Source organism: Cricetibacter osteomyelitidis (genome assembly GCF_004340985.1).
Taxonomy (GTDB): Bacteria; Pseudomonadota; Gammaproteobacteria; order Enterobacterales; family Pasteurellaceae; genus Cricetibacter; species Cricetibacter osteomyelitidis.
Map to the genome: position 1 here is coordinate 1 of NZ_SLYB01000010.1, position 94,893 is coordinate 94,893.

Consider the following 94,893-nt stretch of genomic DNA (forward strand, 5'->3'; position numbering starts at 1 on the left):
AAATTATGCTCGTCTAGAGTATTTGCAAAAAAATCAGGGAAAATGACTGCTTGTGTGGTTATCTGAAAGGGAATATCAAGAGAAAGGTGAAAAAAGTAAAAAGATAAACCCACTTTTATCAAATTGCTTTGAAAAGCAAAGCGGGAGTGGGTTTGTCAGTAGTCTGAAATCCATTATATGTGACTATAATGGATTTTATTCTTGCTGTAAATCTTCATACTTTTATGCAGAAAAATTAGCTATTTTGATCAATTTGTACTAAAATGCCGCCTTAAAAATTTTCTTAATCACAAAATTAAACAGGTAAATAAAATGACAAATATAGTGAAACTTTCAATTATTGTACTTTTTTTAGCTGCCTTAGTGGTTTTTGATCACTCAGGAAAAACGGATACCATACATTCTTCAGCGATCAACTCTTCTGTAGTAACACAATAAAACTCAATAAAAAAGCCCACAAGGATGCGGGCTATAATTTTATCAACAACTAAGATCAGAATCCTTCTTCAAACTCTTCCTTTTCCACCACTTTCGGCATCATATGCTCACGATTTAATTTCAAATCAAATGCCACGGCAATTGCTACGAAAATTGACGAATAAGTACCGAATCCAATTCCCACCAGCAATGCTAATGAGAAAGCATGAATGGATGAACCGCCCAAGAAGAACAGTGCCAGCACCACAAACAATGTAGTGACCGATGTCATAATGGTACGGGATAGTGTTTGCGTTAATGAAATATTCACCACATCAAACATTTCTAACCGGCGAATTTTACGCACATTTTCCCGCACACGGTCAAACACCACGATACTATCGTTAAGTGAATAACCGATTACTGACAAAATCGCGGCAACAAAAGTTAAATCCACTTCAATTTGCAGAAATGAAAATACCCCAAGGGTGACTACCACGTCATGTGCCAAGGCTGCCACAGCCCCTACTGCCAAACGCCATTCAAAGCGGGAACCGATATAAATTAGAATCATCGCCAAGGTTGCAAGAGTGGCATAAATCGCCGCTTGAGTGAGTTCTTCACCCACGTTCGGTCCCACGAAATCCACGCTGCGAATAGTAATATTCGGATCGATTGTAGTCATCATTTCTTTAATTTGATTACCGATTTGAGCATTACTTTGAGCTGCCGGCAAACGGATCATTAGATCACTGGTGCTGCCGGTGGTTTGCACCGTAGCACTGGTGATATTATTTTGCGCTAAAATCGACCGCACTTTGGTTAAGTCCGCAGGTTGGGAAAAACTCATTTCGACTACCGTACCGCCGGTGAAATCCAAGCCCCAATTAAACCCTTTGGTTACCACAAAAAATATCGATGTCGTTGTGATAATAAAAGAGAATACATAGGCTACAAAACGCCATTTTAAAAAGTTGATTAAACGGAAAGGCAGTTTAATACCTTGAACTTCCTTAATCGGTTCATGTGAATTACTAATTAAGCTCATTTTATTCCTTCCCTAAATAGATAACTTCTCGACGCGTCTGCCGCCGTAAACCCAGTTCACTAAAGCACGCGTACCGGTAATTGCGGTAAACATTGAAATTGCCACACCTAATGAAAGGGTGATAGCAAAGCCTTTTACCGGACCGGAACCCACCGCATATAAAATCACGGAAGTTAAAATCGTGGTTAAGTTCGCATCAAAAATACTACTGAATGCTCCGTTATAACCTTCATTAATGGCTTGCTGAATCGGTCTGCCGTTTCGGATTTCTTCTTTGATCCGTTCAAAGATCAGTACATTGGCATCCACCGACATCCCCACAGAAAGCACAATACCTGCAATTCCCGGCATCGATAATGAAGCCCCCGGAATCAAAGACATCAGGCCGACCAATAACACCATATTGAACAATAACGCAATGCTGGCAAAGATACCGAATAATTTATAAAAAACAAGCATAAATAAAACGGTAATACCCAATCCCCAAAGACCGGCTTTTAAGCCCTGCTCTACGTTTTGAGCACCTAAAGACGGCCCTACGGTACGCTCTTCCACAATTTGAATCGGTGCAATCAAAGCGCCGGAACGTAATAACACAGAAAGATTTTGTGCTTCAGCAGAGCTGTTAATACCGGTAATACGGAAAGAATTGCCTAAACGAGCCTGTACGGTAGCAACATTGATTACTTCTTCGTGTTTTTGCAAAATACTTTTACCGTTGGCAGCTTTTTCACCACTGGCTTTATATTCGCTATACAGCGTTGCCATCACTTTACCGTCAGGAATACGGGTCGCGTCAGCCATGATCTTACCGCCGTCGCTGTCTAAGGAAATATTTACCTGTGGACGGCCATATTCATCGTTGCTGCTATTTGCATCCGTGATATGTTCACCGCCTAAAATGGCTTTGCGGTATAACACCACCGGACGACCGTCTTGGGTATATTTCACTTCGGAATCTGCCGGCACCATATTACGTGCAGCCGCTTCAGCCGTCACACTTTGATTCACCATGCGAAATTCAAGGGTAGCGGTCGCACCTAAGATCTCTTTAGCACGAGCGGTATCTTGTACACCGGGTAATTCTACGACAATACGTTCTGCACCTTGGCGTTGAATCACCGGTTCGGTTACACCTAATTCGGTCACACGTTTACGTAAAATACCGATATTTTGTTCTACCGCTTGATCCCGAGCCGCATTCAATGCAGATTCAGACATAGCCAACGTTAAGCTGTTATTCGCTGTTTCTTCGACCGTTAATGTTGGGTGTTGTTGCTGCAAATAACGACGAGCACTCGACAGCTGTTCCGGATTGGCTAAAGTCACCACCGTCGAGAAATTATCACCATTGCGAATGCTTGTATATTGGTATTTTTCTTTACGTAATTCGCTGCGTAAATTATCTTCTAAGGACTCACGCTGTTTGGTTAATGCAGAATTCATGTCCACTTCCATTAAGAAACGAACCCCGCCACGTAAATCCAAGCCCCATTTCATCGGGCTACCACCGATACTTTCCAGCCATTTCGGTGTTGCCGGAGCCAGGTTTAAGGCTACTGAATAGCTATTACCTAATTTTTCGGCAATTTTATCTTTGGCTAAAAGTTGTTCATCCGTATTAGCAAAACGGGCTAAGATCGAACCGTTTTCCAATGTCATTGCTTTAACGGTTAAATGATTAGAATCTAAAACTTGTTGCACGTCGCTAAGTGTTTGTGTGCTGGCTTCTTGACCACGGGTTCCTGAAATTTGAACCGCCGGATCTTCACCATAAATATTTGGAAGAGCATATAAAGCACCAATGGCGATCACAAAGATCACCATTAGGTTCTTCCATAAAGGGTAACGATTTAACATAGATTTCCCTTGCGGAAAGATTGGAAATTATAGGGATTTAATTGAGCCTTTCGGTAATACGGCAACAATGAAATCTTTTCTGATAGTCACTTCTGTTGTGTCATTTAATGCGATCACAATAGAATCGTTTTCAGCCGAAACTTTGGTGATTTTACCGATTAAGCCACCGGATGTAAGCACTTCTTCACCTTTGCCCAAAGAAGCCATTAAATCGCGATGTTGTTTATTGCGTTTAGCTTGCGGGCGATAAATCATAAAATAGAAAATAGCAGCAAAGATCACTAACATCAGGATCATCTGCATTGTTTGATTTTGTTCCATTTTGTTTCCTTTTTAAAGTTTTGTTAATTAAAAGTATACGAAAAAATCGTGTGCTAAAAATACCACAATTTTGCCATGATGTCATAAGGTATGTAATAAAGTGCGGTATAAAATACACATTTTTTACAAAGAACTCATTTAATTTATCCACTTCCTTAATATTTCATTCAAATTATCCTTGGCAAACAAGGCACTTCCACTCACAACCCAATTAATGTTAAATTGTTGTAATTTTTGAGCTAACTCAAAAGTCATTGAGCCATCAATTGAAATAAGTTTGTCTTTTCCCTGTCGTTTAAGTTTATCTGTTAATTTTTTTATCCGCTCAAACAACAATGTCTCATCCATTTTAATCCCTGTTCTTGGATCTAAGGTTAAAATCTGAATTAAATCTATTTGATCTAGAAAAGCATCCAATTGTTCTAAGCTAGTATCCGGGCAAAGGCTAATGCCACATAATACTGACGTTTGTTGATTTAACCAATGATAAATTTCAGCTAAATTTTCTGTTGTTTCTATTTGCAGAGTGATAATATTCGCTCCTGCTTTAACACATTCTTTCGCTACCTGAAATTGATTTTCAACCATTAGATGTACATCTTTGATAAACGGTGATGAAAAAGGTTTTATCGCCATTGCCCCTACGGTGAACATTGGTGAAAAGTGTCCATCCGCAATATCAAAGTGTAGGAGCGTAATTTGATTATTTCGTAGAATTTCTTGCGTTTCTTTGAAATTTAACCAATTAGAAGCCAAAATCCCAACACTAATTTTCTGAGATTTCAGTGCTAATATTAGCTGTTCTTTACTATTGTTCATTTTGTAAATTCTCTGGTAATAGCCAGTTGAATATTTTCTTACTGCGAGAACCGGTCATTAATGGTTCTAATTCGGCAACGCAACGATGATAATGTTCCGTTGTTCTATGCGCTTCTAACGCTGCTTCATTAACATATACTTCATAAGCATAGAAACGTGTCTTAATATCAGGATCCTGTAACACATCAAAGCGTAAATTACCCGGTTCTTGGCGAGTACCAATATGATTACGGGTAAATACTTCAATAAATTCTTGTTCTTTATCTTCTTTAATATTAATTTCAACTAACATTGCAAACATAATAAATCCTCCATATTAAAGGAAGTGGCAAGAATACTTGCCACTTTTACAATAAATTACGCGTTTTTTTCGTGTAAATAAAGTTGATATGCCTGTTCCGCATTTTCACCATTATGTACAATTGCGTGCACTGCTTTCAACATCGCAATTGGTGCATCCGATTGGAAAATATTACGTCCCATATCAACCCCGGCAGCGCCTTGGTCAATCGCTTTATAGCACATTAATAATGCTTCTTGTTCCGGTAATTTCTTACCACCGGCAATAACAATAGGTACCGGGCAACCGGCTGTTACGAGTTCAAAGCCTTGATCGACATAGTAAGTTTTGATCAGTTGTGCTCCCATTTCAGCCGCTATTCTTGTTGAAAGTGAGAAATAACGTTGATCACGAACCATATCTTTCCCCACTCCGGTAACCGCCATTGTCGGCATACCATAACGTGTACCTTGATCAATTAATTGAATAATATTTTTGATAGATTGATGTTCAAATTCAGAGCCGATATACACCTGTGCCGCCATAGCTGACACATTCAGACGTAAAGCATCTTCTATAGAAACTGCGACCGCTTCATTAGAGAGCTCTGTTAAAATAGAGTTTGCGCCTGAAGCACGTAACACTACCGGTTTGCGTGTATCCGGCGGCACTACACTTCGTAAAATACCACGAGTACACATTAATACATCAGTATATTCAAATAGTGGGGTGATGTGTAAATCAATACGCTCCAAACCTGTTGTCGGACCTTGGAAATAACCGTGGTCAAAAGCCAGCATTATCGTTTTACCTGTTTTGGGGTTGAAAATATCCGCCAGACGCGATTGCATTCCCCAATCCAAAGCACCGGCTCCTTTTAAATAAAAGGCTTTATTGGTTTGCGGTTGATTAAGACCAAAGTCTTTTCCATCTCGAATATCGTCTAAATCTGCCATTTTATACTCCTCTGTTTTAGTAAAATTAGAAATCGTAATTATCAATATTATCTTTAGTAAAAACTACACGTTCGGGCAACAAGACAATACCGTTGTCTTTTGCTTCATAAGTATAGCCTTGTACTGCATTAGGATGTACCTCGACAGTACCAACACCTTGTACCTCGAGTTTATCTCCGACATTTAACGTTTTGCCTTTGAGTAAATCATTTGCAACAGAAACTGAAATTTTACCTTGTTGCACTACATCCCACAGACCAAACTGTTTCACTGTACCGCGTTTCACATAAGGACGCATGACGTTTGGCGTACTAAACCCAACAATCACAACACTATCAACTTTGAGGTTTTCAGCAGCTTGAGCGGCGGCAGGCAATGCATTAGCATCCGGTGCGATAATCGCATCTAAATCAGGGTATGCTTTTAAAATACCTTCGGCGGTTTGTAATGATTTAATTGCATCATTATAGCCAAATTGAGTTGTGACAATTTCCCATTCAGGATGTTCTTTAGCAATTTTAGCTTTTGCTTCATTCACCCATTGATTTTGGTCTGTTACTGTTGGACTAGAATAGAAAAATGCAACTTTCGCTTTTGGTTTGGTAATTTGGTTAGAAGCCATTTCAACCAACATTGAACCAAGTTGCACAGGCGTACCTTGGTTAATATAGTAACTACGACATTCAGGTTTTGTATCTGAATCCCAAGTTAATACTTTTACTCCACGTTTCATAGCCCGTTGTAGTGTAGAACATAAGCCATCCGGCGATACCGCCGATACCACAATGGCATTATATCCTTGGTTAACAAAGTTATTAATCAACTGTACTTGGTTGGAAACACTCGGTTCAGTTGGACCATCATAGGTTACATCAACGCCAAGGGTTTTCCCCATCTCAACCGCACCTTGTCCACCACTGGTAAAAAAGCCTACACCAACAAGTTTTGGAATAAATGCAATGCGATCCGCGGCTTGAGCTGATGTAATTGCTGAAAAGCCAATTGCTGTTGCAAGTGCGGTCATTTTAATAAGATGTTTCATAGTAGATTCCTCTCTAGTTTTAGTTTTTGTTAAAACACACCTAGAAATGCCAGTATGTTCATCATGAAGTTGTTTTACAACGTTTACGACTAATCCATTGTGTTATGCCGGAATAATGTAAGCTAATTGATTTACCAATGAGCACAATAATTAATAATGCACCGGATAATGCACTAGAAATTTCATTTGGTATTCCAACCATTTGCAAACCTTGTTGCAAATAACCAATCAGCATTGCGGCAATTGCTGTTCCGATGATTGATCCGGAACCGCCATAAATATTTGCTCCGCCAAGTACGACCGCGGTTAATACCGGCATCAATAAAGAACTCCCTAAATCTGAACGGGCTGACCCAAAGTAAGATACCAATAAAATGGCTACAAACGCGGCTACCAATCCAATAGATGAGTAAATAATAAATAGGGTCTTATTAACTGGTACCGCACTATATAGGGAAGTCCGTTCGCTTTGTCCAATCAAAAACGTACCACGACCAATGATTGTTTTGTGCATTAGCAACCCGAAAAGTGCGGTCATTATTAAGAAATAAATGATTGGGGTAGGAATCCCCAAAATACTTTGATTTGCAAAATCCAATAAGGAATCAGGAAAGCCACCAATACCTTCATACCCTGTAGCACCGGCAAAACCTGATAATAATAAAGCACCGCCACCATATAAATACATCGTACCAAGTGTGATGACTAAAGGATTAACTTTGGTATAAATAATTAACCCTGCATTCACTAATCCACACACAATACCAAGCAACAACGTTATCGGAACAGCTAAATATAAAGGCACATCAGATTTAAATAATACGCCCAAAACAATAGCACACAAACCCACAGTTGAACCAAAAGAAATATCAATACCACCACTGACGATAATCATTGTTAAAGGTAATGCCAGCATACCAATATAAATAAAATCACTGGTACTGTATAACAGTACATTTAGATCTAACATTCTTGGATTAAATAAACCAAATCCTAAAATTTCAATGATCACTAAGCAAAATAATGTTATTTCCCAACCATATTTTTTTAAATTTAACATTGTTGCCTCCATTATTTTGTCGTTACTTCATCTTTTAAAAAACGAGCATAACGTTGTAATTTCAAGTTTTTAGCAATCATTACCCGAATTCGCCCATCAAACACTAATACAACAAGCAATACCATTCCCGCTACAAAATTATTCCAATAAGCAGGAACTTTAAGTAATACTAAAATACTATCAATTTGGATGAGAAAATACGCACCGAAAATCGCCCCAATGACATTACCTACCCCGCCTAATAAACTAATGCCGCCAAGCACACAGGCAGCGATTGCTTTCATTTCTAAACCACTTCCCGTTGAATTAGGTACAAAACCTACCTGCGAAGTAAATACAATACCGGCTAATGCGGCCATCATACCATTAATAGCAAAGGCAGAAATTCTTACCGTATCAATACGTACACCCAACTGTAAAGCACCTTGTAAATTATCACCAACAGCATAGAAATTACGACCAATTTTCATTTTAGTTAAAGTCCAATATGCCGCTAAAATTAAAACAACGATCATCCACCCAATAGGTGAAATATATAAAAATACAGGTTCAGATAAGGTTTTCAAATTTTGTGGTAAACCTTCTATCCATTTACCACCCGTAATCAATAACATAATCCCTTTATATAATCCCAATGTACCTAATGTGGCTACAATTGCAGGAATACGTAGTGTGGTAACTAATACGCCATTTAATAAACCGGCCAGAAAACCACAACATAAGGTCAATATAAATGCAGAAATCAAAGAAAATTCGCTATTTAGCAAACTACCGACAATTACTGCACATAATCCCATTGTAGAGCCGACAGACACATCAATGTTACGCGTTAAAATCACAAATGTTGCGCCAATTGCCAGTAACATTACAATTTGGGATGAATTAAATATCATTGTCAGTGTTTGAAAACTTAGTCCGCCATTGCTATTCATTCCTAACAACAAAAACAATAAAGCAATCGCCGCTAAGATTGTCAATTCACGATTATTTTGAATAAATTTCCACATGCTTTATTCTCCTTATACGTGCCTACCGCTAAATGCCATCTGCATAATATTATTAGTATTAATTGCATCCCCAATAAGAGACTCTCCTATTTCACCATCGTGCATCACTAAAACACGATGCGACATTTTTTCAATTTCTTCTAAATCGGAAGAGATAAACAAAATAGCAACGTTTTGTTTGGCGATACTTTTAATTAATTGATAAATATCTGATCTTGCACCGACATCAACGCCACGAGTTGGTTCGTCAACAATTAATAATGCCGGATTTGCTTCTAAACACTTGGCAATTAACACTTTTTGCTGATTACCGCCTGATAGTGTTCGCGCCGCTTGTTGCTCATGACTGAATTTAATACCGATAGCACGATAATAACGTTCCAAAATCGCACTTTCTTTTGCGGTATTAAGCCAAAATCCCATATCGTTATAGGTTAAACCACATACATTCCAAGTTAATGGTGCGTCTAAATACAGCCCGGAGGCTTGGCGATCTTCCGGTAAATAGACTACGCCTTCTTGTAATCTTTGTTTTATTGATAAATGCTTAATTTTTTGACTATCAAAGAAAATTTCACCATTTTTAGGTTGACGTAAACCATAAATGGTTTCGGCCAGTTCTGTTCTCCCGGCACCAACTACTCCGGCTAAACCTAAAATTTCTCCCGGGTAAATATCAAAACTCACATTTTTAAAGCCTTCACCGGTTAAATTCCGCACTTGTAAGATAGGATTTTCTTTAGACTTAATTCTTGGATGACCGGGCAATTCCAGCCATAACTTTTGAGAATCGCTTAGCTCCGCTCCTTTAGATTTTGGTGTAATCGCTACAATCACCTCATCTTGATTTAATTGTTTGGTTTCTCCTGTGAGAGCGATATAACCATCCCGCATCACACTGATACGATGAGAAATCTGCCATACTTCCGGTAATTTATGTGAAATAAAAACAATCCCAACACCTTTTTCTAACAAGGAATTTATTTTTTTAAATAAATTTTCTGTTTCGGCCGGAGTTAATGAAGCTGTTGGTTCATCTAAAATAAGAATAGAAGCATCACGCATTAAACCACGCATAATTTCAACAATTTGTTGATCTGCAACGTCTAAAGAACCCGCCTGCATATCTAAATTCAGATGAGAATTAAGATCTTGCAAAAGTGCGGTGAGTTTTTTATCTAAATTTTCTACCGCACTTTTTAACCCAAATAAAATATTTTCTTTTACACTCAAATTAGGAAATAGTAATGGTTCTTGAGGTACAAGATAAATACCTAACTGATGAGCTTTATTCGGAGAAAGGCGATGTTGCGGTTGACCATGAATTTCCAAAATCCCCTGATCCTGCGGTTGAATACCCGCAATAATTTTCATCAATGTGGATTTTCCTGCGCCATTACCACCTAACAATGCGTGGACTTCCCCGGAGTAAAGTGAAAAATTAATATCCTTTAATACTTCAACACCGGAAAAAGACTTGCTTATATTAGTGGCAGAGAATAAACATTTTTGAGAACTCATCGCAATCCCCTTACAAAAACAATGAACAAATGATATTTTGAAAAATCACTTGTTCAAAAGTATATTCATTGTTCTTATAAAATTCTGTGACAGAGATCGCATTTTTTGAAAAAAACACTAAATAAATGAGTATTCATAACTATTTATTGCCAAAAAAGTGATCTTGATCACAGTTATCAAAAAAACTAAAATGAACAATTGATAAATATAAAAAACATATGAATAATAAATTAACGTTACATAAGAGAATAAAATATGAATGAAATGATTATTGATCATAATGAAGGCTCCGCATCATTCATCAGTGAAGAAGAATTACTTGCCCGCATTGCGTGGTTTTATTACCACGATAATTTAACTCAAGGAGAAATAGGTAAAAAACTCGGTTTGCCAAGATTAAAAGTATCCCGCTTATTAGAAAAAGGGCGACAAACAGGCCTAATCAAAGTGCAAATAAATTCTCGATTTAAAGGATGTCTGGAATTAGAAAGAGCGTTACAACAACGATTTAATCTTAAACACATTCGTGTATTGCCTGCATTAGATAAAAATGAAATCAATGCACGCCTTGGCGTAGGTGCGGCACAAATGTTGGTGTCACTACTCAAACCGCAACAGCTATTGGCGATTGGTTTTGGTGAAACAATAATGCAAACCATCAAATACAGTAACGAGCTTATCACTAACAATCATATTAAATTGATTACTTTATCCGGTGGCGTAGGCCCTTATATGAAAGGGATTGGACAATTAGATAGTTCTTGCTCTATTAGTATTATTCCGGCGCCATTAAGGGCTTCATCAATTGAAGCGGCCAAATTATTTAAACGAGAGTCAAGTGTGAGGGATATTATGCTTGCTGCTTGTAGTGCCGATGTTGCCATTGTTGGAATTGGAGCAACCCAGCAACAAGGACAAGCAACCCTATTAAGAACGGGCTATATCACGGAAGAAAAACAACAAATGATCCGCGAACAAGGTGCGGTTGGGGATATTTTAGGCTACTTTATGCGACAAGATGGTTCGTTACAACCTAATATGCCATTGCACGAGGAACTTATCAGCGTGCCTTTAGAAGATTTAATTAAAATTTCTAATGTTATCGGCGTGGCAGGAGGAGAAGATAAAGTAGATGCCATATTAAGTGCATTATATGGCAAGTATATTAATTCATTAGTCACAGAAGAAAAAACAGCTCGAATGATGTTGGCCAAATTAGTATAGATGAGTTGCTTTTTCCTGTTATTCATAAGGAGAAAATAATGAGTAATAAATCCTATCTTATGGCATTAGATGCTGGAACAGGAAGTGTAAGAGCAGTTATTTTTGATACTGAAGGTAATCAAGTTGCTGCGGCACAAAAAGAGTGGACCCATCTATCTGATCCTAATATTCCCGGATCAATGGAATTTGATTTAAAAACTAATTGGCAACTCACTTGTGAGTGTATCCATAGCGTGTTGTTAAAATCTCAAATTAACCCGGAACAAATTGCGGCAATATCTACTTGTTCAATGCGTGAAGGTATTGTGCTGTATGATGAAAATAAACAACCTATTTGGGCTTGTGGTAATGTTGATGCCCGAGCAACAGAAGAGGTTGTTGAACTCAAAGCACTTTATGAGCATACTTTTGAAGAAAAACTATATGCGGTTTCAGGACAAACCTTAGCATTAAGTGCTATTCCCAGATTACTTTGGTTAGCTCATCACCGTAGTGATATTTATCATCAAACAAAAGCAATCACAATGATAAGCGATTGGTTAGCGTTTATGCTCAGCGGCGAGTTAGCCGTAGAACCATCAAATGCCGGAACCACAGGAATATTAAATTTAAAAACTCGTCAATGGCAACCCGATTTATTAGAAATGACGGGATTAAATTCTAATATTCTCACACCTGTTAAAGAAACCGGTACAGTATTAGGTGGTGTAACAGAACAAGTCGCCCTAATAACAGGTTTAAAAACCAATACACCGGTTGTTGTCGGTGGCGGTGATGTTCAGCTAGGTTGCATTGGTTTAGGTATTACAGAAGCTTCCCAAGCAGCGATCATTGGTGGTACATTTTGGCAACAAGTGGTCAATTTAGCTGAAGCGGTTACAGATCCCGAAATGAATGTACGGGTTAATCCTCACGTTATCCCACCAATGGTGCAAGCGGAATCAATAAGCTTTTTTACAGGATTAACAATGCGCTGGTTTAGAGACGCATTTTGTGCGGAAGAGAAAATCATTGCCGAACGTTTAGGTATTGATACCTATACTTTGTTAGAACAAATGGCAGAAAAAGTGCCTGTCGGTTCTAATGATATCATTCCTGTTTTTTCTGATGCTATGCACTTTAAATCTTGGTATCACGCCGCCCCGTCTTTTATAAATTTATCTATTGATGCTGAAAAATGCAATAAAGCGACTTTATTCCGAGCTTTAGAAGAAAATGCCGCTATTGTCTCTTCCTGTAATCTAGAACAAGTGGAAAAATTTGCCAATGTTAAATTAACATCTATTGTTTTTGCCGGTGGCGGTTCTAAAGGTAAATTATGGAGCCAAATTTTGGCTGACGTGACAGGTTTAACAGTTCATATTCCCATCGTAAAAGAAGCAACCGCATTAGGTTGTGCCATAGCTGCAGGTGTTGGTGTGGGAATTTATTCATCTTTAAGTGAAGCAGGTAAAAAATTAGTAAAATTTGAACGAACACATCAACCTAATTTAGAAAAATATCAATTATATCAATCTTATAAATCTCAATGGAAAGAGATATATAGCAAACAATTACAACTTGTTGACAGTGGGTTGACCCATTCTCTTTGGAAAGCTCCGGGATTGTAATAGATTTGAAATTTAAAGTAAGCTATCAATACCCAAAGATAGCTTACTTTTTTAATGAATAGATTACGCATTCCCCACACTAAACGCCATCACTTCATCAATGGTTTCAGCATTGAGTGCGATCATTAACAGACGGTCTATGCCTAATGCAACACCGGAGCAGCTTGGCATTCCGGCTTGTAAGGCACTTAAAAAACGGTGATCAATGGTTCGTTGCGGCAGACCTAATTTTTCTCGTTGGCGGTTATCTTGTTCAAAGCGATGTTGCTGTTCGGCCGCATCGGTAAGTTCGTTAAAACCGTTGGCAAGTTCTAATCCTTTATAATAAAACTCAAAACGTTCTGCAACGCGATGATCTTCCGAACTGATTTGAGCTAATGCGGCTTGAGTGGCGGGGAAATGATATACCACCACAGGATGTTCTTGTCCGATTTGCGGTTCCACCACTTCGCTGAATAAAAACTGCAATAAGGTATCGCGTTTTTCGTCATCGTCGCACATAAAATGGTGTTCACGAGCTTTATCTACCAGTTGTTTACGTTCTGCGGAAAGCGGATCCAACCCTACATATTCTTGGAATACAAATTGATAGCTGACACTTTCCGCCGGCTCGCAATCCAACACCTGTTGCAACAAGTCGTCCACTTCATTAATTAAGCGGTACATATCAAAGTGCGGTCGATACCATTCCAGCATAGTAAATTCCGGATTATGCTTGCGACCCGCTTCTTCGTTGCGAAATACGTGACAAAGCTGGAAAATCGGTCCGCTGCCCGCAGCAATCAGGCGTTTCATATGATATTCAGGACTGGTAGCAAGCCATAAGGTTTTTGATTGTTCACCGAATGGGGCGATAAATTCCGTATTGAAAGTAGCAAGATGCACATCGGTCACACCGAATTCGCTTAATATCGGTGTTTCAACTTCCAATAAACCGCGTTCGGTAAAAAATTTGCGGATTTCCGTCAGAATTTTTGCCCGAGCTAATAAATTTTTAATCGGTGCAGTAGGCTGCCACTGCGTATTTAATGAATTGTCTGTCATTGTCATTTATTATGTCCAAAAATAACGTACTAAATGGAAAAAAATCGGTGCGGAAAAACAAAGGGAATCCATCCGATCCAACATACCGCCGTGACCGCTGATCATATTGCCCCAGTCTTTAACTTTTAAATCCCGTTTTAATGCCGACATTACCAAGCCGCCAAAAAAGCCCATTAAACAAATAATTACACTGATGCCAAAGGCTTGCAATGGGGTGAACGGCGTAAGCCAATAGAGCGAACCACCTAAGGCACTGGCACTAAGCACACCACCGACAAAACCTTCTACGGTTTTTGACGGTGATAGCGTTGGAGCGATTTTGCGTTTGCCGAATAATTTGCCCCAGACATATTGGAGCACATCGCTGGATTGCACCACTAAAATCAAAAAGATCATTAATAAAATCTGTTTACCGTCATAATTTTCAATATCAAGCCACAGCAACGCCGGAATGTGCGAAATGCAGAACACGGTAATCATCAACGCCCATTGAATTTCAGTAGAACGTTTTAAGAAATGCGACGGATCGCCGGTAATGGCGGACAAAATCGGCAATAATAAAAAGCCGTAAACCGGGATAAAAATCGTCCACATTGTGTACCAATCCATTAAGATGAAAATATATTGCACCGGTAACACCACATAGAAGCAGGCGACCAACGCGATATGATCAGCACGGCGAATATAAATTAAAGAAAGAAATTCCCGCAACGCGGCAAAAGAGATCAAAAAGAATAAAAAAATGACCGCACTTTGCCCTAAAAATGAGAAAGCAAAGATGATTAAAATCATAATCCACCACGCATTAATACGGGCAGTGAGATTATCAATCACATTATGCGGCTGATTTTTCGCGACAATTTTTTTCAAGGCAAATGCAACAATTGAAGCAAATAACAAAATACAAAGTAAGCCTAAAAACAATTGAAACAAATTTTGTGTTGCCATCTGCTTATTCCTTCTCTAATTTCGGATTTAATGCCAACAATGCCTGTTCCATTTTTTGCAAAAACACGGCAGGTTCATCTTGCGTGAAATATTGCGTTTCGCCCACAAATAATTCGCACAATAAAGGAATGGGGAGCATATAACCTTTCGGCAATACGTTATTGATATTGTTAATCCAAATAGGAATCAACGGAACATCGGGATTTTGTTTTGCCAGATAATAGAGCCCTTTGCGAAATGGCTGCAAAGACAGATCATCATCGGTTTTTCGAGTACCTTCGGGAAAAATAATCAATGAGTGCGTTTTCAACGCTTCCGACATTTGTTCAATGGCGGCTTGCGGATGATCTGATTTGCGTTCGATCAGCAATAAATTAAATACTTGATAAGCCAGAAAGCGACGGACAATGCCTTTATCCCAATAATCTTTCGCCGCTACCGGGCGGATGGTTTGACGCAATTCATAAGGCATCGACACCCAAAGCAGCATAAAATCGCCGTGACTGGAATGGTTTGAATAAAATACTTTCGGGGAAAAATCAGTGATTTTGCAAAGCTGTTTTTGCGGTTTCACACCGGTAAGAAAAATAATAAATCGGCACAATAAAAAATCAAAGAACCGAGCAAGCCAATTTTGCATAACTATTCCTTTTAAAAAAAGCATTAGATGTATCATATCGGAATAGCTATGATACGTCTAATAATTTATATATAAAGGATTCAATAACGGAAAGTACCGAAAATTTCACTGAAAATGCAGAGAAAAACCGCCGTCCGCTGACAAGTCTAACAGTCATTGGGCACAATCATTCGCGCCAAAAATCGCTCAACGGCAATCCCCTACGCCCAATCAGATTTCATTATTAAGCATTGTTTTCGTATCTACCGGAGCATTATTTTTTAGCTTTTTTACCTAATACTTTTGGGTTAATTTGCACCGCACTTTGTATTCAATTACGGCTTATTTGTAACTTAATTGACGGAGTGGTCGCCATTGGTTCGGCAGTCACCTGTTGGCTCTGTTTATATGATATATCCATGACACTCAATCAACCACATTAATTTTTAAGATCACCGCAACCGATTATGCGGTGATTTTTTATTTTAAACCCATCATACAAATAAGAATAAATCTCATTTAAACCCTTATTTTATCTGGGTTTAGCCATTTTTATAGTGCTTACCCTAAAAAGTGCGGTCGGTTCTAAAATGCTTTTTTGAGTTAGATCACAAAAATAAGAAATTTTGCCGTTTTTTACCAAAAAATAGTTATACGAATGTAAAAAAAGTGGCAGAATATTTACATTCAATTCTATCTCTACTTAAATAATTTGGAGGAAAATATCGTGCAAAATGTTAATGTCGATATTGCAATCGTAGGTGCCGGTGGTGGTGGTTTACGTGCGGCAATCGCTGCTGCGGAAGCAAATCCCAACCTAAAAATCGCACTTGTTTCGAAAGTTTACCCTATGCGTAGTCACACGGTAGCCGCAGAAGGCGGTGCCGCCGCCGTGTTCAAGGAAGAAGATTCTTATGATAAACACTTCCAAGACACTGTTGCCGGCGGTGACTGGTTATGTGAACAAGACGTTGTTGAATATTTCGTACAACATTCCCCGGTAGAAATGACTCAGCTTGAACGTTGGGGCTGTCCGTGGAGCCGTCAACCGAACGGTGAAGTGAACGTACGTCGTTTCGGTGGTATGAAAATCGAACGTACTTGGTTTGCGGCAGATAAAACCGGTTTCCACTTATTACATACCTTATTCCAAACTTCTATTCAATTCCCGCAAATCCAGCGTTTTGACGAACACTTTGTGTTAGACATCTTAGTGGATGACGGTCACGCTCGCGGTTTAGTGGCGATGAATATGATGGAAGGTACATTAATCCAAATTAATGCCAATGCGGTAGTTATCGCAACCGGTGGCGGTTGTCGTGCATTCCGCTTCAACACCAACGGCGGTATCGTAACCGGTGACGGTTTATCAATGGCTTATCGCCACGGTGTGCCGTTGCGTGATATGGAATTCGTACAATATCACCCGACCGGTTTACCGAACACCGGTATTCTGATGACCGAAGGTTGTCGTGGTGAAGGCGGTATCTTAGTGAATAAAAACGGCTATCGCTACTTGCAAGATTACGGTTTGGGTCCTGAAACTCCGGTGGGCAAACCTGAAAACAAATATATGGAACTCGGTCCGCGTGATAAAGTATCCCAAGCATTCTGGCAAGAACAACAAAAAGGCAACACCTTAAAAACAGCCAAAGGTGTAGACGTAGTTCACCTTGATTTACGTCACTTGGGTGAAAAATACTTACACGAACGTTTACCGTTTATTTGCGAATTATCAAACGCTTACGAAGGCGTTGACCCGGTTAAAGAACCAATTCCTGTACGCCCTGTGGTGCACTATACCATGGGTGGTATTGAAGTGGACTTCAACAGCGAAACCCGTATTCAAGGTTTATTCGCAGTGGGTGAATGTGCTTCATCCGGCTTACACGGTGCAAACCGTTTAGGTTCCAACTCCCTTGCAGAATTATTAGTATTAGGCCGCGTTGCCGGTGAATACGCAACACAGCGTGCGGTGGAAGCGAAAGCGGCTAACCAAACTGCGGTGGATGCTCAAGCGCAAGATGTGGTGCGCCGTTTGGAAGACCTGTTCAATCAAGAGGGTACTGAAAACTGGGCTGAAATTCGTGAAGAAATGGGGCAGGCGATGGAAGACGGTTGTGGTATTTATCGTACCCAAGAAACCATGCAAGGTGCGGTAGATAAAATCAACGAATTACGCGAACGTTACAAACGTATCCGTATTACCGACCGTTCCAGTGTGTTTAACACTGATGTGCTTTATACCGTTGAATTAGGTTACATCCTTGATGTAGCGCAATCTATCGCAAATTCTGCCATTGAGCGTAAGGAATCCCGAGGTGCTCACCAACGTTTAGACTACGTAGAACGTGATGATGTGAACTACTTAAAACACACCTTAGCATTCTACAATGCTGACGGAGCTCCACGCATCGAATACAGCGATGTGAAAATCACTAAATCACAACCGGCGAAACGTTTATATGGTGCGGAAGCAGAAGCCGCAGAAGCTGCTGCAAAAGCTAAGGAGCAAGCAAATGGCTAATCAAGCAATTATGAATGTAGAAATTTTACGCTACAATCCGGAAGTGGATAAAGAGCCGTACTTGCGCACCTATCAAGTGCCATACGATACGCAAACTTCCCTATTGGATGCGTTAGGTTATATAAAAGACAAACTTGAACCTGAATTGTCTTATCGTTGGTCTTGCCGTATGGCGATCTGCGGTTCTTGCGGCATGATGGTAAACAACATTCCTAAATTGGCATGTAAAACCTTCCTGCGTGATTACAGTGGTCATATGCGTATTGAACCATTAGCGAACTTCCCGATCGAACGCGATTTAGTGGTGGACTTAAGCCACTTTATCGAAAGTTTGGAAGCGATCAAACCTTATATTATCGGCAATAAAATGCCGGCACTGGACGGTCGACCGCATCCGTCTTCAGAGTTAGCGAAAAGCCGTACCAAACAAACTCCGAAACAATTGGAAAAATACCGTCAATTCTCCATGTGTATTAACTGCGGTTTATGTTATGCGGCCTGCCCGCAATTCGGTTTAAATCCGGAATTTATCGGTCCTGCGGCTTTAACATTAGCTCATCGCTACAACTTAGATAACCGTGATAACGGTAAAGCGGAACGTATGCCGTTAATCAACAGTGAAAACGGCGTATGGACTTGTACCTTCGTAGGTGCGTGCTCCGAAGTTTGTCCGAAACATGTGAATCCTGCGGCGGCAATCAACCAAGGCAAATTAGAAAGTGCGAAAGACTATCTGATTTCCATGCTAAAACCGAATTAAGGGGGGAATTATGACTGCAACAGTAAGTAAACGTAAAAAATACGTGCGTGAAATAACCCCAACTTGGTGGAAAAGCTGGGACTTCTATAAATTTTATATGGTACGCGAAGCCACTGCGTTACCAACCGTTTGGTTCAGCATTGTATTGCTTTACGGCGTAATCTGCTTAGGCAAAGCGAATGGTGTTGTAGAAAGCTTTATTCCGTTTTTGCAAAATCCAATCGTGGTGATCTTAAATATCATCTCTCTGGCAGGATTATTACTACATGCAACCACATTATTTGATATGACCGGCGAAGTAATGGCAGGAACCACAGGATTACCATCCAAAACCATTCGGTTGGTATTACGCGGTTTATTCGTGGTTGTAACCGTATTAACATTAGTTTTAGTGTATATCTAGGGAGAGCAAAATGGTCAATCAAAATCCAAAACGTTCAAACGAACCACCTGTATGGTTGATGTTCAGTGCCGGCGGTATGGTAAGCGGTCTTGCTTTTCCCGTACTTATTCTGATTCTCGGTATCTTATTACCGTTCGGACTGGTATCACCGGATAACATTATCGCCTTTGCACAGCATTGGTTTGGAAAACTGGTTATTTTAGTGTTAACCATTTTCCCAATGTGGGCCGGCTTGCACCGCATACATCACGGCATGCACGATTTGAAAGTCCATGTGCCGGCAGGCGGCTGGATTTTCTATGGTCTGGCAACCTTATATTCCGTCATTGTAATATTTGCAGTTGCGAACATTTAATATGGCAAGTTAAAATAAAAGTGCGGTGAAAATCACCGCACTTTTTAATGCCCTTCAATCATAAAAGAAAAAGATCTTATCAAATAACAAAGAGAGAAAAATAAAACAGAAAATTTACAAAAAACACTTGATAAAAACGATTACTTATGCAAAATAACAACATTTTTATTCAAAAAGGAACGAAATAATGTCTGACATATTTAAACCGGCAATTCTCGCACTTGCAGATGGCAAGATATTTTATGGTAAATCTATCGGCTCACAGGGACACACCATCGGCGAAGTCGTTTTTAACACCTCAATGACCGGCTATCAAGAAATTCTCACCGACCCTTCTTATTTTAAACAAATCGTCACTCTCACTTATCCCCATATCGGCAACACCGGCACTAACATCGAAGATTTAGAATCCAAACAAGTTTATGCCGCAGGCTTAATTATTCGTGACTTACCTTTATTACACAGTAATTTCCGAGCCAATCAAAGCCTTTCCGACTATTTAAAATCCAATAACATCGTTGCCATTGCCGATATCGACACCCGCAGCTTAACCCGATATTTACGAGATCACGGTGCACAGGCAGGCTGCATTATGACCGGCCAAATAGACGAAAAAAGTGCGGTAGAATTTGCCAAAAGTTTCGGTTCCATGGCGGGCAAAGATTTAGCCCAACAAGTCACTACGCAAGCTCCTTATCAATGGACACAAGGCGAATGGCAACTTGGCAAAGGCTATGCAGAACAGGCTCAAACGGAATTTAATGTGATCGCCTACGACTTCGGCGTAAAACACAATATTCTCAGAATGTTAGCAGAGCGAGGCTGTAAACTCACTGTCGTACCGGCAAAAACGCCCGCCGCCGAAGTATTGGCGATGAACCCGGACGGCGTTTTCCTGTCCAACGGCCCCGGTGATCCGGAACCTTGCGATTACGCCGTTTCCGCCATTCGGGATTTACTGAAAAGCAAAATTCCCTTATTCGGTATTTGCTTAGGTCATCAATTACTCGGTCTTGCCGTCGGCGGTAAAACAAAAAAAATGGCTTTCGGACATCACGGTGCCAATCATCCGGTACAGGATCTCGATACGCAAACCGTGTTTATCACCAGCCAAAACCACGGTTTTGAAGTGGACGAACACAGCCTGCCGCAAAACGTACGGATAACCCACCGCTCGTTATTCGATCATTCGGTGCAAGGCATCGAACTCACCGACCGCCCCGCCTTCAGCTTCCAAGGACACCCCGAAGCCAGTCCCGGCCCAAATGATGTGGCAGAATTATTTGATCGGTTTATTGATAAGATGAGAAAGTGAAATTACATATTTAAGATTATTCCTTGAAAAAAATTTGAGGTAAACTTAGCATTGAATTTGCACATAATGGAGAATTAAATATGAGCATAGAAATACAAGGTAGCTGGCACATAGGATTTGCCTATGACTATCATATGAAATCTAGTATTTTCTTAGGATATGATGTGTATGGCAACCCTCTTTTCGAAAACATTCGCACCGAAATGGGTGAGCTGGTTTATCAATTAAAATATAACCAGAATCCAAATAATGTTTCAAAAATAGTTGATTTATTAGTAGATGCATTTTCTGGTTGGGAAAGCATGGATATGCTAATAACAGCGCCATTTTCAAACCACCGAGAATATCAACCCGTCATGTTAATTGGTGATGAGTTAAGTAAAAGGGTCAATCTTCCATGTCATCATGTGCTGAAAAAAATTAAAAATAAAACATCACTAAAAAATCTATCTAGCATAGAAGATAAGAAACAAGCTCTTACAGGAAATATTATTCTAGACTCTCACGATCTAACATTAAAAAATAAAACAATTTTACTAATTGATGATCTCTATTCTAGTGGTTCGACTTTAGAATACTCAACTAATGTTTTACTACAAAATGGAGCTAAAGAAGTAAACGTATTAGTAATGACAAAAACGAAAGGTTAATAAATTATGTGTACGATCTTTTTTTCAGGTTCAAGAAGCATTAGCAAATTAAATAAAAAAATATCAGAAAGGATATCAAATAACATATTAAATAAAGGATTTTCTATAGTTGTTGGAGATGCTAATGGTATTGATAAAGCAATCCAAAAACTTTTGCTAAATAAATCATACAAAAATGTGATTATTTTTTGCTCTGGAAACACCTGTAGAAATAATCTTGGTAATTGGAAATCAGAAAATATTGAGACCGATGCTAAAGGTCGAGAATTTTTTGAAGCTAAAGATAAAAAAATGGCAGATATTGCTGATTACGGATTTGTTATTTGGGATGGGAAAAGCATAGGTTCCTTGAATAATATCGCAGAATTATTACAGAGAGATAAGTCTTCATTAGTATATTTTAAACCAAAAGATGAATTTATTAGCATTAGTTCTGAGGAAAACCTTAGAAATCTTCTAGATATAAATAGTAATCAAATAAACAATAAAATTAAAAATAAAGGTTCTATTTATTTAAAAAAAATAATAGCTCCACAAATTAGATTATTTTAATAAAGAATAATGAAATCCTACAACTACCAACTCGTCAACGTTTTCGCCGAAAGCCATTTCGGCGGCAATCCGCTGGCGGTATTTACCGACGCAGACAATTTAACGGACGAACAAATGCAGCTGATCGCCCGTCAGTTTAACTTGTCGGAATGCGTATTTTTTCAGACTGCGACGGATAAAAGTGCGGTCAGAAAATTGAGAATTTTTACTCCGGGCTGCGAGCTGCCGTTTGCGGGGCATCCCACTATTGGCTCAGCGTTTGTATTGCATACTTTATTGAATTTGGGTGACGATTATATGTTGGAAACCCAATCCGGTTTAGTGGAGATTCATCATCAAAACGATGTAATTACTCTCGCACTGAAAAACGGTGTGAAAACTGCCGAATGCACATTCAGCACCGCACAATGTGCGGAATTGCTGGGTTTGCAAGAATCCGACATTCTCAACGCCGATTGGGTGAACACCGGCACGAATCAATTATTAATTCGGGTTAACTCGGAAAGTGCGGTCGAAAATTGCAAAATTTCCGCCGCACTTTTTAATCAAATCTTGCCGAATCGCTCGGTTTACGTTTGGTTTACAGCAAATAACCAAGCAAAAGTGCGGTTATTTTTCCAAGCAAACGGCATAATCGCCGAAGATCCGGGCACAGGTTCCGCCGCGGCGAATTTAGGCGGTTGGTGTATCGTTAACGGCTTAAGCCCGATCGATTGGACGATTAACCAAGGCGACGAAATCGACCGCCCGAACCGTTTATCCTTAAAAGTCGATGAAAACAAAACGATTTTTGTCGGCGGTAAGGTCATCAAAGTAGGACAAGGTGAGTTGTTAGTACCGTAGAGAAAAATATGAATAGTCGACAATTAGAAAAATTATATGAACGCTGTATCCAAAATAGAAACTTAGAAATAGAGCAATTAGTTCAACGAAATAATTTTTTTATATTATTCCAAGGTATTTTATTTACTAGTATTTCAACTATCGCAACCTCTGGCAAAAGCATCCCCGTTTTACTAATGATACTAATTCTTGTTGGAATCATAATGTCTTGGTTTCAATGGAAGGGGGCTGCAGGTGCTAAATTTTGGCAAGAATATTGGGAAGCTAGGTTATTCAAGATCGAACAAGAATTAAATGAATGTTTAAGCCTAAAAATTTTGTTTAATGAAAAAGAACCTAAACAAATAGTATCGTTGCATTTAGAGCAATCAAAAAAATCTTGGTTAACAAAAAAATTGATTTTATCTTATGGCTCAGTTAGTTCTATTCCAATTTATATTGGATTAGTTTGCCTATATATTTGGATTTTTTTATTTGGATTCTTCTTATCCATTTACTATTCAGAAATATTTAACTCAATAATTACACTCACAATTAATCATATCAGTTAAGGAATTTATACCATGCCAAAACGTACAGACATAAACACAATTCTCATTATCGGCGCAGGGCCGATTGTCATCGGTCAGGCTTGCGAGTTTGACTACTCCGGCGCGCAGGCGTGCAAAGCCTTACGGGAAGAAGGCTATAAAGTGGTGTTGGTAAATTCCAATCCGGCGACCATTATGACCGATCCGAACATGGCGGATGTGACCTACATCGAGCCGATTACTTGGCAATCCGTAGAAAAAATTATTGCCAAAGAACGCCCGGATGCTATTTTACCCACCATGGGCGGACAAACCGCGTTAAACTGCGCGCTGGATTTATCCAAAAACAGCGTACTGAAAAAATATAACGTGGAACTTATCGGTGCCACGGAAGATGCCATTGATAAAGCGGAAGACCGCGGTCGTTTCAAAGAAGCCATGGCGAAAATCGGTTTAAATACGCCGAAATCCTTTATTTGTCATACTTTTGAAGAGGCGTGGGCGGCACAGGCGAAAGTGGGCTTTCCGACCTTAATCCGCCCTTCTTTCACCATGGGCGGTTCCGGCGGCGGTATCGCTTATAACCGCGATGAATTTCAAGCCATTTGCGAACGCGGCTTTGAAGCCTCGCCGACCCACGAATTGCTCATCGAACAATCCGTACTCGGCTGGAAAGAGTTTGAAATGGAAGTGGTTCGCGATAAAGCGGACAACTGCATTATCGTCTGCTCCATCGAAAATTTCGACCCGATGGGCGTGCATACCGGCGATTCCATTACCGTAGCACCGGCGCAAACCTTGACCGATAAAGAATATCAAATTATGCGTAACGCTTCCCTTGCCGTGCTACGCGAAATCGGTGTGGATACCGGCGGTTCCAACGTGCAATTTGCGGTAAATCCGGAAAACGGCGAAATGATCGTGATCGAAATGAACCCGCGCGTAAGCCGTTCTTCCGCACTTGCTTCCAAAGCAACGGGCTTCCCGATTGCCAAAGTGGCGGCAAAATTGGCGGTGGGTTACACCTTAAACGAACTTCGTAACGACATCACCGGCGGACTGATACCTGCCTCTTTCGAGCCTTCTATCGACTACGTGGTTACCAAAGTGCCGCGTTTCGCCTTTGAAAAATTCCCGCAGGCGGACGACCGTCTCACCACACAAATGAAATCCGTCGGCGAAGTGATGGCGATGGGACGAACTTTCCAAGAATCGATTCAAAAAGCCTTACGCGGTCTGGAAACCGGGATTTGCGGTTTCAATTTGAAAACCGAAGATACGGAAAAACTGCGTCATGAAATTTCCAATCCGGGGCCGGAGCGCCTGCTTTATGTAGCGGACGCTTTCGGTATCGGCTGGTCGTTGGACGAAGTATATCACTACACCAAAATCGATAAATGGTTCTTGGTTCAAATTCAGGATCTGGTGCTGGAAGAATTGGCACTTGAGAAAAAATCCTTCGGCGATTTAAGCGCCGACGAGCTACGCCGCATGAAACGCAAGGGTTTCTCCGACAAACGTATCGCCCAACTGGTAAAATCCGATGAAAGTGCGGTCAGAAATTTAAGAATTTCTTACAATTTGCACCCTGTTTATAAACGGGTGGATACTTGTGCCGGCGAGTTCAGCTCCGACACCGCCTACCTTTACTCCACTTATGAGGAAGAATGCGAGGCCAATCCGTCGGATCGCAAAAAAGTGATGATCTTAGGCGGCGGTCCGAACCGTATCGGACAAGGCATCGAATTCGACTATTGCTGCGTGCATGCGGCACTTGCTCTGCGTGAAAGCGGCTTTGAAACCATTATGGTGAACTGTAATCCGGAAACCGTTTCGACGGATTTCGATACTTCCGATCGTTTATATTTCGAACCGTTAACTCTGGAAGATGTGTTGGAAATCGTGCATATTGAAAAACCTTGGGGCGTTATCGTGCATTACGGCGGGCAAACGCCGCTCAAACTGGCGAACGCCCTGCAGGAAAACGGCGTAAATATTATCGGTACCTCTGCGGACAGCATTGACGCGGCGGAAGACCGTGCACGCTTCCAGCAAATTCTCAATTCGTTAAATTTAAAACAACCGAACAATCGCACCGCACACAATGCGGCGGAAGCGGTAAAACTGGCGGACGAAGTAGGCTATCCGTTGGTGGTGCGCCCGTCTTATGTGCTGGGCGGCCGTGCTATGCAAATCGTCTATAATGTGGACGAACTCAACCGCTATATGCGCGAAGCGGTGTCCGTATCCAACGACAGCCCGATTCTTCTCGATCATTTTCTGAACAATGCTATCGAAGTGGATGTGGACTGCATTTGCGACGGCACTCGGGCGGTTATCGGCGGTATTATGCAGCATATCGAACAGGCGGGTATTCACAGTGGCGACTCTGCCTGCTCCTTGCCTGCATATTCTTTGAGCCGGCAAATTCTGGACGAAATTCGTCGTCAAACCGTCGAAATGGCATTCGCCTTAAAAGTAAAAGGGCTAATGAACGTCCAATTCGCGGTGCAAAACGACGTGATTTACGTGCTTGAAGTAAACCCGCGCGCCAGCCGTACCGTACCGTTCGTCAGCAAAGCCACCGGCATGCCGTTGGCAAAAATCGCCGCGCGGGTCATGGCGGGTATTTCATTGGAAGAACAGGGCGTACAACACGAAATGATTCCGCAACATTATTTCGTCAAAGAAGCGGTATTCCCGTTCATCAAATTCCCGGGCGTAGATACCGTGCTCGGTCCCGAAATGCGCTCCACCGGCGAGGTAATGGGCGTAGGCGAAACCTTCTCGGAAGCGTTCCTGAAAGCACAAATCGGTGCGGGCGAGCATATTCCTAAAATCGGTAAAGTGTTTATTTCCGTCGCCGACGGCGACAAAGAAAAAGCGTTACACATTGCCAAACAGTTGCAAGAACAAGGCTACGGTTTATGTGCAACCTTCGGTACGGCACAATTTTTGCGGGAACGGGGCGTGGCGGTGCAAACCGTGAACAAAGTGCGAGAAGGACGCCCGAATATCGTCGATGCCATTAAAAACGGCGAAATCGCCATTGTTATCAACACATTAAATAACCAACCCGAATCACTAAGTGATAGTTATGAAATTCGACGCAGTGCTATTCAGCATAAAGTGTTTTTGCAAACCACAATGGCTGCCGCTCAGGCCTTAGTTGAAGGGATGAAAAGCATTGATCATATGAATGTGTATGCCTTACAAGAATTACATTAGCTTGGTGTGAAAAGTGCGGTCGGATTCAAAAAATTTTTGAAATCCTACCGCACTTTGAGTAAGGCATGCTGCATGACAAGCTGCGGGATTTTTTGAGACAATAGAAGCAAATTTTGCCCGACAGTTCCCGGAAGAATCGGAACGAGCCGATAAACTACTAAACTATTTTATAGGATAAAATCAATATGCCGACCCCATTTGAACCGAAACCACAACCTGTTGATTCCATATGTAAAGAATGTCAGGAATTTTATTATGTCTATCCGGTCAGATTTGCGTTGTCCGAACAAGCGTTTAAAAATATTGAAACGGCGGGCACCGTACCGACTTTGCCGACCGGCAGTACGGCAAATGCGGATTATGAGTTACGCCGCCTGCGTGACGGCTATGTTTATATATTAGCCGGCGATATGTCTTCACCGAGAGATTTAAGCGCGATTACGGCAAAAGCCGGCAGCCCGAAGGCATGGTATATCTATCGCTATCATTCTCCGGAATTGGAAAGTCTGTCAAGCCACAGAGACAAGCTGCCAATGCCTTACCATTTTCGCCAATATCATTGTGAAAACGGCGACCTGTCGCAGAATTGGACGGTCAATCCGCTTTCTACGCCGTGCATTATGCTGAATAAAGCGATTAAGCAAATTGAAATAATGTATTCCGATTTTGCCCTGCCGATAGCGTTGCTGAATAAACTGGCGGCGGATATTGAGGTACGACGGCAATGGATGAAGCACGTTGTGTTAAGAGAAAGTGCGGTGGATATTTTAACACTTTCCGAGTGCGTGAAAGATTTTTCGCCGGATGCAAAATTTGCAATACAAGAGCCGAGCAATCAATATCGCTTCAGTACGGTAGGTCGTATTCCCACAGGGTTTATTCCGGAAATTACCCCGAGAGGGAACGAACAGGGCGAAATCGTCGCCTTGGAAGATATGGTCGGCACGATGCGTGATTTAGCGCATTTTCATGTGTATTTGGACGACAAACGCAAAGCCATATTGCAAAAATATGAATATGCCATAACCACAGCACAATTGATTCATGCTTATATGCAGCGTAGCTTAATCACGACTAATCAGAGATTAAAGGCAAATTACGAACGTTTGAGCAGTTGGGGACGCGGTAGGGGGTTAACTTATACGCCGGATACGTTAGCTATGCAATATCAATCGTTAAAAGGCGTAGTACAAGACGAACATTTACAGAAAAACGCTCATCAGGATATTTTTAATCAATTAAAACGCGAATTGGCGCTGGATGACGAAATCCCCGGGTTAAATGCAATTGCGAAAATGGCAAATATTACGGGGCGTTTCGGTAAACCGTTTAGCTATCTTGTTCAGGTGCACACGCAACTGATAAGCGGTAATGAAATCAGACGGCGTATTGAGTTATTGAAAGCGTTATTAACGCAAGATAATGTGTCGTTAATGGATAATATTAAACGCATTGCCGAAACGGTTGCCGACAGCTGGTGTTTGCTGACTCATGGTTTATATTACGGATTGGATTTTACCCCGATAGGACAAAATGCGATGGTCGCTGCATTGGCGGGGACTACGGAGGCATTAGCGCCGGATATGCAAAGACCGGCGGATTTCAGTTTTAAAGCATTAAAAGAAAACCTTTCCGACTTGAAGTCGGTATTTGATGTTTTAAAAACGTCGGCGGAAACCCATCAACTTAATGTCGCGACCTTTGATTTGGTTGCCGATATCTTTGTGGATAAAATTTATTTACAGCAATTGGGCAGAAAATCGAACTTCACTTTAACCCATCAGAAGATTCAAGCGATTTATCAAGTATATCCGAAAACCGGAAATGCTAAACTGGTGAAACGGGATAATGTGTCAAGTCAAGGCAAAGTGCCGAAGAATGTACGAAAGCTCAAACAGACTTATCATTTGGAAAACGCGCGGCTACCGACGTTGGAAAACGGAAATTATCAGTTATTTCAAATTACGGATACACCGGCGGGATTAAAAAAACTGTTAGTTTATGCGCCGCTTTTCGAGATGTTTATGGCGGAGGAAAGTAAAGCCCATACGCGAGAGGGGCAATTAGCCGAATCGCCGGCGGTATCGGCATTAACCTTGTTTATCGGCGAGTTTGCCGACGACGGTGCATTAAAGGCGAATGTGAACGAAGCGTTAAGAGAGCTGAAGCAGCACACCGATATAACGAGAAAAGGACGGTTAATTTTTGTCGGGAAAAGCGCTTATACGTCGAATACAGTGAAAAATCTGACGCTAATCAAAAACGCGGTTATCAGCGCTAATAGCTTATTAGCCGGCGTGGGTGCATTGGTGGAATTCGGTTCTTGGAAAGAGGCGGAATATAAAGGCGACCGGATTATGTCGTTGTCGGCGACGGCAAAGGGTATAGGCGGCTTAATGGTAGAAGCCGGCATGGGGGGATTAGGGATTCTCTATGCGGCGAAGATAAACAGTGCATTATTAGCGGGCGGTTTAACGGCACTGGCCTATTTATTTATCGTAGCGGGGGCAGTTGCCGTGGTTGCAGGCACAATTTATTCCTTATTTGCGCCGGAGGAAATGGAATTATGGATTCGGGGTGGATTTTGGGGGAATAGTGTGAATTACTGGGGAACACCTGTTAAGGCATATGATTGGACAAATGAAAGATATAATATATTTTGGAACCAATTTACTAATAGTTATTTTAATTACCACGACGAAATGATTATTTCTCAGAATATTATTGATTTTTATCAAATCGAAATGCAGCGCTACTTTAGAATTACGGAAGAAATAAAATTATCTTCTCTGGATAAATATACGGTTTTAGTTGAACATTCTTCCATTGATAAAACACTGGCAAAACAGATTCAGGTTACGGAAGTGCAGTTATTATCCACCTTAGGCGGTTTTCATCCTTCCCCTATGCGTCCGCGAATTGAATTTATTGAAGCGGGCAAAGCCAAATTGATATTCTCGGAGCCATGGCGTTTGCCGACCCGCAGTTTTTATGAAAGTAAGGCAAAATATTCGGGGAATGTGAATGACGAACGCATCTTGCAAATGAAAGTAAAAGTGACCATGCCGGATTACAATAATGCGGAAAAGCGGTTTACTTCCAAATTAACCCTTTTAGATTTAATAGGATATCTCAATGCACAAAGATGATATTTACGAAGACTTAGGCTATTCCATAAGAAAACGCGGCGAAGATGAAATTGAAATTCGGCATTCATTGTTAGACGGTTATATCCGCGGTTTTTTTAGAGCATTGTTATTAGCTATGTTTTTATTAGGGAGTGCCATGGATATAAATAATGGGCTAACGCCGTTTCAATATGAGATTAAAAATCTAAAGGATAACTTTGAATGGACATTTAATTCTGATAAAAAATTATTTCCTTTATACGAAAAAGAAATGTCTATGCTGAAAAAAGGAATTGAGTTAGGTGAATACACAGGAAAATTAGAAAAATATGAAGAATATAAGAGTTTATATATAAACAAATATAGAAAATATGCTCATTTATGGACATATTTTCATATTATATGGATCTTTATTATTACTTTCTTAGTATTTCTCCCCCGCCCCCGAGGAATCCGAATAAACCGCAAAAAACGCCTGATTTACTGGCAATCAATATGCGGTGCGCATTCCATTGCTTATGTGCCGGAAACAGGCGATCCGCTAAGCGGTTTAACTTACAGCAAATTCGGTTTATACGCTTTTGGCGGACATAAACGCTTTTCTTTGCAAATCTGGATAAAAGACTATCAATCCAAACAGAAAACCACGAGCTTTTATGGCGTGTACCCAATGCCGAATCCTGAACATAACACCCATATTTTACAAGCAATCCGAGCTTATCTTAATGAAGATAAACCGGAATTTTTATCCCATATCGGCAACCGTTATCGAATCAGTTGCTTTAAACCGCTAATTTTCTTTTGCAATGCCTTTACATGGGGCATCCCGTTCCGCCGTCGTAAAGCGGAGAAGGCATTAAATAACGCACTCGCCTTATGGAACAGCCAAAATGATACACAAAAAATCGGTTGGTTTAATCATATCCGCAAAGCACAACAAGCGATTAACAAAGCCCATGCCGATGAGAATTTGGATAATAAGGCGTAAAACTCTTTTAAAACTGACCGCACTTTTGAGGGAATTCGGGGAATGTAAATGACGAACGCATCTTGCAAATGAAAGTAAAAGTGACAATGCCGGATTACAATAATACGGAAAAGCGGTTTACTTCCAACTTAACCCTTTTAGATTTAACAGGATATCTCAATGCACAAAGATGATATTTACGAAGACTTAGGTTATTCCATAAAAAAATGCGGCGAAGATGAAATTGAAATTCGGCATTCGTTGTTAGACGGTTATATCCGCGGTTTTTTTAGAGCATTGTTATTAGCGATGTTTTTATTAGGGAGTGCCATGGATATAAATAACGGGCTAACGCCTTTTCAATATGAAATTAAAAATATTAAAGAAGATTATCAATGGGCTTTTACTCCAGACGTGATAGTTCAACCTATTTATCATAGATATATTGAAATTGTATCTAAACCAAATTTTTTTGAGGAATTTCCTAGTGAAAAATTCATGAATTATAGTGAATATAAGGAATTATATTTAGAAGATCACAAATGGGCTAAAACTTGGATATATTTTTATTACATTTTAGGCATAATACTATGTTTTCTCATTTTTCTACCCCGCCCAAGAGGAATCCGAGTAAACCGCAAAAAACGCCTGATTTACTGGCAATCAATATGCGGTGTGCATTCCATTGCTTATGTGCCGGAAACAGGGGATCCGCTAAGCGGTTTAACTTACAGCAAATTCGGTTTATACGCTTTTGGCGGACATAAACGCTTTTCTTTGCAAATCTGGATAAAAGACTATCAATCCAAACAAAAAACCACGAGCTTTTATGGCGTGTACCCGATGCCGAATCCTGAACATAACACCCATATTTTACAAACAATCCGAGCTTATCTTAATGAAGATAAACCGGAATTTTTATCCCATATCGGCAACCGTTATCGAATCAGTTGCTTTAAACCGCTAATTTTCTTTTGCAATGCCTTTACATGGGGCATCCCGTTCCGCCGTCGTAAAGCGGATAAGGCATTAAATAAGGCACTCGACTTATGGAACAGCCAAAATGATACGCAAAAAATCGGCTGGTTTAACCATATCCGCAAAGCACAACAAGCGATTAACAAAGCCCATACCGATGAGAATTTGGATAATAAGGCGTAAAACTCTTTTAAAACCGACCGCACTTTTGAGGGAAAAACATAATAAGCTATTCTCGGAACCATGGCGTTTGCCAACCCGCAGTTTTTATGAAAGTAAGGCAAAATATTCGGGGAATGTGAATGACGAACGTATCTTGCAAATGAAAGTAAAAGTGACCATGCCGGATTACAATAATGCGCAAAAACGGTTTACTTCCAACTTAACCCTTTTAGATTTAATAGGATATCTCAATGCACAAAGATGATATTTACGAAGACTTAGGTTATTCCATAAGAAAACGCGGCGAAGATGAAATTGAAATTCGGCATTCATTGTTAGACGGTTATATCCGCGGTTTTTTTAGAGCATTGTTATTAGCGATGTTTTTATTAGGGAGTGCCATAGATATAAATAATGGGTTAAGTCCATTTCAGAGAGAAATAGAGAATTTTGAAAGAAAATATGAATGGACTTTTAATTCCGATATATTGATTAAACCAATGTATGAAGATACCGTCAAATTTTATAATGATCCTAAAATGATTGAAAAATATAAATTTTCTAAACCATTAGAAACTTATGAAGAATATAAATCGTCATACATAAATGAGTTTCATAGATATGATTATTTATCTTTATATGGAACAATAGCATTTCTTACAATCGCGGTTTTATTATGTTTTATCCCCCGCCCACGAGGAATCCGAGTAAACCGCAAAAAACGCCTGATTTACTGGCAATCAATCTGTGATGCTCATTCCATTGCTTATGTGCCGGAAACAGGCGATCCGCTAAGCGGTTTAACTTACAGCAAATTCGGTTTATACGCTTTTGGCGGACATAAACGCTTTTCTTTGCAAATTTGGATAAAAGACTATCAATCCAAACAAAAAACCACGAGCTTTTATGGTGTGTACCCGATGCCGAATCCTGAACATAACACCCATATTTTACAAACAATCCGAGCTTATCTTAATGAAGATAAACCGGAATTTTTATCCCATATCGGCAACCGTTATCGAATCAGTTGCTTTAAACCGCTAATTTTCTTCTGCAATGCCTTTACATGGGGCATCCCGTTCCGCCGTCGTAAAGCGGAGAAGGCGTTAAATAAGGCACTCGACTTATGGAACAGCCAAAATGATACACAAAAAAACGGCTGGTTTAACCATATCCGCAAAGCACAACAAGCGATTAACAAAGCCCATTCCAATGAAAATTTGGATAATAAGGCGTAAAACTCTTTTAAAACTGACCGCACTTTTGAGGGAAAAACATAAGAAGCCCATATCTCGGTCACAGGACAAACCACAGGTGGCTGATTTGCTAAAAAGTGCGGTTGAAAAATGAGGTGTTTTATTGTCTAATTTGTCTTTTATAATCTAGGTATTGCGTTCTTGTTATAGGAGATAATATGTCATCCCTTTGGATCCAACTCGGACAGTGTCGTCTAATACAGCAGCGAGAAAATCAAAATGAACGGTTTGAGCCGGTGGAAACGGATATTCAGGCAGCATTGCTTGCTTTTGCCGATAATAAAGCCGACTTTGAACGACGGGTAGCGAAATCCGATGTGCTGCTAAATCAATCCTTTCGCCCCACATTGGCGGCATTGCCTGCCGAAACCTTTTTTCAACGGCACGGTATGCTTGATTTATTGTACTATGCGCGCCGAATGCAGCCTGACGAAGTGCGGTTGGTGGAAATGGGCGAGGTATTTTCGGCAAAACCGATGGCTATGGAAACCGATTACCTGCTTCGTCATCAAATCCACCCGGTCAAATTGCTTGACCGCCAATTCGGGCGACACCCGAAATTATTTGCCCCTGACGAAATTGCGAAATTACTTTTTCCGGATTTGCCGATTCCTCCCGACGTGATGCAGCGTGGTTGGGAACAATGGCAACAACCTGTTTTCCCGCCTCCTGTAACCGACCCGAAAACAATGGAAAAAGACACCGCACTTTTTGGTGAAAACCTACCGCCGCTAAAATGTTATTTTATCTTAGATGCCAATAAGCATCCGTTGCTTCATCCCGAAGAATTTGAATGCCGCTCCGAGAGTTTATTTAAAGGCAAATTTGGTGAAGAAACCAAAGGAGTCGCACCTTATTTAATCGAAGTCCATCCTTATCCCGATTATCGAATAGAAAGTGAACTGATGGGACTGTTCCATGATAAAAATGCCATGACCACATTAAACTGGCATGAAAATTTAGGTATTTTTATCCATTCCCGCCATGATTTTGATACCGTGTTCAATCATCTGCGTAAATTTCCCATATTGAAAGACGAAAGCGGCAAATGGTTTTTCTTCCGTTTTTATGACCCGAAAGTCTTGCGTAATTATCTCAATATCATCGCAAACAGCCCTGAAAAATTAAGCAAGTTTTTCGGCTATGACGAACGCATTATTCATGCCTTTGGTTCAGGTTATGATGACAGTTTTTATTATTATCAGCTCAACGCCTTGCCTGAAGACACCATCCCGGCACCAATAGTGTTGACAAATTGGGAGAGAGAAGGATTCGCCGAACAAAAATGGTTGAAGCTAAAAGAAGATTTGGCGAATTATGCGATAGCACATTATCCGACGGTAGTGACCGAAGCGGATTTCGAACAATTATTATTAGATATGGACGAAGGAAAGAAAAAAGGCTATCAGCTGGAAAACTCAATTTTATATTATGCGCTTGCCAAACAAAGTGCGGTGCAAAATAAGGAAGATTTTGAGACAATAGAAGCAAATTTTGCCCGACAGTTTCCGGAAGAATCGGAACGAGCCGATAAACTACTAAACTATTTTATAGGATAAAATCAATATGCCGACCCCATTTGAACCGAAACCACAACCTGTTGATTCCATATGTAAAGAATGTCAGGAATTTTATTATGTCTATCCGGTCAGATTCGCGTTGTCCGAGCAAGCGTTTAAAAACATTGAAACGGCGGGCACCGTACCGACTTTGCCGAGCGGCAGTACGGCAAATGCGGATTATGAGTTACGCCGCCTGCGTGACGGCTATATTTATATATTAGCCGGCGATATGTCTTCACCGAGAGATTTAAGCGCGATTACGGCAAAAGCCGGCAGCCCGAAGGCATGGTATATCTATCGCTATCATTCTCCGGAATTGGAAAGTCTGTCAAGCCACAGAGACAAGCTGCCGATGCCTTACCATTTTCGCCAATATCATTGTGAAAACGGCGACTTGTCGCAGAATTGGACGGTCAATCCGCTTTCTACGCCGTGCATTATGCTAAATAAAGCGATTAAACAAATTGAGATAATGTATTCCGATTTTGCCCTGCCGATAGCGTTGCTGAATAAACTGGCGGCGGATATTGAGGTACGACGGCAATGGATGAAGCACGTTGTGTTAAGAGAAAGTGCGGTGGATATTTTAACACTTTCCGAGTGCGTGAAAGATTTTTCGCCGGATGCAAAATTTGCAATACAAGAGCCGAGCAATCAATATCGCTTCAGTACGGTAGGTCGTATTCCCACAGGGTTTATTCCGGAAATTACCCCGAGAGGGAACGAACAGGGCGAAATCGTCGCCTTGGAAGATATGGTCGGCACGATGCGTGATTTAGCGCATTTTCATGTGTATTTGGACGACAAACGCAAAGCCATATTGCAAAAATATGAATATGCGATTACTACGGCACAAATTATTGATGCGCATATGCAGCGGATGTTGGTACTGCAAAATGAAGCTATTCATCATCAAAACAAACAAACGGTAGCCAAGGCTAACCAACTTTATACTTCAAATCAAATTTATACTTATACGGGAATGACCCCTTCGCAGTTTTTCGCAAAAATACAGCGAAAACCGCTGAGTTTATCGGAATTTTATTCTTATAAAAAAGCGTTTTTAGCCGAGTGGCATTTAGATAAAAATAGCCACCCGGATATTTTTGCTAAATTAAAAAATGAGTTGCTGTTAGATAAAGATATTCCCGGCGTGAATGCCATTAATAAAATGGCAAATGTGGCAAATTGTTATGGTAAGCCGTTTAAAAATCTGGTTTCGGTACATACCCAACTCATTGCAAGTGATATTGTGCAATGTCGAATTGAAGAATTTCCGGCATTATTAGCACAAAATGCCGCAAGCGATATTGCTGAAGCCTGGTGTTTGCTTATGCACGGGTTATTCTTCGGGTTAGATTATTCATCGATTGGACAAAATGCCATGCTTGCCGCATTATCGGGAGGTTCATCAATATTACCTGAACAATCGCAAGTGCCTGACGAAGAGGTTATCGCAACACTTAGCACCTGTCTGGCAAATTTTGAAAAAGGCTTTTCTACAATTGAAAAATCGAAAGTTGCAGTGAAAATGGATATGGCTAAGTTCGATTTAGTGGTAAACCTGATTATTGACAAATACTATATCCGGCAGTTTAGTAAACGTTATTCGGGCAAACCGGTTAAGGTTCGACAAATAATAGAAGATATTTATTCCGTTCATCCTAAAACCAATAGTGTGATAACACAGTTTCGTAGTGATGTTCAAACAATCGGTGCACCGCCCAAAAATGCAAGAAAAATAAGCGAACGTTATCGCGTATCAATTAGTCTTCCGGCAATAGATAACGATAATTATCGGTTATTCCAAACCACTCAAAAACCGCTGGGATTAGCGAAATTAATCGGTTATCAACCGCTTGTCGATTTCTTTCTGAAAGGAGGTAAAACCAATAATGCAGCTACATTTGGCGGACAAATTGCCGAGAATCCGACGGCTGCCGTGTTATTAATGTTTGCACAGGAATTTTCACCGGAAACGGGATTAGAGCGGAATCTCACCGAAGCATTACAACGTTTGCAATCATATGCGGGTAACGTGCTTGACGGAAAAGGGCGGTTGGATTTAAGTCGCATGCAAAAAATATCGACAACTCAACATTTTACTTTAATAAAGAATGGAATCCTAAACGCCAATACCGTATTTGCCGGAATCGGGGCATTGATTGAACTGGGTTCTTGGTATGAATCTCGATACCAAGGGGATAGCGTTTCAATGCGGGCATCCGAATTGAAAATTATCGGCGGGCTTGCTGTTGATGCAGGAATAGGCGGATTGGGCATATTATATGGTGCACAAGCCGGTCTGGTTACATCTCTTCTAACCGGAGTCGCTTATTTGGTTTTGGGGATTGGTGTTGTCTTGGTGATTGGGGGGATTATTTATGGACTATCCGCCCCTAAATCAATAGAAACGTGGATGAAAAATGGGTATTGGGGGAATAGCAAGAATTATTGGGGAAATACAGAAAAAGCATATGGTTGGTTAGGAAAAAGATATGATGATTTATCTACACAATTTAATAAAAGCATTTTTACTTTTTCAGAACAGAACGTAATTCCAAAAGATATTTATGATTTTTATCAAATAGAAATGCAACGTTATTTAAAATCTAAATATATCGTACAAATTAGCGCAATAGATCAGCATACTTTTAGAGTGTTACATCCGTCTTTAACGACGGAACAAATAGCTAGGGAAATTCAAGTCGAAGAGATTATACTTAACGGAATTATTCAAGGAAAACTGATTAAACCTGAAAAAATTGAACTAGAAAGGGAAGGTTCGGTTATTTTATCTTTTCCACAATCGGAATGGGAAGGCGTAAATCCTTATCGAAATTTAAATGGCGAATGGACTTATAAATATAAAGATGAAGATCTAAGGGTGATCGGCTTAAAATTATTTATTCCGGAATATCAAGGTTCAAGCGTGCCGATTGATAGAAACTGGAAAGAAATACGGTTTAAATAAGGAGTTATTATGATTGAACGGTATAAAAGGTTACGCTACTCAATTCGTAAACGAGGCAATGATGAAATAGAAATTCGGCATTCATTATTAGACGGTTATGTTCGAGGATTTTTCAGGGCATTATTTATCGCTATTTTTATTTATGGCAGCTATATTAGTGCAGGTTATGGTGAAAGACCATTTGAAAGTGGCATTAGAAGTGTATTAACTACTTATAATTGGGTGATTAATTTGGATGAAGAATTGCTCCCTTTATATAAAGAAGAAATATCAATTTTAGAAAATGCAAAGAAAGATGGATGGTATACTGAAAATTTAAAAACATATGATGAATATAAAACATCTTATCTTAGTAAATATCATAAAAATGATAAAATATATTTATGTATTTATATTGTAATGATAGTAATAATACTCTTTTTATTATTCCTCCCCCGCCCCCGTGGAATTCGAATAAACCGCAAAAAACGCCTGATTTATTGGCAATCCCTTTGCGGTTCCCATTCTATTGCTTATGTGCCCGAAACGGGCGATCCGCTTAGTGGTTTAACTTATAGCCGCTTTGGGTTATACGCCTTTGGCGGGCATAAACGCTTTTCCTTGCATATACGAATTAAAGATTACAGAACAAAACAAATCACTGGCGGCTTTTACGGTGTTTATCCCACACCAAGCGAACAGCATAACGCCGATATTCTTAACGCCATTCGTGCCTATTTAAGTGAAGACGACCCGGAATTTTTACGTTATATCGGCAATCGTTACAAAGTCTGCGGAACGCAATTTAAGATTATGTTCTGCAACGCCTTTGCCCCAGCAATTCCCTTTAGCCGTAAAAAAGCGGATAAGGCTTTAGATAAAGCCCTTGAACTGTGGCAAAAGCAAAATCCGCAACAACAAAATGATTGGTTCAGACATATGCAAAAACAGCAAGAAGCAATACATAAAGCACATGATGACGAATGTCTGGAAAATCGGGTGTAAAATTTCCTGAAAACCGACCGCACTTTTGAGAACAAAATATAACAAGCAATAGGATTTATCGGGAAATTCCGGAGTATCAAGGTTCAACCATGCCGACGGAAAGAAATACGGTTTAAATAGGGAGTGTCATGATGATTGAACGGTATAAAAGGTTACGCTACTCAATTCGTAAACGAGGCAATGATGAAATAGAAATCCGACATTCATTGGTTGATGGATATATCAGAGGTTTTTTTCGTTTTTTGCTAGTTGCTTTTTTTATTTATGGGGCTTTTTTTAGTATCAAATATAATGATAATTTATTTAAAGGTATTATAAAAAATTTCGAGGATGAAATTTTGTTAGAATTTAATCCGGATTCATTAATTAAACCTTTACATCAAGAACATATAAACATAGAAACTAGTCAAGACTTTATTAAAATGTTTCCTGATAGTAAACCTATGCCTTATAGTGAATTTAAAAAATTATATATAAGTAGATATAAAAGTTCATCTTTTTGGATATATTTGTATGGAATTATCGGATTATTCTGTATTTTTCTACTATTCCTCCCCCGTCCCCGAGGAATCCGAATAAACCGCAAAAAACGCCTGATTTATTGGCAATCCCTTTGCGGTTCCCATTCTATTGCTTATGTGCCCGAAACGGGCGACCCGTTAAATGGTTTAACTTATAGCCGCTTTGGTTTATATGCCTTTGGCGGGCATAAACGCTTTTCCTTGCATATACGGATTAAAGATTACAGGACAAAACAAATCACCGGCGGCTTTTATGGTGTGTATCCTACACCAAGCGAACAACATAACGCCGATATTCTCTATGCCATTCGTGCCTATTTAAGTGAAGACGACCCGGAATTTTTACACTATATCGGTAAGCGTTACAAAGTATGCGGAACACGATTTAAAATTATGTTCTGCAATGCTTTTGCCCCAGCAATTCCCTTTAGCCGTAAAAAAGCGGATAAGGCTTTAGATAAAGCCCTTGAACTGTGGCAAAAGCAAAATCCGCAACAACAAAATGATTGGTTCAGACATATGCAAAAACAACAAGAAGCGATACATAAAGCACATGATGATGAATGTCTGGAAAATCGGGTGTAAAATTTCCTGAAAACCGACCGCACTTTTGAGGGAAAAGCATAACAAGCGGTGGGATTTATCGGGAAATTCCGGAGTATCAAGGTTTAACCGTGCCGATTGATGGAAACTGGAAAGAAATACGGTTTGAATAAGGAATTATTATGATTGAACAGTATAAAAGGTTACGCTACTCAATTCGTAAACGAGGCAATGATGAAATTGAGATAAGACATTCGTTACTTGATGGTTATGTTCGAGGATTTTTCAGGGCATTATTTATCGCTATTTTTATTTATGGCAGCTATATTAGTGCAAGTCGTGGTGAAAGACCTTTTGAAAGTACGTTTCAAGAGGTTAAGAGTGATTTTGTTGATTTTATTAAACCAGATACTAGAATCTTATCTTTATATAATAAATATATTGATAGGAGAACAAATTCAGATGAAGAAATATTATCTTATATTGAATTCAGGAAGCCGTATTTAACCAGATTACATAATGAAAAATATAAAATTTATTTGTATATATTATGTGGGATTACAATCCTAGTATTGCTATTTATCCCCCGCTCCCGAGGAATCCGAATAAACCGCAAAAAACGCCTGATTTACTGGCAATCCCTTTGCGGTTCTCATTCCATTGCTTACGTGCCCGAAAGGGGCGATCCGCTTAGTGGTTTAACTTATAGCCGCTTCGGGTTATATGCCTTTGGCGGGCATAAACGCTTTTCCTTGCATATACGAATTAAAGATTACAGGACAAAACAAATCACCGGCGGTTTTTACGGCGTGTATCCTACACCAAGCGAACAGCATAACGCCGATATTCTTAATGCCATTCGTGCCTATTTAAGTGAAGACGACCCGGAATTTTTACGTTATATCGGTAAGCGTTACAAAGTATGCGGAACGCAATTTAAAATTATGTTCTGCAACGCCTTTGTGCCTGCGATTCCCTTTAGCCGTAAAAAAGCGGATAAGGCTTTAGATAAAGCCCTTGAAGTGTGGCAAAAGCAAAATCCGCAGCAACAAAATGACTGGTTCAGACATATGCAAAAACAGCAAGAAGCAATACATAAAGCGCATGATGACGAATGTCTGGAAAATCGGGTGTAAAATTTCCTGAAAACCGACCGCACTTTTGAGGGAAAAGCATAACAAGCAGTAGGATTTATCGGGAAATTCCGGAGTATCAAGGTTCAACAATGTCGATGGAAAGAAATACGGTTTAAATAAGGAATTATTATGATTGAACGGTATAAAAGGTTACGTTACTCAATTCGTAAACGAGGCAATGATGAAATAGAAATCCGGCATTCGTTATTAGACGGTTATGTTCGAGGATTTTTCAGGGCATTATTTATCGCTATTTTTATTTATGGCAGCTATATTAGTGCTAGTTATGGTGAAAGACCATTTGAAAGTATATTGGAAAATATACATAGAAACTATGATTGGGCATTTCAACCAGATAAAAGAGCAAGAAAACAATATGAAAGATATAAAGATATTGCAATCTATCAATATAATAAAGCTCAAGCAGAAAATGATAATTTTGTTAAACCTCCAGTCTCTTATGAAGAATATAAAAAGGACATTATTATTGGGACACCATTAAAAGATTTAATTTTAAGCTTAATTTGGGTTCCAATAGTTATATTTTTATTATTCCTCCCTCGCCCCCGTGGAATTCGAATAAACCGCAAAAAACTCCTGATTTATTGGCAATCTCTTTGTGGTTCCCATTCCATTGCTTATGTGCCGGAAACAGGCGATCCCTTAAGTGGTTTAACTTACAGTCGCTTTGGTTTATACGCCTTTGGCGGGCATAAACGCTTTTCCTTGCATACACGGATTAAAGATTACAGAACAAAACAAATTACCGGCGGTTTTTACGGCGTGTATCCCACTCCAAGCGAACAGCATAACGCTGATATTCTTAACGCTATTCGTGCCTATTTAAGCGAAGTCGACCCGGAATTTTTACGCTATATCGGCAATCGTTACAAAGTATGCGGAACGCGATTTAAAATTATGTTCTGCAATGCCTTTGCCCCGCCAGTCCCGTTTAGCCGTAAAAAAGCGGATAAGGCTTTAGATAAAGCCCTTGAACTGTGGCAAAAGCAAAATCCGCAGCAACAAAATGACTGGTTCAGACATATGCAAAAACAACAAAAAGCAATACATAAAGCACATGATGACGAATGTCTGGAAAATCGGGTGTAAAATTTCCTGAAAACCGACCGCACTTTGATATAGGTATATGCAATATGTTTCTACGTTATACTAACGATAATTCTCATCATACAACCACTCTGCCACTTGTTTGGCAAAGTAGGTTAAAATTCCATCGGCACCGGCGCGTTTGAAGCAAAGCAGGCTTTCCATGATGCATTCTTTCTCTTTCAGCCAGCCGTTTTGAATAGCCGCCATGTGCATTGCGTATTCGCCGGAAACCTGGTACGCGAAAGTCGGCACGCCGAAATATTCTTTTACGCGATAAACCATATCCAAATACGGCATTCCCGGTTTTACCATCACCATATCCGCCCCTTCGGCTAAATCTAATGCGACTTCCTGCAGGCCTTCATTACCGTTGGCAGGATCTACCTGATAAGTTTTCTTATCACCGCCTTTTAAATTGCCTGCGGAACCGACGGCATCACGGAACGGACCGTAGTAATTGGAGGCGTATTTGGCAGAATACGCCATAATTTGCGTGTTAATAAAGCCTTTTTCTTCAAGTGCGGTGCGAATTTTGCCAATTCTGCCGTCCATCATATCACTTGGTGCTACAATATCTGCCCCGGCTTCGGCATGGGAAAGAGCTTGTTTTACCAACACGTCTGTTGTGATGTCGTTTAATACATAGCCGTTATCATCAATAATACCGTCTTGACCGTGAATGGTGTACGGGTCTAAGGCTACGTCAGTGAGCACGCCTAATTCCGGATAAGCGGCTTTCAAGACACGCACGGCACGTTGCACTAAACCCTTGGGATTATAGGCTTCTTCTGCCATTTCTGTTTTTTCGTTTTCCACCACAGGGAAAAGTGCGATAACAGGCACGCCATATTTTACCAATAATCCCGCTTCTACCAATAATTGATCGATAGTCAAGCGTTCGACCTTCGGCATAGACGGCACAGGTTCACGATAATTTTCGCCTTCGATAATAAATACCGGATAAATTAAATCATCAGCAGTCAGTTTATTTTCTGCCACCAAGCGACGGCTGAAATCAGATTTACGCAAACGGCGTAAGCGGCGAGCCGGAAAACCGGTGAAAATTTGTTGGGTCATCGTATGTATCCTTGCGTAGAGTGGGCACTTGTCCCACTATTTTGAATTTGTTGATAATTTTACTGGCGGGCAGCAAACGCCCACTCTAGAAATTAAGATTGAGCCTGTTCACTTTCAACATCATCATCTTTCGGACGATAAAATCTGGCACAGATTACGCCGATTTCAAATAACAAACACATTGGAATTGCCAATAGCGTTTGCGAGAAAATATCCGGCGGCGTTAACAACATACCGATCACAAATGCGCCTACGATGATGTACGGACGTTTCTTTTTCAAATCTTCCGGTGTCGTGATACCTGTCCAACATAATAAAATAATTGCTACCGGCACTTCAAAACAGATACCGAAAGCCAAAAATAATGTGAGTACGAAATCTAAATAGCTACTGATATCCGTTGCAATAGCAACACCTTCAGGCGCGGTTTTGGTTAAGAAACCGAACACTAATGGAAATACCACATAATAGGCAAAAGCTACGCCGAGATAAAATAAAATGGTACTGGAAAACAACAGCGGATAAACCAAACGTTTTTCATGCTGATACAACGCCGGTGCAACAAACGCCCAGATTTGATACAAAATATACGGCACAGAAATAAACACCGATGTAATTAAGGTCAATTTGATCGGAGTAAAAAACGGAGTGACGATACTGGTGGCAATCATACTGGAACCGGCGGGCAATTCACTCACCAAGGGTTCAGAAATCAGTTGATAAATATCATTGGCGAAATACACCAGTCCGCAAAACACCAAAAGAATACAAAGGATACAACGCAACAAACGGTTACGTAATTCCAGTAAGTGGGTAATTAGAGGTTGAGATTCTTCGACGGACGCCATAAGGTTACTCTTTAACTTTTATGTGACTGTGGGGGCAGATTCAAAACTATCTTCGGTTTCATATTGTTGTACGTGAGCCATAATCTCATCTTGCTCGGCTAATTCAGCCCGTTCATCCGGAGATAACTCTGCCGTTTCACAATGAGCTAAGGCTTCCACTGATTCGCTTTCAGTATCTTTAGGTGCTTGAGCGTTTGCCATATCCGTATCAATGGCATTTTGCACTTTAACTTTGGCTGCCGCAATATCTGCATCCATTTCGCTTGCGGTGTGATTCAAATTCGCCTGCATTTTTTGTGCGGACGCTTTTAATTCTTCCACGGTTTTGCTTAACTCAGGCGATAAGGTTTTCAGATTTAGCTGCTCGGCTTTTTTGATACTGTCTTGCAATTCTTGCAATTTTAGCTCTTGGGTCAATTCATTCTGCACATTTGCTGCCAAGCCGCGTAACGTGCGAACCCAGCCCATTACGGTGCGGATTGCTACAGGCATTCGTTGCGGCCCCAGCACCACTAAGCCCACAATAAAAATTAAAACCAGTTCGGAAAAGCCAATATCAAACACGGATTAAGCCTGTTCTTTTTCTTTTACTTTTTCTGTTTGTGCAGATTTTTCCGTATCATTCAACGATTTGAATTCTGCCTCTTGAGCATCTTCATCTTTCATTGCTCTTTTAAAGCCTTTTACGGATTCGCCCAAATCAGAACCCAAAGTTCTTAATTTTTTTGTTCCGAATAATAATACTACGATTGCGACAATGATGAGAAGTTGCCAAATACTGATACCGCCCATAGAATTTTTCCTTTAATTAATAATAAAATAACTGTTGAACTATACTCTTTTTAAGCTGGTTGAACAATAGCTTAAAAAGATTATTTTCCACAAACATAGCAAAAGTGCGGTGATTTTCACCGCACTTTTCAGCTTTGATTCAGCTTAGGGGAAGGAATTACATCATACCGCCCATTCCACCCATACCGCCCATTCCGGCAGCGGCGCCGGCAGCATCATCTTTCGGTAAATCCGTTACCATACATTCTGTGGTAATCATTAAACCTGCGATGGAAGCCGCAAATTGTAATGCACTACGAGTTACCTTGGTCGGATCCAAAATCCCCATTTCGATCATATCGCCGTATTGTTCCGTACCTGCGTTATAACCGAAATTACCTTCTCCGTTTTTCACCGCACTTGCCACAACGGATGCTTCTTCGCCGGCATTTTCAACGATTTGACGAAGCGGTGCTTCCATTGCACGTAATGCAAGTTTGATACCTACGTTCTGCTCTTCATTGTCGCCTTTTAAGCCTGTTGCCGCTTTACCTGCCGCACGGATTAATGCCACGCCGCCGCCGGCAACGATACCTTCTTCCACCGCAGCACGGGTTGCGTGAAGAGCGTCTTCAACACGGTCTTTTTTCTCTTTCATTTCAACTTCAGTTGCTGCACCCACTTTGATTACAGCCACACCGCCGGCTAATTTCGCTACGCGTTCTTGTAATTTTTCTTTGTCGTAATCTGAAGTAGATTCTTCGATTTGTTGACGAATTTGTGCAACACGTCCTTTGATTTGCACTTCATCACCGATACCGTCAATGATAGTGGTGTTATCTTTGTTGATCACAACACGTTTTGCCTGACCTAAATCTTCTAATGTTGTTTTTTCTAATTCCATACCGATTTCTTCAGAAATCACAGTACCTGCGGTTAGAATAGCAATATCCTGCAACATCGCTTTACGGCGATCACCAAAGCCCGGTGCTTTCACAGCTGCAACTTTCACGATACCGCGCATTGTGTTCACAACTAATGTTGCCAAGGCTTCGCCTTCAACGTCTTCGGCAATGATTAATAACGGTTTACCCGCTTTTGCTACACCTTCTAATACCGGTAATAATTCGCGGATGTTAGAGATTTTTTTGTCCACCAATAATAAATATGGGCTGTCTAATTCAACGGTTGCGGTTTCCGGTTTGTTGATGAAATACGGTGATAAATAACCGCGGTCGAATTGCATCCCTTCAACAACGGCAAGTTCATCTTCTAAACCTGTGCCATCTTCAACGGTGATGACACCTTCTTTGCCCACTTTTTCCATTGCTTGTGCAATTAATTGACCCACAACACTGTCAGAGTTAGCAGAAATAGTACCCACCTGTTCGATTTCTTTTGATGTTTCACAAGGTTTGGAGAGTACTTTTAATTCAGTCACAACTGCCGCTACCGCTTTGTCGATACCGCGTTTTAAATCCATTGGGTTCATACCTGCCGCAACGGCTTTTAAACCTTCATTTACGATAGCTTGTGCAAGAACAGTCGCCGTAGTTGTACCGTCACCGGCTGCATCATTGGCTTTAGAAGCAACTTCTTTCACCATTTGCGCGCCCATATTTTCGAATTTATCTTCTAATTCGATTTCGCGGGCTACAGACACACCGTCTTTAGTGATAGTCGGTGCACCGAATGATTTGTCTAAAATTACATTACGACCTTTAGGACCTAAAGTCACTTTCACTGCATCTGCTAAGGTGTTCACACCCGCTAACATTTTTACACGAGCGCCATTACCGAATTTTACGTCTTTTGCTGCCATTTTTTTATTCCTTAATTTTTAATAATGTTACGTTAATGGACGTATACAACACGCCCCCACAAATTATTCTACGATTGCTAAAATATCATTTTCAGAAATAATCAACACTTCTTCACCATCGATTTTTTCTGATTTCACGCCATAACCATCGTTGAAAATAACAGTGTCGCCGACTTTCACATCAAGTGGTTGCACAGTACCATTATCTAAAATGCGGCCTTTGCCTACGGCTAATACTTTACCGCGAGTTGATTTGGTCGCCGCAGAACCGGTTAATACGATACCGCCTGCTGAAAGGGTTTCAACTTCTTCACGTTTTAAGATCACACGGTCGTGTAATGGACGAATATTCATTTAAATTTTCTCCTGTTAATTATTGAGTTAATAAAAAATACTTTTCTTATATAGGGCAACAATTTGCACTTTCAAGGGAAATAATAAAAATTATTTTAATCTTTTATCATCATCTGCCTGCTTTTCAAATTCCGCCTCAAACACATTATCATCATTTTGCGAAGCAAATCCCCTATTAACCCCCGAAGTGCGGTCACTTCCAAAAGAAAATCCTGAAAATCCACCGGAAACAAACCGCACTTTATTGCCTACAAAACGCTCAAGCCATAAACTGCCAAGGGGTGTCAGTAAAATTAAGGCAAACAAATCCGTTAAAAATCCCGGGATAATAAACAACACCCCGGCAAACATCCAAACACCGGATTTAAACAGCGATCGGGTTGGAATTTCACCTTGCGATAACTGTTTTTTCACATGAAACAACGTATAAATCCCACGGGCCCGCATAATTGCCCCACCGATAAACGCGGATAGCAACAATAACAAAATCAATGCAAACACACCCAAATGTGAGCCAATCCACACCAACACGGAAAATTCCGCATAAATAAACAAAAAGGCGAATAAGAAAAATAATAAAATAGGCATAGTCGGTTCCATATGTGATTTTTTAATCAATATGGCGATGTTATATGACATTTTCAACACTTATTCGAATTAAAAAAACTAATCTGAGTCCTTAATTTAAAGACGATGAACCATTTTGTAAAATGTGATCGAGATCAAGTTTTCCTGATAATTAAATTCCTATAATGAATCCGACTTGAACACACAACCTTTATAGGAGACAGCTATGAAAACCAGAATTGAAGTGGATTTATTAGGTGAACGCGAAGTACCCGCCGATGCTTATTGGGGGATTCACACATTAAGAGCGGTAGAAAATTTTAATATTTCTGATGTAACAATTTCCGATGTGCCGGAATTTGTGAAAGGTATGGTGATGGTAAAAAAAGCCACCGCTTTAACGAACGGCGAATTGGGTGCAATTCCTGCCAATATCGCTGATGCCATTGTAGCGGCTTGTGATGAAATTTTAACTACCGGCAAATGTCTGGATCAATTCCCGTCTGATGTATATCAAGGCGGTGCAGGCACATCAGTGAATATGAACACCAATGAAGTGGTGGCAAATCTAGCGTTGGAACATTTAGGTCATCAAAAAGGCGAATATGACATTATCAATCCGATGGATCATGTTAATGCCAGCCAATCCACCAATGATGCGTATCCGACGGGATTTCGCGTTGCGGTGTATAACAGCATTATGAAATTAGTGGAAAAAGTGCGTTATTTACAACAAGGCTTTGAAAATAAAGCCAATGAATTTGCTAATATCCTAAAAATGGGGCGTACTCAATTACAAGATGCGGTGCCGATGACTGTAGGGCAAGAATTTCATGCCTTTGCCGAATTGCTTAACGAAGAAGTACGCAATTTAAGCCGTGCGGCAGAATTATTATTGGAAGTCAACTTAGGGGCAACCGCAATCGGCACAGGCTTAAATACGCCGGAAGGCTATGCAAAATTAGCGGTACAAAACTTAGCGAAAGTCACTGGTTTGCCTTGCGTGCCGGCACCAAATTTGATTGAGGCCACTTCAGACTGCGGTGCTTATGTAATGGTGCATGGTGCGTTAAAAAGAAGTGCGGTGAAATTATCCAAAGTTTGTAACGACTTACGTTTGCTCTCATCAGGTCCGCGTGCAGGTTTGAATGAAATCAATTTGCCGGAATTGCAGGCCGGTTCATCCATTATGCCGGCAAAAGTGAATCCGGTTGTGCCTGAAGTGGTAAACCAAGTATGCTTTAAAATCTTTGGTAACGACATCACGGTAACTTTTGCGGCAGAAGGCGGTCAATTGCAATTAAACGTAATGGAACCGGTGATTGGTCAAGCGATGTTTGAGTCTATTGAATTATTAACCAACGCGTGCGTGAACCTACGTGATAAATGTGTGGACGGCATTACGGTGAATAAAGAAGTGTGCGAAAACTATGTGTTCAATTCCATCGGTATCGTCACTTATTTGAATCCGTTTATCGGCCACCATAACGGTGACCTGGTGGGCAAAATCTGTGCTCAAACCGGTCGCGGTGTGCGTGATGTAGTATTGGAAAAAGGTTTGCTGACGGAAGATCAGTTGGATGATATTTTGTCTGTGGAAAACTTGATGAATCCAACTTATAAAGCAAAATTAAATAAATAAACACCGCACTTTTTACGGATAATTGTTGTAGGGTGGGCACTTGTTGCCCACCAATAAAAAATTACACCAATTCTTTACGCAATTTCTTCGTTACATCCACCATCACTTTCAAGGCTTCAACGGTTTCAGGCCAGCCACGGGTTTTTAAACCGCAGTCCGGGTTTACCCATAAACGTTCGGCAGGGACGACTTTTAAGGCCTTACGCAACAGATGTTCGATTTCTTCCGCTTTCGGTACTCGCGGACTGTGGATATCATAAACGCCGGGACCGATGTCGTTCGGGTATTTGAAATCGCCAAATGCGGTGAGTAATTCCATATCGGAACGGGACGTTTCAATAGTGATCACATCCGCATCCAATTCTGCAATAGCCGGTAAAATATCGTTAAATTCGGAATAACACATGTGGGTGTGAATTTGCGTATCATTGGCACAACCCATTGAACTTAAACGGAATGCTTCGCCCGCCCATTGCAGATATGTATCCCAATCCGCGCGTTTCAGCGGTAAGCCTTCACGGATTGCCGGTTCGTCAATTTGAATGATTTTAATACCCGCTTTTTCCAAATCACGCACTTCATCGGATAACGCCACGGCGATTTGTTTGCACACCGTAGAACGTGGAATATCGTTACGCACAAAAGACCATTGCAAAATCGTCACCGGGCCGGTCAACATTCCTTTCATTGGTTTTTTCGTCAGGCTTTGAGCATATTGCGACCAACGCACGGTCATCGGAGTAGGACGTTCTACATCGCCATAAATCACCGGCGGTTTTACACAACGAGAACCGTAACTTTGCACCCAGCCGAATTTGGTGAACGCAAAACCGTCTAATAACTCACCAAAGTATTCCACCATATCATTACGCTCTGCTTCACCGTGTACCAACACATCAAGATCTAATTTTTCTTGTTCCCGTACCACAAACTCAATTTCTTTTTTCATTGCGGTTTCATAATCTGCCAAGCTCAATTCGCCTTTTTTAAAGCGGGAACGCGCGTAACGAATTTCCGTGGTTTGCGGGAATGAACCGATATTGGTAGTCGGCAGTAACGGCAGATTGAGCCAAGCATTTTGTAATTTAATGCGTTCTGCAAATGGCAATTTACGCTGATCCGCATCTTGTGATAAATTCGCCAAACGTTCCGACACTGCAAGGCGGTGAATCTCTTGCGAGTTAGTTCGGGCCTCAAAAGCCTGTTGGCAGGTAGTTAATTCCGCCTGCACCGCAGTGCGGCCGTTTTCTAATGCTTGTTTCAACGTGCCTAACTCTTGCACTTTTTGCAACGTAAAGGCTAACCAGCTATAGAGATCAGCATTATCGGTTTGTAATTGGGTTTCCACACTGAGATCATAAGGCGTATGCAATAAGGAACAGCTCGGTGCAATCCATAAGCGTTCGTTTAACTGTGCTTTCAACGGTTCCAATACATCCAACACTTGATTTAAATTGGCACGCCAAATATTACGCCCATCAATCACACCGGCAGAGAGCACTTTATCATAATCGGCAAATGCACTTACTTGTTGGGGGGCACGCACTAAATCAAGATGCAAACCGTCCACCGGCAAGGCTTTTAATAATTGACTGTGTTCTGCCACAGACCCGAAATAAGTGGCAAATAATAATTTCGCCTCCACTTTCGCCAATTCTGCATAGACGATTTTATAGGCTTCCAGCCATTCTGTCGGTAAATCTAAGGTGAGTGCCGGTTCGTCAATTTGGATCCACTCTGCCCCTTCATTGGCAAGTGCGGTCAAAATTTCCACATAAATAGGAATGAGTTGAGGCAATAAATCAAAGCGGTTAAAGGTTTCGCCTTTTTCTTTGCCTAACCATAAAAATGTCAGTGGTCCCACGATAGTCGGTTTGGCTTTATAACCTAAAGCTCGAGCTTCTTTTAGCTGATTCACATAATGTGTCGGATTGGCTTTAAATTGGGTATCTTTTTGAAATTCCGGCACTAGATAATGGTAGTTGGTGTCAAACCATTTTGTCATTTCAATGGCAAATTGATCTTTATTTCCGCGAGCCAGTTGGAAATATTGCTCTAAGGTTAGTTGTTGACTGTCGAAACCAAAACGAGCAGGAATCGCTCCTGTTGCCACTTGCAGATCTAAAATATGATCGTAAAAAGTGAAATCCGCCACGGAAACAAAATCAGCCCCCGCCTTGGCTTGATATTGCCAGTTAGCTTCCCGCAAAAGTTTTGCCACTTGCAATAAATCCTGTTCGTTTAACTCTTTACGCCAATAACGTTCTTGTGCAAATTTTAATTCGCGTTTTGCACCAACACGTGGAAAGCCTAAAATATGAAATGTTGTCATTTGTTTTCTCCCATAGTCTGTTGTGATTTGAATTTTTATTTAGACGTTTAGCCATCTAAATCCTATGAACAGATAATGCGATATTTTTAATTATTAGACAACCTCATAATTTTAATAATTAAAATGAATATTATTCATAATAAATTATGAATTTACAGCAGATGATTTTTGGTAGATATGACAAAACGCCTGATTCAACTGTGGCAAAACCTGGCTGATCATTGCCAGTTGTTGCACCGGTACGGTGAAATCCGTGCCTTGGTGGTTTTCGTTAAGTTCTGAGGCATATTGTTTCAGACTTAAATCAATGTTCAAAGAAAGTTGCTCAAATTCGTCCTGCGATAGCTGACCAAGATTTTCCAGCACATAAATAATTTTTTTCGCCACGGGATAAAATTGAGCAAGAAAATCTGCACTTTGGTGTAATTGCTTCATTTTATTGCGAAATGCACCCAGCGCGGAAATATAGCTGAGCAAAGAATAATTAATATTCAACAGTTGAAAGCCATCTTGCAGAAAAGTGCGGTACTTTTCCGGTTCATTATTCATATTAGAAATAGTGGTACTTAATTCCGTGGCGTATTCGTGAGCATTACGGCGGACAATGCGGTATTTTAAATCGTCACCGCGGCCAAATTGCAACTGGCTGATAATATACAGCAAATATTTCGCATCGCTTTTTATTGCCTGCACCGCCACTTTATCCAACGCCAAATACTTCCAATCCGGCCATAAGTAAGACACGCCGAACCACGAGATCACCGCACCGATGAAAGTGTCAATCACACGCGATCCCATTGCCGCATAAATATCAAAGCCCATGATATCAAAGCTGGTCAGCACTTGGATGGTGATAAAAAAGGTGGAAAAGCTATAATTATTGGTGCGGAAAAAATAAAACAACGTGCTGGACAACACCACGATACCTAATTTTGCTTCCAAGGTCGCGGTGAAATAGGGCAACAAAGAACCGATGATCACACCTAAAATCGTGCCGATAATCCGCTGTTTTAACCGCACTTTGGTCGCGGAATAGTTCGGTTGGCAGACAAAAATCGCGGTTAATAAAATCCAATAACCTCGTTCTAACTGAAAGATTTCCACAATAGCACAACATAAAAAGACAACGATGGATAACCTCACAGCGTGGCGGAACAGTTGGGAATTAAACGTAAAATGACTGCGAATGGAATAAAAAATATTGTGCAAACCACTGATATTTTCCGCTTGAATCTGAGCATTGTCATTATCATCGGGATTTTCAACGGCTTTTTGATCTAAATGACTGAGTTGCCAATCAATACCCTGCAAATTATCTAACAGACTTCTTAAATGCTGTAACAAGGATGCGTTAATATCGCGATGGGCGGCGGTGTAATGTTCAAAGGATTGGTTTAATCCTTGAATCGCCCGTTCTAATCGCGGATGATAGGTATAAGATTGATTTTGCCTTAAGCCGGAAGCAATATCCCGGCAGGCTTGAGCCTGTAGTTCAAATAACCGTTGGATGCGGAATAATAAATCCGTATTTTTCAATAGGTTGGTTAAGGATTGATAATCAAAATAACTGGAATTGGCTCGCTCGTGCATTTCCTGTGCGGCAAAATAATAGCGGATCATTTTGGTGGTGCGAATATGCCGATGCTGATTTTTCAAACGGTAAAACAATGCCAATCGCCCCACATTAAAGGCATTGGTCAACAAACTGTTTTTCATTGCCAGATTATATTGTTTTTGCGGTAAAATTTCGTTGTCGTCAGGATCAAAAAAAGAGGATTTCACATCCAAATAATCCGCAAGTGCGGTGAAAGAATCCGCAATATTTTCCTGCACCGCACGGTTGGGAAAGAACGCATACACCAACAGCGATAGCAGGCTATAAAGCAAGGTCCCCGTAAGAATTAAAATCGGATTAAGATACCAAAGGGTTTCCGGCAAATAAGTGAGAATGGTGTATAGCCCCACCACCAGCGTGCCAAAGGCGATGGTGCGATAACGAGATCCCACCGCACCGAGCATTGTCAGTACAAAGGTCAGCACAGTCATCATCAGCACAAACCACAGGTTTTGCGTAATAAATAACTGCACGGTAACTGTGGTGAGCGAGAAAGCACAAAGGGTATAAAAGAGATTTTTGACCCGTCCGGTCAGTCGGTGATCCAAATCCACCAAGGCACCGGCGATAATACCCAGCACCAAAGGCATACTTTGTTGCGAAATATCCGCAAACCATACCGCCACGGATGCGATATTCACTGATAAAAAAATCGGTACACTTGCTAAAATTCGGGCATTAAACCAATTTGCTTTCATTATTTATCAATCGATTCCCTAAAAATTCTCTAAAGTGCGGTCATTTTTTCAATTATTTTAACCGTTCCCGCAAATACCCTTGATAATCCGGAATGCGGATTTCTGTGGTTTGATTAAATGCCGGCGAGTGAATCAGAAAATCGGCAGTGGCGATATTCATTGCCACGGGAATATTCCACACCGTCGCTACCCGCATTAAGGCTTTTACGTCAGGATCATGGGGCACTGCATTCATTGGATCCCAAAAGAAAATCATTAAATCAATTTTACCTTCGGCAATCAAACCGCCTAATTGCTGATCCCCGCCCATCGGACCGCTTAATAAACTGGTAATGCTTAATCCGGTTGCCCGTTCAATTAAATGCCCGGTAGTGCCGGTGGCAAAAAGCCTATGATTTGCCAATACATCGCGATGACTCACCGTCCAATCAATTAAATCTTGTTTGCAGTGATCGTGAGCCACTAAGGCAATGCGTTTTGTTGAAGATAAAGTGCGGTAGGTTTTTTCCATTTTTTTTATTCCTTTTGAAAAACAAAATAGAAAAAAGGGGCGAAATCGCCCCTTAATAAAGATAAGATTATTTTTTAGTTGCCCATTTTAAGAAACGTTGTTGTGTTTCTGCATCCGCTTGTTGGAACCAATATTGTAATTGTTGCTCCACCATATTTTCGCCTTGTACCACCACTTTACCTTTTTGTGCTTTACCTAAAGTCGGCACTGCCGCAGGCATTGCAGTTGCCGCAAATGAACGAACCGCAGCTTTTGCACCGGAAGCGTTGTATTCGGATAAATTATCTACTAAGTTCACGCCCGGCAGGAAACCTTCTTGTTTCAAATATTCCTGCACTGAAGATACGTGTGAACCGGAAGTAGTTTTAACCTTAATTTCAGGATTTTTCTTGAAATTATTTACATCACGTTCGTTTTCAATACGCGGTGCAGAAATCACAACATCATCATGCGGGGCTTGGAAAGTCACCACAATCGGATCGGATTCAAATAATTCGCGATCAGACCCAACACGCACAATTTCAGACACACGCACAACCACTTGATGTTTTTCGCCGCCGCTAACATTTAATGAGCGCGCTTCTTTCAATAAAGATTTACTCGCTTTCTGTCCGTCAACAGCTAAAAACTCAACGTTTGAAGAACCGGTCACTACGCCGGCAAATGCGGTAGTGCTTGCAAAAACCGCTGCTACGCTTAACGCAATGTGCTTAAATTTCATATAAACTCCTAAATAGCGTTTGAAACAATAAATGTTTGTCTATCCTATTCTAATTTGATTAAAATTGAAATAGAAAAATGTGAAACAAGTATAAATTTTGTTTAAAATCAAAATAATTAAGGAGAACAATATGCTGATAAGAAAACAATTTTCCGTTTATGGACGAGTGCAAGGTGTCAGTTTTCGTTTTTTTACGCTGCGGAAAGCACAAAAAATCGGCGTATCGGGGATTGTGAGAAATCTCAGCGACGGCAGTGTGCAAGTGATTGCAGAAGGCTCCGAACAACAAATCGAAACCTTATACCAATGGCTACAACAAGGTCCGAAAACAGCGAAAGTTGATCAAGTAATTATGCAAGATTATATGGGAAATCAGACATTTGAAAGTTTTGAAATTACACGTTTTGCTTCTCCATAAAGCATATTGGTGCATTGCGTTAGCTTGTTCGAACCAAATCGGGAAGTTTTCCGCATACGCAGGATTTACCGTTAGTTAAAAATAACTGCTAAAAATGTGCGGCTTGTTGCCAACGTTGAAAATGTTCGCTTGCCCAAACTGTAGGCAAATTATCGGCAATTAAAACTTTTCCGTCTTCCAGTAACACCACATGATCCGCTAAAGCCTGCAATTCATTTAAGCTATGGCTCACATATAAAATAGGGATTTCAATTTGTCGGGTCAGTGCTTCCAAATAGCTTAACAATTCCCGTTTACGGGGTAGATCTAATCCGGACAAGGGTTCATCCATTAATAATAATTCCGGTTCCGATAATAACGCCCGCCCAATGGCTACCCGCTGTTTCTCACCGCCCGATAAGCTGTACGGATAACGGTTTAACAACATATTTAAACCGAGTAAATTCACAATATCATCAACGTGTTGCGAATTGTCGCATTTCATTCCGTATTGCAAATTTCCTTTTACTTTATAGTGTGGAAACAGGCGGGCATCTTGGAACACATAAGCGATATGACGCTTTTCCGGTGCGAGATTAATATTGCTGCGTCTATCAAATAAAGTGCGGTCATTAATAACAATTTTTCCGTCATCGGGCGACAGCAAACCGGCTACCAAATTAATCAGGGTCGATTTGCCCGCTCCGGATAACCCAAAAATCCCGGTCACGCCTTTTGCCGGTAGTTGCAAGTCCACATCTAAAGTTAAATCCAGAAATTGTTTTTTTACGATAATCTCAAGCATTGTTATTTCCCAGCCGTTTTTGCATAAATTTCGCCAGCCATTCCGATAGTAATAAAGACAATAACGCCAATAACACAGCAAACACACAAAGCCGTGCGGCTTCAAATTCCGCTCCCGGCGTTTGAATAAAGGAATACATTGCCAGCGGGATAGTTTGAGTTTCACCGGCAATATTGGACACAAAAGTGATGGTTGCGCCAAATTCGCCCAAAGCTCGAGCAAACCCCAGCACCGTACCGGCTAAAACACCGGGCAGAGTCAGGGGCAAGGTGATAGTGAAAAACACTCGAATTGGCGATGCCCCCAATGTACGTGCGGCTTGTTCCAATTTGCGGTCAATACTTTCCAAGGATAAACGGATCGTCCGCACCACTAAAGGTAAAGACACTATCGCCGCTGCCAGCACCGCACCTTTCCAGCTAAAGGCAAAAGAAACACCGAACCATTCATATAAATATTTGCCGATCAGTCCGTTTCTGCCCATTGTTACCAACAGCAAATATCCCACTACTACCGGCGGTAGCACCAAGGGTAAATGCAAAATGCCGTTAAGTGCGGTCTTTCCCCAGAAATTCTTGCGAGCCAACAACCACGCCAAAACAATGGCGACAGGCAAACTGTATAACATCGCACTTAATGCTACGCTCAGGCTTAAATGAATAGCACTACGTTCCAGTTCGCTAAGTGAAAAAAAATCAAGAATAGATTGCATAGAGAAAACTCGTTATGTAATTTTTTATATATGATATAAGAGAAAGGAAATTTTGGCAAAGTGAAAAGTGCGGTTACTTTTAGAAAAAATTTAAGGCGGAAATCATTCCGCCCTAAAATCATTAATTTGTTGCATTCACTCTTGGTGGTGTTACATCCGGATCTTCCGGTTTTTCTACGTCTGCATAAGTTTTATCTTTGTTTTGTTCAATTAACTGCTCGGTTTTTGCCGCCATTTCAGTTAAGCCTAACGCTTCATAAGCTTCTTTTAACAACGGACGGGCTTCTTGTGCCGCCCAAGTATCCGGATAACGGCTTAACAGACCTAAGCAACGATTCACGACCGCAACGTAAGCTTTACGTTTTTCATAAAACTCGGCGATCTCAAGTTCATGTTTCGCTACACGTTTTTTCAAATAAGTCATACGCAAAGACGCGTCTAACGCATATTTGCTGTTCGGGAAATGCTGAATTAAGGTTTCAAAGTTACCATAAGCATTTTTAATTGTGGTGGTTTCACGGGAGGCACGGTCGATATTAAACAAATCCTGTAAGAAGTTATCACCTAATGCCTGATTCGTTAAACCCGCCATATATAACACATAATCTAAATTACGGCTGGTTGGGTGTGCGCGTAAAAAACGCTCCGCAATACTTAATGTATTGGTGTAGTCTTGACGTTGATAGTAAGAATAAATTAAATCTAATTGATTTTGCTCACTATTGGCACTACCGGGATAGCGGCTTTCGATGGCTTCCAAATAACGAACCGCTTCGCCATAGTTTTCATCATTCAGATAATATTGCGCTCTTTCATTAAGTTCCAACAAAGAGCCTTGTGCAACTTGATCTTCTTTAGATGAGCCGGAACAGGCGGTAACCGCCAATACAGTGAATGTGATCAATGCAAGTCTTTTTAAATTACGCATTATCTTATCCTTTTATCCTTATATCAAAAATTAGATTTGCTTTTAGAAATATTTTCGATATTGTATAGGACATTATCAAATAAGCAAACTCAAATTATTGGATTATTGTTATTTATGGCACAAATTACTTTATCTGCGGAAGTGCAACCGCAGCAAATGGGGCAACGTTTAGACCAAACATTAGCAGAATTGTTCCCCGATTATTCCCGTTCCCGCATAAAAACCTGGATTGAAGCGGACTTGGTACAAATAAACGGCAAAATTGCCAATGTCCCCCGTGAAAAAATCTATGGCGGCGAACAAGTAGAAATCATGGTGGAAGTGGAAGATGATACCCATTTTGAGCCTGAAAATCTGCCGTTGAACATCATCTATGAAGACGATGATATTTTAGTCATCAACAAACCGAAAGATTTTGTGGTGCACCCTGGTGCGGGCAATCGCAACGGCACGGTACTGAATGCGCTGCTCTATCATTATCCGCAAATTGCGGAAGTACCTAGAGCGGGCATTGTCCACCGTTTAGATAAAGACACCACAGGTTTGATGGTGGTGGCAAAAACAATTCCGGCACAAACCAAACTGGTGCGGGATCTGCAAAAACGTAAAATCACCCGCGAATATGAAGCCATTGCCGGCGGAATTATGACCAAGGGAGGAAAAGTGGATCAACCGATGGCACGCCACCCGACCAAACGCACGCATATGGCCGTACACCCAATGGGTAAACCGGCGGTAACACACTATCGTATTATGGAACGTTTCCGCGATTACACTCGCTTGCGTTTACGCTTGGAAACAGGTCGTACTCATCAAATTCGCGTACATATGGCTCATATCGCTCACCCATTATTAGGCGATCAAATCTATGGCGGTCGCCCGCGTCCGCCGAAAAATGCCAGCGAACATTTTGCCGAAGTACTACGCAATTTTCAACGCCAGGCTTTGCACGCGGTAATGTTGCGTTTAGAGCATCCGATCACCGGCGAGCCGATGGAATGGCACGCTCCGCTGCCCGATGATTTTGTGGAATTGGTTAATGCACTGAAAGAAGATTATCAATTGCATAAAGATGAATTGGATTATTAAAAATGAACTGCATTAAACCCAACTGGCAAGCACCAAACAACGTTCACGGTTTCACCACCACCCGACAAGGCGGTGTAAGCCTTGCCCCGTTTGATAGCTTTAATCTCGGCGATCACGTGGGAGATGATAAAAATTCAGTGAAAACCAACCGCACTTTATTGGTGGAACAGTTCGACCTGCCCCAAACACCGCTGTTTTTAAACCAAACCCACAGCACTAATGTGGTAACTTTGCCATACTGCGGTGAAACGCCCAATGCGGATGGGGTTTATACCAATCAACCGAACCAAGTATGTTTGGTGATGACGGCCGATTGTCTGCCGGTATTGTTTACCAATCAACAAGGCAACGAAGTAGCATCTGCTCACGCCGGCTGGCGGGGGTTATGCGATGGCATTTTAGAAGCGACGGTGGCAAAATTTCAATGTGATCCGCGAGAAATTATCGCTTGGTTCGGTCCCGCCATTGGCAAAACCGCCTTTCAAGTAGAGCGAGAAGTGGTGGATCAATTTATGGCTTTTGACAGCCGGGCAGAATCCGCGTTTTTGCGGGATCAAAGTGCGGTCGATTCTGAAAAATATTTAGGCGATCTGTATAAAATTGCCACCCAACGTTTAAATAAACTTGGCATCACCCAAATCAGCGGTGGCGAACATTGCACCTATTTGGAAAAAGAGCCATTTTTCTCCTATCGCCGAGACGGTCAAACCGGTCGAATGGCAAGTGTGGTGTGGTTTGAATAGTTACAACAAATACACAATGCCGGATGTTTCCAAAATGCTCAACCAACGTTTAACCGTATCCACTGACACGCCGACCTCTTGTGCTACACTACTGTAATTCAACAATTCCCCGCTACGGCCGGCAATAGCCACCATAAACGAGTAAAATCGCCTGTATCAGCCATATTACCGATTTGTCGCACATTGCGTTCAATATAAGTGGTAACGATAGTAATCTCAAATTTTAGTTTAATTTACGATGTCATCTTAAATTAAACTAAAAAATATGAATATCAAACCATAAAACATGCAATCAACACACCGTCGTCGCGAGTTTCCAATTTTGGTTGTTCGGCTCGACAACGGTCGGTGGCTTTCCGACAGCGGGCGTGAAAAGCACAGCCTTTGGGGGGATTTAGCGGGCTTGGCAGTTCGCCTTCTAATTTAATGCGTTCGCGACGCAGTTCCGGTGATAACCGCGGAGTAGCGGAAAGCAAGGCTTGAGTGTAAGGATGTCGTGGATTTTTGAAAATATCCACCGCACTTCCCTGTTCTACGCAACGACCTAAATACATCACCATCACTTCATCGGCGATATGTTCCACCACCGATAAATCGTGGGAAATAAACACATAAGACAAGCCTAGCTCTTGTTGCAAATCCATCATTAGATTCAGCACTTGAGCCCGCACGGATACATCCAACGCAGACACGGGTTCATCTGCCACTACAATATCCGGGTTCAACATTAACCCGCGGGCAATGGCGATACGTTGGCGTTGACCGCCGGAAAACATATGGGGATAGCGGTCGTAAAACTCTGCCCGCAAGCCGACTTTTGCCATAATTTCCAATACACGCGCTTTGCGTTGCGGAGCAGTAAGATCGGTGTTGATCAGCAAGGGTTCTTCTAAAATCGAGCCGATTTTTTTACGCGGATTTAACGACGCATAAGGATTCTGAAACACGATTTGAATTTTCTGCCGACGCAATTTTTGCGTAGCTTTGTCGTTCACCAAAAAGTTTTGTCCGTTGTAATACAATTGCCCTTCGGTGGGAGCCTCAATCATCGTGAGCATCCGCCCCAGCGTGGACTTCCCGCAACCGGATTCACCTACTACCGCAAGGGTTTTGCCCCGTTGCAGAGTGAAAGAGACACCGTCCACCGCTTTTACCATTTTCTTTTCAGCAAACAGCCCTGATTTCACCGGGTAATATTTTTTCAAATTCACCGCATCAAGCAGTGGTGCTTGTGGCTTATTCATAAATCGGATTTCCTTGATTATCTAATGGAAAATGGCATTTTACCTGGCGATTGGCTAATTGCATCAAGTGCGGTTCGATTTTGCGACATTTTTCCGTCGCATACGGACAACGCGGATTTAACAGACAACCTTGCGGTCGGTCGTATTTACCCGGCACAACACCGCTGAGGGATTGCAAACGGGATTTACCTTCGGCAAATTCCGGTAAGGAACGCAATAAGGCTTGAGTGTACGGATGCTTCGGATTTTTAAAAATATCCACCGCACTTCCTTCTTCCACCACTTGTCCCGCGTACATCACGATAATGCGATGAGCCGATTCCGCCACCAACGCCAAATCGTGGGTGATCAGAATCAATGCCATATTTTCCTTTTGTTGCAATTCCAGCAACAAATCCATTATTTGAGCCTGAATGGTCACATCCAACGCCGTGGTCGGTTCGTCGGCGATCAATAACTTCGGTTTGCAGGCAATGGCCATTGCGATCATCACACGCTGGCTCATACCGCCGGATAGTTGATGCGGATAAACATCCAAACGAGAAGCGGGATCAGGAATCCCCACTAACTGCAATAATTCCAAGGTGCGTTCGCGACGTTCTTTTTTGCTCCCGCCTTGATGGACTTTTAAGGCTTCCATAATTTGAAAACCGACGGTATAGCTTGGATTTAAACTGGTCATTGGGTCTTGAAAAATCATAGCGACTTCCGCCCCCACGATTTTGCGTTTTTCTTTTTCGCTTAAACGGAGCAAATCTTTATCGTCAAAAGATAAGGCTTCCGCTGTTACTCGGCCGGGGTAATCGATTAATCCCATAATCGCCAAGGAACTCACGGACTTGCCGGAACCCGATTCACCCACAATGCCCAACACTTCGCCCTGTTTGATTTCATAACTGATACGATCCACTGCTTTAAACGGCGTGCTTACATCGCCGAAATGCACGGAAAGTTGATTAACGGTTAATAATGACATCACTTCCCCTATTGTTTCAATTTTGGATCAAGTGCGTCACGCAAGCCGTCGCCCATTAGATTGAAAGCAAGCACTAACAAGAGAATTGCTACACCCGGAGTAGTCACTAACCAACTGGCGGATTGCATAAATCCGCGGGATTCTGCCAACATAGTGCCCAATTCAGGTGTAGGCGGTTGAGCCCCGATCCCTAAGAAACCTAAGGCCGCCAATTCTAAAATAGCGTTGGAAATCCCCATCGTCATTTGCACGATAAGCGGAGCCAAACAGTTTGGCAAAATCACGATAAACATCAAGCGGAACACGCCTGCACCGGCTACGCGGGAAGCGGTGACATAATCACGGTTCACTTCATTCATCACCGATGCACGGGTTAAACGCACATAGCTCGGAATCGACACCACGGCAATGGCGATGGCTGCATTCATTAACGACGGACCTAAAATCGTGACCACGCCGATAGTGAGCAACAGGCTCGGAATCGCCAGCATAATATCCACGAAACGCATAATGATAATGTCCAGCATACCGCCGTAATAACCGGCCAATAGACCTAAAATCACGCCCAGTACGCAAGATAATGCCACGATGATCATCCCGATAAACACCGATAATCTCGCCCCGTAAATAATGCGGGAAAGAATATCACGGCCAATATCGTCCGTTCCCAATAAGTGAGCAGAATCACCATTTGCCATCCATGCCGGCGGCAATAAAAGTGCGGTACGATTTTGCACAATTGGATCATAAGGGGAAATAAAATCCGCAAATAGGCACACAAAAGTGACCAGCACAATAAAGACCAAGCCAATCACCGCACCACGGTTTTGTTTGAAATAATACCAAAATTCCTGCAACGGAGTTTTCGGAGCAGGAGAAATCATTTCGGTGACGACTGTTTCAGTTGTATTCGTCATTCAAATCACTCCTAAAACGTTACTGGTGACGAATACGCGGATTCACCACGCCGTAAACCAAGTCCACAGTTAAATTCACAATAATAATAATGGTGGCGATAATCAACACCGAACCTTGCAACACAGGATAATCGCGGGCATTAATGGCATCGATAATCCATTTGCCGATGCCCGGCCAAGAGAAAATATTTTCCGTTAATACCGCTCCGGATAACAGCTGCCCTACAATCAAACCGACCACTGTCACCACAGGGATTAAGGCGTTACGCAGGGCATGAACGACAACGATCCGTATAGTGCTCAAGCCTTTGGCTTTGGCGGTACGGATATAATCTTCGCCCAACACTTCCAACATGGCGGAACGGGTCATGCGGGTTATGACCGCAAGGGGAATCGTGCCCAATACAATAGCCGGTAAAATTAAAGATTTCACCGCCGCCACAAAAGCACCGGGTTCATCGGAATTCCACGTGTCAATCAACATAAAGCCGGTAGTGGTGTCGATCCAATATTCCGATGGCAAACGTCCGCCCGCAGGCAGACTCAGCGGAGCGGCCACATATAAAATCAAAATCAAACCCCACCAGAAAATCGGCATAGAATAACCGGTGAGCGATAGCGATGTAATAATATGGGATAACCAGGATTCTTTTTTCACCGCCGCAATCACACCAAGAGCGATGCCCACAACGAGAGACCACAATAAAGCAAAAAACGCTAATTCAACGGTGGCCGGAAAGAGTGTGAAAAACTCTTTTAATACCGGTTCGTTATTACGAAAAGACTCACCAAAATCCCCCTGCAACACATTGCCTACATAAGTGAAATATTGTTCCGGCAGCGGGCGGTCAAGCCCAAGCTGTTGCATCATTTGAGCGTGCACTTCCGGACTTACGCCACGCTCGCCCATACGGATTTCGATAGGATCACCGGGAATCAAATGAACTAAGGCAAAGGTCACTAATGTAATGGCTAAAAAAGTGGGAATCACCATTAAAATGCGTTTAAAAATAAACTTAAACATATTAAAAAGAACTCATTTCTAATAAAGTGCGAAGCATTTTATAAAATATTTAGAAAAGTGCACCGCACTTTTTAGTTTAATTTGGAATAAGTTATTCCGAATCGTCTATCGAGCCAGATCTACACCATAGAACGGGTGCAAACCGAACGGACTCAATTGGTAATTCAACACTTCTTTGCGGATCGGTTCGTACACCGTTGAGTGTGCAATGGTAATCCAAGGTGCTTGCTCTTTGAAGATCACTTGAGCCTGTTCATACAGCTTAGTCCGCTCTGCTTTATCAGACACTTGGTTGGCTTTCACCACTAATGCGTCAAAGTCTTTATTACACCATTTTGCATAGTTAGACCCGTTTTCCACTGCCGAACAGCTTAATAAAGCATTAAAGAAATTATCCGGATCACCGTTATCACCCGTCCAACCCATCATACCCGTCGGAGCGTCGCCGTTACGCATACGTTTTAAATATTCGCCCCATTCATAGCTCACGATTTTGGTTTTCACACCAACCGCTTCCCAATCTGCCTGAATCAACTCGGCCATTCGACGGGCATTCGGATTATACGGACGAGAAACAGGCATTGCCCAAATTTCCGTTTCAAAACCGTTTTCAAGACCGACTTCCTTTAACAAGGCTTTGGCTTTTTCCGGACTATAATCGTAGTCTTTCACTGCATCGTTGTAAGACCAAATTGTCGGCGGAATCGGATTTTTTGCCACCTGTCCCGCACCTTGATAGACGGAAGTCAAAATCGCCTCTTTGTTCACTGCATAGCTTAATGCCTGACGCACTTTTACATTATCAAACGGTGCTTTTTGTACGTTGAAATGCAGATAACCGATGTTCAAGCCGGATTGATTCAACAAATTGATTTTATCGTCTTTTTTCATGGCTTCGATATCTGCCGGATTCGGATAAGCCATCACTTGACATTCGCCTTTTTGCAATTTGGCATAACGTACGGACGCATCCGGTGTGATCGCAAACACTAAGCGATCAATCGGGGCTTTGCCTTGCCAGTATTCATCAAAGGCTTTATAGCGGATTGCCGAGTCTTTTTGATAATCCACAAACACAAACGGCCCGGTACCGATTGGGTTGGTATCAATGACATTTAATTTACCACTTTTAGCTAAATGCTCGCCGTATTGCGCCGATAAAATCGATGCAAAATCCATCGCCAAATTTGCTAAGAATGGTGAATTTGGCACATTTAAAGTGAATTTCACCGTGTATTCATCAATTTTCTCTACGGATTTAATGATATTCGGCATATCCATACCGATGAAATACTCGTAACCGCCACCGGATACTTGATGATACGGATGATTTTTATCTAACTGGCGATTAAAGGAAAACAACACGTCATCCGCGTTAAAATCCCGTGTCGGTTTAAAATCTTTATTGGCATGGAATTTCACGCCTTTACGCAAATGGAAAGTATAGGTTAAGCCATCGTCCGAAATATCCCATTTTTCCGCTAAAGAAGGAACAATATTGGTTGAGCCTTTTTCAAAGGCTACCAAGCGATCATAAATTTGCTGACCGGAGGCATCAATACTGGGACCATCCGTCACTAACTGCGGATTAAAATAAGACGGCGAAGCTTCGGAACAATAAGTTAAGGTTTTCGGCGCGGCAAACGCACCACCGGACATAACCACGGCTAACGCCGCCAAAGAAAGCTTGGTACTTAATTTCATAAACGTTTCCTTTTTGTTTGGGTTGATTGATATTGTGTCGAATATTTATTCTGTTTATTGTTTTATCACAAATTTAAATTTTTTCCAGAAGTAACCGCACTTTTATTGTGAATAATTGAATATTTACTGAATATTCTCTAAATCCATACCATAAATAGTGCAAACAAATCAAAAACGGCTTGAATCGGCAAAATTTTGTGAATAAATATCGCAAACAATTGCCTTAATCTGTATAATCAAGCGGATTATTTTTCCCTTTCCATTGTTATAGGAACAAAAACCGTGAGCAAATTAAGTTACAAAGATGCAGGCGTTGATATCAATGCCGGTAATGAATTAGTTGAACGAATCAAATCCCACGTAAAACGCACTACCCGTCCTGAAGTAATGGGCGGTTTAGGAGGATTCGGCGCGTTATATGCATTACCGACCAAATATAAAGAGCCGGTTTTGGTTTCCGGTACGGACGGTGTGGGTACAAAATTACGCCTTGCCATTGATTTAAAAAAACACGACACCATCGGTATCGACTTGGTAGCAATGTGTGTGAATGATTTAGTGGTGCAGGGGGCAGAACCGCTATTTTTCTTAGATTACTACGCCACCGGCAAGTTAGATGTGGATGTAGCGTCCAATGTAATTAAAGGCATTGCTAACGGTTGCGAACAGGCCGGTTGTGCTTTAGTCGGTGGTGAAACCGCCGAAATGCCGGGAATGTATCACGCCGGAGACTACGATTTAGCAGGTTTCTGCGTGGGCGTGGTAGAAAAATCCGAAATTATTGATGGTAGCAAAGTGCAAGCAGGTGATGCGTTAATCGCATTGGCTTCCAGCGGTCCGCACTCTAACGGCTATTCTTTAGTGCGTAAAGTCATCGAAGTGGCAGATGTAGATCCGTCAGTAGAACAATTAGATGGCAAAGCCTTAGGTGATCACTTATTGGCACCGACCAAAATCTATGTGAAATCCGTTTTAAACTTAATCAAAGAAGTGGATGTTCACGCTATCGCTCACTTAACCGGTGGCGGTTTCTGGGAAAACATTCCGCGCGTATTGCCGGAAAATACCAAAGTAGTGATTGACGAGAAAAGCTGGCAATGGCCTTCTGTGTTCAACTGGTTACAACAAAAAGGCAATATCGAAACCTACGAAATGTACCGCACATTCAACTGTGGTGTAGGGATGGTAATTGCTCTGCCACAAGCAGATGTGGAAAAAGCATTGGCGGTATTAGCTCAATCAGGCGAACAGGCTTGGCTGATCGGACAAGTGGAATTCGCTACAACTGACGAAGAGCAAGTGATCATTCGCTAATGAAAAAAATTGTTGTACTGATTTCAGGTCAAGGCACGAACTTACAGGCAATGATTGATGCCTGTAAGTGCGGTGAGATTCCGGCAAAAATCGTTGGTGTAGTAAGTAATAAAGCCAATGCTTATGGCCTGCAACGGGCAAAAAGTGCGGGCATTTCTATCCAAGTTTTTGAACGCAAAACCTTCGAAAATAACTTATCCATGGATTTAGCCATTGCAGATTATATCGAATCCCTTGGAGCGGATTTAGTTGTTTTAGCCGGTTATATGAAAATTTTAACCGCCGCGTTCACTCAACGCTTTGCCGGTAAAATCTTAAATGTTCATCCCTCTTTATTGCCGAAATATCCCGGTTTGCAGACTTATCAACGGGCTATTGAAGCCGGTGATACGGAACACGGTGTGACCGTGCATTTTGTCAATGAAGAAGTGGACGGCGGCACCATCGTGCTACAAGCGAAAGTACCGATTTTTCCTGATGACACGGTTGATGATGTGGAAGAGCGTACTCGCGAGCAAGAATTGCGTATCTATCCGTTAGTCGTAAAATGGTTTACACAAGAACGTTTGACATTGGTAAACGGCAAAGCCTATTTGGATAATGAACTATTGCCGCCGCAAGGTTATGCCAGTGATGAATAATCTGATTCATGCACAAAAATCCCGCAATGTCGGGATTTTTTTATTAGGCAATAATGCTCTTATATAGTTATTTTCGCTAAACTATGCTATGTTAGACACAATATTTTGAACCTTTATTAAGCAAATTCAAGAATATGGAAAAAATCATTATTGACGGAGATCAGTTCAATCGGACAATCTCTCGAATTTCTCATGAAATCATTGAAAAACATAAAAAAATTGATGATATCGTAATTGTAGGCATTAAACGCCGCGGTGCGGAAATCGCCGAGTTAATCCAACGAAAAATCGCCGAATTAACCAACGTTAATTTGCCTTCCATTGATTTAGATATTACGTTTTATCGTGACGACTTGGAATATGCTGAAAGCGGACTATCTCCCGTATATAGCGGTGCATCGGATTTTGTTAGCGTGCAAAATAAAACCGTGATTTTGGTGGATGACGTGTTGTTTACCGGGCGAACCATTCGTGCCGCACTGGACGCTTTAGCGGATTTCGGCCGGGCAGCCAAAGTGGAACTGGTCATTTTCGTGGATCGAGGCCATCGTGAATTACCGATTCGAGCGGATTATGTAGGCAAAAACGTGCCAACCAGTCGCAATGAGAAAGTACAAGTTCGTACACTAAAATTTGACGGTTGCAACGAAGTGGCATTAATTACCCCTTAACACACGACAAATTGAACCTTTTTTTAACTTTGCACTCTAAAAGAGCGGTGCATTTATAAAAACTTTTTAATGGATATGATAAGAATGAACTTAGTAAAATCAGCATTATTAGCCATCTTAGGATTAGCAGTAGCAACGGTAAGCATTGCGGCAGAACGTGTGGTTGCCACGGTTAACGGCGATCCGGTACTGGAAAGCCAAGTGCAATCCGCATTAGGCAAAAAAGCTAATAATGAAGCAAACCGTCGTGCGGCAACAGATCAAGTAATTGATAATATTTTAGTACAACAGGCAATTAAAAATTCCGGTGTAAAAATTACCGCGGCACAAGTAGAACGTGCGATTGAAAATATTGCGGCACAAAATGGCATTACCTACGGTCAATTATTGGATGCCATTGAATATCAAGGGATGAATATCAATCAATACCGCCAACAAATTGCTCATCAAATGTTGATGGCGGCAGTGCAACAACAAAATTTCGGTAAAAATGTGGATGTCACCCGCGAACAAGTAGAATCACTGGGTAATCAAATGTTTAACCAAGCTAAAGAAAGCGGTAAATTACAAGAAGTCACTGCGACGGAATATAATGTGCGTCATATTTTATTGAAAACTAATCCGTTATTAAACGATAACAAAGCCAAAGCAGAATTAAGTAAAATCCGCAGCGATATTATTTCCGGCAAAATCACGTTTGCGGATGCGGCAAAAAATTATTCTAAAGATTATTTGTCCGGTGCTAACGGCGGTAGTTTAGGTTATGCTTTGCCAAACGCTTATGTCGGGGCATTCCAAAATACTATTGTAAAAACCAAGAAAGGGGTGATTTCCCAGCCGTTTAAAACGGAATTCGGTTGGCATATTTTAGAAGTCGTTGATACCCGCCAAAGTGATGTGACCAAAGATGTTTATCTGCAAAAAGCTTATGAACAAATTGTAAATAAGCAGTTGCAGGAAGAATCCCGCGATTGGGTGAAAGGCCTAAGACGAGGTGCGGATATTCAGTATCTTAATAATTAAATATAAAAATCCCAACTTCGGTTGGGATTTTGCTTTATAATCAGCATAAAATTTCAAAACAAACAAATAACTATGAATTTAAAAAAACATTTAGGCCATACCGCCCGCAAACGTTTCGGGCAAAACTTCTTACATGATGACAATGTGATTCAAGGTATTGTCACAGCCATTTATCCGCAAAAAGATCAATTTCTGCTGGAAATCGGTCCCGGTTTAGGGGCATTAACAGAACCCGTGGGCGAGCAGGTGGATCACTTAACCGTAGTTGAACTTGACCGCGATTTAGCCGAACGGTTACGTCATCATCCGTTTTTGCATCAAAAACTCACAGTGATCGAAGCGGATGCAATGCAATTTGATTTTGCTCAACTGTATGTCGATGAAAAACTGGCTGAGAAAAATCAAAAATTACGGGTATTCGGTAACTTACCCTATAACATCTCCACGCCATTGATGTTCCATTTATTTAAATATCACGATCTGATTCAGGATATGCACTTTATGTTGCAAAAAGAAGTGGTAAAACGTTTGTGCGCAGCCCCTAACAGCAAGGCTTACGGCAGATTGACCATTATGGCACAGTATTTCTGCCAAGTCATGCCAGTGCTAGAAGTGCCGCCGACGGCATTCAGACCTGCACCGAAAGTAGATTCCGCAGTAGTGCGCCTGATTCCGCACCAAACCTTACCGCATCCTGCCAAAGATCTGTATTGGCTCAATCGTGTCACTACGCAAGCCTTTAACCAACGTCGCAAAACCCTGCGTAATGCCCTTTCGAGCTTATTTAGTGCAGAACAACTGACGGAATTAAATATTGATTTAACCGCTCGTCCGGAAAATCTTTCCATTGCGGATTATGTTCGTTTAGCCAACCGGTTGGCTGATAATCCGCCGTTAAATATGGATACCACAGCCCTGCTGATAGACGATGATGAATAAGGAATCGCGATGGCAAGCTATTTAGTGGGCGACTTACACGGTTGTTTTGATGAACTGCAACGATTACTGGATAAAGTAAAATTTAATCCTGCTTCCGATACTTTATATCTAACCGGCGATTTGATTGCCCGAGGGGATAAATCACTGGAATGCTTACGCTTTGTGAAAGCCCTTGGTTCATCGGCAAGAACCGTATTAGGAAACCATGATTTACACTTACTTTCCACCGCACTCGGCATTAAAAAAGTGAAAACCTGCGATCATGTCGATGCAATTTTTCAAGCAGAAGATTTTATCGAACTCATGGATTGGCTACGCCACCAACCTTTGCTCGTGCATAATGAATCTGAAAACTTCGTGCTGACTCATGCAGGTATCAGCCCCGATTGGGATTTAAATACGGCAAAAAGTTGTGCTAACGAAGTGGAAAACATCTTGCAAAACGGAGATTTCCATTGGTTGTTGAATAATATGTACGATAACCATCCAGAACGTTGGAATGCGTCATTGCAAGGCTTGGAACGCTTGCGTTACAGTATTAACGTATTGACTCGTATGCGGTTTTGTTATTTAGATCACCGTTTGGATTTTGACTGCAAACTGCCCCTGAAAGAAGCTCCGGCAGAGTTGACCGCTTGGTTTAATTTAGACAACCCGCTCTATAAACAAACTAATATTATATTCGGACATTGGGCCAGCTTGGTGGATGAACCGACGCCTAAACATATTTATGCCTTAGACAGCGGATGCGTATGGAATAATCGTCTTACCATGCTACGCTGGGATGATCAGCAATATTTTGTACAATCTGCAATGAAAAACTATGGATAATACTTGACGAATAAGCATTTCAAGCGTAACATTCGCACCGATTTTAGTAATATGAGGACACACACTTTGGACAGTCACAGTCGATACCGATTTAAGTTTAATATCATTTAATGACTAACCGTGTTCTCTCTTTGCTTATCGACATGGTTGGTCGGTAAGTATCTTATACTTCCCCTTAAATCTTTCTAAAATAACGAATTTTTTGACCGCACTTTAGGGCATTTGTTATTTTGGCTTTCTTTTGTTCATTGGTTTATCGTGTTCATAACCTATGAGGTCTATGAAAAATGATTAATGCTTTTGCTTTAAACGAAGCCCGTCTTTACCGTATTGACGAGCTTAGTTCACATTTAAATGATGCTATTTGGCTTGATTTGTTAGAACCTACTGAAGAAGAACGGGAAATCTTGCAAGAAGGCTTAGGGCAAAGTTTGGCAACCTATCTTGAATTGGAAGATTTGGAAGCATCTGCCCGTTTCTTTGAAGACGAAGACGGTTTGCACCTGCACTCTTTCTTTTATTGTGAAGATGAAAACGATTATGCGGATATCGCCACCGTGGCGTTTACCGTGCGTGACGGTCGTCTATTTACCTTGCGTGATCGCGAATTACCGGCATTTCGTTTATACCGTATGCGTTCCCGCAGCCAACGTTTGCAGGAATGCAATGCCTATGAATTGCTGTTAGATTTATTTGAAACCAAAATCGAGCAATTAGCGGATGTTATTGAAACCGTGTATTCGGATTTGGAAAAATTAAGCCGCGTGATTTTAGACGGCAAACAAAAACAAGGCGAAGCCTTTGATGAAGCTTTGGCATTATTAACGGAACAAGAGGATGTCAGTTCCAAAGTCCGTTTATGTTTGATGGACACACAACGTGCATTGAGTTTCTTAGTACGTAAAACCCGTTTACCTGCAGGTCAGTTGGAACAGGCACGCGACGTATTGCGAGATATCGAATCTCTGCAACCGCACAACGAATCCTTATTCCAAAAAGTTAACTTCCTACTGCAAGCGGCAATGGGTTTTATCAATATCGAGCAAAACCGTATTGTAAAAATCTTCTCGGTTGTTTCCGTGTTATTCCTACCACCGACATTGGTAGCCTCCAATTACGGAATGAACTTTCAAATAATGCCTGAACTTGGATTTAAATATGGTTATCCGATGGCACTCGGCATGATGGGGTTGGCGGCATTTCTACCTTATTGGTATTTCAAACGTAAAGGCTGGTTGTAAAAATTTCTCAAAAACAAACCGCACTTTTAATAAAAAAGTGATCTGCACCTTAATCCGTTGGCTTATTTGTCCAACTTTTGGGGTGCAGATCATTTATTTTAAGTTCTGCATTATGCACCGTATGCGTTCAGCATCCATAAACGTTTTTCAACATCAGCAACCAAATCAGATAATAAACTATCCGTACCGACATCGTCTTCCACTTCAGTTAAACCTAGACGAGCCAAACCTAAAATGGTTTCCAATGATGTTTTGACATTCGCTGTCATTTTCTCTTCGACTAAATCCGCTTTAGGAAGCACAATGATTTTATTTAACGCTTGAACTTCTTCAACGGAAAGTAACGGTTCACTACCGATAATAAGTAAACGCTCTGCCACTTCATCTTCCTGCTCAAAACCCCAGTCGTAAAGTTCTTCAAATGCTTTGTGCAAATCATAGAAGTTTTTACCTTTTATCATCCAGTGATATTTTTGCATTTCGAAAGTGAATGTTTTAACGCTTGCGTGTAATGTTTTTAGTGTATTGACTGCTGACATAATATGTTCCTCTTTGGTAAATTAGACGCTTAACTGAGTTGGTATTTAACCAAACTTGTATATAAGTATAAACATTTGAGATTTTTTGTCTAACTATTCATTTGATAGGTATTAACTAATAATAAGAATAAAAAAATTGATAATAACTATTATTTATATTCTTTTGTTCTGCTGCTTCTTTATTTTCTGCTAAAATAGATTACACCATAATTTCTAATGAGGAGTTAACTATGGCAATTACCAAACAAGATGTACTGGATGTTTTTCATAACCGTGCCGCAACCCGTTACTATGATCCGGCGAAAAAAATCAGTGATGAAGATTTTGCTTATATTTTAGAATTAGGTCGTTTATCACCGAGTTCCGTAGGATCCGAACCGTGGAAATTCGTTGTCGTGCAAAACAAGGCATTACTTGATGCAATTAAGCCCGTGGGTTGGGGTGTTGCCCGTCAGTTGGATGATTGCAGCCATTTATTAGTAATTTTAGCGAAAAAAAATGCCCGCTATGATTCTGAGATGTTCAGTAAAGCACTGGACAAACGCGGTTTAACCGAAGAGCAAAAAGCAAAAGCACTCGGCGTTTATAAAAGTTTCCAAGAAAATGACATTAAAGTATTGGAAAGCGAACGTGCGATTTTTGACTGGGCATGCAAACAGACTTATATTGCACTGGGTAACATGATGACAGGTGCCAAAATGATCGGCATTGATTCTTGTCCGATTGAAGGTTTTAATTATGATGCGGTTAATCAACTTTTTGTCGATGCCGGTGTGTTTGATCCGCAAGAATGGGGAATTTCCGTGATGGTTACTTTTGGTTATCGTGCTCGCGATATTGTTCCTAAATCCCGTAAATCCGTAGAAGAAGTCGTACAATGGGTACGTTAAAGTAAAAAAGAAGGCGCTCAACTGATCGCCTTCATGTTCTTTGGCTAAATTACGTCACTTCACGGAACATAATTTCACTTGGAATCACAGAGCCTTGCCAGTATAGCTCGCTTGCCACTTTTTCCGCCAACTGCATAAAGGCTTGTGAAATTTCATTATTTGGCTCTGCCACCACAGTCGGCACACCGCGATCCAAATCTTCACGTACACGAATATGTAACGGTAATTTCGCCAAAATTTGAACATCGTATTTTTCCGCCATTTTTTCCGCACCACCCGTGCCGAAAATATTTTCTTGATGTCCGCAATTACTGCAAATATGCACGCTCATATTTTCCACCACACCCAAGACAGGAATGGATACTTTTTGGAACATTGACACGCCTTTAACGGCATCCAATAGGGCGATATCTTGCGGCGTTGTCACCACTAACGCACCGGTCACCGGAATTTGTTGAGAAAGCGTAAGTTGAATATCCCCCGTGCCCGGCGGCATATCAATCACTAAATAATCCAGATCCGGCCATAAGGTTTCGTTTAATAATTGATTTAGCGCACTGCTTGCCATCGGCCCACGCCAAATGGTTGCACTATCCGCTTCCATTAAATAGCCGATGGAATTAGACGCAAGATTATGAGCCGTAATCGGCACGATATGTTGATTATCCGGCGAAGTCGGGCGTTGATCGGAAGCCCCTAACATATGAGGCACGGACGGACCGTAAATATCCGCATCCAAAATCCCCACTTTTGCCCCCTGAGCCTGTAATGCTAAGGCTAAATTCACAGATACACTGGATTTACCCACACCGCCTTTGCCGGATGTCACCGCAATAATATTTTTCACTCCTTTCACCGCGGGATGGCTGTTGGCACGTTTTAATGTAGCAATTTGATAAGTTAATTGCCATTTCACTTCTTTACAACCGCTGATTTGTTGTAACTGCTCAGAAAGTGCGGTCTTTAACTGGGAAAATCCGCAGTTCCATGCAAAAGGCATTTGTATCTCAATACGTAATACATCCCCGCCTTTTTCAATTTTTTTCACTGCATTTAAAGCAACGAGATTTTTTTGCAATGTTGGATGAGTAAAACCTTCCAACGCCCCCACAATTTGATTTTTATGCTCTTCCGTTATATTTTCAGAAATAGTTACAGTCATAGATAATCCTTATTTTAAGCACATCATAAATCATGAAAATTCATATCCTTTAATTTTGCTAAGATTACCATAATTTAACCGCACTTATGATAAAAATTCGCCTGAACTGGAAAAAATACCGCCAATAAGGTAACATAACTCCCAATTTTTTAATGTATTTTTCAGGATAATAAGAATGTCGAATAAACGCCAAATTTTAGTTACTTGTGCCTTGCCTTATGCCAACGGCCCGATTCATTTAGGTCATATGCTTGAACATATTCAGGCGGACATTTGGGTGCGTTTCCAGCGTATGTGCGGCAATGAAATTCACTTCGTATGCGCAGACGATGCCCACGGTACGCCGATTATGTTGAAAGCAGATCAAATGGGGATTACGCCGGAGCAACTGATTCAAGATGTTCAACAAAGTCATATGGCGGATTTTGCCGGTTTTAATATCAGTTTTGATAATTATCATTCCACCCACAGCAACGAAAACCGTGAGCTAGCGGAAGATATTTACAATAAATTGAAATCCAACGGGTTTATTAAAAACCGCACAATCTCGCAATTGTTCGATCCTGAAAAACAAATGTTCCTGCCGGATCGTTTTGTGAAAGGCACTTGTCCGAAATGTAAAACCCCAGATCAATACGGTGATAACTGCGAAGTCTGCTCAGCTACTTACAGCCCAATGGATCTAATCGATCCCCGTTCCGTGGTGTCCGGTGTAACACCGGTGGTGAAAGAATCCGAACACTTTTTCTTCGACCTACCTAGTTTTGAAGCAATGTTGAAAGAATGGAACCGTTCCGGTGCATTACAAACGGAAGTGGCGAACAAAATGCAAGAATGGTTTGAAGCCGGTTTGCAACAATGGGATATTTCCCGCGATGCCCCTTATTTCGGTTTTGAAATTCCAAATGCTCCGGGCAAATATTTCTATGTTTGGCTGGATGCCCCCATCGGCTATATGGCGTCCTTCAAAAATCTCTGCGGCAAAAAGAGCGGTATTAATTTCGATGATTTTTGGAAAAAAGACAGCACCACCGAACTGTATCATTTTATCGGTAAAGATATTATGTATTTTCACAGCTTATTCTGGCCTGCAATGCTGGAAGGTTCCGACTACCGCAAACCAAGCAATATTTTTGTTCACGGCTATGTAACCGTAAACGGCGAGAAAATGTCCAAATCCCGCGGTACTTTTATTCAGGCAGCCACTTATTTAAAACACTTGGATCCGGAATGTCTGCGTTATTACTATGCGGCCAAACTCAGCAACCGTATTGACGACCTTGATTTAAATTTAGACGATTTCGTGCAACGCGTGAATACTGATTTAGTAAACAAATTAGTCAACTTGGCTTCTCGCAATGCAGGATTTATCCAAAAACGGTTTGATGGCAAATTATCCGCAAATCTAGACGATCAGGCATTATTTGACGAATTTACCGCACAATCAGCACAAATCGCGGCATTTTATGAAAACCGCGAATTCGGCAAAGCCGTACGTGAAATTATGACTCTCACCGATAAAGCCAACAAATATATTGATGACAAAGCCCCGTGGGTGATCGCTAAAAATGAAAACCGCGAACAAGAATTGCAAGCCGTATGCTCAATGGGTATTCAGTTATTCCGTGTGTTAATGGGCTATTTAAAACCAATTCTGCCGAAATTAGCGGAACGTGCAGAAGCCTTCCTACAATCTGAAATGACTTGGGATACTCTGGCTCAACCATTGTTGGCACATCAAATTGCACCGTTTAAAGCCCTGTTCTCTCGTTTGGAAACCAAACAAATTGACACTATGCTGGAAGCCTCAAAACAAGAAAATGCGGCTCAAGCGGCTGTTATCAGCACTGAAAGTGCGGTGAAAAATCAAGCAGTTTCAACCAATATCGAACCGATTGCAGAAACTATCACCATTGATGATTTTGCAAAAATAGATTTGCGTATTGCAAAAGTGATCAACTGTGAAGCCGTGCCGGAATCGAAAAAATTATTGAAATTTACATTGGATCTCGGCAATGAAACCCGCCAAGTATTCTCCGGTATCAAAGCTGCTTACAGCAAACCGGATGAATTAATCGGTCGGTTTGTGATTATGGTGGCTAATTTAGCACCGCGTAAAATGAAATTCGGTGTATCGGAAGGAATGATTCTGACCGGTGCAAATGCCGATGACAGCGTACTCGCTTTGCTTTCGGCAGATAGCCACGCTACCGCAGGCATGAAAGTGAGCTAATCGGTAAACTGAAAATCGGAAAGGGTTGATACATAAAATCAACCCTTTTTATCATAAGAAATATTGTGCGAAAAACGCCGGGACAATCTCACTGGCTTTACCATAATGAGCTTCATCAAAGTTAGATTGCACCAGGCTTGGTTCAAGGTTCAATTCTATGGTTTTGGCTCCGTGTAAACGAGCTTCCCGCACAAATCCCGCGGCGGGATAAACATTGCCCGATGTACCGATAGAAATAAAATAGTCGCATTGGGAAAGTGCGGTATAAATTTCGTCCATTTTTAACGGCATTTCGCCGAACCAGACGATATGCGGACGTAACCGTCGCGGCGGATGACAACAGGTGCAGCGATCTTGTTCGGTAACATCGCCTTGCCAGTCATAAACTTTCTCGGAAAATTCGCACCGCACTTTGAGCAATTCACCGTGCATATGAATTAAATTTTTCGTTCCTGCACGTTCGTGTAAGTTATCCACATTTTGTGTCACAACTAACAGATTATCAGCGAATTTGTGCTCTAACTCAGCCAACGCTAAATGAGCGGCATTAGGTTTGATACTCGGGTCAAATAATTTACGGCGGCGTTCATTATAGAATTGTTGCACCAACTTAGGATTGCGGGCATAACCTTCCGGCGTTGCCACATCATCAATGCGGTGATTCTCCCACAAACCGTCCGATGCCCGAAAGGTCCGAATACCGGATTCAGCAGAAATGCCCGCTCCGGTTAATACCACAAATTTTGCCTGTTTCATTATTTGTCTCGCTTATTTTTCTCGCAGCTGTTTTAAAATCCCTTTCATCTGATTGTCTAACGGTGCATTTAATCTCAAGATTTCACCGGATTTCGGATGTTCAAAACGAATTGATACGGCATGCAAAAATAAGCGTTTTAAGCCAAGTGCGGTCATTTTCTCATCAAATTCTTTGTCACCGTATTTATCATCCAACGCGATCGGATGTCCGACATATTGGGTGTGCACGCGGATTTGGTGGGTGCGACCGGTAATCGGCGATGCTTTTACCAATGTGGCAAAATCGCCATAACGTTCTTCCACCGCAAAACGGGTTTCCGACGGTTTGCCTTGTTCGCTTACGCGTACAATCCGTTCACCGCTTGCAAGTTCGTTTTTATTCAACGGTGCTTGAATCACTTTCGTGTGAGATTGCCATTGCCCGCGAACCAACGCCAAATAATCTTTTTGCACGGTTTTATCACGTAACTGTTGGTGTAAATTACGCAATGCCGAACGCTTTTTCGCTACTAGCAAAATGCCCGATGTATCGCGATCTAAACGATGTACCAATTCTAAAAAGCGGGCTTGCGGACGCAACACTCGCAAGGCTTCGATCACGCCGAAATTCAATCCGCTGCCGCCGTGTACCGCAATGCCTGACGGTTTATTAAGCACCAATAAGTGGTCATCCTCAAAAATGATCTGCTGTTCCAATTGAGCCACTTTGTTCAGTTTGTTGGAAATCGGGGCTTGTGCTTTTTCCGCCACCCGCACCGGTGGCACTCGCACCACATCACCGACCTGCAATTTGTATTCCGGTTTGATACGACCTTTATTCACTCTCACTTCGCCTTTACGCACAATACGATAAACCAGGCTTTTCGGCACGCCTTTGAGTTTTGCCAGCAGATAGTTATCAATACGCTGCCCTGCTTCATCATCACTGATAATCAGCATCTGCACATTGGTACTGATGATTTTTTCTTTTTGTTCTGTCATTATTTTCGTTCTAAAATCGGTTTTAAAAATCTTGCAGTGTGAGAACCTTTGACTTTCACTACATCTTCCGGTGTACCTGTGGCGATAATCTGACCGCCGCCGCTGCCGCCTTCGGGACCAAGATCCACAATCCAGTCGGCCGTTTTGATCACATCTAAATTATGTTCAATGACTACAATAGTGTTGCCCTGATCACGCAAACGGTGCAACACTTCAAGTAATTGTTTGATATCGGCAAAATGCAGACCGGTGGTCGGTTCGTCTAAAATATACAGAGTTTTGCCCGTATCCCGTTTGGATAATTCGGTGGCCAGTTTAACCCGTTGTGCTTCCCCGCCGGAAAGCGTAGTGGATGACTGCCCTAAACGAATATAAGACAAACCCACATCCATTAAGGTTTGCAATTTACGGGCGATTGCCGGGATCGCATCAAAGAAATCGCGGGCTTCTTCCACGGTCATATCCAGCACTTGATGAATGGTTTTGCCTTTGTAACGAATATCCAAGGTTTCACGATTATAGCGTTTACCTTTACAATGATCACAAGGCACATACACATCCGGCAGGAAGTGCATTTCTACTTTAATCATCCCATCGCCCTGACAGGCTTCACAACGTCCGCCACGCACATTGAAACTGAAACGCCCCGGATTATAACCGCGTGCCCGTGCTTCCGGCACCCCGGCAAATAATTCGCGGATCGGCGTGAATAATCCTGTATAGGTTGCCGGATTAGAACGCGGTGTGCGTCCAATGGGGCTTTGGTCAATATCAATAACTTTATCGAAAAATGCCAGCCCGTCAATGGACTTATAAGGGGCATGATCTTGGTTATCCGCCCGATTCAAGGCATTTTGTGCTAATGGAAACAAAGTATCATTAATCAATGTGGATTTACCCGAACCGGATACACCTGTCACACAGGTAAACAGACCGACCGGAATATTCAAATTCACGGATTTCAGATTATTGCCCGTTGCACCGTTTAATTTCAGCCATTTATCACCTTGAAGTGCGGTGCGTTTTTTCGGAATTTCGATTTTTTCTTTGCCGGATAAGAATTTACCGGTAATCGAATTCGGATTTGCTATAATCGCCTCGGCATCACCTTCCGCCACTATTTCCCCACCATGCACGCCCGCACCGGGACCAATATCGATAATATGATCCGCAGCCATAATGGCATCTTCATCATGTTCCACCACGATCACGGTATTGCCTAAATTACGCAAATGAATCAAAGTGTTAAGCAAACGTTCGTTATCCCGTTGATGCAAACCGATAGAAGGTTCGTCCAGTACATACATCACGCCGACCAAGCCCGCACCGATTTGGCTTGCCAAACGAATCCGCTGCGCTTCACCACCGGATAGCGTTTCTGCCGAACGGGAAAGAGACAGATAATTCAAGCCTACATTCACCAAAAATTCCAACCGCTCTTTGATTTCTTTTAAGATTTTTTCCGCAATACGGGCTCGTTGGCCTTCCAAACTTAGAGCGCCGAAAAAGTCTAACGCACCACCGATGCTCATTTCAGACACTGCCGGTAAATTCGTTGTGCCGATAAACACATTACGAGCTTCCGGACGTAAACGGGAACCGCCGCAATCCGCACAAGGGCGGTTGCTGATATTTCTCGCCAATTCTTCCCGTACAGACACGGATTCCGTTTCTTTATAACGGCGAGCCATATTATTTAAAATACCTTCAAAGCCGTGACGACGGGTCACTACGTCTCCACGATCATTCACATATTGAAATTCGATCTCTTCCTTGCCGGAACCGTTTAAAATTACATCTTGAATTTTTTTCGGTAACTGCTCAAAAGGTGTTTCAATATCAAAATTATAGTGTTTCGCTAATGACGTGAGCATTTGATAATAATAGAAATTACGACGATCCCAGCCTTTCACGGCACCACTTGCCAAGGAAAGAGACGGATTCTGCACCACGCGTTTTTCATCAAAATACTGTTGCACGCCTAAACCGTCGCAAGTCGGACAAGCTCCCGCCGGATTATTAAAAGAAAACAAACGAGGTTCCAATTCCGGCACGGAATAACCACAGTGCGGACAGGCAAAATTGGCAGAGAACACGAGTTCTTCTGCATTTTTATCATCCATATCCGCTATAATAGCCGTGCCACCGGATAGTTCTAATGCGGTTTCAAAGGACTCCGCCAAACGTTGCGCCAAATCCGACCGCACTTTAAAGCGATCTACCACCACTTCAATGGTGTGTTTTTTCTGTAATTCTAAAGTCGGCGGATCGGACAAATCGCAAATCTCACCGTCAATTCTGGCACGAATATAACCTTGCGCGGCAATTTGTTCCAAAATCTTAACGTGCTCCCCTTTACGGGCTTTTACCACCGGTGCCAACAACATCATTTTGCTTTCTTCCGGCAAAGTCAGCACTTTATCCACCATTTGGCTGATAGTTTGTGCCGCCAGCGGGACATCGTGGTTCGGACAACGGGGTTCACCTACGCGGGCGAACAGCAAACGCAAATAATCGTGGATTTCCGTAATCGTGCCCACCGTTGAGCGGGGGTTGTGAGATGTGGATTTCTGCTCAATGGAAATGGCCGGCGATAGCCCTTCAATATGATCCACATCCGGTTTTTCCATTAAAGACAAGAACTGGCGGGCATAAGCCGACAAGGATTCCACATAGCGGCGCTGACCTTCCGCATAAAGTGTATCAAACGCTAAGGATGACTTGCCCGAACCGGAAAGACCGGTTATCACAATCAATTTATCCCGCGGAATAGTCAGACTAATATTTTTTAAATTATGGGTTCTCGCCCCACGAATATCTATAGTGTCCATTTTCTTTACAAAATTACCTGAAAAAATATTTCAAATTTGGAAGCATTATCTCATTTTTACAAAAACTGTTCAAATATCCAGTGAGTTTTTATAGATTTTTTTTCCATTTTCAGGCAGAATAAACAGAATCATATCTACCCTATTTTTTAAGGAAATTATTATGGCTGGAATTAACAAAGCAATTATCGTAGGTCGTTTAGGTAACGATCCTGAAATGCGTACAATGCCGAACGGCGATGCCGTTGCCACTTTAAGCATTGCAACCAGTGAAAGCTGGAATGACCGCAACACCGGAGAACGCCGCGAGCAAACCGAATGGCACCGTGTAATATTTTATCGTCGTCAAGCAGAAGTATGCGGAGAATATTTACGCAAAGGTTCATTAGTATATGTGGAAGGCAGTATCCGCACCCGTAAATGGCAGGATCAAAACGGTCAAGATCGTTATAGCACCGAAATCCAAGGTAACACTATGCAAATGTTAGGCAGCCGTAACGATAACATGGGTGGACAAAACGACTATAACCAACAACCGTCGCAACCGAGATATAATTCTGCTCCGACTTCCCGTCCCGCACCGCAACAATCCGCACCAGTTCAACAAGCTGAACCGCCAATGGATTTTGATGATGAGATTCCATTCTAAATTATCTATAATTAAAATTAATATTTGTAAAATATAACCCTGAAAACATCAAAAGAGCCTTTATTTACAATGGCTCTTTTTTCATATTTATACGCAAATATATTAGAGTTTGTATATGTTAATTTATTGTAGAAGATCAAATCTGACAGACACCTGCACTAACTTGTGCCTGTCAGATTGTTCTTAAACCTTTACAACTACTCAATTGTTACTTGATACTCATCATTATCATACTCAATAGCAATGGTCCCGATTTTCTCCCCATCTGCTACTCGTTGTAATAACGCCAATGATAACGGCGGTAATAATTGACCTTCCAAAATTGCATCAAGTAAACGGGCTCCGTTTGCATCCGCTTCACATTGACGTTCAATATTTTCAAGCACGGATAAGCCGATATTTAATGTTGCTTTATAACGTTCAGCGATCAATTTTTCCAATTTATTCAACTTCGCTTTGACGATCCGTTGCATAACATCTTTAGACAAGTAGTTATATTGCACAATTTGCATACGTGCCAGTAGTGCAGGTTTAAAGAATGTTAATAGTGATTTACGCAACTGCTCATCGGTTTTACTATCCATTTTCTCACTGGCAGAATCAAAACCGCAATTCGAAGTCAACATAAACAAGATATTCTTGCAGTCAATTTGGCGTCCCTCACCATCAGCTAATTCGCCTTTATCAAACGCCTGATAAAATAAATTCAATACGTCCGGATGCGCTTTTTCTACCTCATCCAACAAAACAATAGAGTAAGGTTTTTGCCGAATGGCTTCCGTGAGCAAACCACCTTCGCCATAGCCGACATATCCCGGTGGAGAACCGATTAAACGGGAAACGGTGTGTTTCTCCTGATACTCAGACATATTAATGGTTGTTAAAAATTGGCGACCACCGAAAATATGTTCGGCAATTTGAATAGCCGTTTCCGTCTTACCGACCCCACTCGGTCCCACTAACAATAACGCACCTAACGGCGTGCCGGCACGACGTAAATCCGCCATAGCGGTTAATAAACTTTTATGAATCTGCTCGATAGCCCCTTCTTGTCCTTTTATATTTTCATTTAGTAATGTCGGTAATTCGGTCAGTTTACTTAATTCATCTCCCGTCATTGTATTCACCGGAATACCGGTTAAATCGGCAATCACAGCGGCAATTTGCTTACTCCCCACTTCCGCATGAATCAAACGATCTTCGTTTTTAATAGATTCATATTTCGCTTTCTGAATCTGTAATTCGGCAATTAAAGTCTCGCGTCGTTCATCATCCGTATCGTCTTGAGCGACTTGCTCCCGTAATGCCAGAATAGACTCAACTACAGCCTTTTGCGTTTCAAATTCAGCACTCAATTCCGTTTTTTCATTTTGCAACGTTTCAATCTGTTGCTCCAATTGAAGTTTTACCGCATTATCAATCGGCTCACCCAATTTATAATCACGAGACAATTCATCCAATGCCACTTGAACTTCGTGAAGTTTATTATCCAAATAACTTAAACGTTTCGGTGGTGTATCCTTTGCCGTAGCAACCCGCGCACAGGCAGTATCTAAAATATCAATGGCTTTATCAGGTAATTTTTTAGCAGCGATATAGCGTGCCGACAGCTTCGTTACAGTTTCCAATGCTTCACCGGTAATATACACACCGTGTGCTTTTTCATAAAGCGGTTTTAAACCACGTAAAATGACAATACTTTCCGCAATAGAAGGTTCATCCACTTTCACTAATTGAAAACGACGTGAAAGAGCGGGATCTTTTTCAAAATATTTTTTATATTCCGACCAAGTTGTCGCAGCAATCGTACGCAGTTCGCCGCGCGCCAACGCCGGTTTCAGTAAATTTGCGGCATCACCGCCGCCGACTTCACCACCCGCACCTATCAACGTATGCGCTTCATCAATAAACAGAATAATTGGTGTCGGACTAGTTTTAACAAAATCAATCACGGACTTTAACCGTTTCTCAAATTCGCCTTTAACGGATGCCCCGGATTGTAACGCACCTAAATCTAAGCTCCATAATTCCACATTAAGCAAATGCGGCGGTACTTGCTGATTAGCAATACGCAATGCCAAGCCCTCAATCAATGCGCTTTTCCCCACGCCGGCGTCACCCACTACAATAGGATTATTCTTCCGACGGCGAGAAAGAATATCAATCATCAAATCAATTTCTTGATCCCGCGCCAATACAGGATCAATATCTCCGCTCTGAGCTTTGGTAGTAAGATTCTCCGCAAAACGGGCTAATACGGACTGATCAGCATTAGTTAAATTCTGTGCTGCATTGGTGGATGATTGTACTTTACTTTCCGAAGAACCGTCTGCTAATTTGAGTAAATCGTGACGTAAATTTTCTTTGTTGATTTGATTAAGAAAAGATGCCGCACCGGTTGGCAAATAACGACCGGCATTAAGCAATAAGGCCAGAAAAATGACCGCGCTTCTAATTTGTGATTGCTTATATTCCAACGAACCTATCAGCCAAGCTTCTTGTAATAATTCAATTAAAAGTGGAGAAAATACGGGAACACCGCCCACATTCGAATCGTTTGTTTGTGTATTGCGTATTAAAAGTGCGGTCAATTCTTCATGAGAAATCTTTAACCTATCTAAAATAAAGCGCACATCGTCAAAGGGATTATCCAACGCTTTTAATAACAAATGTGCCGGCAAAATTTCCGACTCCTGAGTACTAATAGCATAAGCGGCCGCCTCTTCCAGCATCAATTTTGATACATCATTCAATGCCCCTAACGTAGCAGTCAAGTCAACTTTTATCACAATATAACTCCAATTTAATTCCACTAAATGATTTTACTGTCTTACTCTAACAGATCTCTCCAATAAAACTAATTATTTTCTTACCATTTATCAAGAAAAATTACCTAATCGGCAACATTTTATTCCTATTTGCTCTGTTCCCATTTCACCTCATTATCAAGATTATCTTGTTTATAATCTTGGTTGATAAGTTCCTGTTCTTTTTGCATTGCTCTAAACCAGGCTCTTTTTGGAGCGTTGGGCTGTTGCCAGTCATTAAAGGCTTGGGCGATGCCTTTCTCTGCTTTTTTGCGATTAAAGGGAATGGCGAAACTCAAAGCGTTACAAAAGGCAATCAGCGGTGGTGCAGTAAAAGTGCGGTAACTTTTGCCGATATATTGTAAAAATTCAGGGTTATCTTCCGTTAAATAGGCACGAATAGCATTTAAAATATCTGCATTATGCGTTTTATTGGGTGTAGGATACACACCAAAAAAAGCATGGGAGGGCGCTTTTTTCGGGTTATTGTAATCTTTAAATAAAATTTGCAATGAAAAATGCACACCGCCGCCAAAAGCATAGAGGCCAAATTGATTGTAAAGTAAACCGCTTAAGGGGTCACCCTTTTCCGGCACATAGGCAATATGCGGTTTTGGGTTAGTAGTTTGCCAATAAATAATGCGTTTTTTGCGGTTTACGCGAATGCCTCGAGCACGAGGGAAACAAATAAGAAAAATGATAATAGACACCCAAAAGATATGAAAAATTATTTTAAGCCATCTAAACTTTTGTTTTTCTAAATAAGGGAGTTTATATTCTTCGTATGTTTCTTCTTTTTCCATAGCTGAGTATTCAGGATTTTCAAATAGTTTTTTATATCTTAAATAATTAGGAATAATTAATTTATCGGGATTGAATGTCCAATCAACATCTCTTTTTACACTTTCTACAATATATTCAAAAGGATAACGAGATCGGTCATTATTTTTGATTATAGCTATTTCCATAATAAGTAAGCCGACTAGTACAGCACGAATAAAACCGCGTAAATAGCCATCTATAAAGGATTGTCTGATTTCAATTTCATCTTCGTTGCATTGCCGAATAGAGCAACCGAGTAAAGCCTTATTGTTCATTTTATTTCCTCTTTACTCTGCTCCCATTTCACCTCATTATCAAGATTATCTTGTTTATAATCTTGGTTGATAAGTTCCTGCTCTTTTTGCATTGCTCTAAACCAGGCTCTTTTTGGAGCATTGGGTTGTTGCCAGTCATTAAAGGCTTGGGCTATGCCTTCCTCTGCTTTTTTGCGGTTAAAAGGAATGGCTAAACTCAAAGCGTTACAAAACGCAATCAGCGGTGGTGCAGTAAAAGTGAGGTAACTTTTGCCGATATATTGCAAAAACTCGGGGTTATCTTCCGTTAAATAGGCACGAATAGCGTTTAAAATGTCTGCATTATGCGTTTTATTGGGCGTGGGGTACACGCCAAAAAAAGCATAGAAGGGTGCTTTTTTCGGGTTATTGTAATCTTTAAATAAAATTTGTAATGAAAAATGCACACCGCCGCCAAAGGCATAGAGCCCAAATTGGTTGTAAAGCAAACCGCTTAAAGGGTCACCCTTTTCCGGCACATAGGCAATATGCGGTTTTGGACTGGTAGTTTGCCAATAAATAATGCGTTTTTTGCGGTTTATGCGAATGCCTCGAGCACGAGGGAAACATACTAATAAGGCTAATATTGAAATCCATAGTATATGGAATACAATCCAAAATCTTGCTGATGTATAACTATCTCTATATAGCATTTTATATTCTTCATAAGACTTTTTCTTTAGAAGTGAAAATAATGCATCTGGTTCATCAAATTCTTGAATATAACTTTCATACATAGGAATAAGAATAGTATCCGTATTCAATCCCCATGTAAAATCCTCTTTTATATTTTCAATAATATATTCGAAAGGATAACGAGAACGTTCTTTTGTTTCTATTATATAGACTTCCATAATAAGCAAGCCCACTAATACCGCTCGAATAAATCCTCTTAAATAGCCATCAATAAAGGATTGTCTGATTTCAATTTCATCTTCGTTACATTTGCGAATCGAACAACCGAGTAAAGCCTTATTGTTCATTTTATTTCCTCTTTACTCTGTTCCCACTTCACCTCATTATCAAGATTATCTTGTTTGTAATCTTGGTTGATAAGCTCCTGTTCTTTTTGCATTGCTCTAAACCAGGCTCTTTTTGGAGCATTGGGTTGTTGCCAGTCATTAAAGGCTTGGGCGATGCCTTTCTCTGCTTTTTTGCGATTAAAGGGAATGGCAAAACTTAAGGCATTACAAAACGCAATCAGCGGTGGTGCGGTAAAAGTGCGGTAACTTTTGCCGTTATATTGTAAAAATTCGGGGTTATCTTCCGTTAAATAGGCACGAATAGCGTTTAAAATATCCGCATTATGCGTTTTATTGGGTGTGGGGTACACGCCAAAAAAGGCATAGGAGGGCGCTTTTTTCGGATTATTGTAATCTTTAAATAAAATTTGCAATGAAAAATGCACACCACCGCCAAAGGCATAGAGACCAAATTGATTGTAAAGCAAACCGCTTAACGGGTCGCCCTTTTCCGGCACATAAGCAATATGCGGTTTTGGGCTGGTAGTTTGCCAATAAATAATGCGTTTTTTGCGGTTTACACGAATGCCTCGAGCACGAGGAAAGCATACTAATAAAGTTAATATTGAGCTCCAAAGTATATGGAATACAATCCAAAATCTTGCTGATATATAATGCTTTGAGAATGATTTTTTATATTCATAATAACTTTCTTTTTTTAAACTTTTAAACAGTTCATCGGGGTCATCAAAGTGCTTTGTATAATTTTGATACATTGGTATTAGTATGCTATCTGTATTGAATGCCCAGTTAATATCTTCCTTTACATTTTCAACAATATATTCAAAAGGATAACGAGAACGTTCTTTTGTTTCTATTATATAGACCTCCATAATAAGCAAGCCCACTAATACCGCTCGAATAAATCCTCTTAAATAGCCATCAATAAAGGATTGTCTGATTTCTATTTCATCTTCGTTACATTGGCGAATTGAGCAACCTAACAATGTGTAATTCATTTTAATATTCTCTTTAAAAGGTAAAAATCGTCAGTGTTGATTTTATTCTTTTTGCACTTCCCATTTGACTTCATTTTCCAAGCCGTCTTCGTCTCTATATTCTTTATTTATTGCTTCTTGGTCTTTTTGCATTGCTTTAAACCAGGCTCTTTTGGGAGCATTGGGTTGTTGCCAGTCATTAAAGGCTTGGGTGATGCCTTCCTCTGCTTTTTTGCGGTTAAAGGGAATGGCGAAACTCAAAGCGTTACAAAAGGCAATCAGCGGTGGGGCGGTAAAAGTGCGGTAACTTTTGCCGATATATTGCAAAAACTCGGGGTTATCTTCCGTTAAATAGGCACGAATAGCGTTTAAAATGTCTGCATTATGCGTTTTATTGGGTGTAGGGTACACGCCAAAAAAGGCATAGGAGGGCGCTTTTTTCGGATTATTGTAATCTTTAAATAAAATTTGCAATGAAAAATGCACACCGCCGCCAAAGGCATAGAGGCCAAATTGGTTGTAAAGCAAACCGCTTAAAGGGTCGCCCTTTTCCGGCACATAGGCAATATGTGGTTTTGGGCTGGTAGTTTGCCAATAAATAATACGCTTTTTGCGGTTTACACGAATGCCTCGGGCACGAGGAAAAGCTATTAATAAAACTATTATTGCCAGTATAAACATAGTGCCATAAAAATATAAAAAATCATATTTATGGAATTTTCTTATATATTCATTTTTATACTCATCATATGTTTCATCGTATCCTGACAATTTATATTTATCGATCATATTCTGATTGGAATAAAATTTGATAGTATCTTCATACATCGGTTGAATAAATTTATCTGCTCTAAAAGTCCAATTAAAATTATCTTCTATACTGCTTATAACATACTCAAAAGGATAACGAGAACGTTCTTTTGTTTCTATTATATAGACCTCCATAATAAGCAAGCCCACTAATACCGCTCGAATAAATCCTCTTAAATAACCATCAATAAAGGACTGTCTAATTTCTATTTCATCTTCGTTACATTGGCGAATTGAACAACCGAGTAAAGCCTTATTGTTCATTTTATTTCCTCTTTACTCTGCTCCCATTTCACCTCATTATCAAGATTATCTTGTTTATAATCTTGGTTGATAAGTTCTTGCTCTTTTTGCATTGCTCTAAACCATGCTCTTTTTGGAGCACTGGGCTGTTGCCAGTCATTAAAGGCTTGGGCGATGCCTTTCTCTGCTTTTTTGCGATTAAAGGGAATGGCAAAACTTAAGGCATTACAAAACGCAATCAGCGGTGGTGCGGTAAAAGTGCGGTAACTTTTGCCGATATATTGTAAAAATTCGGGGTTATCTTCCATTAAATAGGCACGAATAGCGTTTAAAATGTCTGCATTATGCGTTTTATTGGGTGTGGGATACACGCCAAAAAAGGCATAGGAGGGCGCTTTTTGGGGGTTATTGTAATCTTTAAATAAAATTTGCAATGAAAAATGCACACCGCCACCAAAAGCATAGAGACCAAATTGATTGTAAAGCAAACCGCTTAACGGGTCGCCCTTTTCCGGCACATAAGCAATATGTGGTTTTGGGTTAGTGGTTTGCCAATAAATAATACGCTTTTTGCGGTTTACGCGAATGCCTCGAGCACGAGGGAAACAAATAAGCAACAATAACAAAAGAGGCCAAATAAAATGGAAATATGCTCTTATTCTTTCCCAATGCCATGCCTTAATATATTCCTCTCTATATTCTTCATAAGGAATAATTGGTGAATTCGGATATTGTTTTTTAAACTCATCTTGGCTTCTAATTCTTATGTGATCTTTATAATTCGGCATAATTTGTTCATCCGGATAAAAAGCCCACTTAAAATCCTCCCTTATGGTTGTAACAATATATTCAAAAGGATAACGAGAACGTTCTTTTGTTTCTATTATACAGACCTCCATAATAAGCAAGCCCACTAATATTGCTCGAATAAATCCTCTTAAATAGCCATCAATAAAGGACTGTCTGATTTCTATTTCATCTTTGTTGCATTGCCGAATAGAACAACCGAGTAATGCTTTATTATTCATTTTTACTCCTTAAATTTAAAGGGGGTAAGTGCTGATTTAATTTGCGTTTTTGAACCCACAAAATCAGGCATTGATACCTGGATTTGTATTTTCTTTATATCCCGCTCAGGATAATGAATGATTTGCTTGCTTAAATCAAAACTATCATTCTCTGAAGTATGGGTTATTCTTGTGTCATACCCATTCCCTTTTGGATATTGCAGAGTTACCTTTTGATTTGCCGTATCCAAAATAATATTTTGCGGTTGTTCAAAATGTTTTGCTCCTAAATCATTTACCATTAATTTAGTTACCGTAACTTTTTGAGCAATATCAGGGTATTGCAATAAATAATGACTAACCTCAAAAGTATATTTATCTATGGCATTAATTTCAATTTTTTGGGCAAATTGATAATAACGTTGCATTTCTAATTGATAATAAGCATAAACTTCGCCTGATAAAGTTTCAAATTGGCTATCTGTAAATTGATCTAAAAATGCCTTTGGCCTTTTTCTCGTACCAAGCCATTCATATAGAGTATTTGGATTAATCCCGCCCCAATACAATTTACTACTCCCCCAAAACCCATTTGTTACCCACGTTTCCATATCATCACTTGAGTAAAACGCCAATATAATCCCTGCGATCACCGCCACCGCACCTAAGGCTAAACCGGCATAAGCCACCCCGATAACCAGTGCCGATGCAGTGCTGACTTTCGCCGCTGCAACCAATGCACCGCCAAGCTCGACCATTAACATACCGCCCCCGCGAAGCCCTGCACTGAGCATTCCAACGGTATCGCCTTTATAGCGTGCTTCTTCCCAAATGCCGTATTCAAACAATGCCCCCACAGCGGTGATTGCCGAACTCACACTTAATAAGGTGGTTTTAAGTACCATTAAGCCTTGTCGTGCGGATTTGGTGGCATTGACAATATCAATTTCCCCTGTTACCGATGAAATTGAAACCTGTTGGCGGAATGTGTCGATTGCCTGTTTTGCTTGCGAACCTAAGCCGCCTTCGGGTGAGTAAAAGGCGGTGAGCATATACAAGCTATTCAATACAGGATCATTTGCCATTTGCCCTTCGGTTGTGCGTGCCGTATTTTCATTAAAATAAGCTAATAATGGGGCATAACGGCTTAGTTTTGTTACCCCCGACAAGGTTTCTGTGACTTGAAATAGACGATAGCTTGGCTCTGTTAATTTTGCATGAATTTCACCGAAAGCAAAGTGTCTTCCATTTGATGGCAATTTTCCTACATTTCCGCTACGGATCTCTTTGGCACTTGGATGTGCCTGAAATACCGCCACTAAGGAAGAATATACTAATCTCGGTCTTTTTTGCGATTTATTCCCTTTTCTTATTTTGCTATACATGACTTTGTCTGCCCAAATATCCACAAACAAATCATAGGTTGCCATATTAAAGGTTACTTTTTCCGCCACGTTGGCTAATAGGGCGATCACTTTATCGTAATTGATGGTTAAATCACGCAATTTCTTCGCATTATCAGGTTCAAATTGTGCTTGTTCAGGCAGAGGTAAGTCCGCATTATTTTCTTCAAGTGCGGCAATCATTGCGTTTGCGCCGAAAGCGGATAAATCAAGCCCAAAGAGCAAGCCATGTTGGCATAAGCACCAATATTCTGCGGTATGTGCATCTGTTTTCGTTAAACATTGTTCAATTCTTCGCATGCGATTAAGCAATGCCGGGTTAGTGATAAATGCGATCCACGCATTAACCAGTTTTTTGAAATCTTGCCCGTATCGCCCAATTAAATTAGCCAATTTATTAATGGTGTTAATACCGATTAATTCTTCATCAAGATTAAATTCATTTTTCAATGTTGCAAGGATTTCGGCATCGCCGTTGTGAGTAAGGTGTTCTTCTGCAATCCCTAAGCTTTGGTAAATTGCATTAACGCTTGGTTTTCGCGTTATTGTGCCAAAACTTGCCGAAGGTGAGTAGTTTTCTTTTTCAAATTGTTGATATTGATAAAAATATTGCTGTTTGACATAAGCATCAATATGTTGTGCCGTTGCAAAGGCATATTGATATTTTCGCAAGAGTTTATTGCGCTGCTGCACTAAATAATAGTGATAAACGCTTATATCTCTCGCCGTACCGATTGGGTCATCTAAAGCGACAATAACGCCATCACACCAAATACGCTTAATTAAATTATCGTAATCAGAGTGATAGCCTATCGGTGTTAAGCGATAAGCATTTGTTTCATCATCAACTTTTGACGTTCCTTTGATAAAATCCTGTATTTCGCTATTTAACAATTTAAGCGAATTAACAAAGCTACCCGATTGCGCGCTATTTACATAGTGCATCCATTCGTTACGTGTGGTTTTATCTTTTTCAAGTTGTGTTAAGAGTGCCTGCGGTAATTTTATATCGGAATAAAGAATGTAAAAATTAGTTACATTTTCAGGCAAGGTGATATAAGGATTGCCGATTTTTGACAGTTTCCACGAATTAGGCTCACCGATATATTGATTAAAATGATAAGGCAGCGGCACATCTTCACTATAATCATTAATATCCATATCAGGGGAATGATAGCGATAGACATACCACGCATTACAATCATCATAGCTTGCAGGTGCATTTGTTGTTATTTCGGCATAGGCTGTTTTTGCACCTAATGCAAGAATATAAACATAACCATCTCGCAACAAACGAATGTCATATTCGTCATCGGCTCGAACGCGCGTTAATGTAGAGCTTGGGGCTTTGCCTGTTTTTGCTAATGATATCAATGCCTGCGTGGTTAAGGCAAACCGTGTCGGCAACACACGTAAACCGGGGTTGCATTGCGCTACAATGTTATCGGCAGGTGATGAATCCGGTGCAGGATAACGCTTGTTTAAATTGATAGAAGGCGTGGTTTTATCGGTTGACATAATTATTCCTCTACAATATCTGACCATAACTGATTTGCTACATTAGCCAGTTCATTAAATTGTTGTGTTAAACGCATTTCTGCCATCTCAAAATCATACTGTTTGGCTTTTGCAACTAATTTTGCCACAGCATATTTCATAATTGCATCTCGAGCTTGATAATTTTTCTTATAAGCCTCGTTTAAATAATCCAGTAATTCTCCTAATTTTTCTTGTGCCACAAGATGAGGATAGGTTTGTAATACGTAACCCGCTAAATTTTCTCGTGTTTCTAACCATTTTTGCTCTTTAAACCCGTCAATCTCCCAATTAGTCAACATAATCGGTGCAGGCAATATATCTTCAGGCAGGGCTTTGAGCTGATAATAATAAAAACTGTCATCATAACCTGAACCAAAGGCATGAATAATGCGTTCGTCATAACCGAAAAACTTGCTTAATTTTTCAGGGCTGTTTGCGATGATAAAAAGACAAATTAGACAATAAAACTCCTCATTTTTCGACCGCACTTTTAAACTAATCCGCCACCCAGATTTTTTCCAGCTCCATTTTATCGGGATGATATTTATACACGTTAATCCCGCCGCCTGTGGCTTGCCCTGTGACAAGAATATGGGCTTTGGGGGAAGAGGAAACACTTCTTCAATAAAAGAAAGGCGATTGAAAAACATTTTATTTTTCAACCGCACTTTTTAACTAATCCGCCACCCAGATTTTTTCCAGTTCCATTTTATCAGGGTGATATTTATACACATTAATCCCGCCGCCCGTGGCTTGCCCTGTGACTAAAATATGGGCTTGTGGGGAAGAAGAAATACTCAGATTACGACTATACGAATTAGCAGAAATTGCAGGATCATTACCAACTTCCACATAAGCCTTTATCCAAGGATCACCTACAGTATAAAGCGGGGTAATTTCATAACCGTAACCATTTTTAGTTCCTGATTCTCCAAATTGAATAAACTCGGTTTCCGTTACGAATGCATAAGCTATGGTAGGACTAATGCCTAAAAGTTGCTTATTTTTAAATTTTTCAGGAACTGGCAACAACTGGCTTTTATCTGTTTTCTTTGTTTTTTTATCAAAAACACCGTCTTCTGCATAAGCTAATGAAATACGCAAATTAGGATTTTCTGTCGACCACATATAACGACCATAATTTTCACTACCGGTAACGACCCATTTACCGTCCGGGCTGAGTGTGCCCGCGGTACTTCCATTATTCCCCCACAATCTTGCAATCGGTTTTAAAGTATTTTTATCCCATAACGTTACCCCGTCATAGCTGCTTTTTTTATGCTTTTCCGGATTTACCGGGTTGATAATAAGATTTGTGCTAGCCACATCATCTGTGCCTGTAATGGTATTTCCTACTGATAAAAAATAATTTCCTGCAATAGCTAAATCATAAGGTTTAAAAGGGCTAATTGGTGTATCAGTATAAATCGGCACTAAACTTTCACCGTAACCTTTATAGAGTTTACCTGACATATTAGCACTCAAATAAAATGATTTGTCTGCTGAAATCCGATGACTATCAATTTTAAAATGCTGAAAACTTGTTATTTCTTT

80 protein-coding genes and 3 pseudogenes are annotated in these 94,893 nt (G+C 40.9%); 36 read left to right on the forward strand and 47 right to left on the reverse strand.

What is annotated here, in order from left to right:
* Positions 1-493 precede the first annotated feature (493 nt).
* The 10 genes from secF to lsrA form a co-directional block, all read right to left on the reverse strand.
* Positions 494-1,465, reverse strand: a complete 972-nt coding sequence (gene secF, locus EDC44_RS06120; protein WP_131976425.1) for a protein translocase subunit SecF — start codon at positions 1,463-1,465, stop codon at positions 494-496.
* Positions 1,466-1,477: 12 nt separating this feature from the next.
* Positions 1,478-3,325, reverse strand: a complete 1,848-nt coding sequence (secD, locus tag EDC44_RS06125) for a protein translocase subunit SecD (protein ID WP_131976427.1) — start codon at positions 3,323-3,325, stop codon at positions 1,478-1,480.
* Positions 3,326-3,352: 27 nt separating this feature from the next.
* Positions 3,353-3,646, reverse strand: a complete 294-nt coding sequence (gene yajC, locus EDC44_RS06130) for a preprotein translocase subunit YajC (protein WP_131976429.1) — start codon at positions 3,644-3,646, stop codon at positions 3,353-3,355.
* A gap of 138 nt (positions 3,647-3,784) precedes the next feature.
* Entirely contained in the window at positions 3,785-4,465 is a 681-nt protein-coding gene (locus tag EDC44_RS06135) for a beta/alpha barrel domain-containing protein (RefSeq protein ID WP_131976431.1), read from the reverse strand.
* Complete coding sequence (gene lsrG / locus EDC44_RS06140) at positions 4,455-4,766, reverse strand: (4S)-4-hydroxy-5-phosphonooxypentane-2,3-dione isomerase (RefSeq protein ID WP_131976433.1); 312 nt, start codon at positions 4,764-4,766, stop codon at positions 4,455-4,457. Before lsrG ends, EDC44_RS06135 begins: the two co-directional genes overlap by 11 nt.
* A gap of 56 nt (positions 4,767-4,822) precedes the next feature.
* A complete protein-coding gene (gene lsrF / locus EDC44_RS06145; RefSeq protein ID WP_131976435.1) occupies positions 4,823-5,701 on the reverse strand; it encodes a 3-hydroxy-5-phosphonooxypentane-2,4-dione thiolase in 879 nt (292 codons plus the stop codon).
* Between the two features lie 25 nt (positions 5,702-5,726).
* Entirely contained in the window at positions 5,727-6,743 is a 1,017-nt protein-coding gene (gene lsrB, locus EDC44_RS06150; protein WP_131976437.1) for an autoinducer 2 ABC transporter substrate-binding protein LsrB, read from the reverse strand.
* A gap of 61 nt (positions 6,744-6,804) precedes the next feature.
* Complete coding sequence (gene lsrD, locus EDC44_RS06155) at positions 6,805-7,803, reverse strand: autoinducer 2 ABC transporter permease LsrD (RefSeq protein ID WP_131976439.1); 999 nt, start codon at positions 7,801-7,803, stop codon at positions 6,805-6,807.
* Positions 7,804-7,814: 11 nt separating this feature from the next.
* On the reverse strand, positions 7,815-8,810 hold the full coding sequence (lsrC, locus tag EDC44_RS06160; RefSeq protein WP_131976441.1) for an autoinducer 2 ABC transporter permease LsrC: 996 nt from the start codon (positions 8,808-8,810) through the stop codon (positions 7,815-7,817).
* Positions 8,811-8,822: 12 nt separating this feature from the next.
* Positions 8,823-10,331: an autoinducer 2 ABC transporter ATP-binding protein LsrA gene (gene lsrA / locus EDC44_RS06165; protein WP_131976443.1), complete on the reverse strand. Its 1,509-nt coding sequence runs from the start codon at positions 10,329-10,331 to the stop codon at positions 8,823-8,825.
* Positions 10,332-10,586: 255 nt separating this feature from the next.
* On the opposite strand from lsrA, the gene lsrR reads away from it, so the two are divergent.
* Together lsrR and lsrK are read left to right on the forward strand one after the other, a co-directional pair.
* Positions 10,587-11,555 carry a transcriptional regulator LsrR gene (lsrR, locus tag EDC44_RS06170; RefSeq protein ID WP_131976445.1) on the forward strand — a complete coding sequence of 323 codons (969 nt, stop codon included), beginning with the start codon at positions 10,587-10,589 and terminating at the stop codon, positions 11,553-11,555.
* Between the two features lie 38 nt (positions 11,556-11,593).
* Complete coding sequence (gene lsrK, locus EDC44_RS06175; RefSeq protein WP_131976447.1) at positions 11,594-13,165, forward strand: autoinducer-2 kinase; 1,572 nt, start codon at positions 11,594-11,596, stop codon at positions 13,163-13,165.
* 63 nt (positions 13,166-13,228) lie between these two features.
* Here lsrK and epmA read toward each other — a convergent pair whose 3' ends face one another.
* From epmA to EDC44_RS06190, 3 genes are read right to left on the reverse strand one after another with little or no spacing between them, the layout of a single operon-like run.
* Positions 13,229-14,209, reverse strand: a complete 981-nt coding sequence (gene epmA / locus EDC44_RS06180; RefSeq protein WP_131976578.1) for an elongation factor P--(R)-beta-lysine ligase — start codon at positions 14,207-14,209, stop codon at positions 13,229-13,231.
* A gap of 9 nt (positions 14,210-14,218) precedes the next feature.
* Complete coding sequence (locus EDC44_RS06185) at positions 14,219-15,157, reverse strand: phosphatidate cytidylyltransferase (protein ID WP_131976449.1); 939 nt, start codon at positions 15,155-15,157, stop codon at positions 14,219-14,221.
* Positions 15,158-15,161: 4 nt separating this feature from the next.
* Positions 15,162-15,797 (reverse strand): lysophospholipid acyltransferase family protein, encoded by a 636-nt coding sequence (locus EDC44_RS06190; protein WP_207896738.1) that lies wholly within the window; start codon positions 15,795-15,797, stop codon positions 15,162-15,164.
* 706 nt (positions 15,798-16,503) lie between these two features.
* On the opposite strand from EDC44_RS06190, the gene frdA reads away from it, so the two are divergent.
* The 20 genes from frdA (at position 16,504) to EDC44_RS06290 (ending at position 42,260) form a co-directional block, all read left to right on the forward strand.
* On the forward strand, positions 16,504-18,303 hold the full coding sequence (gene frdA / locus EDC44_RS06195; protein ID WP_131976452.1) for a fumarate reductase (quinol) flavoprotein subunit: 1,800 nt from the start codon (positions 16,504-16,506) through the stop codon (positions 18,301-18,303).
* Entirely contained in the window at positions 18,296-19,063 is a 768-nt protein-coding gene (locus tag EDC44_RS06200; protein ID WP_131976454.1) for a succinate dehydrogenase/fumarate reductase iron-sulfur subunit, read from the forward strand. The genes frdA and EDC44_RS06200 overlap by 8 nt, the downstream gene beginning before the upstream one ends.
* 10 nt (positions 19,064-19,073) lie before the next feature.
* Complete coding sequence (gene frdC, locus EDC44_RS06205; RefSeq protein WP_131976456.1) at positions 19,074-19,466, forward strand: fumarate reductase subunit FrdC; 393 nt, start codon at positions 19,074-19,076, stop codon at positions 19,464-19,466.
* Between the two features lie 10 nt (positions 19,467-19,476).
* Complete coding sequence (gene frdD / locus EDC44_RS06210; RefSeq protein ID WP_131976458.1) at positions 19,477-19,821, forward strand: fumarate reductase subunit FrdD; 345 nt, start codon at positions 19,477-19,479, stop codon at positions 19,819-19,821.
* A 196-nt stretch (positions 19,822-20,017) separates the two neighbouring features.
* Entirely contained in the window at positions 20,018-21,136 is a 1,119-nt protein-coding gene (gene carA / locus EDC44_RS06215) for a glutamine-hydrolyzing carbamoyl-phosphate synthase small subunit (protein WP_131976580.1), read from the forward strand.
* A gap of 80 nt (positions 21,137-21,216) precedes the next feature.
* Positions 21,217-21,786 (forward strand): ComF family protein, encoded by a 570-nt coding sequence (locus tag EDC44_RS06220; protein WP_131976460.1) that lies wholly within the window; start codon positions 21,217-21,219, stop codon positions 21,784-21,786.
* A gap of 6 nt (positions 21,787-21,792) precedes the next feature.
* Entirely contained in the window at positions 21,793-22,338 is a 546-nt protein-coding gene (locus tag EDC44_RS06225) for a DNA-processing protein DprA (protein ID WP_131976462.1), read from the forward strand.
* Between the two features lie 6 nt (positions 22,339-22,344).
* Positions 22,345-23,181, forward strand: coding sequence for a PhzF family phenazine biosynthesis protein (locus tag EDC44_RS06230; protein WP_207896742.1), 837 nt, complete (start codon positions 22,345-22,347; stop codon positions 23,179-23,181).
* 8 nt (positions 23,182-23,189) lie between these two features.
* A complete protein-coding gene (locus EDC44_RS06235; protein WP_131976466.1) occupies positions 23,190-23,732 on the forward strand; it encodes a RipA family octameric membrane protein in 543 nt (180 codons plus the stop codon).
* A gap of 12 nt (positions 23,733-23,744) precedes the next feature.
* Entirely contained in the window at positions 23,745-26,939 is a 3,195-nt protein-coding gene (gene carB, locus EDC44_RS06240) for a carbamoyl-phosphate synthase large subunit (protein WP_131976468.1), read from the forward strand.
* Between the two features lie 185 nt (positions 26,940-27,124).
* On the forward strand, positions 27,125-30,088 hold the full coding sequence (locus EDC44_RS06245; RefSeq protein WP_131976470.1) for a toxin VasX: 2,964 nt from the start codon (positions 27,125-27,127) through the stop codon (positions 30,086-30,088).
* Positions 30,075-31,055 carry a hypothetical protein gene (locus EDC44_RS06250; protein ID WP_131976472.1) on the forward strand — a complete coding sequence of 327 codons (981 nt, stop codon included), beginning with the start codon at positions 30,075-30,077 and terminating at the stop codon, positions 31,053-31,055. Before EDC44_RS06245 ends, EDC44_RS06250 begins: the two co-directional genes overlap by 14 nt.
* A gap of 159 nt (positions 31,056-31,214) precedes the next feature.
* Positions 31,215-32,195, forward strand: a complete 981-nt coding sequence (locus EDC44_RS06255) for a hypothetical protein (RefSeq protein WP_131976474.1) — start codon at positions 31,215-31,217, stop codon at positions 32,193-32,195.
* A 230-nt stretch (positions 32,196-32,425) separates the two neighbouring features.
* Entirely contained in the window at positions 32,426-33,412 is a 987-nt protein-coding gene (locus EDC44_RS06260; protein ID WP_131976476.1) for a hypothetical protein, read from the forward strand.
* Between the two features lie 176 nt (positions 33,413-33,588).
* Entirely contained in the window at positions 33,589-34,989 is a 1,401-nt protein-coding gene (locus EDC44_RS06265) for a DUF4123 domain-containing protein (protein WP_131976479.1), read from the forward strand.
* A 7-nt stretch (positions 34,990-34,996) separates the two neighbouring features.
* Positions 34,997-37,966, forward strand: coding sequence for a toxin VasX (locus tag EDC44_RS06270; RefSeq protein WP_131976481.1), 2,970 nt, complete (start codon positions 34,997-34,999; stop codon positions 37,964-37,966).
* 9 nt (positions 37,967-37,975) lie between these two features.
* A complete protein-coding gene (locus EDC44_RS06275; RefSeq protein WP_131976483.1) occupies positions 37,976-38,950 on the forward strand; it encodes a hypothetical protein in 975 nt (324 codons plus the stop codon).
* A 509-nt stretch (positions 38,951-39,459) separates the two neighbouring features.
* A complete protein-coding gene (locus tag EDC44_RS06280) occupies positions 39,460-40,056 on the forward strand; it encodes a hypothetical protein (protein ID WP_131976484.1) in 597 nt (198 codons plus the stop codon).
* 140 nt (positions 40,057-40,196) lie between these two features.
* A complete protein-coding gene (locus tag EDC44_RS06285; RefSeq protein WP_131976486.1) occupies positions 40,197-41,150 on the forward strand; it encodes a hypothetical protein in 954 nt (317 codons plus the stop codon).
* A gap of 129 nt (positions 41,151-41,279) precedes the next feature.
* On the forward strand, positions 41,280-42,260 hold the full coding sequence (locus EDC44_RS06290) for a hypothetical protein (protein WP_131976488.1): 981 nt from the start codon (positions 41,280-41,282) through the stop codon (positions 42,258-42,260).
* Positions 42,261-42,320: 60 nt separating this feature from the next.
* Here the strand turns inward: EDC44_RS06290 and hemB are convergent, their stop codons facing one another.
* The 7 genes from hemB to EDC44_RS06325 all read right to left on the reverse strand — a co-directional run bounded on the left by hemB (position 42,321) and on the right by EDC44_RS06325 (position 47,720).
* Positions 42,321-43,337, reverse strand: coding sequence for a porphobilinogen synthase (gene hemB, locus EDC44_RS06295; protein ID WP_131976490.1), 1,017 nt, complete (start codon positions 43,335-43,337; stop codon positions 42,321-42,323).
* Between the two features lie 92 nt (positions 43,338-43,429).
* Entirely contained in the window at positions 43,430-44,185 is a 756-nt protein-coding gene (tatC, locus tag EDC44_RS06300; RefSeq protein WP_131976492.1) for a Sec-independent protein translocase subunit TatC, read from the reverse strand.
* 18 nt (positions 44,186-44,203) lie between these two features.
* Complete coding sequence (gene tatB / locus EDC44_RS06305) at positions 44,204-44,749, reverse strand: Sec-independent protein translocase protein TatB (protein ID WP_131976494.1); 546 nt, start codon at positions 44,747-44,749, stop codon at positions 44,204-44,206.
* A gap of 3 nt (positions 44,750-44,752) precedes the next feature.
* Positions 44,753-44,977, reverse strand: coding sequence for a Sec-independent protein translocase subunit TatA (tatA, locus tag EDC44_RS06310; protein WP_131976496.1), 225 nt, complete (start codon positions 44,975-44,977; stop codon positions 44,753-44,755).
* A 157-nt stretch (positions 44,978-45,134) separates the two neighbouring features.
* Entirely contained in the window at positions 45,135-46,778 is a 1,644-nt protein-coding gene (gene groL, locus EDC44_RS06315; protein ID WP_131976498.1) for a chaperonin GroEL, read from the reverse strand.
* Between the two features lie 63 nt (positions 46,779-46,841).
* Positions 46,842-47,132: a co-chaperone GroES gene (locus tag EDC44_RS06320; protein ID WP_131976500.1), complete on the reverse strand. Its 291-nt coding sequence runs from the start codon at positions 47,130-47,132 to the stop codon at positions 46,842-46,844.
* A 90-nt stretch (positions 47,133-47,222) separates the two neighbouring features.
* Positions 47,223-47,720, reverse strand: a complete 498-nt coding sequence (locus tag EDC44_RS06325) for an FxsA family protein (protein ID WP_131976502.1) — start codon at positions 47,718-47,720, stop codon at positions 47,223-47,225.
* Between the two features lie 205 nt (positions 47,721-47,925).
* Between EDC44_RS06325 and aspA the strand changes: the two genes are divergently transcribed.
* The gene (gene aspA, locus EDC44_RS06330) at positions 47,926-49,341 is read left to right on the forward strand and encodes an aspartate ammonia-lyase (RefSeq protein WP_131976504.1); all 1,416 of its coding nucleotides are present in this window, start codon (positions 47,926-47,928) and stop codon (positions 49,339-49,341) included.
* A gap of 61 nt (positions 49,342-49,402) precedes the next feature.
* On the opposite strand, the gene metE is transcribed toward aspA, so the two are convergent.
* From metE to EDC44_RS06350, 4 genes are all read right to left on the reverse strand, one after another.
* Complete coding sequence (gene metE / locus EDC44_RS06335) at positions 49,403-51,673, reverse strand: 5-methyltetrahydropteroyltriglutamate--homocysteine S-methyltransferase (RefSeq protein ID WP_131976506.1); 2,271 nt, start codon at positions 51,671-51,673, stop codon at positions 49,403-49,405.
* 144 nt (positions 51,674-51,817) lie between these two features.
* Positions 51,818-53,986, reverse strand: a complete 2,169-nt coding sequence (gene yccS, locus EDC44_RS06340) for a YccS family putative transporter (protein WP_131976508.1) — start codon at positions 53,984-53,986, stop codon at positions 51,818-51,820.
* Between the two features lie 52 nt (positions 53,987-54,038).
* Positions 54,039-54,497, reverse strand: a complete 459-nt coding sequence (gene mgsA / locus EDC44_RS06345; RefSeq protein WP_131976510.1) for a methylglyoxal synthase — start codon at positions 54,495-54,497, stop codon at positions 54,039-54,041.
* Between the two features lie 67 nt (positions 54,498-54,564).
* A complete protein-coding gene (locus EDC44_RS06350) occupies positions 54,565-55,218 on the reverse strand; it encodes a curli polymerization inhibitor CsgI-related protein (protein WP_131976512.1) in 654 nt (217 codons plus the stop codon).
* A 133-nt stretch (positions 55,219-55,351) separates the two neighbouring features.
* On the opposite strand from EDC44_RS06350, the gene EDC44_RS06355 reads away from it, so the two are divergent.
* On the forward strand, positions 55,352-55,636 hold the full coding sequence (locus EDC44_RS06355; protein ID WP_131976583.1) for an acylphosphatase: 285 nt from the start codon (positions 55,352-55,354) through the stop codon (positions 55,634-55,636).
* A gap of 103 nt (positions 55,637-55,739) precedes the next feature.
* Here EDC44_RS06355 and modC read toward each other — a convergent pair.
* The 3 genes and pseudogenes from modC to EDC44_RS06370 form a co-directional block, all read right to left on the reverse strand.
* Positions 55,740-56,420, reverse strand: a pseudogene (gene modC, locus EDC44_RS06360) (molybdenum ABC transporter ATP-binding protein); the annotation flags it as partial.
* Complete coding sequence (gene modB, locus EDC44_RS06365) at positions 56,413-57,132, reverse strand: molybdate ABC transporter permease subunit (protein ID WP_131976516.1); 720 nt, start codon at positions 57,130-57,132, stop codon at positions 56,413-56,415. The gene modB and the pseudogene modC, both read right to left, overlap by 8 nt.
* A 121-nt stretch (positions 57,133-57,253) precedes the next feature.
* Positions 57,254-58,060: an outer membrane protein assembly factor BamD gene (locus EDC44_RS06370; RefSeq protein ID WP_131976518.1), complete on the reverse strand. Its 807-nt coding sequence runs from the start codon at positions 58,058-58,060 to the stop codon at positions 57,254-57,256.
* 114 nt (positions 58,061-58,174) lie between these two features.
* On the opposite strand from EDC44_RS06370, the gene rluD reads away from it, so the two are divergent.
* Together rluD and pgeF are read left to right on the forward strand one after the other, a co-directional pair.
* Entirely contained in the window at positions 58,175-59,149 is a 975-nt protein-coding gene (rluD, locus tag EDC44_RS06375) for a 23S rRNA pseudouridine(1911/1915/1917) synthase RluD (protein ID WP_131976520.1), read from the forward strand.
* Between the two features lie 2 nt (positions 59,150-59,151).
* Positions 59,152-59,892, forward strand: coding sequence for a peptidoglycan editing factor PgeF (pgeF, locus tag EDC44_RS06380; protein ID WP_131976522.1), 741 nt, complete (start codon positions 59,152-59,154; stop codon positions 59,890-59,892).
* Positions 59,893-59,895: 3 nt separating this feature from the next.
* Here the strand turns inward: pgeF and EDC44_RS06385 are convergent.
* The 6 genes and pseudogenes from EDC44_RS06385 to EDC44_RS06410 form a co-directional block, all read right to left on the reverse strand.
* Positions 59,896-60,098 (reverse strand): annotated as a pseudogene (locus EDC44_RS06385) (DUF4143 domain-containing protein); the annotation flags it as partial.
* Positions 60,099-60,164: 66 nt separating this feature from the next.
* Complete coding sequence (locus EDC44_RS06390) at positions 60,165-61,136, reverse strand: peptide ABC transporter ATP-binding protein (protein WP_131976524.1); 972 nt, start codon at positions 61,134-61,136, stop codon at positions 60,165-60,167.
* Positions 61,129-62,112, reverse strand: a complete 984-nt coding sequence (gene dppD / locus EDC44_RS06395) for a dipeptide ABC transporter ATP-binding protein (RefSeq protein WP_131976526.1) — start codon at positions 62,110-62,112, stop codon at positions 61,129-61,131. The genes EDC44_RS06390 and dppD overlap by 8 nt, the downstream gene beginning before the upstream one ends.
* 8 nt (positions 62,113-62,120) lie before the next feature.
* Positions 62,121-63,029: an ABC transporter permease subunit gene (locus tag EDC44_RS06400; protein ID WP_131976528.1), complete on the reverse strand. Its 909-nt coding sequence runs from the start codon at positions 63,027-63,029 to the stop codon at positions 62,121-62,123.
* A 19-nt stretch (positions 63,030-63,048) separates the two neighbouring features.
* Complete coding sequence (locus tag EDC44_RS06405) at positions 63,049-64,053, reverse strand: ABC transporter permease subunit (RefSeq protein ID WP_131976530.1); 1,005 nt, start codon at positions 64,051-64,053, stop codon at positions 63,049-63,051.
* Positions 64,054-64,158: 105 nt separating this feature from the next.
* The gene (locus EDC44_RS06410) at positions 64,159-65,757 is read right to left on the reverse strand and encodes an ABC transporter substrate-binding protein (protein ID WP_131976532.1); all 1,599 of its coding nucleotides are present in this window, start codon (positions 65,755-65,757) and stop codon (positions 64,159-64,161) included.
* A gap of 282 nt (positions 65,758-66,039) precedes the next feature.
* Between EDC44_RS06410 and purM the strand changes: the two genes are divergently transcribed.
* The 7 genes from purM to corA all read left to right on the forward strand — a co-directional run bounded on the left by purM (position 66,040) and on the right by corA (position 72,417).
* On the forward strand, positions 66,040-67,071 hold the full coding sequence (gene purM, locus EDC44_RS06415) for a phosphoribosylformylglycinamidine cyclo-ligase (RefSeq protein ID WP_131976534.1): 1,032 nt from the start codon (positions 66,040-66,042) through the stop codon (positions 67,069-67,071).
* Positions 67,071-67,712, forward strand: a complete 642-nt coding sequence (gene purN / locus EDC44_RS06420; RefSeq protein ID WP_131976536.1) for a phosphoribosylglycinamide formyltransferase — start codon at positions 67,071-67,073, stop codon at positions 67,710-67,712. The genes purM and purN overlap by 1 nt, the downstream gene beginning before the upstream one ends.
* Positions 67,713-67,846: 134 nt before the next feature.
* On the forward strand, positions 67,847-68,383 hold the full coding sequence (gene pyrR, locus EDC44_RS06425) for a bifunctional pyr operon transcriptional regulator/uracil phosphoribosyltransferase PyrR (protein WP_131976538.1): 537 nt from the start codon (positions 67,847-67,849) through the stop codon (positions 68,381-68,383).
* Between the two features lie 78 nt (positions 68,384-68,461).
* Positions 68,462-69,406, forward strand: coding sequence for a peptidylprolyl isomerase (locus tag EDC44_RS06430; protein ID WP_131976585.1), 945 nt, complete (start codon positions 68,462-68,464; stop codon positions 69,404-69,406).
* Between the two features lie 72 nt (positions 69,407-69,478).
* Positions 69,479-70,345 carry a 16S rRNA (adenine(1518)-N(6)/adenine(1519)-N(6))-dimethyltransferase RsmA gene (rsmA, locus tag EDC44_RS06435; RefSeq protein ID WP_131976540.1) on the forward strand — a complete coding sequence of 289 codons (867 nt, stop codon included), beginning with the start codon at positions 69,479-69,481 and terminating at the stop codon, positions 70,343-70,345.
* Positions 70,346-70,354: 9 nt separating this feature from the next.
* The gene (apaH, locus tag EDC44_RS06440; protein ID WP_131976542.1) at positions 70,355-71,176 is read left to right on the forward strand and encodes a bis(5'-nucleosyl)-tetraphosphatase (symmetrical) ApaH; all 822 of its coding nucleotides are present in this window, start codon (positions 70,355-70,357) and stop codon (positions 71,174-71,176) included.
* Between the two features lie 287 nt (positions 71,177-71,463).
* On the forward strand, positions 71,464-72,417 hold the full coding sequence (gene corA, locus EDC44_RS06445; RefSeq protein ID WP_131976543.1) for a magnesium/cobalt transporter CorA: 954 nt from the start codon (positions 71,464-71,466) through the stop codon (positions 72,415-72,417).
* Between the two features lie 110 nt (positions 72,418-72,527).
* Here corA and EDC44_RS06450 read toward each other — a convergent pair whose 3' ends face one another.
* Complete coding sequence (locus EDC44_RS06450; RefSeq protein ID WP_131976545.1) at positions 72,528-72,956, reverse strand: Dps family protein; 429 nt, start codon at positions 72,954-72,956, stop codon at positions 72,528-72,530.
* A gap of 230 nt (positions 72,957-73,186) precedes the next feature.
* On the opposite strand from EDC44_RS06450, the gene EDC44_RS06455 reads away from it, so the two are divergent.
* The gene (locus EDC44_RS06455) at positions 73,187-73,846 is read left to right on the forward strand and encodes an NAD(P)H-dependent oxidoreductase (protein ID WP_131976547.1); all 660 of its coding nucleotides are present in this window, start codon (positions 73,187-73,189) and stop codon (positions 73,844-73,846) included.
* Between the two features lie 49 nt (positions 73,847-73,895).
* On the opposite strand, the gene apbC is transcribed toward EDC44_RS06455, so the two are convergent.
* A complete protein-coding gene (gene apbC / locus EDC44_RS06460; protein ID WP_131976549.1) occupies positions 73,896-75,008 on the reverse strand; it encodes an iron-sulfur cluster carrier protein ApbC in 1,113 nt (370 codons plus the stop codon).
* A gap of 175 nt (positions 75,009-75,183) precedes the next feature.
* On the opposite strand from apbC, the gene metG reads away from it, so the two are divergent.
* The gene (metG, locus tag EDC44_RS06465) at positions 75,184-77,241 is read left to right on the forward strand and encodes a methionine--tRNA ligase (protein ID WP_131976551.1); all 2,058 of its coding nucleotides are present in this window, start codon (positions 75,184-75,186) and stop codon (positions 77,239-77,241) included.
* Positions 77,242-77,292: 51 nt separating this feature from the next.
* Here metG and cobB read toward each other — a convergent pair whose 3' ends face one another.
* The 3 genes from cobB to uvrA are packed head-to-tail and all read right to left on the reverse strand — an operon-like array spanning position 77,293 to position 81,809.
* Positions 77,293-77,997 (reverse strand): Sir2 family NAD+-dependent deacetylase, encoded by a 705-nt coding sequence (cobB, locus tag EDC44_RS06470; RefSeq protein WP_165870234.1) that lies wholly within the window; start codon positions 77,995-77,997, stop codon positions 77,293-77,295.
* Positions 77,998-78,009: 12 nt separating this feature from the next.
* On the reverse strand, positions 78,010-78,978 hold the full coding sequence (rluC, locus tag EDC44_RS06475; protein ID WP_131976555.1) for a 23S rRNA pseudouridine(955/2504/2580) synthase RluC: 969 nt from the start codon (positions 78,976-78,978) through the stop codon (positions 78,010-78,012).
* Positions 78,978-81,809, reverse strand: a complete 2,832-nt coding sequence (gene uvrA / locus EDC44_RS06480; RefSeq protein WP_131976557.1) for an excinuclease ABC subunit UvrA — start codon at positions 81,807-81,809, stop codon at positions 78,978-78,980. The genes rluC and uvrA overlap by 1 nt, the downstream gene beginning before the upstream one ends.
* Positions 81,810-81,969: 160 nt before the next feature.
* On the opposite strand from uvrA, the gene ssb reads away from it, so the two are divergent.
* Positions 81,970-82,455 carry a single-stranded DNA-binding protein gene (gene ssb / locus EDC44_RS06485; RefSeq protein ID WP_131976559.1) on the forward strand — a complete coding sequence of 162 codons (486 nt, stop codon included), beginning with the start codon at positions 81,970-81,972 and terminating at the stop codon, positions 82,453-82,455.
* Positions 82,456-82,652: 197 nt separating this feature from the next.
* Here ssb and tssH read toward each other — a convergent pair whose 3' ends face one another.
* The 9 genes and pseudogenes from tssH to EDC44_RS06530 all read right to left on the reverse strand — a co-directional run.
* Positions 82,653-85,244, reverse strand: coding sequence for a type VI secretion system ATPase TssH (gene tssH, locus EDC44_RS06490; RefSeq protein WP_131976561.1), 2,592 nt, complete (start codon positions 85,242-85,244; stop codon positions 82,653-82,655).
* 125 nt (positions 85,245-85,369) lie between these two features.
* Positions 85,370-86,359 carry a hypothetical protein gene (locus EDC44_RS06495; RefSeq protein ID WP_131976563.1) on the reverse strand — a complete coding sequence of 330 codons (990 nt, stop codon included), beginning with the start codon at positions 86,357-86,359 and terminating at the stop codon, positions 85,370-85,372.
* Positions 86,356-87,360, reverse strand: a complete 1,005-nt coding sequence (locus tag EDC44_RS06500; protein ID WP_131976565.1) for a hypothetical protein — start codon at positions 87,358-87,360, stop codon at positions 86,356-86,358. The genes EDC44_RS06495 and EDC44_RS06500 overlap by 4 nt, the downstream gene beginning before the upstream one ends.
* Positions 87,357-88,358: a hypothetical protein gene (locus EDC44_RS06505; protein WP_131976567.1), complete on the reverse strand. Its 1,002-nt coding sequence runs from the start codon at positions 88,356-88,358 to the stop codon at positions 87,357-87,359. Before EDC44_RS06505 ends, EDC44_RS06500 begins: the two co-directional genes overlap by 4 nt.
* Before the next feature lie 42 nt (positions 88,359-88,400).
* The gene (locus EDC44_RS06510; RefSeq protein WP_131976569.1) at positions 88,401-89,411 is read right to left on the reverse strand and encodes a hypothetical protein; all 1,011 of its coding nucleotides are present in this window, start codon (positions 89,409-89,411) and stop codon (positions 88,401-88,403) included.
* The gene (locus EDC44_RS06515) at positions 89,408-90,418 is read right to left on the reverse strand and encodes a hypothetical protein (protein WP_131976572.1); all 1,011 of its coding nucleotides are present in this window, start codon (positions 90,416-90,418) and stop codon (positions 89,408-89,410) included. Before EDC44_RS06515 ends, EDC44_RS06510 begins: the two co-directional genes overlap by 4 nt.
* A gap of 2 nt (positions 90,419-90,420) precedes the next feature.
* A complete protein-coding gene (locus tag EDC44_RS06520) occupies positions 90,421-93,318 on the reverse strand; it encodes a toxin VasX (RefSeq protein ID WP_131976574.1) in 2,898 nt (965 codons plus the stop codon).
* Positions 93,319-93,834: 516 nt separating this feature from the next.
* A pseudogene (locus tag EDC44_RS13215) lies at positions 93,835-93,957 on the reverse strand (WD40 repeat domain-containing protein); the annotation flags it as partial.
* Between the two features lie 57 nt (positions 93,958-94,014).
* The coding region (locus EDC44_RS06530) for a WD40 repeat domain-containing protein (protein WP_131976576.1) at positions 94,015-94,893 on the reverse strand (879 nt) is incomplete at its 5' end.

What these genes read in the sequence shown, in the direction of transcription:
- secF (WP_131976425.1), bottom strand. Translation starts at nt 1,465, where the DNA reads ATGAGCTTAATTAGTAATTCACATGAACCGATTAAGGAAGTTCAAGGT.
- secD (WP_131976427.1), bottom strand. Translation starts at nt 3,325, where the DNA reads ATGTTAAATCGTTACCCTTTATGGAAGAACCTAATGGTGATCTTTGTG.
- yajC (WP_131976429.1), bottom strand. Translation starts at nt 3,646, where the DNA reads ATGGAACAAAATCAAACAATGCAGATGATCCTGATGTTAGTGATCTTT.
- EDC44_RS06135 (WP_131976431.1), bottom strand. Translation starts at nt 4,465, where the DNA reads ATGAACAATAGTAAAGAACAGCTAATATTAGCACTGAAATCTCAGAAA.
- lsrG (WP_131976433.1), bottom strand. Translation starts at nt 4,766, where the DNA reads ATGTTTGCAATGTTAGTTGAAATTAATATTAAAGAAGATAAAGAACAA.
- lsrF (WP_131976435.1), bottom strand. Translation starts at nt 5,701, where the DNA reads ATGGCAGATTTAGACGATATTCGAGATGGAAAAGACTTTGGTCTTAAT.
- lsrB (WP_131976437.1), bottom strand. Translation starts at nt 6,743, where the DNA reads ATGAAACATCTTATTAAAATGACCGCACTTGCAACAGCAATTGGCTTT.
- lsrD (WP_131976439.1), bottom strand. Translation starts at nt 7,803, where the DNA reads ATGTTAAATTTAAAAAAATATGGTTGGGAAATAACATTATTTTGCTTA.
- lsrC (WP_131976441.1), bottom strand. Translation starts at nt 8,810, where the DNA reads ATGTGGAAATTTATTCAAAATAATCGTGAATTGACAATCTTAGCGGCG.
- lsrA (WP_131976443.1), bottom strand. Translation starts at nt 10,331, where the DNA reads ATGAGTTCTCAAAAATGTTTATTCTCTGCCACTAATATAAGCAAGTCT.
- lsrR (WP_131976445.1), top strand. Translation starts at nt 10,587, where the DNA reads ATGAATGAAATGATTATTGATCATAATGAAGGCTCCGCATCATTCATC.
- lsrK (WP_131976447.1), top strand. Translation starts at nt 11,594, where the DNA reads ATGAGTAATAAATCCTATCTTATGGCATTAGATGCTGGAACAGGAAGT.
- epmA (WP_131976578.1), bottom strand. Translation starts at nt 14,209, where the DNA reads ATGACAGACAATTCATTAAATACGCAGTGGCAGCCTACTGCACCGATT.
- EDC44_RS06185 (WP_131976449.1), bottom strand. Translation starts at nt 15,157, where the DNA reads ATGGCAACACAAAATTTGTTTCAATTGTTTTTAGGCTTACTTTGTATT.
- EDC44_RS06190 (WP_207896738.1), bottom strand. Translation starts at nt 15,797, where the DNA reads ATGCAAAATTGGCTTGCTCGGTTCTTTGATTTTTTATTGTGCCGATTT.
- EDC44_RS06200 (WP_131976454.1), top strand. Translation starts at nt 18,296, where the DNA reads ATGGCTAATCAAGCAATTATGAATGTAGAAATTTTACGCTACAATCCG.
- frdC (WP_131976456.1), top strand. Translation starts at nt 19,074, where the DNA reads ATGACTGCAACAGTAAGTAAACGTAAAAAATACGTGCGTGAAATAACC.
- frdD (WP_131976458.1), top strand. Translation starts at nt 19,477, where the DNA reads ATGGTCAATCAAAATCCAAAACGTTCAAACGAACCACCTGTATGGTTG.
- EDC44_RS06220 (WP_131976460.1), top strand. Translation starts at nt 21,217, where the DNA reads ATGAGCATAGAAATACAAGGTAGCTGGCACATAGGATTTGCCTATGAC.
- EDC44_RS06225 (WP_131976462.1), top strand. Translation starts at nt 21,793, where the DNA reads ATGTGTACGATCTTTTTTTCAGGTTCAAGAAGCATTAGCAAATTAAAT.
- EDC44_RS06235 (WP_131976466.1), top strand. Translation starts at nt 23,190, where the DNA reads ATGAATAGTCGACAATTAGAAAAATTATATGAACGCTGTATCCAAAAT.
- carB (WP_131976468.1), top strand. Translation starts at nt 23,745, where the DNA reads ATGCCAAAACGTACAGACATAAACACAATTCTCATTATCGGCGCAGGG.
- EDC44_RS06245 (WP_131976470.1), top strand. Translation starts at nt 27,125, where the DNA reads ATGCCGACCCCATTTGAACCGAAACCACAACCTGTTGATTCCATATGT.
- EDC44_RS06250 (WP_131976472.1), top strand. Translation starts at nt 30,075, where the DNA reads ATGCACAAAGATGATATTTACGAAGACTTAGGCTATTCCATAAGAAAA.
- EDC44_RS06255 (WP_131976474.1), top strand. Translation starts at nt 31,215, where the DNA reads ATGCACAAAGATGATATTTACGAAGACTTAGGTTATTCCATAAAAAAA.
- EDC44_RS06260 (WP_131976476.1), top strand. Translation starts at nt 32,426, where the DNA reads ATGCACAAAGATGATATTTACGAAGACTTAGGTTATTCCATAAGAAAA.
- EDC44_RS06265 (WP_131976479.1), top strand. Translation starts at nt 33,589, where the DNA reads ATGTCATCCCTTTGGATCCAACTCGGACAGTGTCGTCTAATACAGCAG.
- EDC44_RS06270 (WP_131976481.1), top strand. Translation starts at nt 34,997, where the DNA reads ATGCCGACCCCATTTGAACCGAAACCACAACCTGTTGATTCCATATGT.
- EDC44_RS06275 (WP_131976483.1), top strand. Translation starts at nt 37,976, where the DNA reads ATGATTGAACGGTATAAAAGGTTACGCTACTCAATTCGTAAACGAGGC.
- EDC44_RS06285 (WP_131976486.1), top strand. Translation starts at nt 40,197, where the DNA reads ATGATTGAACAGTATAAAAGGTTACGCTACTCAATTCGTAAACGAGGC.
- EDC44_RS06290 (WP_131976488.1), top strand. Translation starts at nt 41,280, where the DNA reads ATGATTGAACGGTATAAAAGGTTACGTTACTCAATTCGTAAACGAGGC.
- hemB (WP_131976490.1), bottom strand. Translation starts at nt 43,337, where the DNA reads ATGACCCAACAAATTTTCACCGGTTTTCCGGCTCGCCGCTTACGCCGT.
- tatC (WP_131976492.1), bottom strand. Translation starts at nt 44,185, where the DNA reads ATGGCGTCCGTCGAAGAATCTCAACCTCTAATTACCCACTTACTGGAA.
- tatA (WP_131976496.1), bottom strand. Translation starts at nt 44,977, where the DNA reads ATGGGCGGTATCAGTATTTGGCAACTTCTCATCATTGTCGCAATCGTA.
- groL (WP_131976498.1), bottom strand. Translation starts at nt 46,778, where the DNA reads ATGGCAGCAAAAGACGTAAAATTCGGTAATGGCGCTCGTGTAAAAATG.
- EDC44_RS06320 (WP_131976500.1), bottom strand. Translation starts at nt 47,132, where the DNA reads ATGAATATTCGTCCATTACACGACCGTGTGATCTTAAAACGTGAAGAA.
- EDC44_RS06325 (WP_131976502.1), bottom strand. Translation starts at nt 47,720, where the DNA reads ATGCCTATTTTATTATTTTTCTTATTCGCCTTTTTGTTTATTTATGCG.
- aspA (WP_131976504.1), top strand. Translation starts at nt 47,926, where the DNA reads ATGAAAACCAGAATTGAAGTGGATTTATTAGGTGAACGCGAAGTACCC.
- metE (WP_131976506.1), bottom strand. Translation starts at nt 51,673, where the DNA reads ATGACAACATTTCATATTTTAGGCTTTCCACGTGTTGGTGCAAAACGC.
- yccS (WP_131976508.1), bottom strand. Translation starts at nt 53,986, where the DNA reads ATGAAAGCAAATTGGTTTAATGCCCGAATTTTAGCAAGTGTACCGATT.
- mgsA (WP_131976510.1), bottom strand. Translation starts at nt 54,497, where the DNA reads ATGGAAAAAACCTACCGCACTTTATCTTCAACAAAACGCATTGCCTTA.
- EDC44_RS06350 (WP_131976512.1), bottom strand. Translation starts at nt 55,218, where the DNA reads ATGAAATTTAAGCACATTGCGTTAAGCGTAGCAGCGGTTTTTGCAAGC.
- modB (WP_131976516.1), bottom strand. Translation starts at nt 57,132, where the DNA reads ATGCAATCTATTCTTGATTTTTTTTCACTTAGCGAACTGGAACGTAGT.
- EDC44_RS06370 (WP_131976518.1), bottom strand. Translation starts at nt 58,060, where the DNA reads ATGCGTAATTTAAAAAGACTTGCATTGATCACATTCACTGTATTGGCG.
- rluD (WP_131976520.1), top strand. Translation starts at nt 58,175, where the DNA reads ATGGCACAAATTACTTTATCTGCGGAAGTGCAACCGCAGCAAATGGGG.
- pgeF (WP_131976522.1), top strand. Translation starts at nt 59,152, where the DNA reads ATGAACTGCATTAAACCCAACTGGCAAGCACCAAACAACGTTCACGGT.
- EDC44_RS06390 (WP_131976524.1), bottom strand. Translation starts at nt 61,136, where the DNA reads ATGAATAAGCCACAAGCACCACTGCTTGATGCGGTGAATTTGAAAAAA.
- dppD (WP_131976526.1), bottom strand. Translation starts at nt 62,112, where the DNA reads ATGTCATTATTAACCGTTAATCAACTTTCCGTGCATTTCGGCGATGTA.
- EDC44_RS06400 (WP_131976528.1), bottom strand. Translation starts at nt 63,029, where the DNA reads ATGACGAATACAACTGAAACAGTCGTCACCGAAATGATTTCTCCTGCT.
- EDC44_RS06405 (WP_131976530.1), bottom strand. Translation starts at nt 64,053, where the DNA reads ATGTTTAAGTTTATTTTTAAACGCATTTTAATGGTGATTCCCACTTTT.
- EDC44_RS06410 (WP_131976532.1), bottom strand. Translation starts at nt 65,757, where the DNA reads ATGAAATTAAGTACCAAGCTTTCTTTGGCGGCGTTAGCCGTGGTTATG.
- purN (WP_131976536.1), top strand. Translation starts at nt 67,071, where the DNA reads ATGAAAAAAATTGTTGTACTGATTTCAGGTCAAGGCACGAACTTACAG.
- pyrR (WP_131976538.1), top strand. Translation starts at nt 67,847, where the DNA reads ATGGAAAAAATCATTATTGACGGAGATCAGTTCAATCGGACAATCTCT.
- rsmA (WP_131976540.1), top strand. Translation starts at nt 69,479, where the DNA reads ATGAATTTAAAAAAACATTTAGGCCATACCGCCCGCAAACGTTTCGGG.
- apaH (WP_131976542.1), top strand. Translation starts at nt 70,355, where the DNA reads ATGGCAAGCTATTTAGTGGGCGACTTACACGGTTGTTTTGATGAACTG.
- corA (WP_131976543.1), top strand. Translation starts at nt 71,464, where the DNA reads ATGATTAATGCTTTTGCTTTAAACGAAGCCCGTCTTTACCGTATTGAC.
- EDC44_RS06450 (WP_131976545.1), bottom strand. Translation starts at nt 72,956, where the DNA reads ATGTCAGCAGTCAATACACTAAAAACATTACACGCAAGCGTTAAAACA.
- EDC44_RS06455 (WP_131976547.1), top strand. Translation starts at nt 73,187, where the DNA reads ATGGCAATTACCAAACAAGATGTACTGGATGTTTTTCATAACCGTGCC.
- apbC (WP_131976549.1), bottom strand. Translation starts at nt 75,008, where the DNA reads ATGACTGTAACTATTTCTGAAAATATAACGGAAGAGCATAAAAATCAA.
- metG (WP_131976551.1), top strand. Translation starts at nt 75,184, where the DNA reads ATGTCGAATAAACGCCAAATTTTAGTTACTTGTGCCTTGCCTTATGCC.
- cobB (WP_165870234.1), bottom strand. Translation starts at nt 77,997, where the DNA reads ATGAAACAGGCAAAATTTGTGGTATTAACCGGAGCGGGCATTTCTGCT.
- rluC (WP_131976555.1), bottom strand. Translation starts at nt 78,978, where the DNA reads ATGACAGAACAAAAAGAAAAAATCATCAGTACCAATGTGCAGATGCTG.
- uvrA (WP_131976557.1), bottom strand. Translation starts at nt 81,809, where the DNA reads ATGGACACTATAGATATTCGTGGGGCGAGAACCCATAATTTAAAAAAT.
- ssb (WP_131976559.1), top strand. Translation starts at nt 81,970, where the DNA reads ATGGCTGGAATTAACAAAGCAATTATCGTAGGTCGTTTAGGTAACGAT.
- EDC44_RS06495 (WP_131976563.1), bottom strand. Translation starts at nt 86,359, where the DNA reads ATGAACAATAAGGCTTTACTCGGTTGCTCTATTCGGCAATGCAACGAA.
- EDC44_RS06500 (WP_131976565.1), bottom strand. Translation starts at nt 87,360, where the DNA reads ATGAACAATAAGGCTTTACTCGGTTGTTCGATTCGCAAATGTAACGAA.
- EDC44_RS06505 (WP_131976567.1), bottom strand. Translation starts at nt 88,358, where the DNA reads ATGAATTACACATTGTTAGGTTGCTCAATTCGCCAATGTAACGAAGAT.
- EDC44_RS06510 (WP_131976569.1), bottom strand. Translation starts at nt 89,411, where the DNA reads ATGAACAATAAGGCTTTACTCGGTTGTTCAATTCGCCAATGTAACGAA.
- EDC44_RS06515 (WP_131976572.1), bottom strand. Translation starts at nt 90,418, where the DNA reads ATGAATAATAAAGCATTACTCGGTTGTTCTATTCGGCAATGCAACAAA.
- EDC44_RS06520 (WP_131976574.1), bottom strand. Translation starts at nt 93,318, where the DNA reads ATGTCAACCGATAAAACCACGCCTTCTATCAATTTAAACAAGCGTTAT.